The sequence below is a fragment of the Microbacterium nymphoidis genome, assembly GCF_021044885.1.
GTDB classification, from domain to species: domain Bacteria; phylum Actinomycetota; class Actinomycetes; order Actinomycetales; family Microbacteriaceae; genus Microbacterium; species Microbacterium nymphoidis.
Window position 1 is genome coordinate 1 of sequence record NZ_JAJNOD010000003.1, and the last position, 114216, is coordinate 114216.

Here is a 114216-nt window from a genome sequence, read left to right on the forward strand (position 1 = left end):
CAATAGTGTTTCGGCGGCCATAGCGAGAGGGAAACGCCTGGTCACATTCCGAACCCAGAAGCTAAGCCTCTCAGCGCCGATGGTACTGCAGGGGGGACCCTGTGGGAGAGTAGGACACCGCCGGACTTCTTTCGATCGAAAGGCCCACCCAACGCTGGGTGGGCCTTTCGTGGTTTCGGGGGAGAATGTACCCGAGGAAGGTCAACAGAGGAGCGACGATGGCAGACAACAACGGCCGAAACGACGACAGGCGCGACGAGCGTCGCCGCTCCGACTCCCGACCCCCGCGCCGCGATGGTGATGGCCGTTCGTTCGACCGTCCGAGCCGTGATGGTGAGCGCCGTTCGTTTGATCGTCCGCAGCGTGATGGTGAGCGTCGTTCCTTTGACCGCCCGCAGCGGGATGGTGAGCGTCGTTCGTTTGATCGCCCGCAGCGGGATGGTGAGCGTCGTTCGTTTGATCGTCCGCAGCGTGATGGTGAGCGTCGTTCGTTTGATCGTCCGCAGCGTGATGGTGAGCGTCGTTCCTTTGATCGTCCGCAGCGTGATGGTGAGCGTCGCTCCTTTGACCGCCCGAACCGGGATGGTGAGCGTCGTTCCTTTGATCGCCCGCAGCGGGATGGTGAGCGTCGCTCCTTTGACCGCCCGAACCGTGATGGTGAGCGTCGCTCGTTTGACCGCCCGCAGCGCGATGGTGAGCGTCGTTCCTTTGATCGCCCGCAGCGCGATGGTGAGCGCCGTTCGTTTGATCGTCCGAACCGGGATGGTGAGCGTCGTTCCTTTGACCGCCCGAACCGGGATGGTGACCGTCGCTCGTTTGACCGCCCGAACCGCGATGGTGAGCGTCGCTCGTTTGACCGCCCGCAGCGCGATGGTGAGCGCCGTTCGTTCGACCGTCCGAACCGGGATGGTGAGCGCCGTTCCTTTGACCGCCCGAACCGGGATGGTGAGCGTCGCTCGTTTGACCGTCCGCAGCGCGATGGTGAGCGTCGCTCCTTTGACCGCCCAAATCGGGATGGTGAGCGTCGTTCCTTTGACCGCCCGAACCGGGATGGTGAGCGTCGCTCGTTTGATCGCCCGCAGCGCGATGGTGAGCGCCGTTCCTTTGACCGCACGAACCGGGATGGTGAGCGTCGTTCCTTTGACCGCCCGAACCGGGATGGTGAGCGTCGCTCGTTCGACCGTCCTCGCCGTGATGGATACGACCGTCCGCGTGACGGGGAGCGACGTTCGTACCACCGGAACGAGGACGAGCGTCGCTCGAGCCGCCCGACGCAGGATGAGCGTGCAGACCGGCCGCGGGATCCCGAGATCCCCGATGCGATCGACGCACGCGACCTGCCCGCGGCCGCGCGCAACGAGCTCAAGACCCTGAGCAAGGAGAACGCGGAGGGTGTGGCCCGTCACCTGGTGATGGCGGCCCGCCTGATCGAGGATGACTCCGCGCTCGCCCACGAGCACGCTCTCGCGGCCTCGCGCCGGGCCGGCCGCATTGCCCTCGTGCGCGAGACCCTGGCAATCACCGCCTACGCCATCGGCGATTTCGGTCTGGCTCTGCGCGAGCTGCGCACCTATCGCCGCATCTCCGGCAAGGAGGACCAGATCGCCCTCATCGTCGACAGTGAGCGCGGGCTGGGCCGTCCGGAGAAGGGCCTGGAGGAGGGGCGCGCCGTCGATCGCGCGTCGCTGCCCACGGATGTCCGCGTCCAGCTCGCAATCGCCATGTCCGGCGCTCGTCTGGACCTTGGTCAGACTGCCGCGGCACTCGGTGAGCTGGATATTCCTGAGCTGGATCCCGACCGGGCGTTCGAGTGGAGTCCGGCTCTGTTCGAGGCGCGCGCCGTCGTTCTGGAGGAACTGGGCCTGGAGGATGAGGCGGCACAGTGGCACCATCGTGCCGCAGTGGCCGAGGAAGCCCTCTCGGGCGGCATGAGCGATGAGTTCCTCGTGGTCGAGGACACGTTCGATGAGGATGCCTTCGACGACGATGCCGACGAGGACGACGCCGACCACGGCGACGAGGGCGGCGCGGGCGCGCTGTCGACCGCTTCTGCGGAGACCGTCGCGAAGCATGCCGAGCCGAGAGAGGGCTCCGGCGGTGATGAATCCGCCGATGTGTCTGAAGGTGATGTGTCTGAAGGCGATGTGTCTGACGACGATGAGTCTGCAGCGGGGGCGGCCGTCGACGGCGCACCGAATGCGTCTCCCGTCGGCGAGACGCCGGTAGCAGATGCCGCCGACGGCACTGACGAGATGCCGAATGCGCACGACTACTCCGTCGAGGACGAGGTCGCGGATCTTCTCGGTGAGAACAACGCCGATGACGAGGAGCCGAGCACGGAGCTTGACGGCGAAGCTGCCGAGCCCTCCCCGGCGAAGGACAAGCCGGCGAAGGACAAGCCGAAGAAGGACAAGTCGGCGAAGGACAAGTCGAAGAGCGACAAGTCGGCGAAGGACAAGTCGAAGAGCGACAAGTCGGCGAAGGACAAGTCGGAGAAAAAGAGCAAGGCTCGTTCGTCCGACACCTCCGAGGACGCCGAGACGGAGAAGAAGGCGAAGAAGGCTGTAGAGGCCGAGAAGGCGACGAAGTCGCGTCCGAGCGCGGACGAAGCGTCGCCGCGTGTTCGTGTGAAGGTCGTCGAGGACAAGCCAGCGCGAAAGCGTGCGGCGAAGACGACGGACGACGCCACCGACGCGGGGGAGTGATCGTGGGCTTGTTCTCGCGTCGCTCCGCCTCCGCGGCCGGATCGGCGGCGACCCCGCTGGAGGGCGTCGACACCGTTCTGGCCGATCTTGACGGTGTCGTGTACGCCGGTGCCGGAGCGATCCCGCACGCGGTCGAGAGCATCAATCGTGCGCGTGAATCGGCGCGAGTCGGCTACATCACCAACAACGCGTCTCGCACGGACCGGGCTGTCGCCGAGCACCTGAGCGAACTCGGGCTGCCCACGCGGCCGGATGAGGTCGTGACGAGCCCACAGGCCGCGATGCGGCTGCTGGCCGCACGCGTCGCGCCCGGGTCGACGATCCTCGTCGTGGGCGGGGACGGCCTCGTCGATGAGCTGCACAAGGCCGGATTCACGGTGACTCGCAGCGCCGAGGATGCCCCCGCTGCCGTGGTGCAGGGCTTCGCGCCCGAGGTGGACTGGAACCAGCTCGCGGAAGCGGCCTACGCGCTGCAGACTCCGGAGGACGAAGGCGGGATTCCGTGGATCGCTACGAACACGGACTGGACCATCCCGAAGGAGCGTGGAATCGCGCCCGGGAACGGCACACTCGTCTCGGCCGTGCACACGGCCGTGGGGCGACTGGCCACCGTCGCGGGAAAGCCGGAGACGCCGATCTTCGAGGAAGCCGTGTCGCGATTCTCCGCGAAGAAGGCCCTGTTCCTCGGCGACCGGCTCGACACCGACATCCTCGGCGCGAACCGGGCCGGCATCGCATCCCTGCACGTGCTGACCGGGATCGATCGCCCGAAGCATGTGCTCGCGGCGCCGCCGGACTCACGGCCGGACTTCATCGTGGCCGACCTGCGTGGCCTCTTCGAGCCCTACCCGGAGACCGTGATCGATGGGGAGCGGGTGAGTGTCGCGGACGCGACCGTTCGCGTCGATGGTCCGGATATCGTCATCGAGCGCGCCGGCGACCAGCTGAACCTGCTTCGTGCCGGTGCCCAGGCGATCTGGCGCAGCGGACGCGCGATCTTCGGCTTCCGTGTGCCGGAGCAGCTGTACGCGGACCCTTTCGTCAGCCGGCGTTCCTGAGCAAGCCGGTGTCGCGCGGGGAGCGCTGAGGCGCGACTCGCGATCGCCCGTTCGCCGTCTCCGCGCGCGGGAACGATCGCCGGGCTCCGCGGCAGGCCGCGGGATCTCCGTGACCGTGTCGGGGGTGGCGCGTATTGTGGAGTCGTGACCGACTTCTCCTCTGATCCGGGACTCGTGAGCCGCCTGCGCGTCATCGAAGCGCAGCCGCTGGCCGCACGGGCGGAGGCGTATGCGGGTCTGCACGACGAACTGACACGGCGCCTCGATTCCGGCGTTCCGCGGGCAGAGTCCGCCTGATGACGCGCCTGGATGCTGCGCTCACGAGTCGCGGGCTCGCTCGTTCCCGGTCCCAGGCGGCGCGCCTGATCGCCGACGGCCTGGTGAGCGTCGACGGCACCCCCGTCGTGAAGTCCTCGGCCGCCGTCTCCGACGATGCAATCATCGAGGTGGCGGGTGCAGATCACTATGTCAGCCGCGCCGCGCACAAGCTGATCGCTGCGCTCGACGGGTTCAGCATCGACCCGGGCGGTCGCGTCGCGCTCGATATGGGTGCCTCTACGGGAGGCTTCACGCAGGTTCTCCGGGAACGGGGAGCGGAGCCGGTGCTCGCCGTGGATGTGGGCCACGATCAGCTGGCGGCCGAGATCGCCGCCGATCCCGGGGTACGAAGCGTCGAAAGGTTCAACGTACGTCACATGAGCCCGGAGAGTCTCGCTGCGGCGACCGGTGTGTCCGTTCCTCCCCAGGTGGTCACCGGTGACCTCTCGTTCATCTCGCTCGAGCATGTGATCCCCGCTGTCGTCGCAGTTGCGGCAGCGGAGGCCGACGTGGTGCTGCTCGTCAAGCCGCAGTTCGAAGTGGGGCGCACCGCGGTGAAGGGTGGCCTCGTCACGAACCCGGGGCTGCGCGCCGATGCCGTCTCCTCGGTGCTGTGGAGCGCGTGGGATGCCGGTCTGGGCACCCTCGGAATTCTCCCCAGCCCTCTTCTCGGCACCCACGGCAACGCGGAGTTCCTGATACATCTGCGGCGGGAGGGCGCCAACCCCACCGATTTCCGTGAGCGAGTTCTGGAGGTGACCGGAGCATGACCGACGAACGCTTCATCCTCGTCGTCGCGCACGCACGACGCGATGACACGGTCGCCGCGGCGATGCGGGTGATCGATTCCCTCACCGCCGCCGGCGCGATCCCGGTGATGTCTCCGGACGATCGCAACGACCTCGCCGATGCGATGCCCGACCCCAGCGTGCTGGATCGCGTCCGCATGCTCGGCGAGGAGCTGAGCACGGCCGATCTGGAACTCGCCATCGTCCTCGGCGGCGACGGTACGATCCTGCGGGCTGCGGAGCTGGTCCGCGGCAGCGCCGCGCCGGTTCTCGGCATCAACATGGGTCACGTCGGCTTCCTCGCGGAGAGCGAGCGCGATGACATGGACGAGGCCGTTCGCCGCGTGATCGCCCGGGACTACACGGTCGAAGAGCGCATGGCGGTCGACATCCGCGTGAAGAACGCGCAGGGCGACGTGGTGTACTCCACCTTCGCGCTGAACGACGCCTCGATCGAGAAGGGCAGCCGAGAGCGCATGCTCGAGGTGGTCCTGGAGGTGGACGGCCGACCGCTCACAAGCTTCGGCTGCGACGGCATGGTGGTCTCCACCCCGACGGGCTCGACCGCCTACAACTTCTCGGCCGGGGGCCCGGTGATCTGGCCCACGGTCCAGGCGATCAGCGTGGTGCCGCTATCGGCGCATGCGCTGTTCGCCCGGCCCATCGTGGTGGATCCGTCATCGTCGGTCGCCATCGAGGTGATGAGCCGCACGAACGGCAGCGGCGTGCTGTGGGCGGACGGGCGCCGCTCCCACGAGCTGCCCCCGGGCGCGCGCGTGGTGGTGCGACGGTCCGCAGTTCCCGTGCGGCTCGCCCGTCTCCACGAGGCCAAGTTCACCGACCGGCTGGTGCGGAAGTTCCGGCTGCCGGTGGACGGCTGGCGGGGACCGGACCCGGCGACAGACGTGCTGCCCATTCAGGGAGGATCCGCATGATCGAGGAGATGCGCATGCGAGACCTCGGAGTCATCTCCGAGGCGACGCTGCCGATCGGCCCCGGCTTCACGGCGATCACGGGTGAGACGGGCGCCGGCAAGACGATGGTGGTGACGGGGCTCGGCCTTCTGCTCGGCGCCCGTGCGGATTCCGGCGCGGTGCGCGCGGGAGCCGATTCCGCGGTGGTTGCGGGCGTGTGGGTGGTGCCTGAGGTGGGCAGCGTGGCGGATCGCGTCGCCGAAGCCGGGGGAGAAGTCGAAGCGATCGGCGATGGCCGCGCTGAGCTCTACGTGTCACGCACCCTGACCGCCGAGGGCCGCAGCCGTGCCAGCGTCGGCGGGCGAAGCGCGCCGGCGGGCGTTCTCGCGGACCTCGCGGACGAACTGGTGGTCGTGCACGGCCAGTCGGATCAGCTGCGGTTGCGCTCCGCTGCCGCACAGCGCGATGCGCTGGACCGTTTCGCGGGAGAGCCGGTGGCATACGCGCTGGCCGAGTATCGACGGGTGTACGACGCATTCCTCGCGGCAGAGGCCGAGCTCGCCGAGCTGACCACGCGACGCGACGAGCGCCAGGCCGAGGCGGCGCAGTTGCGCGAGGCGATCGCCGTGATCGAGGGCATCGCTCCGGAACCGGGGGAGGACGCCGAACTCGCGGCGAAGTCGGAGCGTCTGAGCAATGCCGAAGAGCTGCGGGTTGCGGCGAGCACGGCGCGGGAGGCGCTGTCCAGCGAGGAGGACGCCGCGGACGTCTCGGGGCTCATCGCCGACGCCCGCAGAGCGCTGGAGCGCGCGACGGATCCGGTGCTGACCGCGCTCACCGAGCAGCTGGCGGAGATCGGCTACCGCGCCGTCGACATCGCGGCGCAGCTGTCGGGGTATCTCGCCGATCTCGACGAATCCGGCCCTCACGAACTCGAAGCGGTCGAGGAGCGCCGTGCGTTGCTGGCCGGTCTCATCCGTCAGCACGGATCGCTGGAGAACGCGCTCGCGCTGCTGCAGACCGGGTCCGCCCGCCTCATGGAGCTGGACGACGACGGTGATCGCGTCGAGCGGCTCACCGCGCGTATCGAGTCCTTGCGTGCCGAACTGGACAGCGCGGCCGAGCTTCTCACCGCACGGCGTACGGAGGCAGCGGTGCGGCTGGGCGCCGCGGTCACCGAGGAACTCCACGCCCTGGCGATGCCCGACGCCACGCTCACGGTCGAGGTCAGCGCCGGAACCGCGTCTCATTCCGGCCGGGATGACGTGGCACTTCTGCTCGCGCCTCACCCCGGTGCCTCACCGCGGTCGGTGGCGAAGGGCGCATCCGGCGGCGAGCTCAGCCGGGTGATGCTCGCGATCGAGGTGGTGATCGCCGGAACCGATCCGGTACCGACCTTCGTCTTCGACGAGGTAGACGCGGGAATCGGCGGTGCCGCGGCCATCGAGGTCGGCCGCCGCCTGGCCACCCTCGCGCGCACCAGTCAGGTCATCGCCGTCACGCACCTGGCGCAGGTCGCGGCGTTCGCGAACAATCACCTCAGCGTGGTGAAGAGCAATGACGGCTCCGTGACCGCGTCGAGCGTGCGCCAGCTCACCGGGGAGGAACGCGAAGCCGAGATGGCACGACTGCTGTCGGGCCTCGCGGACTCGGACGCCGCGCTGACGCATGCGCGAGAACTGCTCTCGTTGGCCGAGCCGCGCGGCTGACGTCCGCCGTGCGCGCGGGCATGTCGGCCCTCTCATGCGCTGGACTGTCCGCAGAGTCCTCCGCATCGTCCGGAGCCGACTGCGCGGGCACAGCCGGCGAGGGGATGGCTTCGAGCCGGCGGAGGCGAGAGGCACGCGGTCGAACGGCGCGATACGCCCGTGTCAAAATCTCATGACGTTTCATGTAGTTCCGTGACGTCATGAGAACTTCCGTGGCGAGGTGTTGCGGGCGCGGATGACGGCACCGATCGGGGGTTGTTTCATGGAGCCATGACCAAGATTTCCCTCGCCAAACGAGCCACCTCCATCCTCGGACTCGCCACGGTCGCGCTCATGGTGAGCGGACTCGTCGGCTGCTCCGGTGATGCCGGTGCCACGACGGACGGCGCCAGCACCGCCGCCAAGCAGGACACCATCGTGCTGGGCGCCGACGACGGCAACGAGCCCCACTGGCAGATCCTGAAGGACAAGCTGGCCGATGAAGGCATCGACCTCGAGGTGAAGACGATCACCGATGGCGTGCAGCTGAACCAGGGTGTCAAGGACGGCTCCCTCGACATCAACCTGTTCCAGCACCTCATCTTCCTCGCCCAGTTCAACGTGGACAACAATGCAGACCTAGTCCCTGTCGGTGCCACCGCCGTGTACCCGCTGGGGCTCTACTCCACCGAGTACGACGCGGTCGAGAAGCTCCCCGCGGATGCCGTCGTGGCTGTGCCGAACAACCCGACCAACCTCGCCCGCGCCCTCCTCAACCTGCAGACGGCCGGTCTGCTCACGCTGAAGGACGGCGGCAACGCACTGTCGACGCCGGCAGACGTGGTCGACTCCAAGGTCAAGGTGACGCCGGTCGATGCGAACCAGACGGTGACCGCGCTCAAGGACGGCAGCGCCGATGCCGCAGTGGTCAACAACGTGCAGGCGCAGCGCGGCGGGCTGACCGACGCGGACATCATCTTCAAGGAAGACATCAACGACCCGCAGCTCGCGCCGTACATCAACGCGTTCGTCACCCGCGCAGAGCTGGCCGACGACCCCCGCTGGGCCAAGCTGATCGAGGCCTACCACAGCCCCGAGGTGGAAGAGGCGGTCTCGAAGCTCAACGACGGCAACCTCGTCTTCAAGGCCGACTGGACCCAGGCCAAGCTCACGGAGGTGCTGACCGGACTCGAGTCGGACATCTCCGCGGCGAAGTAAGGCGGCCGGTGGTTCGCAGTAAGACCGCGTCCGCGGTGGAGGAATCCTCCACCGCGGACTTCGCGGTCGTTTTCGACAGTGTCGGCAAGGAGTTCCCGGCGCGGCGCAGCCGCGGCGCCATCCGAGCCGTGGACGATGTGTCGCTCCGGGTGCCCGCCGGCCGCATCGTGGGTGTGATCGGCTACTCCGGCGCGGGGAAGTCCACCCTGGTGCGGATGATCAACGGACTGGAGAAGCCCACCTCCGGAATCGTGTCGACCCTCGGGGTCGACGTGGGCGCCGCGGACGAGGCGGCGCTGCGCGCGCTGCGGGGCCGGATCGGCATGGTGTTCCAGCAGTTCAATCTGTTCTCATCGCGGACCGTGCGCGGCAACATCGCCTATCCGTTGAAGGTCGCGGGCTGGCCGAAGGAGCGGATCGCGGCACGGGTCGCCGAGCTCCTGGACTTCGTGGGGCTCGCCGACAAGGCGGATCAGTTTCCACGACGGCTCTCCGGCGGTCAGAAGCAGCGCGTGGGCATCGCGCGTGCGCTGGCCACGAACCCCGACATCCTGCTGGCCGACGAGGCCACCAGCGCGCTGGATCCGCAGACCACCCGCGACATCCTCGATCTCCTCGCTCGTGCCAACCGCGAACTGGGCATCACCATCGTCGTCATCACCCACCAGATCAGCGTGGTGCACGAGCTCTGCGACGAGGTCATCGTGATGGAGCAGGGCCGCATCGTGGATGAGGGGGACACGTACCGTGTGTTCGCCCACCCGACGGCCTCATTGACCTCCCGCTTCGTCTCCGACGCCACTCAGGGTGTCCCGCGCGGCGATGTGCTCGAGGCCCTGCGCCGTGGTGGCGGGGCGCTGCTCAGCGTGGACGTGAACGAGTTCACCAGCGAGGACGTGGAGACCGTGTTCGCACGGCACGGTGTGCGCGGTGTCGTGGTGTTCGGCGGCGTCACCGACATCCGGGGACGTCAGCTGGGAACCCTCACCTACCGTGTGAACGCGACCGAGGACGCGGTGACCGCCGTAGTCGCGGATCTTGCGGCGCGCACGCGCGTGGTGCGGCCCGATCAGCAACGCGACGCGTGGCCGGATGCCGACGCCGGAGAGGGGGTCGCATCATGATCGTTCCCGCAGCGGACTGGGATGTCATCGGGCCCGTGCTGGGTCAATCGGTGGTCGAGACCGTCTGGATGACGGCGGTCACACTGCTGATCGGAGGCGTGGCCGGCCTGGTGCTCGGCGCGGCGCTGTACGCCACGCGCCGGGGAAACCTGTTCGAGAACGCGGTCGTGTTCGGCGTGCTGAACGTGCTCGTGAACATCATCCGGCCGATCCCGTTCATCATCTTCCTCACCGCCGTCGGACCGCTCACCAAGGTGGTCGCCGGCACCACACTCGGCACCACAGCCGCGATCGTGCCGATGACGATCATGGCCACCGTCGTGATCGCCCGCGTGGTGGAGCAGAACCTCGTGAGCGTCGACCCGGGCATCGTCGAAGCGGCGCGAGCATCCGGGGCACGGCGCCTGGCGGTGCTCTTCGGCGTCGTCATCCCGGAGTCGCTGGCGCAACTGGTGCTGGGTTACGTATTCATGTTCGTGGCCGTGGTCGACATGTCGGCGATGGCCGGCTACATCGGTGGTGGCGGTCTCGGTAACTTCGCCATCATCTACGGCTACCAGCAGTTCGACCCCGCGGCGACCTGGGTCACGGTGGCGATCATCGTGGTGATCGTGCAGGTGGGCCAGCTGTTCGGCAACTGGCTGGCAGGACGCATCGTCCGACGCTGAGACGTGCGTGCCTCGCGAGATCACCCTCGCGGGGCACGCACGGAGTCGCGCACGATGAGCGGCATGGCGATGCGCTCGTGCGAGAGTTCACGCTCACCCAGCAGCATCTCGACTCCTCGCCGCGCCATCTCCTCGTACGGCAGGCGTGCCGTGGTGAGCCCCGGGCGCTGGAACTCGGCCAGCTCCTCGTCATCGAAGGAGATCACCGAGATGTCCGCGCCGACGCGCAGTCCACGCTCGCTCATCGCCTGGTACACGCCGAACGCCACATTGTCGTTTCCCGCGATGATCGCCGTGATCTCCGGATGCGCTTCCAGGAGCAGATGCGTCTGGTCGTAGCCGACGTCCGGTCGCCACCCGTCGACGTCGATGCGGACGACGTCCGCGGACGAGGCGTCCAGTACGTGGTCCAGGCCCGCGAAGCGCTCGCCGATGGTGGCGGACAGCCGGAGGTCGCCCGCGATGCGGGGGAGAGGGCCGATCACGCCGATCCTGCGATGGCCGCGCTCGATGAGGTGCTCGGCCACCTGAACTCCGGCCGCGCGCTCGTCCGGCAGGATGTTCGGGTGATCGGTGGAGGACATGCCGTTGACCACGACCACCGGCACATCGTGCGGCACCTTCGGGATGTCGATCTGGCGCGCCGCCATCAATCCGATGAGGAGGCCGTCCACCCGGCGATCGGTCATCTGCTGAATGACGCGGGCGAGGTCCTCCGTGCCTCCGGTCTCCGCGATGAGGACCGTCTGGTCGCGTTCCTTGGCCGCTGCCAGCACACCCCGGATCATCCCGGACGCGTATCGGGTGATGGTCACCTGATCCGAGATGAATCCCAGCGTGCGGGTCTTGCCCAGCCGCAGACTCTGAGCCGCGGGGTTGGGACGGTAACCGAGCTCGGCTGCGGCCGTGCGGACCTTCTCCGCAGCCTCGGCCGAGAGCCTCGTCCCCGGCCGATCGTTGAGGATCATGCTCACGGCGGCCTTGGACATCCCGGAGCGCGCTGCCACGTCGGCGAGGGTGGGGCGGCGCGCGGGCGGTGGCACGGACATGGCGCTCCCCTCGATCGTGCGGCACGGACTCCTCCCCACGATAGCGACCCGAATCGCGGGAACCGGGAACCGTTCTGCTGAATTAATTCAGCAGAACGGTTGCGGCAGCAGTTCGGAAGTTGTTAGCATCGCGTGCTGAATCAATTCAGCACCGCTGAATCCCGGCGGCATATCTGTACTTCGGCACGAGGAGACACGACGACGTGGTTGACATCTCACGCAGAGCGATGCTCGGCGTTCTAGGGCTGGGGCTGGTGGGGACGGCGATCTCCTGGCCGCGCCTGACGGGCCTGGACATTCCGGGCCGCGGCGACGAAGCGCTCACGGTGGCACTGCTGGGAACCGCCCAGGACGCGGCTGCGCGCCAGAGCCTGGTCGAGGGCTTCCAGCGCAAGCATCCGGACATCCCGGTGCGCATCGTCGCGATCCAGGGGACCGACTGGGGCGACTACTTCGCCAAGATCCTCACGATGGTGGCGGCCGGCACGTCCCCGGACGTCGTCACCGTCGCCACGGAGGGCGCGCAGCTGTTCGCATCCCGCATGGCGCGCCCGCTCGACGACTACGTGCGCCGGGATGCGAGCGAGATGCAGGAGTACTTCGACGACGTCCATCCATCGCTCATCGAAGCGTTCCTGTATCGGGGAAGCCTCTTCCAGCTGCCCGACAACTTCAACGCCGCGAACGTCTACTACAGCACGAAGGCGCTCCATCGTGCGGGTCTCGAGCGTCCCGCGGACAACTGGAACGTCGATGACTTCTTCACCGTGGCGCGTGCGATGCGCGAGTCGGGACAGGGATCCTTCCTGCCCTACTTCTGGAACAACCGGCTGTGGGGTGGAGTCGTCCCGTGGCTCTACATCAACGAGACGAGCATCGTGACGGAGGAGAAGGCTCCGGGCGGCGAGTGGTTCTGGAAGCAGTTCTACCCGGACGAGGCACCGCGCGGTGGCGGGTACCTGTGGGAGAACGCGGACGCGTTGAACGAGCGCACCATCGAGAGCTTCGAAGTCCTGGAGCGCATGGTGTCCGAGGGCATCGCGGCCAACCCCGCTCAGGGAGGCGGTAACGAGCTGGTCTCGCTGTTCTCCACGGGTGCGGTCGGCATGACTCCGGCAGGCGGGTTCTGGGTGAAGGGACTCGCGGACGCCGGGTTCGCGAACGACGACTACGACGTGTCGTTCTTCCCCCGCATGCGGGGTCAGCGCCACCAGTTCGGCGCAGCCGGCTACGCCATCATGGAGACCTCGCGCCGCAAGGACGAGGCCTGGGAATGGCTCAAGTACTGCGTCTCGGTGGAGGGGATGACCATCGCCCATCCGCAGCCCGACTCCTCGCTCACCCGCCGATCGCTGAACGACGCGCTCTACGGTGCGGGCACCGGTCCCGCGCACTGGAAGGTCTTCTACGACACCCTCGACCGTTTCCCCAGTACCGGACCCATCCCCGCGCCGCCGCAGCAGGCCGCCGTTGAGCAGGCCCTCATCAAGAACGTCGTGGCGACCATCACGAACGGCTCCGCCGGTGTGCGTCGCGGGCTGTCCACCATGCAGCGGGACCTCGAGCTCGCACTGAAGGGACGCTGATGTCCGCGACCGTCTCCACCGCCACCTCGGCCATCGCCGCCGGTTCCGTGCGTCCCGCCGGCACGCAACGCCGGGGCACCCGCTCGCTGATCACCCTGTTCCTCGCGCCCACCGTGATCGGGCTCGGCCTGTTCAGCTTCCTGCCGATCCTCGCCTCCGTGGTCCTCGCGTTCTTCCGCTGGGACATCATCACGGCGCCCGAGTTCGTCGGTATCGACAACTTCGTCAACGCCGCGACCAACCCCACCATCCGCGTGTCGTTCCTCAACACCATCGGGTTCGTGATCGTGGCGGTGATCCTGCAGCTGGCCGTCGCACTCCTGCTGGCCGTGCTCGTGCAGGCCCGGATGCCGCGGTGGCTCAGCACCTTCTTCCGGTCCACGCTGTTCTTCCCGCTGATCCTGTCGGCCGCGTCCGTCTCGCTGGTGATGTCGTACCTGTTCAACCAGGAGTTCGGCCTCGTGAATCAGCTGCTCGGCCTGCTCGGTGTAGGCAAGGTCGGGTGGCTGACCACGGGCCTCGGAGCGAAGACGGTGGTGCTCCTGGTGTACGTGTGGCAGAACTTCGGGTTCACCTTCCTGCTCTTCCTCGGTGGCCTCGCCGCCGTACCGCGGGAGGTCTACGAGGCGTCGTCGATCGACGGGGCGCGGGGCTGGTCGCAGTTCCGTCACATCACGCTCCCGCTGATCAGCCCGACGATGCTCGTGGCGACCGTCATGGCGATCATCAACGCCCTGCAGATCTTCGACCAGCCCTACGTGCTGGTGCGCGGGGGCCCCGGGGATGAGACCCGGACGGCTGTCATGGTCATCTACGAATCGGCATTCCGTCAGCTCGATTTCGGCGGCGCCTCCGCGATCGGCATCGCTCTGACGCTGCTGATCATGCTCGTCACGGGCATCCAGTTCCAGCTCAGCAAGCGTTTCGTCTTCTACGGATGAGGTCGACCATGTCCACTCCTGCACTCCGATCCCGGGCGGGCATTCCCGCCCTCGGCCGCGCCGGCACCTTCGTCGTGCTGACCGTGGCCGCAGCGCTCACCCTCGCCCCCGTCGTGTGGACGCTGATCACGGCGCTCACCCCCACCGATGCCGTCACGCACACCACGTCCTTCGGGCTCGCCGCGTTCGGCGACGTCTTCACGAAGATCCCGGTCTGGCTCTACGTCTGGAACAGCGCTCTGGTCACGGGGCTCATCGCCGCCGGTCAGATGCTCAGCGCGGCGATGGCCGGGTACGTCTTCGCCCGGTATGAGTTCCGCGGCAAGAAGGTGCTGTTCGGCATGATCCTCGCGACGATGATGGTGCCGCTGCAGGTGATCATCGTCCCGGTCTTCATGCTGGTGCGCGGAATGGGCCTCGCAGACACCCTGCTCGCCCTGATCATCCCCGCCCTGCCCACCGCATTCGGAACGTTCCTCATGCGCCAGTACTTCCTGGGACTGCCGGACGAGCTGGGGGAGGCGGCGGAGCTGGACGGTGCCGGCCCCTGGCGGACGTTCTTCCGGATCTATCTCCCGCTGTCCACGCCCGGTCTCGCGATCGTGGGGATCCTCGCGTTCAACTACCACTGGAACGAGTTCTTCCGGCCGCTCATCATGACCATCAGCGAGCAGAACTTCACCCTGCCGCTGGGCCTGGTGACCCTGCAGGGCAACCTCGGCACGGGAAGCGTGTCCACGGTGCTCGCCGGTGTGGTCATCTCGATGATCCCCGCGCTGATCGTGTTCGTCTTCGGTCAGAAGCCGCTGCGTGAGGGCCTGACTGCGGGAGCCGGCAAATGACCGGTGCGCCGGCCTCCCCGGTTCCCTGACCGGAGCGTCGCCATGGCGCTCGACCCGAAACCACCCACCCCCTCCCGACGAGAGACGATGACCCCCCGTACCTGCTCCCTGCACTTCCGCCCGCATCGCAACTGGATGAACGACCCGAACGGCCTCATCCGGCACGACGGTCGCTACCACCTGTTCTTCCAGTACAACCCGCACGGGGCGTCGCACGGCTTCATGAGCTGGGGGCACGCCTCCAGCCCGGACCTGATCGACTGGGAGGAGCATCCCGTGGCGATCGGGTACACCGAGGATGACGAGATCTTCTCCGGCTCCGTCGTCTTCGACGACGCGAACACGAGTGGGCTCGGCACGTCGGAGGGGTCACCGCTGGTCGCGATCTTCACCCTCGCGGACCGTGCCGGCGGACGCCAGGCGCAGGGGATCGCGTCCAGCACCGACGGCGGAATGACCTGGATCCCCTTCGAAGCCAACCCGGTGCTCGATCGGGGATCGGACCACTTCCGGGATCCGAAGGTCTTCCGCTACCGCGGGGAAGGCGGCGAGTACTGGGTGATGGTGGCCGTCGAGGCCGCGGAGCGCCGGGTGGTGCTGTACCGGTCGGACGATCTGATCAGCTGGGAGTTCCTCTCGGACTACGGTCCTCGTGGCGCCACAGAGGGAGTCTGGGAGTGCCCGGATCTGTTCCCGCTCGTCGTCGACGGAAACCCCGACGACGTGCGCTGGGTCCTGCTGATCAGTCTCAACCCGGGTGGTATCGCCGGTGGTTCGGGAACCCAGTACGTCGTCGGCCGCTTCGACGGTGAGCGGTTCATCCCCGATGATGCACCCGCGCAGCGCGCACCGGGCGCGATCGCATCCCGAGCGGAGCTGGCGGGGCTCGACTGGCTGGACCACGGCCGCGACTGCTACGCGGGCGTGACGTTCTCGGGGATGCCGGACGACGAGCGCACTCTCATCGCCTGGATGAGCAACTGGGACTACGCCGGTGAGCTGGCCGTCGACGAGGAAGCCCCCAGCCGCGGTGCGATGACGCTCGCCCGTCGCCTTTCCCTTGTGCGTCGTCAGGGCCGTATCGTCCTTCGGCAGCAGCCCATCGCTCCGCCGACGGAGCCCGTCGCGACCTCCATCGATGCGCCGGTGGGCCCGGGAGCGCAGCTACGTTCCGGGCTTCCGGCACGCTGCCGGATCGAGGTGGCGGTCGAGGTCGCACCCGGTGCCTGTCTGCGCCTGGATCTCGGCGGTTCGGCACTGGTCGAGGTGGACGGCGCCCGTGGTGAGGTGCGACTGGACCGACGCCCGGGGTCTGCGCAGATGCCCGCAGGATTCGCGAGCGCGGAGTCGGTCGATCTCTCGGCGTCCGGACTCGTGCGACTGGAGCTGTGGCTCGACCACGATTCCATCGAGCTGTTCGCGGATGACGGCACGCGCGTGATTACAGATCTGATCGCTCCGCGCGGATCGTTGCTCATCGTCTCCGCGGAGGGTGGCGATGCCGTGCTCCGGCGTCTCAGCGTGGAGACGATCTCCGCCGATGCTCGGGAGACGCGGCAGCAGGCTGTGGCGGTAACGTCGATGAGCGGCGCATGATGCCGACGACGTCGGCCCTGGTGCTGACGGCCGCAGACGTTCTCCGGAGAGACGAGGATCAGCCATGACCCCGCACACCCCTGCCGCACCCGCGGTCGCTGTCATCGGCGAGGCCCTCGTCGACATCGTCGCGGGCGTCGCCCACCCGGGCGGTTCCCCGATGAACGTGGCGGTGGGGCTCGCGAGGTTGGGGGAGCCGGCGATTCTGCACACGCTCGTGGGCGCTGACTCGCACGGCGACCTCATCCGCGCGCACCTCGCAGCCGCCGGCGTGACGCTCGGGGCGGGATCCGTGGGTGCCACGCGCACCTGGTCGGCGCGTGCGACGCTGGACGCCAACGGCAGTGCGGCCTACGAGTTCGATCTCGACGGTCGCATCCCGGTTCCCCCGCTCGAGGGCCTGAGGCTCGTGCACACGGGATCGATCGGCGCGCTGCGTGACGCCGAAGCAGCCGATGTGCGAGAGGCCTTCGCTGCGGCGAGTCTCGGCACGATGCTGAGCTTCGATCCGAACATCCGCGCCGCCGTCATGGGCGAGCAAGCGCGTGAGCGTACGTTCGCCCTCGCGGCCTCGTGCCATGTGGTGAAGCTGAGCGACGAGGACGCGCACTGGCTTCGCCCGGGCGTCCCGCTGGAGGATGTGCTGTCAGAGCTGGCCGGGGCAGGCGTTCGATTCGGTGTCATCACGCGGGGAGCACAGGGCTGCATCGCGCGCGTGGACGACGAGGTGCACCGCCGGGCGGCACGCACCACCACCGTCTCCGACACCATCGGCGCGGGTGACGCGTTCATGTCCGGGCTGCTCTTCGGGTTGCTCCGCGAGGACACCGATCGTGCACTCGTGACCGATGTCCCGCTCACCCTGGACGCGGTCGTGACGGCACTGGATTGCGCCCTCGCCTCCGCGGCGATCACAGTGTCGCGCACCGGTGCCAACCCGCCCACCGCGGCAGAGCTCGCCGCGGCGCTCGCGGTCGGCGGCTGAGGCACGAATCGGATTCTCAGCCGAAAGGCCGCAACCGCTGATAGGGTGGAAGTCCGTGACGGATAACAACGCGGCGAACTCTTCCTCCCCGGCGACCTCTTCTGAGAAGGTCACCAAGCACATCTTCGTGACCGGGGGTGTCGTCTCCAGCCTCGGCAAGGGGCTCACGGCCGCCAGTCTCGGAAACCTCCTCACGGCGCGCGGACTGCACGTCGTGATGCAGAAGCTCGATCCCTACCTGAACGTCGACCCCGGAACGATGAACCCGTTCCAGCACGGCGAGGTCTTCGTGACGGATGACGGCGCCGAGACGGACCTCGACATCGGCCACTACGAGCGCTTCCTCGACATCGAGCTGAGCCAGGCCGCCAACGTCACCACCGGTCAGATCTACTCTCAGGTGATCGCGAAGGAACGCCGGGGCGAGTACCTCGGCGACACCGTCCAGGTGATCCCGCACATCACCGACGAGATCAAGCGGCGCATGCGCCTGCAGGCTTCGAACGACCCGCAGCCCGATGTGATCATCACCGAGATCGGTGGCACGGTGGGCGACATCGAGTCGCAGCCGTTCATCGAGTCGGCCCGTCAGATCCGTCACGAACTGGGCCGCAAGAACGTCTTCTTCGTGCACGTGTCGCTGGTTCCGTTCATGGGGGCATCGGGCGAGCAGAAGACCAAGCCCACGCAGCACTCCGTCGCAGCGCTCCGCTCGATCGGCATCCAGCCCGATGCCCTGGTGCTGCGCTCGGACCGGCCTGTCACGGAGTCGAACAAGCGCAAGATCGCCCTCATGTGCGACGTGGACGAGGACGCGGTGGTGAACGCCACCGACGTGCCGAGCATCTACGACATCCCCACCATGCTCAACGAGCAGGGGCTGGATCAGTACATCGTGGACGCCTTCGGTCTGCAGGACCGCGCCACCGATGTGGACTGGACACGCTGGAACAAGGTCCTCGGCGCGGTGCACAACCCCAAGCACGAGGTCACCATCGGGCTGGTGGGCAAGTACATCGACCTGCCCGACGCCTACCTCTCGGTGACCGAGGCGCTGCGCGCCGGCGGATTCGCCCAGGAGACGCACGTCACGATCGAGTGGATCGCCTCGGACACCTGCACCACGCCGGAAGGCGCAGCCAAGGCCCTGGCGCACCTCGACGGAGTGGTGGTGCCGGGGGGTTTCGGTATCCGCGGCATCGAGGGCAAGCTCGGCGCGCTGCGGTTCACGCGTGAGCAGGGCATTCCCACGCTCGGCATCTGCCTCGGCCTGCAGTGCATGGTGATCGAGTACGCCCGGAACGAGGCGGGGATCGAGGGGGCCTCCTCCACCGAGTTCGACCCTGACACCACGGCACCGGTGATTGCCACGATGGAGGAGCAGGTGGACATCCTCGCCGCCGGTGATCTGGGCGGAACGATGCGTCTCGGCCTGTATCCGGCGGCTCTCGCCGAGGGCTCCATCGCGGCGGAGGTCTACGGCAGCACCACGGCGCAGGAGCGTCACCGTCACCGTTACGAGGTCAACAACTCCTACCGCGACCAGCTGTCGGAGGCCGGGCTCGTGTTCTCCGGCCTCAACCCGGAGCTCGACCTGGTCGAGTTCGTCGAGCTGCCCCGCGAGGTGCACCCGTACTACATCGCCACCCAGGCGCACCCGGAGCTGCGCTCGCGTCCCACCGATGCCCACCCGCTGTTCCGGGGCCTGATCGGTGCGGCGCTGGAGCGCCACCGCAGCTCGGAGCTGTTCGCCGTCGAGAATGGCGAGTGACGGCGACCACCGCGTGAGAGGGCGGCCGGGCCGATCGGCCCGGCCGCCTCTCGTCACCGCTGGAAAGGGATCACATGACAGACATCGTCTCTCCGACCGAGGTGCCGGGTGCCGGTACGGAAGCGCTGCGCGACGAACCCGTCGCGCTCGGCGATGGAATCGAGCGGCGCACCGCCTTCCACGGATACGTCTGGGACGTGGTCACGGAGACCTTCGCGTACGGCGATGAGACCCTGACCCGGGACTTCGTGCATCACCCGGGGGCGGCCGCCGTCGTCGCCCTGGACGACGCGGACCGGATGATCCTGATTCAGCAGTACCGTCACCCGATCCGCTCCCGCGACTGGGAGATCCCGGCGGGCTTGCTGGATGTGCCGGGGGAGGACACGCAGGCGGCCGCAGCACGCGAGCTCGCCGAGGAAGCCGACCTGCAGGCCGAGCGCTGGCAGCTGCTCGGATCGATCCACACCACACCCGGCGGCAACGACGAGATCATCCACATCTATCTGGCCCGCGGCCTCTCCAGCGTCACGACGGACTTCGTTCGCGAGGGCGAAGAGGCGGACATGCGTCGTGAGTGGGTGGCTCTGAGCGACGTGATCGACGGCGTGCTGGCGGGACGGTTCCAGAACGGGATCCTCGCGTTCGGCGCGCTCGCGGCCGCCGAGGTCCTGCGTCGCGGCGCCTGACCCCATGCACATCGAGCGCGCCGTGGATCGGTATCTGCGTCACGTCACCATCGAACGCGGGCTCTCCGAACACACGGTGGCCGCGTACCGGCGCGATCTGGCCGCGTACGCGGAGTGGCTCGCCGATGCCGGCACCGAGGACACCGCGGCGATCACCCCGGCGATCGTGGCGGAGTTCGCCGCGCAGCGAGCCAGCCTCGATCCGCCTCCCGCGGCCACGAGCCTCGCGCGCATGCAGTCCTCGGTGCGGGGACTGCATCGCTTCCTGGTTCGTGAGGGGATCGACACAGACGACCCCACGGGAAGGCTCCGCCCCCCGAAGCCGCCCCGACGGCTGCCGAAGGCGCTGACGATCGCGCAGGTCGAGTCGCTTCTGGACGCGCCCCCGTCGGATGATCCGATCGGGTTGCGCGATCGCGCGCTGCTGGAGCTGATGTACGCCACCGGCGCGCGCGTGTCCGAGGCAATCGGCCTGGACGTCGACGACCTCACGCACGGGGACGTGATCCGGCTCCGCGGCAAGGGATCGAAGGAGCGCATCGTGCCGGTCGGCTCGTTCGCACGCGCGGCCGTGGACGCGTACCTCACCCGGGTTCGTCCGGCTCTCGCGGCGCGGGGGAGCGCCACGCCGAAGTTGTTCCTCGGTGCACGCGGCGCGCCGCTGTCGCGGCAGAGCGCCTGGCTGGTGATCCAGTCAGCTGCCGAGCGTGCGCAGCTGAGCGCTCACGTCTCCCCACACACGCTGCGCCATTCCTTCGCCACGCACCTGCTGCAGGGCGGGGCCGATGTGCGTGTGGTGCAGGAACTCCTCGGGCACGCATCGGTCACGACGACGCAGATCTACACGCACGTCTCCGTCGATGCCCTCCGAGACGTCTACACCCTCGCCCATCCTCGAGCCCGCTGACGCCGTGGAAGGGGGAAATCGCACCTCCGAAGCCCTTCGGGGGTGCGATTTCCCTCTCTCACCGCGGCCGGGAAGTTCTATCGGTCTGAAGTCAGGCCATTGACATTCAGCTCCCGGCGGCACGAGAATCGCTCAACTGTTTCTTTCTGTGATTCCGATGGGAAGTGCAATGAGTGAAGAATCGTCAAAGACGCCGGTGAATCACGTGGACGATGATGCGGCGGCCCTCGCCGAACTCGGCTACAAACAAGAGCTCCACCGGGGGATGTCCGGCTTCTCCAACTTCGCGGTGTCGTTCTCGATCATCTCGATCCTGGCGGGGTGCATCACCTCGTTCAACATCGCTCTGAAGTCCGGCGGCCCCTCCGCCATCACGATCGGCTGGCCGCTGGTCGGCATCTTCGTGCTGTGCGTCGCTCTCGCGATGGCCGAGGTGTGTTCGCGGTACCCGACCGCCGGCGGGCTCTACTTCTGGGCCGGCCGTCTCGCGAAGAAGAACAAGCGGCAGTGGGCCTGGTTCGTCGGCTGGTTCAACTTCCTCGGCGAAGTGGCCGTGACGGCGGCCATCGACTACGGTGCGGCGGCCACCATGATGGCGTTCGCCAACCTCATGTGGGGCGTGGAGGTGACCGCTCTCAACACCTTCGGCCTGTTCGTCGTCCTCATCGTGATCCACGGTCTGCTGAACACCTTCGGCGTGAACCTCGTCAGCCTGCTGTCGACCGTGTCGGCCTGGTGGCACATCGTCGGCGTCGTGATCATCGTCGCGGTGCTGTGGATCATGCCGTCGCAGCACCAGGATGTGGCATGGACCTTCACCACCTGGCACAACGAGACCGGGTGGACCTTCGGGCCCTACGTCTTCCTCATGGGTCTGCTGATGGCCCAGTACACCTACACCGGATACGACGCCTCCGCTCACGTGGCCGAGGAGACCAAGAACGCGTCCCGCGCGGCCCCCCGGGGCATCGTGATGAGCGTGCTCATCTCGATCATCGGCGGCTGGATCCTGCTGTACACGATCGTCGCGGCGATCCAGGATGGCAGCGAGGAGGGCCTGTCGGCCATCGTGGGAACCTCACTGGGCTCCGGTCCGGCACAGATCTTCATCGACGCGCTGAACAACCCCGATGTCGCGAAGTTCCTGCTGTTCATCGTGTGCGGTGCCCAGTTCTTCTGCGGAATGGCGTCGGTGACGGCGAACTCCCGCATGAGCTACGCGTTCTCACGCGACAACGCGATCCCCGGATCGCGCATCTGGGCGCAGGTGAACAAGCGCACCGGAACGCCGACCAACTCCATCTGGCTGTGCGTCGTGCTGTCGGTGATCCTCACGGTCCCGGCGCTGTTCAACTACACGGCCTACGCCGCCGTCACCTCGGTCGCGGTGATCGGTCTGTACATCGCGTACGTCACGCCGGTGCTGCTGCGCCGCCTGGACGCATCGTGGAAGCCCGGCCCGTGGAACCTGGGCAAGTGGAGCGCGCTGGTCGGCTGGATCGCGGTGGTGTGGGTGATCTTCATCGTGATCCTGTTCGTGCTGCCGCCGGTGGCCGAGATCACGATCGACACGTTCAACTACGCACCGGTCGCGGTGGCCGTCGTGGCGATCCTCGCCGTGGTGCTGTGGTTCGCGTACGGCAAGCGCACCTTCATGTCGCACGACGAGGCGCCGCACCTGACCAAGGACGCCGACCTCCTTCTGGAGGAGTGAGAGCGTGAACACCATGACGGAGGATCCCTCGCCCCTCATCGGACTCGTGCTGCGCCCGGTGCGCTCGCAGATGACCTTCGAGTCGTGCGTCGAGCAGCTCGGATCCGCGATCCAGCTCGGGATCCTCCGTCCGGGTGATCGTCTTCCTTCGGAGCGCGACCTTGCGGCCCGGCTCGACGTCTCCCGCGCCACGCTGCGCGAGGCGATCAGCGCGCTTCGTGCCGCGGGACTCGTGTCCACGCGTCGCGGACGCGGCGGCGGGACCGTGGTGGAGAGCCGGCCCAGCCCGGCGGCGCCGGATGCGCTCAGCCGGGCGGAACTGGAAGCCGAGCTCACCGACGTGATCGTGCTGCGCTCGGTGGTGGAGCCGGGGGCCGCAGCCGCCGGCGCCTCACGCGACCTGTCTGCCCCGGAGCGGGAACTGCTGCTGCGCAGTCTCGCCGATGTCGAACAGACCCACGAGCCCGCCGACTACCGCCAGGCGGATGCCCGGCTGCACCTCGCCATCGCCACTGCCTCCGGCTCGCCCACGCTGGCCGCATCCTGCGGCGAGACGCTGATCCGCGTGCACCGGCTGCTCGCGCGGATCCCGTTCCTGCAGCCCAACATCCACCATTCCGACGAGCAGCATCGCGGCGTGATCCAGGCGATCCTGGACCGCGACCCCGACACGGCCAGCGCCGTGATGCGCGAGCACTGCGAGGCGACGGCCGCGCTGCTTCGCGGCCTGGTCACCTGACCCCTCGTCCTCAGAACATCCCTCACATCACGCAAGATCCGAGGTCTCCTTCATGACAAGCGCAACCCGCAACGACCGAATGCTCACCGCCGAGCAGCTCCGCTCCGCCATCAGCGATGGCACGATCGACACCGTCCTGCTCGCCTTCACCGACATGCAGGGGCGCCTGCAGGGGAAGTTCATCCACGGCGAGTTCTTCGTGGAGAGCGTGCTCGGGCACGGTACGGAGGGCTGCAACTATCTGCTCACCGTCGATGTGGAGATGAACACCGTCGACGGCTACGACCTGACCAGCTGGGAGAAGGGGTACGGCGACATGATGTTCGTGCTGGACCTCGACACCATCCGGCTGCTGCCGCAGCGCGCGGGCACCGCGATGATCCAGTGCGACCTCACCCTCGCCGACGGCAGCCCCGTCGAGGTGTCGCCGCGCCAGATCCTCCGTCGTCAGATCGAGCGCGCCGCACAGCTCGGGTTCACCGCGTTCGCGGGCACGGAGCTGGAGTTCGTGATGTTCCAGACCTCCTTCGAACAGGGCTGGAACAACGGGTATCGCGACCTCGTGCCGATGAACCAGTACAACGTGGACTACTCCGTGCTGGGTTCGCTCCTGGTGGAGCCCCTGCTGCGCGAGATCCGCCGGGTCACCTATGCGGCGGGGATGAACGTGGAATCGGCGAAGGGGGAGTGCAACCTCGGCCAGCACGAGATCGCCTTCAAGTACGCCGAAGTCATGACCACGGCGGACAACCACTCCGTCTACAAGACCATCGCGAAGGACGTGGTGCGCTCGGCGGGCGGATCCATCACCTTCATGGCAAAGCCCAACCAGCGCGAGGGCAACTCCTGCCACATCCACATGTCGCTGCGGGGCGCGGAGGACGGAGCGCTCGTGTTCTGGGACGAAGCCACCCACTCGCGCACGAAGCTGTACGACCACTTCATTGCCGGGGTGCTCGCCACCATGCGCGAGTTCACTCTGCTCTATGCGCCGAACATCAACTCCTACAAGCGATTCGCGCTCGGCTCCTTCGCCCCGACGGCCATCGCCTGGGGCATGGACAACCGCACGTGCGCGGTCCGGCTCGTGGGCGAAGGAGGGAGCGCGCGGATGGAGAACCGGCTGCCGGGCGGTGACGTGAACCCCTACCTCGCCTTGGCCGCGATGCTCGCCGGCGGTCTGTACGGCATCGAGAACGAGCTGGAACTCGAGCCCGAGCTCGTTGGCAACGCCTACTCGTCGGATGCGCCCGTGGTGCCGAAGACGCTGGCGGAGGCGCGGGAGGAGTGGGCGGGATCTGCCCTCGCTGCCGCGGCATTCGGCGAGGACGTCGTCCGCCACTACACGAATTACGCTGACGTGGAGATCGCCGCCTTCGATGCGGCGGTCACCGACTGGGAACTCCGCCGCGGTTTCGAAAGGCTCTGACTCATGCGCATCCCCGCATCCCCCTTCCACGGCGGCGGCGAGTCCGCCGTGATCAATCCCGCGACCGGGCAGGCGATCGGCTCGGTCGGCCTGGCGGATCTCGCCGAGACGGACGCCGCCATTGAGCGCGCGCACGCCGCCTTCCCCGCGTGGCGGGCGATCGCCCCCGGCGAGCGGGCGCGGCTGCTTCGCGAGTTCGCCGCGGCGATCGACGCGCACGTGGACGAGCTGGCCGCTCTGGAGGTCGCGAACTCCGGTCACACCATCGGCAACGCGGTGTGGGAAGCGGAGAACGTCCGCAACGTCCTGACGTACTACTCGGCCGCGCCGGAGCGCCACTTCGGGCTGCAGATCCCGGTGCCGGGAGGCGTCGACGTCACGTTCCACGAGCCGCTGGGCGTGGTGGGCGTGATCGTCCCGTGGAACTTCCCCATGCCGATCGCCGGCTGGGGATTCGCCCCCGCGCTCGCAGCCGGCAACACGGTCGTGCTCAAGCCCGCGGAACTCACCCCACTGACGGCCATGCGGATCGGCGAGCTGGCGCGCGATGCGGGCCTCCCCGACGGCGTGTTCACGGTGATCCCGGGAAAGGGCCGCGTGGTGGGCGAGCGGTTCGTGACGAATCCGCTGGTGCGCAAGGTCTGCTTCACCGGTTCCACCGACGTGGGCAAGGGCATCATGCGCGGCTGCGCCGACCAGGTCAAGCGCGTCACGCTGGAGCTCGGCGGCAAGAGCGCGAACATCGTGTTCGAGGACGCCGACCTCGAGCTCGCGGCCGCGACGGCTCCGGGCAGCGCATTCGACAACGCCGGTCAGGACTGCTGCGCGCGCTCGCGGATCCTCGTGCAGGAGAGCGTGTACGAGCGGTTCCTCGAGCTGCTGCGTCCGGCAGTGGCGGACTTCCGGGTGACGGATCCGAACGACGATGCGGCGCAGATGGGTCCGCTCATCTCGGCACACCAGAAGGCGAGCGTGGAGGCCTATCTGGCTGATGCCGACATCGCGTTCTCGGGTCAGCGCGGCACCGACGGCGACGGCTTCTGGGTGGCACCGAGCGTGGTGCTGCCGCGGACGCTGACGGATCCGGTGTGGACGCAGGAGATCTTCGGCCCCGTGGTGGCGGTCATGCCGTTCCGGGACGAGGCGGATGCGATCGCCAAGGCCAACGACACGGAGTACGGCCTCAGCGGCTCGATCTTCACCCGTGACCTCGGACGGGGGCTGCGGATGGCGCGCGCCGTCGACTCCGGAAACCTCTCCATCAACTCGCACTCGTCGGTGCGGTACTGGACGCCGTTCGGCGGTTTCAAGCAGTCGGGGCTGGGCCGTGAGCTCGGCCCGGATGCGCCGAACTCGTTCAGCGAGGTGAAGAACGTCTTCATCTCCACCGACTCCTGACTCCTCGACAAACAGACTTCACACCCTCGCAACACGAAAGGCATCACATGGGAAAGCTCGACGGGAAGGTCGCCGTCATCACCGGCGGCGCCAGCGGAATCGGCCTCGCCACGGCGCGGAAGTTCGCCGCGGAAGGGGCGACCGTCGTCATCGGGGACCTGCCCTCCAGCAACGGCGTCGCGGTGGCGGAGGAGCTCGGTGGCGCGTTCGCGCCGGTCGATGTGACCAACGCCGAACAGGTGGAGGCGATGTTCGCCCTCGCGAAGGAGAAGTACGGCCGGATCGATGTGGCGTTCAACAACGCCGGAATCTCGCCGGCCTCCGACGACTCGATCCTCAAGACGGGCATCGAGGCATGGGATCTGGTGCAGAACGTCAATCTCACCAGCGTCTACCTCTGCTGCAAGGCCGTGATCCCGTACATGCTGGAACAGGGCGGCGGCTCCATCATCAACACGGCGTCGTTCGTCGCGCTGATGGGGGCGGCGACCTCCCAGATCTCCTACACCGCCTCCAAGGGCGGAGTGCTCGCGATGACCCGCGAACTCGGCGTCCAGTTCGCGGGGAAGGGCATCCGCGTCAACGCGCTGTGCCCCGGGCCGGTGAACACGCCGCTGCTGCAGGAGCTCTTCGCGAAGGACCCCGAGCGCGCCGCGCGTCGCCTCATCCACATCCCGATGGGACGTTTCGCGGAGCCGGAGGAGATCGCCAACGCGGTGGCGTTCCTGGGAAGCGACGAGTCCAGCTTCATCACCGCGACCGAGTTCCTCGTGGACGGCGGCCTGTCCCACGCCTACGTGACCCCGCTGGAGAGCGACTTTGAGTGAACGCATCCCGGTGATCGGCATCACCACCTACCGCCAGAGCGCGACGTGGGGGACCTGGCCCGGTGTGAACGCCGACCTCCTGCCCGCCACGTATGCCCGCGCGGTCGAAGAGGCCGGCGGCGCGCCCGTGCTGCTTCCGCCGGTGGCGGACGCCGAGAAGGCGGCCGCGGTGGCGGACCGGCTGGACGCGATCATCATCGCGGGCGGTGCCGATGTCTCGCCCCATCGCTACGGGCAGGAGCCGGATCCCACCGTCACGGTCTGGTACGACGATCGGGATGCCTCCGAGCTCGCCTACCTCGCCGCCGCGGATGACGGGGACCTGCCCGTGCTCGGCATCTGCCGTGGCATGCAGCTGATGGCCGTTGCCGCGGGAGGGACGCTGATCCAGCATCTGCCGGATGCGGGCGGGGACGCCGTGCACTCCGGGAGCGACGGCGTGTACGGCCACGTCGCGGTGACGGTCGACAGCGGTACGCGAACCGGGCAGATCCTCGGCGAGCGCGCCGAAGTGGAATGTCATCACCACCAGGGGATCGGCGAGCATCCCGGATTCGTGGTCACCGCCAGCGGTGAGGACGGCATCCCGCACGCGATGGAGCGTCCGGGCGACCGGTTCGTGGTGGGCGTGCAGTGGCATCCGGAGGAGGGTGCGGACCGCGAGCTCTTCGCCGCACTGGTCGCGGCGGCACGGGCGCGCATGCGCTGACACCGCCGCACGTCTCACCCAGAATCAGGGGCGAGTCAGGGGAGTCCCTGACTCGCCCTTCTTGGTGCGCTTCCTAGGCTGGAGACACCCGGACGGATGTCTCCAGCGAAGAGTTTGAGACTTTATCCCTCCGAACGGACATACCTGTACAGCATCTGCATATCCATCCCGCGATGGATGCCGCCGTCGCGCAGCTTTGGATAGCCTGTGCGGACCAGGCGGCCTCGGGCCCGAAAAGGGGAGAAGAACATGAACGTAGCGAAGACGCTGTTGGTTGTGACGGCGGCGGGCGCTCTGCTCGCCGGGATCACCGGTTGCACCAGCGGAGGCTCCGGCGAGGCGCTCTCCCCGGAAGACGCCTGGAAGAACTCCCCGCTGTCGCAGTACATGAACGCCGGTTACGACTTCGACGCATCGCCCGAGGAGCAGCAGGCCGAGTCGGACAAGAAGCAGAAGAAGGTGGAGGAGCTCGTCGCCGAGTGCATGGCGAAGGAGGGCTTCGAGTACCAGCCCGTGGACTACTCCTCGCAGCCCGGCGTTGTCGGCGGAAGCGACGTCGAGTGGGAGCCGGACAAGAAGGAGTGGGTCGCGCAGTACGGGTACGGCGTGTTCAACAACCCCTACCCGTCGGAGCCCGAGGAGCCCACCGACGGCAACACCTGGGTGGATCCCAACCAGGAGTATGTCGAGTCCCTCACCGAGAGCGAGCGCACGTCGTACTACGAAGTCCTCTACGGTCCGCAGCCGACCGAGGAGGAGATGAACGATCCCGAGTTCCAGTGGGACAACTCCAACAGCTGTCAGGGCAAGGCCCAGGAGGAGGTCTGGGGCGAGCAGAACATCGGGCAGACCGATGAGTTCCAGCCGCTGATGGACGCCGTCAGCAAGTTCTACGACCAGTTCTACGGCGAGGGTGCCAAGCCCACGGAAGCCGACAAGGCCTGGGCCGATTGCTTCGCCGAGGCCGGCTACAGCGGCTTTGACCGCCAGAGCGCGGTGATCCAGAGCTTCTACGAGCGCAGCAACAAGTTCTGGGAGGACGCGAACGCGTCGATGTCCGCATCCGGCACGGAGACCGCGGATCCGGCGGACTACGTGGACCCGACGAAGTCCCCGGAGTGGAAGCAGGCCGCCGAGGAGGAGATCGAGACCGCGCTCGCCGACCTGGAATGCCGCCAGAAGACCGACTACGCCAAGAAGCAGCAGGACCTGGTGTTCGCCGCGGAGCAGAAGTTCGTCGATGAGCACAAGGCTGAGCTCGAGGCGTACAAGACCGCGATGGAGCAGGCCGCGGAGAAGGCCAAGTGATCGGACGACGCGGACGGGGCAAGAACGAGGGAACCGAGGGGAGCAGCGAACACCCCGACCAGACGCCCGACCAGGGCAGCGTCGCGGGTGACAGCGTTTCGACCGAGCACGACGGTGTCTCGACAGAGGCTTCCGAGGTCGTGGCGCCGGCTGACCCCGCGGCGACGGGCCCGACGGAGACGTTCGGCTACATCGCCGGGTCCGCCGGAGATCCCGACGTGGCAGCACGCGCCTCGGCGCTCGACGCCGATTCCGGCACCACCGGCGATGCGCCCGCCTCGGACGGCTTCGAGACGATCCTCGGCGCCCCGCTTGCCGAGGAAGAGGTCGAGGAGAAGCCCGACACCTCGCGCGTGAAGGGCTGGAAGCGCGTCTTCCGCGGCAATCGGATGCTGTGGATCACGGTCGTGATCGCCATCCTGTCGCTGGTAGCCGGTCTCGCGGTGCAGCGGTTCATCATCTCTCCGGCGGAGGCGGCGGCAGACAAGAAGCCGGATGCCCCGGGGCTCGTGACGGCACCCGTCGAGTTCGGGGAGCTGAGCAACGACGTCACGATCCGAGCGGATGTGGCCTATGCGGACGCCGTCGACGTGAGCATCGACGCCTCCGACGTCAGCGGTGCTGCCATCGTCACCGGCCGTGTTCCGGCGGTGGGCGACACGCTCGACAAGCTCTCGGTGGCGATGGAGGTGGCCGGTCGGCCCGTCATCGTGCTGCCCGGAGACCTCCCCTCGTACCGCACGCTGCGCATCGGCGTGAACGGCCCGGACGTGGTTCAGCTGAAGCAGGCGCTGCAGGCAGTGGGCATCGACGGCGGCGACCCCGCCGACGCCTCGTTCACGCAGCAGACCGCTGACGCTGTCGCGGCGCTGTACACCGCAGCGGGGTACGCCGCCCCGACGGGGGACGAGGCGGCCAACACGGCGTATAAGTCCGCTCAGGAGAGCGTGACCGCGGCCGAGCAGGGGGTCGCGCAGGCACAGGCATCGCTGGACAAGGCCGGCCAGGGGCCCTCGAACGTCGAGGTCCTGCAACGAAACCAGGCAGTAGCCGCGGCTGAGCGCGCCCTAGAGGCCGCTCGCAACGACAAGACGTCCGATCCGAAGCCGGACATCCCGGCGCTGCAGGATGCCCTGGACCTGGCCATCGCCGAGCGGGATGCGCTGTGGGCCGGAGTCAGCACTGAGGCGGAGCAGGGTGCCGTCGACGCGGCGCAGGAGCAGCTCACTCGCGCCTACGCCGACCTGGAGACCGCCCGTCAGGGCGTGCAGGCTTCGCTTCCGTCGAGTGAGGTGCTGTTCCTCACCGACCTCCCGCGTCGCGTGGACGATGTGAAGGTGAAGCGCGGCAGCAAGCTCGAGGGTGCGGCGCTCAGCGTGTCGGGTGCCACGGTGCGTCTCAACGGCTCCGCCGCGGTCGCCGACGCGAAGCTGCTCGCCGTCGGAACCGCCGGTACGTTCGCGCTGCCGGATGGCACGCAGATCAACGCCAAGATCAGTGCGATCGATCAGGGCAAGGCGGATGCGCAGCGCTGGAGCATCCAGCTGGACCCCGAGGGGCTGACCCCGGAGCAGCTGGCCAGCGTGCAGGGAACGAACGTCCGCGTGACCATTCCGGTCGGAGCCACCGAGGGCGAGGTGCTCTCCGTCCCGCTCGCCGCGCTCACCGCGGGTGCCGGCGGTGAATCTCGCATCGAGGTTGTCGACGGCGATCCGCGTGAGGGGGAATCGGCCAAGACGCACCTCGTGGAGGTGAAGCTGGGTCTGTCCGCCGGCGGGTTCGTGGAGGTCACGCCCACCGAGGGCAAGCTCGAAGAGGGCGACCTGGTGGTGATCGGCGAATGACCACCGTCATCAGCGCGCCCGTGTCGGCGGGGGCCTCGTGACCGTCCCGCTCGTACAGCTGCGCGACCTCACCCGTTCCTTTCCCGGACCGCCCGAAGTACAGGCCCTCAAGGGCGTGAACTTCACGGTGGGCGAGGGTGAGTACGTCTCGATCATCGGTCCGTCGGGATCCGGGAAGTCCACGATGCTGAACCTGCTGGGCCTGCTCGACCGGCCCACTGTGGGGGAGTACCTCCTCGCGGGAACCAGCACCTCCACGCTGGGTGAGGACGAGCGCGCCGCCGTGCGCGCACGCCTCATCGGGTTCGTCTTCCAGGCGTTCCACCTCATGCCCCGCCGGTCGGTGCTCGACAACGTGCTGATGCCGATGCAATACAACGGCATTCCGCGCGCCGAGCGCGAGCAGCGTGCCCGCGACGCCCTGGAGCGCGTGGGGCTGGGGCACCGGCTCGACTTCCTGCCCCCCTCGCTGTCCGGTGGCGAGCGCCAGCGCGTGGCCGTGGCCCGCGCGGTGGCGGGGAGCCCGCGGATGCTGCTGGCCGATGAGCCGACCGGAAACCTGGACCAGAAGACGACGGGGGAGGTGATGAGCCTGTTCGAGGAGCTGAACGCCGATGGGCTCACGCTCGTGCTCATCACGCACGACGACAACGTCGCCCGTCGTGCCCATCGCCGTGTGCGCATCGCCGACGGCCGACTGACCGAGGTGGCCTGATGGCGCGCGCTCCTCGCCGCGAGGGCGGTACCCGGTCGAAGTGGCGCAACCCCTTCCGTCGTCGTTCGAAGACCGCTCTGGAGGAGGCGACGGACGCTGTGGATGCGCAGTCCGCACCCACCGGGGTCGCCGCGCTCCTGCGGCCTGTGCCGCATGCCGACCGTTTCACGATGCAGGACCTGGTCGCCGAAGCAACCGCGGACATCGGTGCGCGGCCCGGCCGGCTCATCATGACGACCCTGGGAACGGTGCTGGGCATCGGCGCGCTGGTCGCCACGATCGGATTCGCAGAGACCACGGCTGGCCAGATCGCGAGCCAGTTCGACGCGGTCGCCCAGACCACGGTGCAGGTGACGCCCGCCAAGGCGCGCACCGGAGGGGAGACCACTGCCGCGGCGGGTCGTATCCCCTGGGATGCACCGGAACGGGTGATGACACTGGTCGGGGTGGAGGGTGCCGCGCTCATCAGCGACGTGAACCTCGGCTCGGAGCCGATCACGGCGGTTCCCATCGTGGACCCGTCGGCACCGCAGAAGGCACCGCCGAGTCTCGTCGCCGCGTCCGGCGACGTGCTGGCAACCCTGCATGCGACCATCACCAGCGGGCGGATGTTCGATGCCGGTCATGATCAGCGGGCGGACCGGGTCGCGGTGCTCGGAGCGGGCGCGGCGGAGAGTCTCGGTGTGCTTCGCATCGACCGTCAGCCGGCGATCTTCATCTCCGGGATCCCGTACGCCGTCATCGGCATCGTGGACGATTTCCAGCGCCGATCCGATCTCCGCGATGCGGTGATCATCCCCTCACAGTCCGCATCGGCGGATTTCCGCCTCGGTGCGCCGAGCGAACTGCAGATCCGCATCGCCGTGGGCGCGGGTCAGCAGGTGGCGAAGCAGGCTCCGCTGGTGCTGGCCCCGAATGCGCCCGAGACGCTGGAGGCCGCTGCGCCGCCGTCGCGCTCGTCGCTGGCCAGCAACGTGCAGGCCGACGTGAACTTCGTCTTCCTGATCCTCGGTGGCATCGTGCTGTTGGCCGGTGCGCTCGGTATCGCCAACGTCACGCTGCTGAACGTGATGGAGCGCGTGGGGGAGATCGGTCTTCGCCGGGCGGTGGGTGCGACGAGGCGGCAGATCGCTACGCAGTTCATGGTGGAGTCGGTGATCATCGGCCTGCTGGGCGGATTGATCGGTGCGAGCGTCGGCGTGTTCGCCATCGTCATCGTCTCGCTGACGCAGGGATGGACACCGGTGGTGCAGCCCTGGGTCGCCATCGGCGGCGCACTGCTGGGCGCCGTGGTGGGATGGCTCGCCGGGGCGTACCCCGCCGGTCGCGCGGCGCGGATCGAACCCGTCGCTGCCCTGCGCGGATCCTGACCGGTGTGCGCTGGTCCTCCGGGGCCGGCGCACACCCTCGTCTTCGGGCGAAGCGGATGTCTCGCCGCGCGGCGCGGTACGAAAGGGGCGGGGAGAGCGCCGCTAGACTTTCCTGAGCGCGATTCAGGCGTGAGTACGGGAGATTCGGTGGCGAACAAGGCGATGACGGGCAAGAGCCAGCAGAACGGCGATGTGCCGATGGGGCCCACGGGGCGTCCCTATCACGGCTTCCCGACTCCTCCCAAGCTGGACCAGCACGGTCCCGCCCGCATCATCGCCCTGTGCAACCAGAAGGGTGGCGTCGGCAAGACGACCACCACCATCAGCCTGGCGGCCGCTCTCGCTGGATACGGCCGCAAGGTGCTGGTCGTGGACTTCGACCCGCAGGGCGCGCTGTCGGCGGGTCTCGGCGTCCCGACGCACGACATCCCCACCATCTACGACCTGCTGCTGGATCCGAAGCGCGACGCACACGATGTGATCACCGCGACGCAGGTCGAGAACCTCGACCTGATGCCGGCGAACATCGACCTGTCGGCCGCGGAGGTGCACCTCGTCAACGAGGTGGCGCGTGAGACGATCCTGTCGCGCGTGCTGCGTCAGGTCTCCCGCGAGTACGACGTGATCCTGGTGGACTGCCAGCCGTCGCTCGGTCTGCTGACCGTGAACGCGCTGACCGCGAGCCACGGCGTGCTCATCCCGCTGGAGTGCGAGTTCTTCGCGCTGCGCGGTGTCGCGCTGCTCATCGAGACCATCGACAAGGTGCGCGACCGCCTGAACCCCGACATCAAGCTCGACGGCGTGCTGGCGACGATGTACGACCCGCGCACGCTGCACTCGCGCGAGGTTCTCGAGCGTGTGGTCGAGGCGTTCGGAGACGATGTGCTGGAGACGGTCATCGGCCGCACGGTGAAGTTCCCGGATGCGTCGGTGGCGGGTATGCCCATCACCGAGTTCGCGCCGGAGCATCCGGCGGCGCAGGCATACCTCCGACTGGCGCGTGAGCTGGTCGATCGTGGCGCCGTCGCCTGAGCACGGTGAGCTCGCCACCTCGGAGGAGGTGGCTGCGGCCGTTCGGGCTGCGCACACGGCGGAGGTGACGGAGGCGTCTGGCGCGTCGGCCGGGGCCGCCGGTGCGTCGGTGGCCAGTGCTGCGGAGCCCTCGGAGGTCGCTTCCGGCGACGAAGGCGCTGCCGACGCGGCAAGCGGATTCCGCGTCTCGCTGTCGAATTTCGATGGCCCGTTCGACCTGCTGCTGAGCCTGATCTCGGCGCACGAGGTGGATATCACCGAGGTGTCGCTCAGCACCGTCACCGACGAGTTCATCGCGTACCTCCGGCACCTCGATGACCCGTCCGAGCTGGACCAGGCGAGCGAGTTCCTGGTGGTGGCGGCGACGCTGCTGGACATGAAGGTGGCGGGCCTGCTGCCGCAGGGTGAGCTGGTGGACGCTGAATCCGTCGCCCTGCTGGAGGCACGGGATCTGCTGTTCGCCCGGCTCCTGCAGTACCGCGCGTTCAAGGAGGCGTCGCAGTGGTTCGCCGCCCACCTGGATCGTGAAGCGCGCCGCCACACCCGCGCCGTGCGGCTGGACGAGAAATACCGCGCGCGTGTTCCCGAGCTGATCTGGACCGCGACCCTCGACGACTTCGTGGCCACTGCGCTCATCGCCTTCGCGCCGCGGACCCTGCCCACGGTGGGCCTCGACCACCTCCATGCCCCGCTCATCTCCATCCGGGAACAGGCGGCCATCGTGGTGATGCAACTGCGCAGTCGCGAGCAGATGTCCTTCCGGGAACTGGTCGCCGACGCCGATGGGCCGGGCGTGGTGGTGGCGCGCTTCATCTCCATCCTCGAGCTGTATCGCCACGCGGCCATCACCTTCGAACAGCTCGAACCGCTGGGCGAGCTCACCCTGCGATGGGTGGCCGAGACCTGGTCCGATGAGACCCTTGCCGCACTGGGAGCCGACTATGACCGATGACCTCGCCACCGATGTGACCGCTGCCGTCGAGCCAGAGGACCGGCCGCTGACCGATGCGGAGATCGCGCAGCGCGTCGAGGCGATTCTGCTCATCGTGGAGGAGCCGCAGTCGATCGTGAGTCTCGCCGCTGCCGTCCAGGCTCCCACCGCGGCGGTCCGTCGCGTGGTCCGGGCGCTGGCCGCCGACTACGACGGGGAGAGCGGTGGGCCTCGCCGGGGGTTCGAACTGCGCGAAGTGGGAGGCGGCTGGCGCTTCTACGTCCGTGCCGAGCACGACGACATGGTCTCCGACTACGTCAACGCGCAGGCGCCGTCGAGGCTCTCGCAGGCCGCGCTGGAAACCCTCGCCGTGATCGCCTACAAGCAGCCGGTCACCCGCAGCCAGGTGGCGTCGATCCGCGCCGTGAACGTGGACGGCGTGGTGCGCACGCTCGTGGCGCGCGGGTTGATCACCGAGCTGTTCACCGATTCCGAGACCGGAGCGATCAACTACGGCACGACGGATGCACTGCTCACCTACCTCGGTATCAACTCCCTCGACGAGCTGCCCCCGATCTCGCCGCTGCTCGATGACGGTGCCGACGGATTCGACGGCGTGATCGCCTAGGCCGAGAATGGATATGCCGTCCTCGCGCGAGGACGGCTCGCTGATGTGAATGAGAAGACCGACGTATGAACATGACCGACGACACGAGTGACGACAACCGGGTGCGGCTGCAGAAAGCGCTGGCGCACGCCGGGGTGGCGTCACGGCGCGTGGTGGAGGACATGATCGTCGCCGGACGCATTCGTGTGAACGGGGAGGTCGTCACCGAGCTGGGTTCGCGGGTCGACCCCGAGAACGACCTCATCGACGTGGACGGCACCGCCATCCAGCTGGACACCACGAAGCGGTACGTCATGCTGAACAAGCCCACCGGCGTGGTCAGCTCGATGAAGGACGAGCAGGGGCGCACAGACCTCCGTGCGTTCACCGCCGACTGGGAGGAGCGCCTCTACAACGTCGGCCGGCTGGATGCGGAGACCAGCGGTCTCCTCGTGCTCACCAACGACGGCGACCTGGCGCACGTGCTGGCGCACCCCTCCTTCGGCGTCACCAAGGTCTACATCGCCAAGGTGCGCGGTGAGGTGCTCCCGCGCACGATCGCGCAGCTGACCAAGGGCATCGAGCTGGAGGACGGGTTCATCCAGGCCGACAAGGCGCGGCTGCTGGACTCGTCCCGCGGCTCCAGCCTGGTGGAGCTGACCCTGCACTCCGGCAAGAACCGCATCGTGCGCCGGATGATGGCCGCGGTGGGACATCCGGTCACCGAGCTCGTGCGTCGCCAGTTCGGGCCGCTGCATCTGGGGCCGCTCCCCATCGGCAAGGCGCGTGAGCTCACCGCCGTCGAGCGGGGTGCGCTGCTCACGATCGCTCGCGAGGCGAAGAGCTGACGAGGTTTTCTTCCACGCCATGAACGCGGACTTCGTGGAGGTGACGGGTGCTCCGTCGCACGCCGCCGCCCACGCAGTTACCCAAACGTGGTTCGCGGGACGAGTCGATCTCCTGGGCGACGTCGAGAACCCCGGCGTCATCGTCCTGGCGCTCGTGGCGCGTCACGCGGATACGGCGACGCAAAACGCAGCGCTTGCATCCCTGTTCGTTGATCTCGTGACGCATACCGACTGGGGCTTGCGAGTCATCAACGGCAGCACGGAGGACATCATCGGTGTTCGGCACCGAGGATGATGCGCTGTGTCCTTGGGGGATGAGAACGCTGCGAATCCATGACGCATTCGCCGATTCGCTCATGGACTGGGTGAATGCTCCTGCATTCGGGGCCGAGGCGGAGCCCGAAGTTCCCAGGCGGTGACGTGCGCGCCCGGTAGACTGGTGCGTCGGTGTGCCCCGCGCCGTCCCCGCCGCTGAACTGGAGCTATCGTGACCGATCCCGCGACCCGCGTCGCATCGCGCCTGTCGGGCACCGTCCGCATCGTCGGCGCGGGCCTGCTCGGTGCGAGCATCGGTCATGCGCTGCGCCTGAAGGGCGTGGACGTCGCGCTGACGGACACTTCGCCGGCGCAGCTGCGCCTCGCGGTGGACTACGGCGCCGGCCGAGCCGCGGCCGCCCAGGATGAGCCCGTGCTCGTGGTGGTCGCCGTGCCGCCGGACGTGGTGGCCGATGTGATCCAGGCGGAGCTTGCGGCCTACCCGCGGGCCGTGGTCACCGACGTCGCGAGCGTGAAGCTGCAGCCGTACCTCGAACTGCGTTCGCGCGGTGTCGACCTGTCTCGCTACATCGGCTCCCACCCGCTGGCCGGACGAGAGCGCGGGGGAGCAATCTCCGCCCGCGCCGACATCTTCACGGGGCGTCCCTGGGTGGTGTGCCGTGATGGCGAGACCTCCCGCGACGACCTCGTCCTGGTCGAATCCCTGGCTCTGGAGCTCGGCGCGATGCCGCTCGAGATGACGCCGGAAGAACATGACCGCGCCATCGCGCTCACCTCCCACGTGCCGCAGCTGGTGGCATCGCTGCTCGCCGGCCGCTTCCGAACCGTCGACGAGGGACTGCTGCAGCTGGCGGGGCAAGGCGTCCGCGACACCACGCGCATCGCCGCCTCCGCACCCGAGCTGTGGGTGCAGATCCTGAGCGCCAACGCCGCCGAGGTGGTCGACGTTCTCGACCAGCTCGCGGGCGACCTCACCGCGGTGGCCGATGCGCTGCGCGCTCCCGACGTCCCCGGCGCTCGCCGGGAGATCGCCGAGACCATCCGCCGCGGAAACGAAGGCGTCGAGCGCCTGCCGGGCAAGCACGGCCAGTTCCGTCAGTTCGAGAAGCTGGTGGTCATGGTCGACGACACCGCCGGTCAGCTGGGACGCCTGTTCGGCGATCTCGGTGAACTGGACATCAACGTGGAGGACCTGCGGCTGGAGCATTCGCCCGGCGCGCAGTTCGGTCTCGCGGAGATCAGCGTGGACCCCTCGATCGTCCTGCGGGCCACGGCCGGGCTCGAAGAGCGGGGCTGGCGGATTGCGAGCATGAATGACTGAGGACATGACAGGCACGGCCGGACCGTTCATCATCGCGATCGACGGACCCGCCGGATCCGGCAAATCGAGCGTCTCCAAGGAGATCGCCCGGCGTCGCGGCTACGGCTACCTCGACACCGGTGCCGCGTACCGCGCGCTGGCATGGCTCGTGCTGGAGCGCGGCGGCGACACCGACGATGCATCGGCCGTGCTCGCCGCCGCTGACGGCTTCGCGCCGGTGATCGGCCTCGACCCGGACGCGCGCCGAGTGATCGTGGAGGGCACCGATGTCACCGCCGCCATCCGTGAGCCGCGGGTCTCCGCGGCCGTGAGCGGCGTGGCACGTATCCCCGCGGTCCGCACATATCTGAACGCGATGTTCCACGACATCGTGGCATCGTCCGGGCGTACGGCCGTGACGATCGAGGGGCGCGACATCACCACGGTGGTCGCGCCCGATGCGCCGGTGAGGATTCTCCTCACGGCGTCGCCCGAGGTGCGCGCCGCGCGCCGGAGCAAGGAGCTGGTGGGCGAGGATGCCGCTTCGGTGGCCGCCGCCCTGCACAAGCGGGACGCGTCGGATGCTGCCGTCGTGGACTTCTTCGAGGCGGCTCCCGGTGTCGAGGTGGTCGATTCCAGCGACCTCGACTTCGAACAGACCATCGCCGCGGTGCTTTCCGTGGTGGACCGCAGGAGCGGAGAGACATATGTCGACTGAAGAATATGAAGGCGGGCCCGACCAGCTCGAGGAGAAGCTCGCGAGCATGGACGAGGAGCTCATCGAGGCGCGCGCAGCCACGCTGCGCTCCAGCCTCGAGGAGTACGACCTCGACGAGGAGGATGCGGCGCTGCTGCAGACCGTCTTCGTCGACGAGCACGGGATGGAGTACTCGCCGGCGCTGCCGGTGGTCGCCATCGTGGGTCGTCCGAACGTGGGCAAGTCCGCGCTCGTGAACCGCATCCTCGGTCGTCGCGAGGCCGTCGTGGAGGACACCCCCGGTGTCACCCGTGACCGCGTCACGTACAAGGCCGAGTGGCTGGGCCGCCGCTTCTCGCTGGTGGACACCGGCGGGTGGGAGCCGGATGCCCGTGGCATCGACGCATCGGTCGCCGCGCAGGCGGAGATCGCCATCGACCTCGCCGACCTCGTGCTGTTCGTGGTCGACGCGATGGTGGGCGCCACGTCCACCGACGAGCACGTCGTGAAGCTGCTGCGCAAGTCCGGCAAGCCGGTCTTCCTCGTTGCGAACAAGATCGACGATGCGCGTCAGGAGCCCGAGGCCGCCGTGCTCTGGAACCTGGGCCTGGGAGAGCCGCACCCGGTGTCGGCGATCCACGGTCGTGGGGTCGCCGACCTGCTCGACGAGGTCATGGAGAAGCTTCCGGAGGTGTCCGCGGTCGCCAAGCAGGAGATCGGCGGTCCCCGTCGCGTCGCGATCCTGGGCCGTCCGAACGTGGGCAAGTCGTCGCTGCTGAACAAGGCGGCGGGGGAAGAGCGCGTGGTCGTCAACGACCTCGCCGGCACCACGCGTGACCCGGTGGATGAGATCGTCGAGCTCGGCGGCAAGCTGTGGCGCTTCGTCGACACGGCCGGTATCCGCCGTCGCGTCCACCTGTCGCAGGGCGCCGACTTCTACGCCTCGCTTCGCACCTCCGCCGCGCTGGAGAAGGCGGAGGTCGCGGTGGTCGTGCTCGACGTGTCGGAGCCCATCAGCGAGCAGGACGTCCGCATCATCGACCTGGTGCTGGAGTCGGGTCGCGCCCTGGTGCTCGCGTACAACAAGTGGGACCTCCTGGACGACGAGCGTCGCCGCTACCTGGAGCGCGAGATCGAGCAGGACCTGGCGCACGTCGCCTGGGCTCCGCGCGTGAACATCTCGGCCCGTACCGGTCGTCACCTGGAGAAGCTCGTTCCCGCGCTGGAGCTGGCACTGGACTCCTGGGACACCCGCATCCCGACCGGAAAGTTCAACGCGTTCCTGTCGGAGCTCGTGGCCGAGCACCCGCACCCGCTGCGTGGTGGCAAGCAGCCGCGCATCCTCTTCGGTACGCAGGTGGCCACGCGTCCGCCGACATTCGTGCTGTTCACGACGGGCTTCCTGGACCCCGGTTACCGCCGCTACATCCAGCGCCGCCTCCGCGAGCTCTACGGCTTCGAGGGCTCGCCCATCGTCATCAACATGCGCGTGCGCGAACGCCGCCAGCGCTGAGGTATTACAGAACCGCCCTGGCGAACCGGGGCGGTTCTGTGTTGGGAGGAAGTTTCCGGGGAACTGCACCGCTGGGGCGGAGGAGACCCATGCGCACGAATGCGATCAGACCGTAGGGCCGGCGTACGCCGTTGAGCATCGGGGTATCCGGAATGCCGGAGTTGCATGATCCGCGGACTCTCGGGGTGATCCGCGTCTCCCGCAGTCGCGCCGCGGGACTGGCGCATGACGCTGGCGATACGGATACGGCACAGTCTCTGGCCTATGGGACTCGCTCAACCATGCTCCACGGCCTTGAGACGTCTTTCTCGGATCCTGCCGGGGGCGTCGTCCGCATGCGTCATCGGACGCAACGCGCGGGCTATTCACGGTCCCACCCATCGCGGGGTGTGGGAGTCTGGAAGGGTGACAATCGTGCCCCCTACTCCCGGTGAACCGCGTCGACCGCAGGGGCCGCGTGATCCGGGCGATGCGTGGGTGATCGCCGAGGACGGCACGAAGTACTGGGGCGCCTTCGGCGCGGCCGGTCTGCTGGCCGTCGACGAGGTGCGTGGCGTGCTGCTGCAGAAGCGCGTCGAGTGGAGTCACTTCGGTGGCACCTGGGGAATCCCCGGTGGTGCCCTGCACCAGGGTGAGGACGCTGTCACCGGTGCGTTGAGGGAGTCCGAAGAAGAGGCCGCCGTGCCGCCCGGGGCCGTCCGCCCGCTGCTGACGCGCGTGCTGGATCTGGAGATCTGGCAGTACACGACGCTGGTTGCGACGGTCGAGGAGCCCTTCGTCCCCGAGATCTCGGATCCCGAGAGCCTCGAACTGCGCTGGGTGCCGCTGGATGAGGTCGAGGACCTTCCGCTGCATCCGGGCTTCGGTGCTGCATGGCCCGAGCTTCGTCGCCTGCTCGACCTGCGTCCGGTGATCGTGGTGGACGTCGCGAACGTCGTTGGTTCCGTGCCGAACGGCTGGTGGAAGGACCGTGCGGGCGCATCCGCTCGCGTGCTGGAGCGGCTGGCCCGGCTCGCGTCCGAGGGCATCGCTGGTGATCGCTTCGGCGAGCCGAACGTGCGGTGGTTCCCGTGGATCGTCGCGGTGCTCGAAGGCGAGGCCCGTGCGGCGGAGGACGTGGACGGTATCACCGTGATGCGCGCCGATGGGCTGGGCGACGAGGCCATCGTCGCCGCCGTTGCGCTCGCCGGCCACGAGGAGGATCTCGCTCCGCGGGTGACCGTGGTGACGAGTGATCGTGAGTTGCAGGATCGGGTGTCGGCGCTGGGCGCGACCCCGCGGGGCGCGCACTGGATTACGGAGCTGTTGGGGGAGTAGGCGGGCGGCCGCGTCGCTTGTGAGTCCTTGTCACCAGCGGCGCACGTCGCGGTTGGGCGGCGTCGACCGTGTGCGGCGTTACCGGTGGTCGACCGCCGCGGAGCCTGCGAATCACCGAGCGGCTTAGCCCGTCAAGGTTCTTCTGGTGAGCCAGCCGATGTACGTCCGTCTCGGCACGAACGGTACTGCGGCGCTCGCGATGTCCCGTCGGACCAATTGACGTATCCGTGTGCCCGGTCCGGCGCTTGCTGAGTCCTGCTCGTTGTCGTGGCCGATCGAGGTTCTTGGGGTGAGCCGGCCGATGCCTGTCCGTATCGGGGCGATCAGCGCTGCCGCGTTCGTGATGGCCCGCCGGACTAGATGATGTGTCCGTGTGCCCGGCCGGGCGCCTCCTGAGCCCTACTCGTCGTCGTAGCCGTCGAGGTCTCGACCGCGCAGCCGGTCGATGTCGCGGCGCTCGCGTTTCGTGGGCCGTCCCGCGCCGCGGTCGCGCTTCGCGAACACGCCGAGTTCGCTCGCGCTGGGGCGCGGAGGCGTACGGTCTTCCGCCGCGAGGGCGGCGAGCGGTGCGCCGACTCGTTTCGTGATGAGCTGGCGGACTGTGAGAATCCGGTCGAATCCTTCGATGCGGATGCGTATCTCGTCACCGATCCGCACCGGTTGCGCTGCTTTGGCACGTTCTCCGTTGACGCGGACGTGTCCCGCGCGGCACCCCGCCGTCGCGGCGGAGCGGGTCTTGTAGACGCGGACAGCCCAGAGCCAGCTGTCGACGCGTGCGCTGTCGCTCACGCGGGGGTTTCGTTCTGTCGGCGGCGGAGCGTGGCGAGGGCACCCGCCGCGATGAGGCCCTGCCCGAGGGTGTAGGTGAACATGACGGCCGCGTCGGTGATCGGCGGGGTGAGGTCGGGCAGAAACAGCATGAACGCGAGGATCGTGTCAGATGCGAGGAAGAACAGCGCCCCGACCAGCACCATCGGCGAGCATCGTGTGGCGAACGCGGCGGTGAGCCCCAGCACGATGCCGTAGGCGGCGACCGCGACCGCAAGTTCCTTTGCGGCCGGTGCGATCACGATGACCATAGCCGCCCACCACACGACGAGAAGTGCGGCTGCGAGCGGGAACTTCCGTACGCGCAGGTGACGCCAGAAGAGGGCGATGTAGGCGAGGTGCGCGATGCCGAAGAACGCCAGCATCATCGGCAGCGTCGGCAGGAACGGGACGAAGGTGCCTGCGCCGTCGCCGAGCCAGGAGAAGAGGATCGCGGTGAGCAGGAGGGCGATCGGTGCGGTGGCGCGGAGTCCTCTGGCGCCGACGAGCACAGCGAACGCGAGGAGCGGCATGAGCCCGAGTTTCGTCGGCGCCGCGAGTGCGTCGTTGTGGAAGGCGAGGGCGATCACATGGACGGTGGAGAGCGCGATGAAGGGGAGGAACGCCCAGCGGGGGACCCGCCGGGTGCTGGCGCTTGGCTGCGACGGGGGCCGGTGTTCTGCGGCCGGCGCGGCGGGTTGCGTCGTGCGGGGACCGCGGGGCGTCTTGTTGCGCCGGTTGCCGGCAGGCGTGGGCGGGGTCGCAATTGTCCCGTCAGCCCTTGTGCCACGGCTCCGCGTGATGCTCGCGCTCGCCGTGGCGCCCGCGCTGGGCGCCTCAGCGCTGGCCGTGCTGTTCGCGACGTCCGCGTCCGTGCTCTCGTTGTCTGCCCGGTCGGCAGCGTCTGCTTCCTGGTTGGCGTCGGCGTTTGCTTCCAGAATGCGAGCATTCGCCCTGGTCGGTTCCGGAGTGAGTGCGTCCGTGATGCCCGCTTCGTCGCTGACCGGGGTATCGGCTTGCCCGTCGAACGGGACATCTGCTTCGGAGTCGTTCGTTCCGATCACCGAGTCCTCGCCCGCGCGCCGATCAATGTCGCTCTGTTCCGCTGCGACTTCCTCGCCGACCGTCGCCTCTGCGTTCACATCCGCGCCGGAACGCATGGCAGCAGCACGCTGGCTTCGCTGTTCGTCAGTCTGCTCGGCGTCGGGGGAGCGGCTTTCCACGGTGACCTCCTCGTGGTGGATGTCCCCTCATCGTAGGGTCGCTATTCAGCGGCGACCGGGAGCGACAGGGTCATCACCGCGCGTCCGTTCGACGGGCGGCTGGAGACCGAGAAACCGCTCTCCTCGAACATTGCGAGCGTGCCGTGGAAGAGTTCGTTGGCGGAGCGCTTCACCTCCGCCGTATCGACCGGATATCCCTCGATCACGCGGGCCCCGTGATCGCGGGCATACTCGACGGCCGCGTCCAGCAGGAGGTGCGCCAGTCCGATCCCGCGGTGGTCGCGACGGATGACGAAGCAGGTGACAGCCCAGACCGTCGGATCGTCGAGCGGTTCGGCGCTCCCCGACGTGACGAGCCGGGTGCGGGCGATGCGCGCCTGCAGAGTGCGCGGTCCGACGCGCACCCACCCCGCTGGCACGTTGTCGACGTAGGCGACGAGCCCGGGGGAGACGGGCGATCCGAGCTCCTCCTCGAAGCGAACTTCCTTGTCGGCACGGGTGGTGCCGCGGAACTCCGCGTTCGGCATGGTCCACCACTGGCACTGGCAGCTTGGTCCATCCCCGCCTCCGGTGATGGCATGTTGCACGTCTGCGAATCGCTCCGCGCTTGCCGGTTCGATCGTGATGTTCGCCATGATCTGCACCCTACGCCGCCCCTCCGACACGCGCGACTGCCCCGGTTCGCGACTGCCGTCCGGACCGGGTAGGATGAATGAGTTGCCTCCGCGGAGGCAAGAAAACTGAACAACGGGCTGTGGCGCAGCTTGGTAGCGCACTTGACTGGGGGTCAAGGGGTCGCAGGTTCAAATCCTGTCAGCCCGACGGAAAAGTCCTGATGAGAAGCCATTTTCGTCAGGACTTTGTCGTGTCTGCCGACGGGTTTTGACCGTCCCCCTTCTGGTCCCGTCGCCGGGGTGGCCGTGAGGATCCGGAGGCCCCGGAGAGCTGTTTCGGATGCCTCGGGACCCGTGCCTGTGGATAAGGGAACCAAAGCACCAAAGCCTCGGATCGGTGCTCCACTGCCCGTCTACAGCGACCGCGGCGCTCGGCTGCGCGTGGGGCTGGTCTTGGCGGAGCGGGCGAGGAGGGCGTTGGCCGGCCCGGCGGCTGAGGCGAGGTGGCGGTCGTCGGGGTGCAGATAGCCGCGGGTGGTCTCGACCGAGGCGTGGCCGAGGATGTCCTGGAGGACATGCAGCTGGATGCCCGCGTAGGCCATCCAGGTCGCGCCGGTGGGCCGGAGGCCGTGGCGGGTGAGGTCGGGCAGTCCGAGGCCTTTGACGATCTGGTCCCAGTTCGTCGCGTCCTACACGGTCGCGGTTATCTGCGCGCCGCTTTCCGGGACGTTCAGCAGCCGCTCCTCGGGCTCCTTGCCTTCGGCGAGGCGCTCCAGGATCAGGCGGACCGGTTCGAGGAGAGCAAGACCCTTCTCGCGAGGCAGAAAGCCGATCTGATTGAGCGCATCGACGGTCGATCCAGTGTTCAGGGAGTGGCTGGTGCCGAAGCGCGTGTGCTCGGGAAGCTCTATGACAAGCAGATCGACGTCGGGATGTCTCGTTGGGAGACTGGCCCTGAGATTCTCGTCTCGACGAAGCGTATGGACGGGGCATACGGCAAGAACCTCGCTAACCGTGCTGAGGAGAGCTACGGCGACGCGAAGAACCTTCGTCTCCGCTACCCGTTGGCCTCGTTTGGCTTCATCTTCGCCCTCCGCTCGGATGTGCTCACGGCTAGTCCGAAGGGCGCGCGTGCAGTCATCGATCGACTGACGAAGCTTGAGCGCGAGCAGGACGCCTATGACTCCACCTGTCTCCTCCTGATGGAATACGACGACGCCGTCAAGTGGGAAGCGCCCCCCACGCTTAATGATCTTCCGTCAATGAAGCTCCGATGGGATGCTATGCCCAAGCATTCGGATCCCAACAGCTTCTTCACCAAGATCGTCAAGCGAGTGCTCGAGGTGACTCCTGAGAATTATCACCCGGACGCACGCACGCGGCTAGGTGTTGTCGAGCCGGACGAACTCCCGGCCGCGTGGATCGCGGAGGGAGTCGAGACGTGCGCCGAGGCAATCCTGCTTGCGCTTGACGCGGTGCATGACTCGTTCATCATGGGGTGCAAATGAGGGTCTCTCGCCGAGTCATCGTCGCGTTCGTCTCACCTCAGGCCATCCTGGGGTTGATAGCTGTTGGTGTGGACTAGGGAGACCCGCGTGACACAACTACCCGAGCCGGTGCTACCGCTCTCTCTACTCGCGTCCAATCGAGCTCAGTTCAACGCGCTCTTCTACGATCCAATTACTGTTGCGCTCCAGACGAAGACGAATCTTCACGTTCATGTGCTCCGGGTACAGAACGGGAACTTCGATCTTCCGGGGCTCTACCGGGAGCTGAAAAACAACAGCGTGGCATACGTCCTCTCGCGGCTGAACTACAGGAAGGCGCTCGAAGACCCCGGGCGGCTGATGGAAGTGGCTGAGAAGGTACAGTCACAGTTCCGCATCCCGGACGAGAAAGCTGGCGAGGGCGGCGAGGTCATCTTGTACTCGCTCCTCGAGGGTCATCTTGGGGCTCCCAAGGTGCTCTCCAAAATGGAGCTCAAGACCAGCAGCGACCACTACGTCTATGGTTCGGACGGCGTTCACCTCCTTCGCACTGACGACAACTCCTATCAGCTGATCTTCGGCGAATCGAAGATGTATGGCGACTCTGGTGGCGTCGGTACAAGCGCCAAGCTGGGCATTAAGGCAGCGTTTAAGTCCGTCGGGCATGTGCACGACGAAGGGTTTGACTTCGACACGTGGCTCGTTCAGTCAGAGCTTCTGAAGGAGGAACTTGACGACGAGAAACTTGCGGCTCTTTCAGACATCCTGCTGCCGTCCAGCGGTGGCGGCGACGATGAGATCAAGAAGCACAACGCGTTCGGCATCTTCATAGGATACGAGGTTGACGTGTCAGACATGAAGGTCGAGGACATGGAGTTGGATGATATTGAGACCGAGCTGCGGAAGCGAGCTACCGATGCAATCGCCGCGCAGCACGATCTCATCAAGCAGGAAGTCATAGATCGGGGCCTCGGGGTGTACCCGATTCATCTCTATGCCATCCCGTTCGCGAAGCGCACCATTGGCAGCAAAGTACACGGGATCATGCAGATCCGCATGGAGCTTGCCGCGCAGCTTGGCAACCATGGAGCACCCAACTAGTGGCCGGGCGCATTGCGGCTGACGTCTTGAGCGACACCATCGTTGCACGACCAGGCTATTCGATAGATCTCGCCACGCTTGAAGCTGCCGTCTCCGAAGCCTTCTTGACAGGCGTGACTTCAGCTACTGTCGATGACGCACTCGTCGATCGTCTTCTCCGCTACGCGGACATCATGTCCCATTCGACAATTCCCGCTCATCGAGAGGCCGCCTACAACCTCATCGCGCTCTTACGCGAGATCGACGAGCTGGTTGGGCTGTCCGATCGAGGGAGCGCACGCGTGACGGCTGTGGCGACCGCTGTTCTCATTGAACTCGGAAACTTCCCGGGCCTGCGGACTCTAACGAATGTCACGGAGAGCACGTACGCACTCCCCGTTTCGAGGGGAGTGCTCCGCGCTGCCAAAGAAGTGACGCAGGCGACAAAGCGTGGGACTCAGACGCTTACCGACACGCAGTTCCAGATTGCGGAGCGGATGCGCGGCGAAGACTTCTTTAGCTTCTCGGGCCCGACGTCGCTCGGGAAATCTTTCATCCTGAAGGATGCGATCTACGACATCGTACGGCGTCCGGCTCTTGACCAGCATTGCGTCGTCGTGCTCGTACCTACGAAAGCACTCATAGGGCAGACAGCGGCGGACCTTCGCGAGCTGCTACGCGACGTTCCGGAGGTCAACGTTGCAACCTTCCCGTCGTTGCCCCTCTTTCTTCGCAAGACTTATCCTCGAACGATCTTCGTCCTCACGCCGGAGCGCCTTCTCCGCTACCTGTCGAATCCGGTTCGCGACATCGACTACTTGATCGTAGATGAGGCTCAAAAGGTCATCGCAAAGAAGGACGCTCGCTCATCGATCTACTACCACGCTATCGTCGAGACGATCCGCCGGTTCGCGACAAAGCTTGTCTTCGCTTCGCCAAGTATCGAGAACCCGCAGCTCTTCCTCGAGCTCTTCGGGAAGGCATCAAACGGTGCGCTCGCCGTCCGGGAGCGTACCGTTGCGCAGCAGCGCTACTTCGTTGATCTCATAGATCGCAAGCAGTACTACCTGTCTGGTGCGGGAGGGGGTGAGGAACTGCTCGAGGTCTCCCCGACTGCGAGGACCGCGATCGAGCTCATCACCTCGCTCAGCCGCTCGCGCAAGTCGATCGTGTACATCAACAGCTCAGCTAAGTCCGCGGATTTCGCGCTCGAACTTGCCGAAGTGCTTCCAAAGGTGAGCGACCCGCGAATCGACGCCGTGATCAAGTTCGCGAAAGAGCACATTCACAAGGACTACTTCCTGGCGGATACGCTCGCTCATGGTGTCGCCTTCCATCATGGCAAGATGCCCCAAGAAGTGCGCGAGCGGGTCGAGGAGTGCTTCTCCGACCCCGACTCGCCGCTGCGCTTCGTCGTGTGCACTTCGACGCTTCTTGAAGGTGTCAACCTGCCTGCGAAGAACATATTCGTTCTAAACGACACACATGGTCCAGCAGGATTTGGCAAGATCGACTTCGAGAATTTGGCGGGCCGCGCCGGACGTCTGACGTACGACTTTTCCGGCAACGTCATCTGCGTCCGGTACGAGCAGAACGGTTGGAGTGAGTCGCGGCAGGAGCTCATTCCACGAGGTGAACCAATCATCGCCGAGAGCTTCCTCGTTGATCCTGGCCGCACGCGCAAGGACTTTACCGACATCGGTTACGTCCTTCGTGGTGAAAAGCTCCCCGGCAAACCATCAAGCGACGCGAAGCGGACCGTTGAGCAGTACGCCTCGATCCTGCTGCTGCATGTCCTCGGCAAGCAGCAGACTCCCCTCCGTGCCCTCTTCCTGGAGAAGGTCACCGACGGGGCAAAACTGCTGGACAAAGCAGTCTCAGGCTTCACAGGATCGGAGGAGGTGCTGCGTCGGTCGCCGGGTATCCAGCCGAAGTACCAGAGTGCGGCATGGGGCGAGCTGATGACTGGCGCGGCTGGTCCACTCATTCCGTCGGACACGCCGGAGCTCACGTTTGAACTTTTCGAAGCGGTGCTTGCGCGCCTCGGCCGCGTATATAACTGGATCATCGAGGAGTCCGGCGGTAAGGATCCACTCGTGCCAAAGGAAGAGCCCGGCTACTCCGCTCGGCTTCGGTATTGGGCAACGCTCATGACTTACTGGGTTGAGGGAGACCCGCTCGTTCTCGTGATCAGTCGAGCAATCCGGTACCACGCCAAGCAAGGCGTGGTGAAGTATCACGATTACTCGGTTTCTCCGTACCTCATCGAGGAGCCGTTCAAAGCTGGAGACCAGAAGCAGATCAACCGGATCATCGAGGAGACGATGCGCGACCTCGAAACGGGTCTGCGCTTCAAGATAATCAGCTACCTGGAAAACTACTTCGATCTCACAGTCGAGGCACTCGGACCCGCGAATGCGGGCATGAACGTCGCCAAGCTTGTGGAGTATGGATCGAGTGATCCGAAGGTTATCAACCTGCAAGAGGTTGGGTTCACGCGCGGTGTTTCGCTTGATTTGCTCAGCAAGTACACGAAGTACCTTGCATTTACTGTGGACGATGAGCTCGAGAAGGTGGATCTCGATGGGCTAATTGCTGAGCCGGAAATCGCGGAGGACGTGATGGCGGAGCTCGAAAACATTCTTCGGAAGGCGCCGCCCGCATCTACGACGGTCGAACTGTGATGAATGACCATTGGTGGTTTAGTCTAGTCGCGGAGTCGCAGTTCGCGACTGAGCTCGTGCGATCTGGGATCGGTCGTGTCTGTTCGCTTCCCATGAGTGAGGATCGACCCGGTGGTCCAGCTGGATACGATGAGACCTACCCGCTGAACGTCGGCCTGCATATGTACACAAGCGGGCTTGAACGACTCTGCAAGCTGGCCCTCGCGTGTTATGGGTACGCGACGACAGGGGAGTTCCCCAAAGTGAGGAAGTACTCCCATCAGCTGAGCGACCTCCTCAACGCAGTTGAACAGCTCGACATGAGTTCGTTCGAGTCTTATCACCCCGAGTACCTCAAGCGACCGGACGACGAGTTCGGCGACGATCTTGTCGAATGGATGGAGCGATACGCCTCCGGCAGCGGCCGATACGAACTCCTCGATTCGCTAACGCGCGACGACGTAGAAATCCTGACATGGGATGTCTGGGTTCAGTTCTGCTCGCGCGGCGTTGTCTCTAAGGACGTGCAGGAGAGTATAGATCTTCGCTACGCGATGGGTGAGGCGCTTGGGGAGGTGATGGTTGCTAGTGACCTCGAGAGCGTTTCTTACCCGTTCTGGGAGAGCGCCTCGCGTTCGTTTCATGCGCCGGCGGTTGCCGTCGGGCTCGCGATGTATCGTCGCGCGCGATGGGCAGCGGAGACTATCGGCTCGGTGACTCATTACACCGGCAAGGGCCTCCCGATTCTACGTGAGGTCGTGAACGTACTCACCCAAACGACAGAAGACTTCTTCACCTACGAGGTCGCAGGCATCTCCGATCGCGAACCTGTGGCCGAGGAGCTTGCGCGTTACTTCAAGTCATTCGTCTCATCAGAGGGCGAGGGCGGCTGGGAGGCTAGCGCGGAGCCCTCAGTCAATGAGGCCGGCTCTCAATAGATGACGTACTGCGCATCACACTTAGTGCTTGAGCCGGAGAAAATGTCGTCGGCGGACTGCCTCTGATAGGTCGAATCGCTCAGTCGGAATGGGGTGTATTCGGCGTCCTCGGGAAGACGGAAGCCCGCGCGTGGGCATTGAGTGCGGTCGATAAGTTGATTTCAGGTTCGCCTCTGCTGCTGCCATTGCGATACCTGTCGAATCCCCTCTGCGGACCTCCTGGTCTGAGTTACCGGTCGAAGTAATAGGAATGGGGAGTCCTATGACCAGCGCGGTGTATCAATTTAGCGGAAACGTGAGCCCGCTCTTGGTCATGGCCACGGTGCCCGCCAAGTTGGTGTGTGTTCGCCAATCATCGCGGCCATGCGCGCCACCGCGGCGTCCGCATCCGGATGTCCCTGTGTCGGAAGGGTCCTCCGATGCAGGATGAACGCGACGGCGTCCGCGAGTTGCACTCCAGGACTGTCCTTTGAGTTGACGAAGTGCATGGAGTCGATCACCGAGACCAGCTGGCGTCCAGGCACGGCGCCCGACGCCCACGATTGCATGTCTCGCACCATGTCGACCGCTCGCAGCTGATATTCCTTGGCCTCATCAGCGATGATGATTCGCAGTGCCTGAGCGGTTCGCCACCGGTCGAGCTTTTCCAACAGGAACTGCAGGGCAAGCAAGTAGGCGTTGTCGTCGTAGGCTCCATTATGACGAGCGTGCAGTCGCGCCTTGTCGATCGAAGCGTGTACGACGGAGATGCTGAGTTCGTCGAGTACTCCGACGAGGCCTTCGAATGCTGCGAGAAGCGCGGGAGGCTCCTTTCCCGTCCATGGTCCCCGGGCATTCCAGATTTCGTTGGCATGAAACTCGAACCCCGCGGGTATCCAGCCGAGATGCTCTATCGCGAGCGTCCGCAGACGCTCCGCCAGAGGCTGCACCGCCGCTTCATCCACAACCACAGCTACGAGGGTAAGGTGCGGCTGCCTCCGTGCTCCGCGTCCCACGGACCCTGTCTCATCGAGGTATACAAGCTCCGCCACGTCTGAATGATGACAGCTTGGCGTGCTGAAACGCCTCACTCCGATAGCCGTGTCGCGGTTTGAAGAGTTTCAACTGTCGCGCGTTGTGGGTCGATCAGCGGCGCGCTAGATCCGCGTGAGCGGTGTTGACAGGGTGGAAGGGATCGGTGATCGCGCTCAGAATAGTTCGTGATCCATCGAGCGTGCTGTCCACGCTGCCAACCGTAGGGGTGTCCGATCAAGGATTGATGACCGGCCATGCCGCTGCCCTGAAGTCGCTGGCCGATGCCCCTAGAGTCGAGACATCGCGCTTGTTCAGATCATCAACCGTGTTGAACGAGGATCCACGAGTCCTCTCGGGGACCAGAAGGGACCAGAATCATGCAAACCATACATCTCGTGACGTCTTCTGCGTGATCCTGAGCCCCGGAATCATGCAGATTTCGGCTCTGGCGGAAGCGCCCGGACGCCTGGGGCCGAGGGCTCGCAGGTTCAATTCCGACAGAATGCCGTCATCTCGAGTTGGGCTCAGGAATCACGGCAGAACCGAGCGCTCTAGGTTCGACACACCGCGCGCAACGAAGCCGCAGGTCGTCGATGACTGACTAGACCTGCATGCTCCCGGGCGCAGAGTCCCGCACGCTGACGTGAGCCGCTCACTATCGACCGTACCCCTCACCTAACCAAAAGCTCATCCACCCCCGGCAGACGCTCGAGCACCGAGATCCCCGCGATTTCCTGCGCAACCTCCTCCGCAGCGCTGGTGAGATGCGCATGAAGGATGGCAACCGCTCGTTCCCCGTCGTGATCCGACATGGCTTCGACCATCTGCGCGTGCTGCTCGTCGTGCTGGCGGCGGATCGGCGAGCTGGCGAATGAGATGTCCCGGTACCGGGCGGTGTTGCGCCAGCCGGGCACCAGGGCCCGCACCAGCCAGGAGTTCTGGCAGGTCTCGTAGAGGAGGAAGTGGAAGCGCTCATGCGCGCTGATCATCGCGTACGCGTCTTCCTTCGCGACCGCCTCCATGCGTTCCTCGTTCGCCGAGAGAGCCGCTTTTGCGTCATCTTCGGTGAAATTCGGGGCGCCGAGGCGGAGCGCGAGCGTCTCCAGGTAGAGCCGACTCCGGTAGGTCTCCACGAGATCGTCGATGCTGAGTTCTCGCACCTGGGCACCGCGGTTGGGGAGCATCTCCACGATGCCGAGCGATGCCAGCTCACGGATCGCTTCCCGCACCGGCATCATGGAGACCCCGAGATCGGTTGCCACCTCGTTGAGGCGGATGAAGGACCCGGGTGGGTACGCACCCTCCAGGATGCGCATGTAGAGCTCGGTCGCGACGAAGTCGACGCTCGATCGCGGCGGCGCAGTCCGGCATCTGTCCATCCTGGCGGCCGGCTCAGTGACAGCATCGGGCCACGCGTGCTCGTACGCGGGGGAGCGGCGGTGACGGCGGTGACGGCGCTGCTCATCGCGATCGGTCACGATCACTGACCGTTCGCGGTGGTGCTCGCACTGGTGGCGCTGCTCGGACTCGGCTTCGGCGCGCTCGCCGCACCGACGTTCGCCAGCCTGTATCGCGTGCTGCCCAAGGCATCCATTGCGCAGGGCACGGCGGCGCTGTTCATCATGGTGCAGTTGTTCGCCTCGGCGGGCGTGACCCTCGTGGGCTTCCTGACGGAGGCCTCTGCCAACCCCGCGTCCAGCGCCTACTTCGTGGTCGCGGGCGTGGCAGCGGTCGTGACGGGGGTCGCGTCCCTCATGCCCGCAGCCCCGGAGCGTCCCGCGGTCGCGGCATAGTCCTAGGCGACACGCACGCCGAGGGGCGTGTGTCGGTCGAGGGGGTACTCCCGAGGCCTCAACCGCATCGCAGCCGCGCGGACGCGGGTCGGAGCAACAGGAACAGCGCGACCACGGGGAAGAGGAACAGCCAGAGGTTCGGCGCCCACCAGGCGAGGTCGAACTCGCAGCGGATGGCCCAGAAGTTCAGGGCCATGAGCCCGGCGGCCGCCGTCAGGGAGAGGGAGACCAGCATCAGGCTCCGGCCGGCCGGATACCCGCAGCGGGAGAGGGGGAGGCTCAGCAGGCCGGTCGTGATGGCGATGAGGTCGAGGCCGAAGAACGACCAGTTCCAGTCCTTCATGATCTGCCCGCCACCGACCGAGAGGACGCCTGCGGCCGTCGCGACCCAGTATGCGAGAAAGCCGAGATCGGTCCACAGCATCGTCGCCTTCACTCGCCGCGTCAGGCGGTCCTCCCGCGGCCGGTCAGTCATCGGTGGCCTCATCGATGAGGCGGGTCAGCCGGGACTTCAGCTCGGCTGCGGTGGGTGCATCCGGCTGGGCCAGATCGGCGAACGCCGCGAGCCACCAGCCGTCCATCGTGAGCCGGATCAGCGTGCTCGTCGTGGGATCGATGCCGTCGTCTTCGATCATCGACTGCCAGCGTTCGAAGTGCCGGCGCAGGATCGCCAGCATGCTTGTGTCCACGGCCACCGTCGCAACGAGCGCTGCGGCGATGCGGCCCGATCCTTCCCCCGGAAGCGCTGCGGCGATGTACGCGCGGGTCCGGGCCCCGGGGGCATCGCCCGCGCGTTCGAGGGCCTGATCGAAGCCGCCCACCGCGTGATCGATCAGGCCTTCCAGGAGGGCCTGCTTGGACGCGAAGTGATAGCGCAGTCCGCCCACGCTGAGGCCGGCTTCCGCGGCGACGCGACTGATCGTGAAAGCCTCGACGCCGTCGCGGATCAGCGCGGTCGCGGCGGCAGTGAGGATCCCGTCGCGGACGGCTGGTGTCTCCTTGTGCATGCGTTTACTGTACCGCACGTGCGGTACAGTAAACGCCTCGCGCCGCAATCGGAGAGGAGAAGGCGAATGCTCGTATGGCTGATGCTCGGGGGAGCGATCCTGCTGGAGGTGGTGGCCACGCTGTCTCTGAAAGCCTCGGACGGACTCACGCGGTGGCCGTGGCTCATCCCCGTTGTCGGGGGCTACGTCGGTGCCTTCGTGATGCTGTCCCAGGTGCTGCGCCTGGGCATGCGCGTGGGCACCGCATATGCGACCTGGGCGGGGGCAGGGGTGGCGCTGACCGCGGTTCTCGCCTGGGTGGTCTTCGGGGAACGCCTCACGTGGACGATGGGCGCGGGGCTGGTTCTCATCGTGGCCGGAGTCGCGCTGGTCGAGCTCGGTGGGGTGACGGAGTGACGTGCGGGGCCCGCACATTCTGGAACGCAACGCGAATCCCGGATTAGAGTCGTCGTCGTGACCCCAGAGGACCTTCACCGCCCCGTCGGCATCTTCGACGCGGGGATCGGCAGCTACGATCTCGTGCGCCGGATCCGTGCCGCCTATCCGCAGCAGGACGTGCTGTACCTCGCGGATCGCGCGAGCTTCCCGTACGGAGCGCAGAGCGAATCGTCGCTCCTGGACAGTGTGAGCCGCGCGGCCCGTGCTCTGGAGCGTCTCGGTGCGAGCTCGATCATCCTGGCCTCCAATGCGCCGAGCGTAACGGTGCTCGAACCTCTGCGCGAGCGGTTGAGCGGCCCGATCCTGGGCGTCGTGCCGCCGGTGCGTGCGGCCCTCGCCGCCCTGCCCGACGACCGGACCCTCGTCGTCGCCGGCGCAAGCGTGCTCGTGCATAGTGAATCGCTGGAGCGCCTGATCGCCATGGAGGCCGGTGACGACGCGGACCGCGTGCACGCCGTTCCCGCCGACGCGCTGATCGCCCTCGTCGAGTCCGGGGCATTCCTCGACCGCGCGCAGGTCGCGCAGCCCATCGCCGACTTCCTCGCGGCGCTTCGTGATCAGCACCCGCGCCTGGGTGGGCTGTCGCTGTCGAGCACTCATCTGCCGTGGCTCGCTCCCGCGATCGCGCAGGAGGCGCCGGACCTCTTCCTGTTCGATCCCGCCGACCAGGTCGTCGCCGAGTTCGCGCCGCTGGCTACGCCGGGGGAGGGCAGGCTGGTATCTCTCGCGACGGAATCGCCGAGCCACCCCCTCGCCGAGTTCCAGTCGATGCTGCAGCGCATGCGGCTGGACATCACACCCACGCTGGTTGAGCTCTGACGGGCCGATGGCCCGGCTCGCGGCGGCGAATCAGCGGCGGGGTGTGAGGAGGAGCCGGCATGACTGCCACCGTGGATCTGCGCGTGCGGTTCTCCGTCGATGACGACGAACTCGGCCGTCTCCATGCCCGCGCCTTCGGAAGCCCCGACGCGGGCACCACGCCCTGGCGGGCCCGCCTCGAGCGGCACAGCGTGGCGTGGGTGGGTGCCTTCGACGGGAACGAACTGGTCGGATTCGTCCATGCCTGCGGCGACGGCGGAACCCACGCGTTCGTGCTGGACACGATCGTCGATCCCGGACACCAGCGGCGGGGAATCGCGTCAGCGCTGATCCACACACTGCGGGCCGAGGTCACCGCCGCGGGATATTCCTGGCTGCACGTGGACTACGAACCCGCGCTCGAATCCTTCTATGCGTCCTGCGGATTCCGCAGCACGCTGGCGGGGCTCATCCGCCTGGACTGATCTTCGGAGGCTGATGAACCGTTCATCGCGCGCAACTCGCTCCTATCCCGCAGGTTCTGGAGCCAATCGCGCGCAATGAAACGGGGCAGGCGACCGTTCGGAGATCTCGCAGCGCGGCGTCGATAGCGTGGACGATCATGAGCGACCACTTCGATCAGCTCCCGATGCTGCCGATCGTCATCCCCTTCGGCATCCTCGTCTTCGGGCTTCTGCTGTGGCGGCTAGCCGTCATCCGTCTGGTCAGCCCCGGCCGGGTCGCTGTCGCGGCCGCGCTCGCCGTGTATGCAGCAGGAATCGTCGCGAACACCGTCTTTCCGATCTACGCGAACGTCAGCCCCCGCTCCGAGCCCTGGTACTCCGGCGTGGTATTCGTCCCGTTCGCCGACTACGAGATCGGGGATGCGGTGCTCAACGCCCTCATCTTCGTGCCGCTCAGCATGCTGCTGACCATGGTGCTCGCACGACCGACCTGGTGGAAGGTCCTCATCGCGGTGACCGCGACGAGCCTCGGGATCGAGGTCACGCAGCTCGCCGTGCAGGAGCTGTTCGGCGGCGGTCACATCGCGGACGCCAGCGACCTCGTCAGCAACGTCACCGGCGGCATGCTGGGTTACGGCCTGCTGGTGCTGCTCATGCGCGTGCCCGCGCTGGCGCGTCTGATCGCGCACTTTCGCTGGGCTCCCGTCGTCGGAACGACCGAGGCGGTGTCGCTCCGATCCTGACATCACCCGGGAAGCACCGTGTGAGGGCAGTCCGTGTCCCCGGGGTGCTGGAGCCCGCTCGCGCGAGCGGATTCACGAGCAGTCCGAGCCGGCAGAGGGTGTGGCCTCCAGCCTCCACGTGGGGACGTTGCAGAGGGGAAATCAGCGGAGCACGGGAGGTCTCCCGGTTCGCGGCGCTGGAACACGCGGCCGGGCTCCGTGCTCCGATCGCACGCTCACGCGGATGCGTCGCAGCGTCGTCGCCGGGGCACGCGGTGAAGCGCACGGACGCGTCACCGCACGACGGTGATCTCCGACCTGCTCACGGAGGGCCAGCGCGCGAGGGCGCTCAGTACCCGCCGTCGTGATGCCTCGATGTGGGTGCGCAGGAATTCTGCGCTGCGCTCCGCATCGCGGGCCTCGACGAAGCGCACGACGTCCCGAAGTGCGCTCACGCGGCCGCCGAGTTCGTCGAACTCGGACTGGATGACCAGCCGCCAGACGCGGCTGAGCTCGCCGATGAGACGACGGTGCGCGGCGATGAGGTAGGGGTTCTCCGTGGCGTCGGCGAGCAGCGTGAAGATGTGCAGGGCAGCATCGATCGCGGCCAGCAGGTTGTCGCGCGTCGCGGCGTCGTCGTCGGGAACCACGTGGGCGCTCAGACGTGATCCGTTCTCGACCACCCGTGCGAGCTGGTCGTCGGGCAGGGCGGGAATCCCGGTGCGGGCGATCTCGGGAGCGAGCAGCGCCCAGAAGTCGAAGAGCTTGCCCACGGAGTGCAGCGACAGCGGTGCGACGACCGACCCCTGGCGCGGTTGCGTGATCAGCAGTCCCTCCTGGTCGAGGCGCGTCATCGCATTGCGCACAGCTGCCATGCTCATGCCGAGGTCGGCGACCAGCCCGCGCTCCGTCACCTTCTCGCCTGGTGCGAGCCGGCACGACAGGATGTCGTCTCGGATCCGGTTGTAAGCCACCTCAGACAGTGGAAGCTCGCTTCCTGTCGCCGCGCGCTGCGCCGATGCGGACATCCAGCCACCCTCCCGTCAGATCGCTCGCGCGGCTCCGGCCGCCGCGCCTTCGAACACAGATTACCCCTCTTGCGATCCCTGATTCGCAGTCGTAACATCTGAAACATGCTTACGTGACATGTCACGATGTTTCCACGACTCGCGTCGTGAATCTGAAGGAGCAAGAGATGAAGTTCGTCACCTTCCACCGCCCCGGGGACCTGAGCCCGCGCCTCGGCGTCGACAACAACGATGGTGAGACCTACACAGACCTCACCGCTCGCTATCCCGACGACCCGGCATTCGCGTCCATGCTCGCTCTGATCGACGGGGGAGAGCGCGCGCTCGACCGCGCGGCGGAGGCGTACCAGCAGATCGACGAGTCCGCTCTGGTGATGCGCGATGTCGTCACTCTGCTCGCTCCCTTCACTCCGCGGCGTATGCGCGACTGCGGACTGATGGTCAGCCATTTGCGACAGAGCATCTCCCGGACCGCTCACTGGCTCACGGAGAACACCCGGACTCCGCACTCGTACGGCGAGTTCTATCGGCAGATGGACGACGCGTTCAACACGCTCTACGACCCCTCCACCCCGGTGCAGTTCGCGGAACGCGACCCCGCCACGGTATCCGCACCGAACGCCGTCCTGGAGTGGCCCGCCGACAGCGAGTACCTGGACTACGAGCTCGAACTCGCGGCCGTCATCGGGACCACGGGCTCGAACATCGCGCCTGAGAATGCCGAGTCGCACATCTTCGGCTACACCGTCTACAACGACTGGTCGCTGCGCGACGTCCAGGCGCGCAACGCCCTGGCCGGAGCCGGAGCGCACGGGAACGCGAAGGACTTCGCGCACTCCAACCCGTTCGGACCCTGCGTGGTCACGCGGGACGAGATCGGCGATCCCGGTGCGCTGCGCATGAGCGTGCGCGTGAACGGTGAGGTGTGGGGCGAGGGCTCTTCCTCGCAGATGCTGCACTCCTTCCCCGAAGCGGTGGTCCAGCTAAGCGCACGCGAAGAGATCGTCGCCGGCGAGGTGTGGGGGACCGGAACCGTGCGCAACGGGTCGTCCTTCGAGATCGGTCGACGCCTGCCGCGCCCGGCCCTCGTCGAGCTCGACATCGAGAAGATCGGCGTTCTGACCCAGTACGTCGTACCGAAGCCGTAACAACCGCGAACAGGAGAGAGAAATGAACGCAGCAGCACCCGCCCTGGAAGGCGACCCTCGCCTCATCCGCCTGAGCGATGACGTCTACGTCTTCGGCACCTATCCGTACTCGGGCCTCGTGGTCACCGACGAGGGCTGTGTCGCCATCGACGGTCCCATGTCGCCGGGACGGGCGGCCATCTGGAAGGAGTTCATCGAGACCAAGGGGGCGCTGCGCTTCCAGATCTACTGTGAGCACCACTCCGATCACGCCGTGTCCGCACCCATCCTGCAGCCCGAGGTTCTCATCACCTCCGAGACCACCGCGGCGGGCCTCGACAGCGACGAGGCCGCTCGTGAGGCCATGCGCACCTGGGGCTACTATCCGGACTCCGATCCGGCGTTCATCGATGCCTTCGAGATGGCCCGGCCCACGATGACGTATCGCGGACGGATGAACTTCGCGCTCGGCGGTAAGCGATTCACGCTGTTCGAGGCGCCGGGACACACCATGGGATCGACCATCGTGCATGCCGTCGACGACCGGGTCGCCTTCATCGCCGACACCGGCACCACCCCCGCCATCCAGTCGGGCAATCCGATCTCCTGGCTCACGACGATCGCGCTCCTGGAGACACTCGACGTCGACTGGTACGTCCAGGGGCACTCCGACCCGCTCAAGCGCGAGGACCTGCACTACTGGCGCACGAAGCTGCTCGCCGCGCTCGATCAGGCCCGTGTCGATCACGCCGAGGGGGTCACGCCCCAGCAGGTCGCCGAACGCGGCGGTGTGCTCTCGGTTGCCGAGCTGCTGCACGTGCCCTTCGTCGGTCGCGAGGACATGCCGCCGCGACTGCGCGAGGCGGCCGGACGGGAGCTGCAGGAGTGGAGCGTCGATCGGATGTACGAGGCTCTTCGTGCGCACCCCACCGACGCGCCGGGCGCTGCTCTGGGGCCCGTGCTGCGAGAGATCGTCTGATCCGCCGGGCATGCTGCGGGCTCGCTCTCGCAGCATGCCCGCTCACACAGGAAGAGTGCGCATGAGTCACAATGCCCACATCGCCGGCGTCGGCATGACGCCGTTCGGGGTGCACGAGAACGACACGGTCGGCGGTCTCACGGCTCGCGCCGTGAATGACGCACTGCACGATGCGGGGATCGCCGTCGCCGAGATCGACAGCGTCTTCTTCGCCAACGCTACGCAGGGCGCTCTGGAGGGTCAGCTGATGGTGCCCGGCCAGGTCGCACTGCGGCGAATGGGCTTCGAGCGCGTTCCGGTCTTCAACGTCGAGAACGCGTGTGCGAGCGGATCGTCCGCGCTCAGCCTCGCCATCACCAGCGTGCGGGCCGGGGAATCGGAGATCGCGCTCGCGGTGGGCGTCGAGAAGATGAACGTCGGCGACCGGATGCGCAGCATGACCGTTTTCGACGGCGCGTACGACGTCTCGGATCCCGCCGCCCTCGATCGCATCCTTCGCGACCTCGGTGGCGAGGTCGATCTGAGCGCCGTGGGCCCGCGCAGCAGATTCATGGACATCTACGCGGCCATGGCACGCTCCCACATGGCCGCCTACGGCTCCACGCAGCGTCAGCTCGCGGCCGTGGCGGCGAAGAACCACCGACATTCGGTGGCGAACCCGCTGGCGCACTTCCGCCGCGACATGAGCATCGAAGACGTGCTCGCCGGGCGTCCGCTCGGGTTTCCGCTCACCGTGCCCATGTGCTCGCCTCTCACCGACGGCGCCGCGGCGGTGATCGTGTGCAGTGAGCCCGTGGCGCGTCGGCTGGCCGGCGATCGCAGCATCGAAGTGCTCGCCTGTGCGGTGGGAACGGGCACCACTCGCGCACCGGACGATTTCTCCCGTCACGTCACGCGCCTCGCGGGGCAGCGCGCGTTCGAGAGCGCCGGCGTGGGCCCCGCAGAGGTCGACGTGGCAGAAGTGCACGACGCGACCGCCTTCGGCGAGGTGCTGGTGAGCGAGCTGCTGGGACTGGTCGCGATGGGGGAGGGCGGGCCGGCTGCGGAAGCCGGAGTAACCTCGCTCGGCGGGCGGATCCCGATCAACACCTCCGGCGGCCTGGAATCCAAGGGCCACCCGCTCGCCGCGACCGGACTCGGTCAGGTGTTCGAACTCGTCACACAGCTGCGCGGCGAGGCCGGAGCCCGCCAGGTGGACGGTGCGCGTATCGCGCTGGCGGAGAACGGCGGCGGATTCGTGGCCGGGGAAGAGGCCGTCGCGGTCGTCACGATTCTGCAGAACCGGCGGCGATGATGCCGTCACGATCATGAGAGGACACGGATGTCGGTCATCGACCTGTTCGACCGGGGCTGGCGCCAGAACCCTGCCGGTACCGCCTACGTCATGGGCGAACGCCACTGGACCTACGACGAGGCGGGCGAGCTCAGTTGCCGCATCGCCCACGCACTGCTGGACGCTGGACTGCCGGCACACGTGCACGCGGCCGTGCTCGCCCCCAACGACCCTGTGGCGTGGATCTGCGTGCTCGGCATCTGGCGGGCGGGGAAGACCTGGGTGCCGCTTCACCCCGGCGAGCCATCGGCGACCACCGCGCAGCTGATGCGGCGCTTCGACTGCACCGTGCTGTTCTTCCACAGCACGATGCGCGACGAGGTGCGCCAGATCATCGAGCTGGTTCCCGGCATCCGCCTCACCGTGTGCATCGATGCGGACGAGGGCGACACGTTCCCGTCGCTCGATGTGTGGACGCGGCACCAGCCCCCGACGAGACCGGTGGTCGGCTACGACCCCGACGACATCGTGATGATCTCACCCACGGGCGGCACGACCGGACTGCCCAAGGGTGTGATGAACAGCCATCGTTCGCTGACGAATGCGTGTGCCCACCATCTCCTCGCCTTCCGGTACGCGGAGCCGGATCCGAAGGTGAACCTCGCGGCCGCGCCGTTGACGCACACCGCGGGAGTGCTGAGCCTGCAGACCACCGCCCGCGGCGGCACCGTCGTGCTGATCGAGCGGGCGGACCCCGCCTCCGTGGTGGAGGCGATCGAGCGCTTCGGGGTCACCGACCTGTTCCTTCCGCCGACCGCGATCTACCGTCTGCTGGACTGGCTCGACGGACAGACCCGTGATTTCTCATCGCTGCGTTATCTGGCCCATGGCGCAGCGCCCATGTCGGTCGAGAAACTGAAGCGTGCGATCGAGGTCTTCGGCCCGGTCCTGATGGGCGGATACGGCCAGACCGAGGCCTTCGCGGCGATCTCCTTCGCGACGCCCGAGGACCGCTTCGTGGACGGCCAGCTGGCCCCCGACGACAGACTGAACAGCTGCGGGAGGCCGGGGCCGCTGTTGTCGGTCGAGATCCGCGACGACGACGCGCATCCCGTCGGCGTCGGTGTGAGCGGGGAGATCTGCGTACGCGGAGACCTGGTCATGCGCGGCTACTACAACGACCCGGAGAAGACCGCCGAGACGATCGTCGACGGCTGGCTGCACACCGGCGACATCGGCCACATCGACGCCGATGGCTACCTGTCGGTCACGGATCGCAAGAAGGACCTCATCATTTCCGGCGGCTTCAACGTCTACCCGAGCGAGGTGGAGCAGGTGATCTGGAGCCACCCCGCGGTGAACGACTGCGCGGTGATCGGCGCGCCGCACGACGACTGGGGGGAGATGGTCGTCGCTGTCGTGGAGCTGTCACCGGGACGCAGCGTGACGCCGGAGGAGCTGATCGCGTGGGCGAAGGCTGGTCTCGGCAGCGTGCGGGCGCCGAAACGGGTCGATATCGTCGAGCAGCTTCCGCGCAGCGGGACGGGCAAGGTGCTGAAGCGTGCGGTGCGCGAGTCGTACTGGACCGCCAGCGGCCGACGCATCTAGGGACGATCGCTCTGACGCTGGAACGCGTCGCGGCATGCGCCCACCGGACAGGCGGAGCAGCGGTGCACGTCACTCTGATGATCCTGGAATCGTCCGCGCCACCACATCGCGCACCATCTCCTCCGTCACCCCGAGCCCCCAGGTGGTGAGCTTCATGACCGGTGTGGCCTGTGCCATGGCGGCCAGCTCTGGAGCGGTATCCTGCAGCTCGGCGGGAAGACCGTCCCGCATCGCGCGCACCATCGGCGCCGTGACGGGGTGCTGCGCCCATTCGCCGAGTGTCGAGTCCAGCCGAAGGGGGTCCACCTGGCCGTCACCGGGGGAGCGGACGTCCATGCGGAGTCGGATGTCGCGGGAGGAAGCGCCGACCTCCAGCACATAGGTGCCCGGATCGATCTGCCAGCGGCTCGCCCGCGCGTTCCAGAACGCCAGATCGCGCGGCCCGATGTCGATCGTGACCGCACCGGTCTCGCCGGGCGCCAGCAGGATCTTGGCGAAACCCCGGAGCTCGTGCGCCGGACGCGTCACGGGGCCCGGCGCGGTGGCCGGCGGAGCGACATACAGCTGGACGACCTCCGACCCTGCGCGATCGCCCGTGTTCCGGACCGTCACCCGGACGCGCCATGCATTCTCGCCACTGGATGACACCGCTGCTTCCTCGTAGGCGAACGTGGTGTAGGACAGGCCGTGGCCGAAGGGGTACGCCACTTCACGCGCGAACGTGTCGTACGAGCGGTAGCCCACATAGATGTCCTCGCCGTAGATCACCTCGCCGTCGCGACCGGGGAACGTCGCGAAGCTCGGCGTGTCCTCGAGCCGCACCGGAATGGTCTCGGCGAGCCGGCCGGACGGGTTAGTGGCGCCGGTGAGGACCTCCGCCAGGGCGCGGCCTCCCGCCTGTCCGAGCAGCCAGCCTTCCACCAGCGCGTTGGCGGTGTCGCGCCACGGGACCTCGACCACGCCACCGTTGGACAGCACGACGACGAGCGGGCGACCCGTGCCGGACAGGCGGTGCAGGAGATCGATCTGTTCGCTGGGCAGCGCGAGCGTGGTGCGATCGAAGCCCTCCGATTCCGCGTTGTCGGCGAGGCCGAGGAAGAGTACGACGACATCGCTCTCGCCGGCTCGGGAGACCGCTGCGTCCGCGAGCGAATCGTCCGCGTCGCCGCGCAACGTGAATCCGGCTTCGAACTCCACGGCGCCGTCGTGCAGGTCGCGCAGGGCGTCCAGCGCCGACATCACACGAGTGGGGTTCACGCGCGACGACCCGCCGCCCTGGAAGCGCGGAGTCCGTGCGAACTCACCGACCACCAGAAGCCGGGATGTCGGTGCGAGAGGGAGGGTGCCGTCGTTGTGGAGCAGCGTGATGGCCTCGCGCGCGGCCAGCAGCGCCACGGCCTCCGCTTCGGCGACATCTCGCCGGCCGCGGGGTGCCGCGGTTCTGTCGGCGAGTGTGTGCAGCCGGCCCACCGCCGCATCGAGTGCGGCCTCCGGCAGCGTGCCCGCGCCCAGGGCGGCCAGCACGCGATCCGTGCGCCCCGAGGGCGGCATCTCGAGGTCCAGACCCGCCGCGAGTGCGGCGCCAGGATCGTCCACGGCTCCCCAGTCGCTCATCACCAGCCCGTCGAAGCCCCACTCGCCGCGGAGGAGATCGGTGAGGAGCCACGGGTGCTCGCTCGCGAAAACGCCGTTGATCCGGTTGTACGCCGACATCAGCGCCCACGGGTGCGCCTGACGCACAACGTACTCGAACGCCGGCAGGTAGATCTCCCGCAGCGCCCGCTCGGATACCGTCGCACTGACGCGCATGCGGTCCGTCTCCTGGTTGTTCACCGCGAAGTGCTTGGGCGTGGCGGCCACACCCCGCGACTGGATTCCGCGCACCAGCTCGGCGGCCAGCACTCCGGATACGTGCGGATCTTCGGAGAGGTACTCGAAGTTGCGCCCGCCCAGCGGCGAGCGCTTGATGTTCAGCCCGGGGCCCAGGATCACGTCCACTCCGAGACCGGCCGCCTCATCACCGAGGGCTTCGCCGACACGGCGCGCGAGGGCGGGATTCCAGGTGGCCCCCAGGCCGACGGCCGGCGGAAAGCAGACCGCAGGCCGGCTGTTGCCGATGCCGAGGGAATCGCCTTCGGCTCCCTGGCTTCGAATACCGTGCGGCCCATCGGCGAGGTGCAGCGCGCGCAGACCGGGAGCCTCACCGGTGGTCCAGGTGGTCGCGCCGCTGACAAGGGCGGCACGGCTTTCGAGCGGCACGGGGGACAGGGGTGAGGTCGTCACGGGGAGCTCCTTCGGTCCGGGGAAGAGGTGGGGTGCAGAACAGCATCGTCGAGGTCGGGCACGCTCACGCCGAGTGCGCAGAGGTGCCGGCGGACCATCCCGGTCATGTCCACGCTGCTGGGACGGATCAGCCACTGCAGTTGGAGGCCGTCCATGAGCGCGACGATGCCGATCGCCGCGTCGCGAGAGGCGATCGGATGCGGCGGGGGCACGGCGGCGAAGCGCGCCGCGAAGGCGACGTCCAGCGCGGTGAGGATGCGGTCGTACCGCCGCGAGAAGTACGCGTACGCGGGGTGGGCGGGATCCGTCGCCTCGGCGGACAGCCGCACGAAGGCCATCACGCGGGACGAATCGGCCTCGTTGGCCTGCACCACGTCGATGATCCAGGCGAAGAGGCGATCGATGCCGTAGTCCGAGAACCGGCGCGCGTTGATGACGTCCTGGTCCTCGCGGAAGGCGAGGATGCGCACCAGCAGGTCGTCCTTGCTGTCGAAGTGGTGCAGGAGGCCCGCGTGCGTCATCTCGGCACGTGCGGCGATGTCGCGCACGGAGGTCGCGATGAACCCGCGCTCGGAGAAGAGCTCGAGTGCGGCGAGGATGATCCGCTGCTGCGTGCGTTCCCCTTTGGACGGCATCTGCACCCCTTCGTCGCAAACTTACCAATCGGTAGATTAAAACCTACCAGTTGGTAGAAAATGTGCAATACTGACTCCACGCTCCGCTCGGAGCCATCCGAATCACCATTGACGAACAACGGAGTCTTCGATGAAGAAGAGAGTTCTTGCGGCCCTCGCAGCTGCGGTGGTCTCCGCCGTGATGCTGTCCGGTTGTGCCGGCGGCGCAGGCCCTGCCGGCACCCATGCCGACACCCTGGCGATCGGCACCATGACGGTGCCGGGGAGCCTGGATCCGAAGGATGCGAGCGGGAGTGCGATGCCCTTCTTCCAGGCCGTGTACGACACCCTGATCCACCGCGCACCCGATGGCACGCTCGAGCCGATGCTGGCCACCGAGTGGACCTACGACGACTCCGGCACCGTGCTGTCGCTGACCCTGCGCGACGACGTCACCTTCGATGACGGCACACCGTTCGATGCGACTGCGGCCAAGGCGAACCTGGACCGGTTCCGCGATGCCGGGGGACCGGATGCCGTGCAGATCGCCGGGGTCACCGTCGACGTCCAGGACGCGACTCATCTGAGCATCACGCTCCCGCAGCCGAACCCGGGCCTGCTGTTCTACCTCACGGACTCCATCGGGCTGATGGCCAACCCCGCCCGGTTCGCCACCGACGACGCGCTCGTCACCACGCCGGACGGCACCGGCCCGTTCACGCTGAACACCGAGAAGACCGCCATCGGCACGAGCTGGGTCTACGACCGCCGCGACGACTACTGGGGCGAGGAGTCGGACTTCCGCGAGCTCACCATCTCCGTCTTCGACAACGAGAACGCCATGGTGAACGGTCTGAAGACCGGTCAGCTGGACTCGGCGGTGCTCCAGGACGCCGACCAGCAGCTCGCGGTGGAGCAGGATGCGGCGCTCACCGGACAGACCGTCACCTTCGACTTCCAGGGAGTGCTGCTCTTTGACCGTGGCGGCGTCGTGACGCCCGCGCTCGCCGACCCGAAGGTGCGCCAGGCGCTCAACTACGCCCTCGATCGCAAGACCATGCTCGACGTGGTTCGCGATGGTCGCGGTGAGGTCACGAGCCAGGTCTGGGGCCGTGACAGCGCCGGTTTCGACGAGTCCCTCGACGGCTACTACGACTACGACCCCGCCAAGGCGAAGGCACTGCTCGCCGAGGCGGGCTATGCGGATGGGTTCGAGCTCGTGCTGCCGCGGCTGACGACCATCGTCACCGACAACATCGCGAGCGCTCTGCAGACGGACCTCGCCGCCGTCGGAGTCACGCTCACGTGGGCAGATGTGGAGCCGGCGACCGCGCTCAAGCAGATCTTCGTGGAGAAGAAGTTCTCCGGCATGGTGATGAACATGGGCCAGTCCTCCAACGACTGGCTGGTGTACGCGACCCTCATCGCTCCCGGCACGTTCAACTTCTTCGGGACCACCGACGACACCGTCCAGCGTCTGGCCGGTGACGCGCGCGCGGCCGGCGACGGCGATGCGGCCTCGATCTACCACGAGCTCAACGAGCACATCGTGGAACAGGCGTGGTTCCTTCCCTTCTACCGCCTCAACTACCAGCTGGTGAGCGTCAACGGCATCGACGTCGCGCCGCAGGCCGGTATGGCGGTCCCGTCGATCTACAACTACTCGCTGGCCGAGTGAGCCGCCGCGGTGGGGCAGCACCTGCCCCACCGCACGAAAGGGAGATCTCACGATGATCGGATTCCTTCTCCGACGCCTCGGGGCCAGCGTGGTGCTGCTGTTCGTCACCGCGCTGCTGACCTTCGTGCTGCTGTCGATTCCGAACCAGGATGTCGGTCGCCAGTTGCTGGGCATGCAGGCCACGCAGGCGGCGATCGACGCCAAGAACGCGCAGCTGGGGCTGGATCGTCCGATCCTCGTGCAGTTCGTCTCCTGGTTGCTTCCCGCGCTGCAGGGTGACCTCGGGCGGTCCTGGTTCTCCAGCGAGAACGTGGCGGTGGCGATCGGCAACCGGCTGCCTGTCACGCTCAGCCTCATGATCTCGGTCACGATCGTGACCGCCGTCGTCGGCTACTCGCTCGGTGTGTGGGCGGGCGTCCGGCGCGGAGCGGTGGACCGGTTCGTGCAGATCTTCAGCGTCGCGGGCTATGCCCTGCCGGGATTCCTGGTGACCATCGTGCTCGTCATCGTCTTCGCGGTGCAGCTGCGCTGGTTCCCCGCGATCGGGTACACACCCATCACGACGTCGTTCACCGGATGGCTCGCCACGATCACGCTCCCCACCATCGCCCTCTCCCTCTCCGCAGTCGCGGGGATCGCGCAGCAGGTGCGGTCTTCGGTGATCGAGGTGATGCGCGCCGACTATGTGCGGACGCTGATCACCCGTGGTCTTCCGCCGCGCCGGATCCTGTTCCGGCATGTCCTGCGAAACGCCTCCGCACCCGCGCTGGTGGTGCTGGGCATGCAGTTCGTGGGTCTCCTGGGCGGAGCGGTGATCGTCGAGCAGATCTTCGGGCTGCCCGGCATCGGAAGCATGACCATCAAGTACACGACGCAGGGTGACATCCCGGTGATCATGGGGCTCGTCATGCTCTCGGCCATCGGCGTCGTCCTCATCAACCTGCTGGTCGATCTCGGCATCGGCTGGCTCCTGCCGAAGGCGAGGGTCTCATGACCGAACAACCCGTTGCGGCACAGACCGCGGTGCTGCGTCCGGGCGGTGGTTCGAGCGTGTGGCGCGCGATCCTCTCGCGTCCCCTGGCCCTCACGAGCGCGCTGGTGCTTCTGCTCATCGTGCTGGCGGCCGTGCTCGCCGGTGTCCTTGCGCCATACGGTCCCAACGAAGCGATCTTGAAGCACGCGTTCGAGGGACCGCAGGCGGGACACCTCCTCGGTTTCGATTCGGCGGGGCGCGACGTACTGTCCCGCCTCCTCTACGGCGCGCAGAACACCATCGGGGGAGCGGCCATCGCCCTGCTGGTCGCCCTCGTAGTGGGAGTGCCGAGTGGGCTGGTGGCCGGATACTACGGACGCTGGTTCGATGCCGCGGCGAACTGGGTGACGAATCTGGTGATGTCCCTGCCGGCGATGATCATCCTGCTCGCTTCGCGCGCCGTCCTCGGCCCCACGGTGTGGGTGCTGATGGTGGTGCTCGGCTTCCTCGTGGCGCCGTCCTTCTTCCGTCTGGTGCGCGGTGCCGTGGCCGCGGTGCGCGGTGAGCTGTACGTCGACGCGGCTCGTGTCTCCGGACTCTCCGACGCACGCATCATCGCCCGCCACGTGCTGACCGTCGTGCGCGCACCCGTCATCATCCAGGTGGCGCTCGTGGCCGGCATCGCGATCGGTCTGCAGGCAGGGCTGGAGTTCATCGGCGTCGGCAGCGGCAACATCCCCACGTGGGGTGCGATGCTCAACGAGGCGTTCACCAGCTTCCATCGTGCGCCGCTGCTGCTGCTCTGGCCGGGGCTCGCCCTGGGCCTCACGAGCGCGGCCCTCGTCCTTCTCGCGGCCGGGATCCGCGACGCGCTCGATGACCGCGGCAGTGAGCCCCGGCGCCCGCGTCGGCAGGAGCGGACGAAGGCTGCCGCCGTGCGCGCGGCCGAGCGGAGCACTGTTCCCGCAGCCGGTCGCGGCGACCTGCTGTCGATCCGTGGCCTGCGTGTGGCGTATCGGCAGCCGCAGGGAGCTGACGTCGAGGTGGTGCACGGCGTCGACCTCGACGTCTCCCGCGGGCAGATCGTCGGCCTCGTCGGGGAGTCCGGCTCGGGCAAGAGCCAGACCGCCTTCGCGGCATTGGGGATCGTCCCCGCCGACGGCTACGTGAGCTCGGGATCGATCCTGATCGGCGGGGAGGAGGTGATCGACGCACCACCGGCGGTTGCTGGCCGCCTCCGCCGCACCCTCGGATACGTGCCGCAGGAGCCGATGAGCAACCTCGATCCGTCCTTCACCGTCGGATCCCAGCTCGCCGAACCGCTCCGTGTCGCCGGGCTCTCGCGAGCCATGGCGAAGCGTCGCGTGCTCGACCTGCTGGCCGCGGTGGAGATCGCCGATCCGCAGCGCGTCTTCGGGGCATACCCCCACGAGATCTCCGGTGGCATGGCGCAGCGCATCCTCATCGCCGGCGCCCTCTCCACCGATCCCGACGTGATCGTCGCCGACGAGCCCACCACGGCCCTGGACGTCACCGTTCAGGCCGAGGTCCTCGCCATCCTCCGTCGGCTGCGGGACGAGCGCGGGGTGGGAGTGCTCATCGTCACCCACAACCTCGGCGTGGTCGCGGATCTGTGTGACCGCGTCGCGGTGATGAACCAGGGGCGCATCGTCGAGGTGGGGGACGCCGTCGACGTGCTCACCGATCCACAGGACGAGTACACCCGGCGTCTGATCGCCGCGGTACCCGATGAGACCGTCACGCGCGGTGCCTGGCGCGAGCCCGTGAAGGCCGGCGCAGGAGTACAGGAGGAGAGAGCATGAACCTGCTCAGCATCCGGGACCTGCGGGTCTCCTTCCCCGGCACGGGGCTGCGCGCTCGCCGCACGGACGTGCTCACCGGTGTCTCCCTCGACATCCGTCGCGGCGAGACCCTCGGGCTGGTGGGCGAGTCCGGATCGGGTAAGACCACCATCGGCCGAGCCGTGCTGGGGCTGGTTCCGGTGGCGTCGGGAACCATCACGTTCGACGGGCAGCGCATCGACGGGGCGTCCCGTTCCCGGCGCCGGCAGCTGGCGCGCGAGCTCCAGGTGGTGTTCCAGGACCCCTACACATCGCTCAACCCCGCGATGCCGGTGGGAGCGACACTGGCTGAGCCGCTCATCGCCCAGGGGGTGGCCGGAGCCCAGGCGCAGCGCACGATCGCGGAGCTGCTGGACCGGGTCCGGCTGCCGCGCACGAGTGTCGACCGGCTGCCGCGCGAGTTCTCCGGCGGACAACGGCAGCGCATCGCCATCGCCCGCGCGCTGGCGCTCTCGCCGCGGCTCGTGGTGTGCGACGAACCGGTCTCGGCTCTCGATCTCACCACGCAGGAGGCGGTGCTCGAACTGCTGACGGAGATCCAGGACGACACCGGCGTGGCCTACCTCTTCATCTCGCATGACCTCACCGTCGTTCGCCACCTGAGCCACCGGGTCGCGGTCATCCACCGCGGCGAGATCGTGGAGCAGGGAGACACAGCCGAGGTGACTGAGCGGCCCCAGCACCCGTACACCCGCAAGCTCCTGCTCGCAGCCCCCGTCGTCGATCCGGTGCGGCAACGGGAGCGACGCCTCGCCTTCGCTCGCGAGTTCGGACGGGAGGAGGCGCGATGACCGCTCTGCCCGTTCCGCAGCGGCTCTCGTCTGACGCGGTGCTGCGCCCTCTCGATGACCGCATGCTGCGTGTCGGGGGAGCGTTCGCCGCCGACTGCGTGGCGGCGGCCTCCGATCTCAGCGCGAAGGCGTTCGGCCTCTCGATCGTGCTCGACGCGTCCGCGGCCGACGTCCTGGTGATCGCCGAGGACGATGGCGGATCGCCCGCTGACGGTGTCGATCCCCGGCCGGCTGACCGTGCCGGGGCCAGCGAGGCGTACCGGATCGCCCCGCACGAGGGCCGGCTCCGGGTCATCGTGTCGAGCGCCGAGGGTCTGTTCCGCGCGCTGCTGGTGATCGCTGCCTCTGCGACCGACGGCCTTCCCGCCCTGCGGGTGGAGGACCGGCCTGAGCGCAGCTGGCGCGGTCTCAGCCTCGACGTGGTGCGCCGCTGGTTCTCCGCCGGCGAGGTGCGTCGCATCATCGACCTGCTCGCACTGCACCGGATGAACGTGCTGCACCTTCATCTCACCGACACGCAGGCCTGGCGCTTCGCGGTACCCGGATATCCGTCTCTCGCTGCGACGGAGCATTACGACGCCGCGGAGCTTTCCGCACTGGAGGACTATGCCCGCGACCGGTTCGTGGTGATCGTCCCGGAAGTCGACGTGCCCGGTCACGTGCCCGAGAGCGTGACCGGCCTCGGCGACGTCACCGTCGAAACAGGTGCACACCCGATCCTCTCCTACCTCGACGCCGGCGCACCCGGTGTGGAACCGTTCCTGTCCGCCGCTTTCGGCGAGCTCGCGTTGCGCTTCGCCTCACCCTGGCTGCACCTCGGCGGTGACGAGGCGTTCGGCGCGCCCGAAGACGTCTACGTGCGGACGGTGGCCGCCGCGGCGCACATCATCCGCGACCTCGGCCGCGCACCGATCGGATGGCAGGAGGCGATCCGCAGTGGCGCATTCGGAGCCGATACCGGTCTGGCTCAGCTGTGGATCGCGGATCGTGATCGGTTCGACGCGGAGAAGATGAAGGCTCTGGCGCCCGTCGAATACCACCCGATGATCGAGCGAGCGGGCTCGCTCTTCGCGCTCTCCATCCAGGACCCGGCTCTCATCGGCGCCGCCGGTGTGGGAACCATCGTGTCCTCGAGCGATCCGCTCTACTTGGATCGGCGGCCGCTCGAGGCGAGCGTGGACCCGGGCCAGGAGGATGCCCGCCGGCGCCTGGGAAACCCCGGCTATCCACCCACGCCGACCACCTCGGTACTGGACTGGCAGCCGGAGACCCAGCCCGACATCGCGGAAGCGGGCATCCGCGTCGCCGGCATCGAAGCGGCGCTGTGGTGTGAGAGCGTCGAGAGCTTCGACGACGCCGCCTTCTTGCTGCTGCCGCGCCTCGCGCTGATCGCCCAGCAGGCCTGGGGGCCAGCGCACCGGGATGCGGTCCTCACCGCAGTCCGTGACCACGGCGATGTATGGACCCGCCTCGGGTTCCGCGCGCACTTCCGATCTTCCGAGATCTACGACTCATGACCGAAAGCGAACACATGCGACTTCCCGACGGATTCCTCATCGGCGCGGCCACGGCGGCGCACCAGATCGAGGGGGAGAACACCGCCAGCGACTGGTGGATGTTCGAGCAGAGCAAACCGGAGCGCCTGCAACCCTCCGGTCGTGCCTGCGACAGCTTCCACCGGTGGGGGCAGGACATGGACCTTCTCGCCGGGGCGGGACTGCAGGCGTATCGCTTCAGCATCGAGTGGGCGCGGATCGAACCGGTGGAGGGGGAGTTCTCCGCCGACGCGGTCGACCACTACCGCCGGATGGTCGCCGGGGCCCGCGAACGCGGCATCGAGCCGATCGTCACCGTGCATCACTTCACCAATCCGGCGTGGTTCACGCTCGGCGGCGGCTGGTTGCGCGGGGATGCCGTTGACCGCTTCACCCGGTACCTGGAGCGCATTGCGCCGATTCTCGACGAGGGCGTGGACACGGCCATCACGCTGAACGAACCCAACATGGTCGCGATCATGCACCGGGTCATCAGCGGCGAGGCGAATCTGGAGACGGGTCTCGGCGGTGCCGTGCCGCTGCCCCATGAGGGGGTGCGCGATGCGCTCATCGCCGTGCACCACGCCGCCCGCGATCAGCTGCGAGCGCAGCATCGGGGACTGGCCGTGGGCTGGACGGTCGCGAACCAGACCGTTCAGGCGGTCGACGGGGGAGAGGAGCGGGCAGCCGAGCTGTCCGAAGCCCTCGACGATGTGTGGCTGCGCGCCGCGGCGGACGACGACTTCGTGGGAGTTCAGGCGTACAGCCGCATGCTGGTGGGCCCGGAAGGGCGCGTCGAAGCCGCACCGGAGGCGCCGCGCACCTCGATCGGGTGGGAGTACTACCCCGAGGCCGTCGGACACGCGATCCGGAACACGGTGGCGCAGGCGCCCGGAGTCCCGGTCTACGTCACCGAGAACGGCATCTCCACGAGGGATGACGCGCAGCGCATCGCGTACACCACCGGCGCGCTGCGTGCGGTCGGCTCCTGCCTGGCGGACGGCCTCGACGTGCGCGGGTACCTGCACTGGAGCCTCCTCGACAACTTCGAGTGGGGACGGTGGGAGCCCACCTTCGGTCTGATCGCGGTCGACCGCGACCACGAGGACTTCACGCGGACCCCCAAACCGTCTCTGGCGTGGCTCGGCGACATCGCGCGGTCCCGGCAACTGCCGTGACTACGATCGGAGGATGGTGCAGAGCGGTGAGGTCGACGTGACGGTTCCGGTGACGTCGCCGAAGCAGACGAAGGGGCAGCGCACCCGGCAGCGGATCTTCGATGCCGCGCTCGCTCAGTTCGGCGCTCGCGGTTTCGCCGCGGTCTCCCTCCGCGACATCGCCGCCGAGGTCGGCATCACCCACGTCACGGTGCTGCACTACTTCGCGTCCAAGGACGACCTGCTGGTGGAGCTGATGGTGCAGCGCGATCAGATCGAGCGGGAGGCGACGCAGGCATTCCTCGCCGGCGATCACGAGACCGATGTCAGGCCCGGAGAGCCGCGCTCTCCCGGCCTGCGCTGGTTCCTGCGCCGGTTGCAGCGCAACGCCGACGAGTACGGGGCGGCTCCGCTGTTCCTCAAGATCTCGGCCGAGGCGACCGGCGTCGATCATCCGGCGCATCAGCACTTCGTGCGACGCTACGCGTACGTCGTCGATCTGCTCACGGAATCGTTCACGGAGGAGTTCGCGCTCCATCCCGATCGGCGCTTTCCGCTGAGCGCGCGCATGGCAGCGCAGCACCTCGTCGCGATCGCGGACGGCGCCCAGATCCAGGCGATCTACGCGGCAACACCGGAGGCCGTCCTCGAGCAGGCGTGGGCCTACCTGGAGGTGCTGGGCCTCGCGATTCGTCCGTCCTCATCCGAGGTGTGAGGGACTACTGTTCACGCGTGACGGAAGTCGCACTGATCACCGGAACCTCATCCGGTATGGGCCTGCACGCGGCGGTGGAGCTCGCCCGTCGCGGGCTGCACGTCGTCGCCACGATGCGCGACGTGGAGCGTGCAGCACCGCTGCGGGACGCTGCGGCAGCGGCGGGGGTGGAGATCGACGTCCGTGCTCTCGACGTGGTTGATCACGCTGCTGCGGCCCGGCTCGTGGACGAGGTCGAAGCAGAGCTCGGCGGCATCCAGGTGCTCGTGAACAACGCGGGGCAGGGCGCCGTCGGAACGGCTGAGCAGCTGAGCATCCGGCAGATCCAGGAGCAGCTCGACATCAACTACCTCGCTCCGGTGAATCTGACCAAGCTCGTCCTGCCGGGAATGCGTGAGCGTGGCAGCGGACGGATCGTGACGGTGACGAGCGTCGGGGGTGCGGTGGGGCAGCCGTTCGCCGATGCATACTGCGGCGCGAAGTTCGCCGTCGAAGGGTTCATGCAATCGCTGGCGGTCGTCGCCGAACGTTTCGGCGTGCGTGTCAGCGTGATCGAGCCCGCAGCGGTGGCCAGCGCGTTCGTCGCCAATGCCGTTCGTCCGGAGCGGGAAGGGCCGTATGCGGCGCTGCTCGAGGCGTACATTGCGCGGACGTCGGGGGCTTTTGCGAACGCTCAGACACCCGAATCCGCCGGTGCGGCGATCGCCGATGCGGCGCTGGCGGACGAGTACCGATTTCGGTGGCAGAGCTCGGCGGGGGCGACCTCGTTCGTGGGCGTCTCGCTCGCCGATACCGACGGAAGCCGCGTGCTCGGCTTCACCCGGCCCTGGATCTCAGCCGGGTGAGAGGACGCCCGCCGCATGGGTACCGGGCGCCGACGGGCGGTGCGGCCTAGAGAGTGACGACGAAGTTGCCGACCTTCCGCCCCGCGTCGATGCGTCGGTGCGCCTCGGGCAACGCGTCCAGTCCGCCGATGACCTCGGTGAGCGGATCGAAGTCGCCGCTCGCGACCAGCGCGAGAATCGTCGCGAAGTCCTCACGGCGCTCCGGGACGGGGCCCGCGATGACGCGGCCCCGTGCCGTGGCGGTGTCCCACAGCCCTGCCACCGCCAGGATCACGCTGCCGCTCGGCGCGGTGAGGCGGAGGCCGTCCGCGCGGCGCAGGTTTCCCACCGCGTCGAGGACGGCATCGAAGCGCTGCGGAACGCTCGCCGCGGGTGTCGTCCGGTAGTCGATGGTCTCGGCTGCTCCCAGGCGTCGCAGAAGCTCGTGGTTGGGGGCCGAACTCAGCGCGGTGACGATGGCTCCGGCCCGGGCGGCCAGCTGGATGGCGGCGGTGCCCACCGATCCCGAGCCGCCGTTCACCAGCACCGACTGGCCTTCCCCGATCTGAGCGCGGTGGAGGAGGAAGCTCAGCGCGGTGCTTCCGCCGAAGAGCGCGGCCGCCGCATCGGGTGAGCTCACGCTCTCGGGAATGAGGGTCGCGGCGCTCGCTCGCACCGCGACGTACTCGGCGTGGGCCCCGAGGCGCGCGCCGGTCAGCCCCGCCACCCGGTCGCCGATCGCGAAGTCGTCGACACCGGCGCCGCGTGAGACTACACGCCCGGCGAACACAACGCCGGGAATTGTGTGCCGTGGGCCGCGGACGCCGATCGCCAGTCGCGCGGGGAGCGCGAACCCGCGGGGGAACCGGCCGGCTCGCAACCGGGCGTCACCGGAGGTCACCGCTGCAGACTCGACCCGCACCAGCACCTCGCCGTGCCGAGGATCCGGCCGCGGGAGCGTCTCGATGCGGATGGACTCCGGCGGCCCGTAGCGGTCCACGATCGCCGCCCTCATCTGCCCGTTCATGTTTCCGCCTTCCTCGCGGGCGTCACGAGACGCGCGCTCCGTCCGCCCGGACGGTCGCGATCCCATCATGGACCAGGTCGAGCAGCGCCGGGTGGCGAGCGCCGAACAGTGCCGCCGGCCGGGGTCGGCGGATATCTCCTCGATGTCGGATGCCTTCGCCTTCGCCTTCGCCTTCGCCTTCGCCGGCGCACCGCGCCGGCTCCGCGACAGCAGACCTCTCGGAAGGAGGAAGAACGTGGGCACGATCAATACCTCCTTCGGAGCAACGGATGATGCGACGGCAGCCACGGCCGTCGACGACGGACCAGTCTCGTTCGCCCCCGTCCTGGATGCCGTCGAGGCCACGGTTCAGGCCGGCACTCTCATGGCGCTGCTGACCGGGCAGACCTACGAGGAGGTGACGGCCGGTCCGTCGTGGGCGCGGCTCATCACGGCGCCTGATCACGAGTCCGCGTGGGTGGTGTCGCTGCCGGCCGAGTTCACCAAGGCCGTGGCGTGCGCTTCCGATGAGAAGCTGGCCGAGGTCGTGGGGCCGTGGTCGCAGACGGAGGAGTTCTGGGGCGGTGAAGATCCCGCCGAGCTTCTCGACATGCTCCGTGAGTGGCGCGGACTGGCCCAAACAACGCGGGAGCGCGGCGAGAGCATGTATTGCTGGATGAGTCTCTAGGCGCTCGTCGAGCGCACCGCTCACCCCGCGCGGATCACTCCGGTCACGCCAGAGCTGAGCTGGGCGAACGCGTGCACGGCCAGTTGTGCCGGCGGCGTGGCCGGCGCATCGTCGGCCGACCATCCTTCGAGGCTGATGCGGATCGCAGCCGTCGCGGCCGCCGCGAGGAGGCGCGCCGGCATCGTCTCGGGCGGAGAGGTGTGACCGGCAGCGCCCAGCCGGGCTGCGATGACGGCGGCGAGCAGCCTTTCGGAATCGGCGTTGACACGCTGCCACACCGCCCAGAGCGCAGGATCCTGCAGCGTGGAGCGCAGGAGGCCCCGGGTGAGCGCAAGCGCAGCCTCATCCGGTTCATCCAGCGGGGTGAGCACGCGTTCAATGGCTCGTGCGATCGAGTCGCGGACGTCGAGGTCGTCGGCCTCTTCGATGGCGGCCCGCCACGTGGCGGCGCCCACGCTGAGCAGCGGGGCAACCGCATCCTCCTTCGTGGGGAAGTAGCGGTAGAAGGTGCGGGGAGACACCCCTGCGGCGGCGGCGATCTCCTCGACGGTGACCGTCCTGGCATCGCGCTGCCCGAACAGACGCGCGGCCGCCTCCGCGATCTCCAACTGGGTGGCGAGTCGACGCCTCTCGGTCAACGTGGGCGCGGCATCCATGACGTTCAGCCTACGAGGAATAGGGGGAGTAGTGTCAGGGTTGGACTATGTGGCACGATCTGCCAACCTGACATGTCGTGCAGTCTTCTCATCATCGAAGGGTTGAATCATGAACCGCTATGAAGGTCGTCGCGCGCTGGTCACCGGCGGAGGGTCCGGCATCGGACAGGCCACCGTGCTGCGCATGCTGTCTGAGGGAGGTCGCGTCGTCGCGGCCGATGTCTCGGAGGCCGGGCTCGCCGACACCGTGGCCAAGGCCGGCGACGCCGCCGTGCGCCTGCATACGGTGGTGGTGAACATCGCCGACGAGGCTTCGGTGCGCGCCGGAGTGGCGGATGCGGTCGCGTGGCTGGGCGGCCTGGACGCGCTCGTGAATGCCGCCGGCATCCTCCGCTCGTCGCACACGCACGAGACCACCCTCGAATCGTTCGAGCAGGTGCTGCGCATCAACCTGGTCGGCACGTTCCTGATGATTCGCGAGTGCATCCCCGCGCTGCTCGAGGGTGACGGCGCCGCCGTGGTGAACTTCAGCTCCACCTCGGCGATGTTCGCCCACCCGTACATGTCCGCGTACGCCGCGAGCAAGGGCGGCGTGCAGTCGATGACCCACGCCCTCGCCGCCGAGTACGCCAAGCAGGGCATCCGCTTCACCGCGGTCCAGCCGGGCTCGATCTCGTCCGGCATGACGGACGGCTCGGGTGCCAGCAAGCAGAGCCAGGGCCCGGGCCTGCCGGAAGATGCGGACATGATGCTCTTCATGAAGCTGCAGCCCGCACTGGGTGCCGGATTCGCGGGCCCGGAGACGGTGGCCGGCGTGGTCGCCATGCTCGCGAGCGACGACGGCAAGTTCATCACCGGCACCGAGGTGCGCATCGACGGGGGTACGCACTTCTGAGCTACGACGCCGGTTCGGGCGTCATCGTGGCCGGGGAAACGCCGACACAGGGCGGGGGTGTGCGAGGAGTCTCGCACACCCCCGCCCTGCTCGTTCAGCGCGTTGCGCCGTCGTCGAGCGGGTCGTCTTCGTCCTCGACGCCCAGCCCGAGAGCTTCGGCAGCGTCGTCCCGGCTGGCCTCCTCGCGTTCGCTCCCACCGTCTTCGGCACCCCACGATTCGGCGTCGTCCTCATCCGGTCCGCTGCCGTCAGCCACCTCGGCAGTGTTCCCGCCGGTCGCCCCGGCGATCACGTCCGACTCCGGTGTATCGGCATTGTCCGACGCCGCACCCGACAGGTCGGCCGGCGCCTGATCCATCAAGAACGCGCGGTCATCGCCGGGATCTCCCGAGCCGCTGTCGAGCCCGGTGCTCAGCGTGTCGTCCTCGGCAGAGGTGTCGGTCGAGCCGCCGTCGGCCGCTGTCTCGCCGTTGTCACTCCCGTCCGTCGTCGCTCCGTCGAGCGCGTCGGCCATGAGGGGATCCGTCTCGCCGGGCTCTCCATCGACCGGGAACACGGGGTTGGTCTGATCTTCCATGTCGTCTCCTCCTGTCGGCTGCGATGCAGCTTTCAGGTGACCGTAAGCGGGGGCGGCGAAACCGCGCACGCCATTGACGGCGGCGGATCGGAACGCTAGGAGCGCGTGCGCTCAGGTGATCTGGCATCGGTGTCTCGACACCGGTGCGTGGCATGACACCCGTAAGCATGTCTCACAGGTCCGGCGGGAGGGGGCTCGCACCGTGCGGCCAGCGGTGGTCCGCCGCGAACCGGGATCAGGTGTGCTCGGGCCACTCGGCGTCGCGCAAGATCTCCCGCAGCTGCGACTCCACGCCGCGCCCGTTCAGCTCGACGACGCGCCCCTGGTCGAACAGTTCCAGCACACGCGGATCGATGTAGCTGGATCGCGCCACGGCCGGGGTGTTGCCGAGAGCGGCGGCCGTCTCGCGCACCGCCTCCACCACGGCCTGCTTTCGTGCGCGCTCCTCCTTCTGCACTCCCGCCCGTGCCAGCGCAGCCGCCGCGATGGCGGTGCCGTGAATGGTGCGGAAGTCCTTGGCGGTGAAATCACCGCCGGTGCGCGCTCGCAGGTCGTCGTTGATGTCCGCAGCACGCACGAGCCGATAACCCCGGCCGGCACTCCAGGCGAGGAGCCGCGCTCGGGGCCCGCGTGACAGCAGCCGCTCCAGGACCGGCGCCAGGTCGGCGTCCGAGATGCGCGACTCCCAGGGGACCCCGCTCTTGCCGCGAAAAGCCAGGGTCACGATGCCCTGCTCCACACGGACGTGGCGGCAGCGCAGCGTGGCGAGCCCGATGCTGCCGTGCTCGCGCGCATACGCCTCCGATCCGATCCGCAGATATCCGGTGTCGAGCATCCGGATTCCCGCTGCGAGAACCGTGGCGCGCTCCAGGCCGGGAGCACGGAGGTCGCGCGTCACCGAACGGCGCAGCGCGGGGAGCGCGTCGGCGAGCTCGAGCGCCCGGTTGAACTTCTCCTCGGCAGCCTGCTGCGTCCATGACTCGTGATAGCGGTACTGGGTCCGTCCCGCCGCATCCACTCCCGTCACTTGCAGATCGGCGTCAGGATCGGGGCTGATCCAGACATCGCGCCACATCGGCGGGATGGCCAGGGCCCGGATCCGGCTGAGGTCCACCTCGTCCGTGATCCGGTGCCCGCTCTCGTCCCGGTACTCGAAGCCGCGTCCCCGGCGAATCCGTCGCCATCCCACGCGCTCGGTCATGTTCGTATGCACTCATGTGCACGGTACAGATGTCAAGCCGGTGGCCCGTCGCCCGCTCATCGAGATCTCCGGAGAACTTTTTTGTGACATCCGGGCGGCGACCCTCGTCATACCAGTAGAGCGATCGATTCGCTCGTCGGTTCGGCGCAGGAACGATGCGCCCAGCACGAAGGAGAAGGACGATGGTTGCAGAACAGTCGAAGACGAACGCTGGTACGGAGGCCTCGACCGCGGCACGCGCGGCAGCAGGGTCGCCGCGAGTGGACCGGGGCACCGGAGGGGCTTCGACCTCCGTCGCCGAGACGACCGCTGGTCAGACCACGATCGCCGATGCGGTGGTCGCCAAGATCGTCGGCATCGCGGCGCGTGAGGTGAGCGGTGTGCACGCCCTCGGCGGTGGTGGTGCCCGCGCTCTCGGCGCGATCCGTGACGCTGTCAACGCGACCGACCTCACGCAGGGCATCAAGGTCGAGGTCGGGGAGACGCAGGTCGCGGCCGACATCACGATCGTGGTGGAATACCCGTCGCCCATCCAGCAGGTCGCCGAGAACGTGCGCTCCGCCGTGACCGCCGCGATCACACAGCTCGTCGGACTCGAGGTCGTCGAGGTCAACATCGACGTGAACGACGTCCACCTTCCCGCAGATGACTCCGCCGAGGAGTCCGAGCCGCGCGTGTCATGAGCGCCACGATGACGGGTGCCCTGCTGGGCGCGGTGCTGGCTTTCGCGGGGCTCGCCTTCGGGTTCTGGGGATTCATCCTGGTGCTCGTGCTCATGGCGGCCGGTGCGATCGTCGCCCGTATCGCCAGTGGCGAGCTGGACGTGCGTGAACTCCTGCGGGTGTTCACCGGGCGGCGATCCTCGTCATGAGCATCGCCACCGCTGAATCCGCGACGACCACACCGGTCACACCGGTACGCGGCGTCGTACGGGTGCACGAGCGTGCCATCGAGAAGGTGGTTCGCGAGGCTTCGGCGGCGGTGGTCGGTGTGCAGCGCACGCAGGTGCAGGTGGAGGTCTCCGACGCCGCGGACGGGATCACGGTCCGGCTCGCGACGAAACTGCCGGTTGCCGACCCACTGGACGAGGAAGCGCTGCGCTCGCTGGTGCCGGTGGGGGAGCGAGTGCGATCGATCCAGCGCGAGCTGGCGGAGCGACTCGGAGTGCTCACCGGACGCGACATCCGGCGCATCACCGTGGTGATCACCGGCGCACGCGTGCAGCAACGGCGAAGGGTGAGGTAGAGGTGGCAACGATCATGGAGCGCGTCGTGCGTCGCGAGACGCACTCGCCTCGGTCCGCGGCGGTGGTCCTGGTACTGATCATCGTCTCGGTCGTCGCACTGTGGGTTGCGACCGAGCTCATCCTGCACATGGCCGGAGGCCGGGCGCTGCTCGCAACGCCGGGGGCGATCATGCAGTGGCTCGTCAGCGTTCCCGACCTCGTTCCCCGAGCGGCCGTGGTCGCGGGAGCGGCGGCAGTCGCCGTCATCGGGGCGGTGCTGGTCGTGCTCTCGGTCGCTCCGGGGCGCCGGGCGCGACACCGTCTCGACGTCACGGGTGTGGCGGTCGCCGACAACAGCGTCATCGCGTCGGCTGTGGCCGAAGAGGTGCGGCGGAGCCTGGACATGAGCGCCGGCGACGTGGTGGTGGGAGTGGGACACCGCGCCCTCGACGTCACCGCGCGCACCAGCGCCGGGCGGCGCGTCACCGCCGCCGACGTGGGATCGGCTGCGCAAGCGGCGCTGGCTGCTTGTCGCATTCCGCCGCTGCGCGTGCACGCACGCGTGGTGGCGGATCAGAGAGGACAGGAGTGAGTCATGAACGAGACGAATCGTGCGGTCAATCGTGTGTTGCTGTTCGTTGTCGGGATGATCCTCCTGGGTGCCGGGGGCGCTGCCGTCGCGGCCAGCACCTGGGGCGACGCCGGGCGGGTCTGGGGGGACCTGCTCGGCGCAGCCCGGGACTGGCTGTCCGACGCGGACGCGGCCACACGGCTGCCGGGCGACAGCGCGGTGAGCTGGCTCGCGATCGCAGCCGTCGCTGTGGCGGTGGCCGCCGTGGTCGTCTCGGTGGTGATCATCGCCCATCTCGGACGGACCACCAGCACGCCGGTGCTGCGCGTGACAGCCGCGGAAGATGATCTCGGCGGGGTCGTGGTGCGTCCCGCGTTCGCCTCGGACGTCATCGGTCACGCCCTGTCCGGACGGGAGGAGATCGTCCATAGCCGCATCAGCACCGCTCGTGTCAAGGGTCAGGACATCCTGCACGTGGACGTGATACCGCGGAAGAGGACATCACCGGCGGCGGTAGCCGACCTGGTCACCCGGGCAACGGATGCGCTGGCGGTGATGACCGGACGGGACCTTCCCGTCTACATCTCGATCCGCACCAGCGTGCGGGCACGACTGGCGGCGGACCAGCCGCGGGTCAGGTGACGGGTCAGAAGGGAGAACGCAATGGGAAAGAACATCCTGCTCGTGGCGGTGATCGCTGTGGCGGCCTACTTCGTAGGCGTGGAATCGGCGAAGTCGCGCGGCAAGAACTATGAGGACCTGCGCCATCAGCTGGAGCGGCTGTGGACGAGTCCGGAAGCACGGAAGTCACGTCAGCGCGCCGCGAAGAAGGCGCGCAAGGCGATGAAGAAGACCGGCCGCAAGCTCGGCCGCGCGTAGGCGCGACCGTCAGCGGTTGCCAAGTCCGGATATCCCGGAACGGAGAGAAGGGGAAAGTCATGAGTGCTGGAGACAAGATCAAGGCCGCAGCCGACAAGGTCACCGGTGAGGTGAAGGAGGCCGTCGGCAAGGTCACCGGTAACGACGAGATGGTCGCCGAGGGCAAGGCCGACCAGGCCAAGGGCCACCTCAAGGACGCCGTCGAGGACGTTAAGGACACGTTCAAGAAGTGACGAGACAGTGGCTGCGCGGCCCGGTGCCGCGCAGCCACTGCTCGCCGAGAACATCGAAAGGACACACGACCATGGGATTCTTCAGCTTCCTCATCCTCGGGCTCATCGCCGGGGCTATCGCCAAACTGATCCTGCCGGGCAAGCAGGGCGGCGGCTGGTTCGTCACACTGCTTCTCGGCGTCGTCGGGGCGATGCTCGGCGGATGGCTGGGCGGCGTGCTGTTCAACGTCGACCTGCAGGGCTTCTTCTCGCTGACCACGTGGCTGCTCGCGATCGGCGGCTCGATCCTCGTGCTGTTGATCTACGGACTGATCGTCGGTCGGGGCCGCAAAGCGTGACGTCTGCTCCCGCGGTGCACGCCGCCGCGGGAGCACACCTCGTGCCGTGGGGGAGTAACGGATCGGAGGGGGAGAGATGAATCGGACGGAGCGATCATCGGATCCGCTTGCGGGCGCGGACGACAGGATCGTCGCCGGACGCGCAGCAGATGGGGACACGGCGGCTTTTGGCACGCTGGTGCGGCGGTTCGCACCGACGATGCGCGCGTACGCGGCGAGGATCCTGCCGGGGACGCTGGAGGTCGATGACGTCGTGCAGGATGCGTTCATCACCGCCTGGGCTCAGCTGCCGGAACTGGACGATCCGGGCCGGGTGCGTGGCTGGCTGCTGCGGATCACCAGCCGAAAGGCCATCGATCGCCTGCGCGCGTCACGTCCGCACGCGGACGTGACGGAGATCGAGGCACCCGCTCCGGCGTACGAGTCGCCGTCGCGTCGCGCGGAAGCGCGTGCCGGCGTCGTGGCGCTGGGTGAGGCGCTCGGGCGCCTTCCCGCGCAGCAACGGGAATGCTGGGTGCTGCGCGAGCTCGGCGGCTACTCGTACGACGACATCGCGCACGAGCTGGAGCTGTCCGTCTCCACCGTGCGCGGACTATTGGCCCGGGCGCGCAAACACATCCTCGTTGAGATGGAGCAGTGGCGATGAACGAACACGATATTCCTCCGCTCCCGGCACTGGGGCTGGAGCCGCAGGACCTGGACGGGCATTCCATCGAGGAGCTCTCCGACTACCTCGACGCGAATCGCACCCCGCGCGATGCCGCCATCGAGGAGTCTCCCGGTTGCCGGATCGCGCTCGATGCGCTGGAGCGGCTTCGCGGCATCAGCGCGCAGCTGCTAGAGGCTGATGCCGCCGCGGCAGCGCCCGTGGAGGAGAGCTGGGTGCACCGCGTGCTCTCCGGGATCGCCCTCGATGCCCGCGCGGGACGGCGTATCCCGATCACCGGCGATGCGAGCGGTGATCTCGGCGTGACCGAGGGCGCAGTGCGGGGGGTCGTGCGCGCTGCCGAGCGGGATGTCCCGGGTGCACTGGTGGGGCGGTGCGTGCTGGAGGGCGACGTGGCGTCGCCGGGTGCGCCGATCACCGTGAAGGTGGAGGTCAGCGTGGCTTACGGTGCACCGATTCCCGATCTCGTGTCGCGGTTGCGCGGTGCCATCAGTACCCGCTTGCGAGCGCATACTGAGTTGAACGTCGTCGGCATCGACGTCCTCGTGCAGGACCTTCGCCGCCCGAGCAGCCCGACCGAGGAGACCCGATGAGCGCGGTTCGTGATGATGAGCTCGTCGTCCGCATCGAGTCGATCGTCTCGGCGACACCCGGCGTGAGCGGGGTCTTCCGCTCCGGCTCCGCGTTCGGACGCGTTGCCGACACCGCCGCTCGCGCTCTCGGCCTGCGCGAGGGGAACGAGAGCCTGGTCGTTCTCGCCCGCGATGACGACGCAGTGAGCATCGACGTCTCCATCGGGGTGTCTGCCGGGTTCGGTGCACGCGAGACCGTTCGCCGCGTGCATGATGCCATCGCGACGCAGTTCCGGCACGATGGAGACGGGCGCGCGAACGTGCGGGTGACGGTCGTGCACATCGACGACGCCGCGCCCGCTGCACCGAAGCCGTCTACGCCTGCAGGAGATCGGAATGCCCATGACTGACAACACGGCGATCGTCTGGAACCCGTCCAAGACCACGCGTGAGGAGCTCGAAGCAGCGCTGCCCGACGGCGTCGACGTCTCCTGGTTCGAGACCACGGAGGATGATCCGGGCCGCGGCGCGACGCAGAGCGCTCTGGCAGCCGGTGCCTCGCTCATCCTCGCGGCCGGGGGAGACGGAACCATCCGCGCTGTGGCCGAGCACCTGGCCGAGACCGGGGCCGCGGCCGATCTCGGGATCGTGCCGCTGGGTACGGGCAACCTCCTGGCCCGCAACCTCGGCGTGCCGCTGAACGACGTGTCCGCGGCGGTGTCGCGCGCCTTCGAGAACGAGGCGACCACGATCGACATCGGCTGGGCGGACGTTCACGTGGCCGACGACGTGCAGCGGCGGGCGTTCGCCGTCATGGCCGGGTTCGGCATCGACGCTCACATGATCACCGAGACGAACGACGACCTGAAGGATCGCGCCGGCTGGCTCGCATACGTCGAATCGCTCGGCCGCGCCCTCTCCGCGAGCGGCGTCATCGACATCCGCCTGAGCGTGGACGGCGAGGACGCCGCGCAGGACAAGGCGCACACGCTTCTGGTCGGCAACTGCGGCATGCTGCAGGGCGGCATCGCGCTGCTGCCCGACGCCGACCCCTCGGACGGGGCGCTGGATCTCCTCGTCCTGCAAGCGGACGGCGTCGCGGGCTGGATGGACACGATGCGCAACATGATGTGGGACCACGGCATCAAGCGCTTCTTCAGCCGGGACGCGGTGCCGGAGGACGACGCGAGCAGCGCCAGCACTGTGCGCAAGCGGATCGCGTCCCTCGCGGTCGACCTCGGCGAGCCGCGGATGTTCGAAGTCGACGGTGACACGGTCGGAGAGGCGACTCGGGTGGAGATCAGCGTCCAGCCGGGCGCCCTGCGCGTGCGCTGAGTACAAGCTCGGTCGCGGGCCTTCCGGCGCCGGTCACCGGTCTGGGTCCGGTGGGGATCACCTGAGCGTTTCGTCCGAGTGGTGTGGCGGGTTCGCTTCGCTGCGCGCCGGTGGCGGACACTGACGGTTCCCCCGACCGGCGGGCACCGCGCGTGCCTCGCCGGAGCCGAACGTCGGTCCGGATGCGTGAGATGCCCGTGACGACGACCCGATGGAAGCAGGAAACATGCGGCGTCCCCAGCACCCGACACGCAGCCCACACTCCGATGAGCCGGTGGATCCGGCCGAAGGGTCACGCGCCGCGGCGCGGTCGGAAGCGGCGAGGAGGCGGATGTATCGTCGCCGGCGCATGGCCGTGGCGTTCGCAGTGGTCGCCGTGCTCGTGATCGCGGCGGGAGGGATCTATGTCGCGACCCTGTTCGCGCGGGTCTCGGACAATATCGCAGCGAACAGCGTGGAGCGCCCGGAGGGTGGGACCGTCGAGCTACCGGACTGGAAGGGGCCAGTCAACCTGCTCATCATGGGCTCCGACACCCGTGCCGGTCTCACCAGTGGCACGTACGGCGACGATGACGTCGAGGGGTCGCGATCGGACACGCTCATGCTGCTGCACGTGAACGCCGCGCACACCGATGCCACCCTGGTGAGCATCCCCCGGGACACGATGACCGCGCGTCCGGACTGCACGTATCCGGACGGGTCGACGTCCCCGGCCGAGGACGTGGCGCAGATCAACGGCGCGTTCGATGTGAGTCCGTTCTGCACCCTGGACACGGTGCGTGAGATGACCGGCATCGACGTCGACCACTTCGTCGTGGTCAACTTCGACGGTTTCATCGACATCACCAACGCGGTGGGCGGTGTGGATGTGTGTCTGGCCGAACCGGTGTCGGATCCCGATTCGGGACTGTTCCTCGACGCCGGCCCGCACACGGTGCAGGGCACGGAGGCACTCGCGTTCGTCCGCACTCGCTACGGCATCGGCGACGGGTCCGATCTCGGCCGCATCCACACGCAGCAGACCTACCTGTCGGCGCTCGCACGCAAGGTGAAGAGTGCGGGGACGCTGGCGAACCCGGTTGCCCTGTTCAGCCTCGCCGACGCCGCGACGCGCTCCGTGCAGGTCGATTCCGCGCTGAGCGACACGGGCACGCTGGTCGGGCTCGCCAGCACGCTGGCCACCGTGGACCTCGGCAATATGACGCTTCTGCAGATGCCCGCCGAGGACTACCCGTATGACACCAACCGCGTGCAGCCGTCGTTCGAGGCGGAGACCCTGTGGGCCGCCCTGCGCGCGGACCAGCCCGTGCGTCTCGGTGGCTCGGATGCCGCCCCGGCGAGCGACGAGCAGCAGGATGCGCCCGAGGGCGGCGACACGTCCGCGGCACCGGACGAAGGCAGCGCACCCCCCGAGGACACCGCCGTCACCCTCGGGCCGGACGTGCGCGGTCAGACCGCGGACAAGACCACCTGCGCCGGCGGCTGACACCCGCGCGCCGTCGAGAGGGCACCGTGATTGCACGGTGCCCTCTCGACGTTCTCGCCGATGTCGTCAGCGGGAGGCGTCCTCGTGCTGTCGCGCCAGCCGGGACGGCCACCAGATCACGCGACCGAGATCGTACGTGAGGGCGGGAACCAGAAGGGAGCGAACCACGAAGGTGTCCAGGAGCACGCCGAAGGCGACGATGAAGGCGAGTTGCACGAGGAACAGGATCGGAATGACGGACAGAGCTGCGAACGTGGCGGCCAGAACGAGTCCCGCCGAGGTGATCACGCCTCCCGTGATGGCCAGCCCGCGCATCGCTCCGTCGCGCGTTCCGTGCTTCAGCGACTCCTCGCGTACGCGGGTCATCAGGAAGATGTTGTAGTCGATACCGAGGGCCACGAGGAACACGAAGCCGTACAGCGGCACCGCGGGATCGGCTCCGGGGAACTGGAAGATCCCATTGAACACCAGCGCGGACACGCCGAGCGCCGTGCCGAAGGAGAGCACCGTCGTCACGATGAGCAGCACGGGAGCTAGCACCGACCGCAACAGCAGCATGAGGATGAGCATGATCACGACCAGGATCAGCGGGATGATCAGGTTGCGATCGTGGATCGAGGCGTCGTTCGTATCGATGGCGGTGGCGGTGACGCCACCCACGAGCGCGCCTCGCCCATCGAGCTGGGCGCGCAGGTCCCGCACCGTGGCGGCTGCCGCATCGGAGTCCGCGGCATCGGTGAGCGTGGCCTGCAGCAGGACGTCGCCGTCCACGACGGTGGGGGATGGGGCCGGAGTACCGGGTGCTCCGACCGGCTGAATGCCGTCCGTGGTGACCGGGGCCGAACCGCTGGGGGAGTTCTTCGCCGTCACGCTCACCGACTCCACGCCATCGCTGGCGAGCAGCACATCGGCGACCTCCTGCAGCGAGCCCTCCGCCGCCACGACGTAGGCCGGACTTCCGGAGCCACCGGGGAAGTGCTCGCCCAGGGCAACCTGACCGTCACGCGCCTGCGACGTTCCGATGACGAGGTCGGACTGGGGAACGCCCGAGGCGTTCAGCTGTGTGACACCGACGGTTCCCGCCAGGAGCACCACGGTCGTCAGTACCCAGATCACACGGGGCCGGCGGCGGATGAGCTGAGCCAGCTTCGCCCACACTCCACGCGAGGGCATGCCGTCTTCGGCGGCCACGATCTCGGGCTCGAACTTCGGGCGGCGCGGCCAGAAGGCAGCGCGGCCGAAGAGCAGCAGGAGGGCGGGTAGCAGCGTGAGCGCCGCGAGCATCGCGAACACGATGCCGATCGAGGCCACCGGTCCCAGTGTGCTGTTGGACTTCAGGTCGCTGAGCAGGAGGCAGAGAAGGCCGGCGATGACGGTACCGCCGGATGCGACGATCGGCTCGAACGATCCCTTCCATGCGGTCATCACCGCTGCGCCCTTGTCATGGGTGACACGCAGTTCCTCACGGAAACGCGAGACGAACAGCAGCGAGTAGTCGGTTGCGGCGCCGATGACGAGGATGAACAGGATGCCCTGCGTCTGCCCGCTGAGCAGCAGCACGCCTGCCTTCGCCAGCCACCAGACGGTCAGCAGAGCGACGCATAGGGCGAACAGGCTGGTGGAGAGCACGACGACCGGCAGGAGGAGAGAGCGGTACACGAGCACCAGGATGACGAGCACCGCCAGCAGCGCCACGCCCAGCAGCAGGCCGTCGATCCCGGCGAAGCCGGCAACGAGGTCAGCGCTGAATCCGGCGGGACCCGTGATGTAGACGGTCACGCCGTCGGGCGTGGCCTCGCGTAGCTGTGCACCCAGCGCGTCCACGGTGTCCCCGAGGTCGGCGCCGCTGGAGATCGGGATGAACGCCTGCATCGCACGGCCATCCTCGGAGGGCAGGGCCGGTGATACGTCGGTGGAGACACCATCGGTATCAGGGGCGGAGGCGACGGCGTCCGTGATGGCGGCCCTCTGGTCAGCCGAGAGCTCGGCATCGCCGACGAAGACCGCGATGGCCGGAATTGCCTCGCTGTCGTTGAAGTCGCCGAGCAGCGCCTGTACCTCGGTGGCCTCGGCCGAGGCCGGAAGATACGTGGTCTGATCGTTGGAGGAGACCTCGCTCACCTTTCCGAACAGCGGCCCCCCGAGGCCTGCAGCGACGAGCCACGCGAGGATGATCGCTGCGGGGAGGAGGACGCGCAGCCAGGAGCGGCGGCGCCTGTCCGGTGCGCGATGAGCGGCGGGTGCGGGTGCGGACATGGTGACCTTTCTCGGGCGGTCGGTGAGGCGATGGGTGGCGCCGGATTCAGCGCAGCCAGACGCCGATGAGGAGCAGAGTGGCGAGGAAGCCCGCCAGGAAGTTGAGGGCGATGAACCGGCGCCAGGAGCGGTTCGTCGCGGGGGAGGTCTCATCCGTGACGTTCCACCAGGGGAGGGCGTTGACGATGTAGGGCGCGGCCAGGATCGCGGCGAGCGGGCCGGGCCAGGGAGTGAAGATCATGAGGAGCCCCGCCAGCAGCCACAGCAGGATGGCGAAACGCACCGTCGCCCGAGCTCCGATCACCGTTGCGACGGACCCGATACCGGCGGCCCGATCGGGAACCACGTCCTGCACCGCGCCGAACGCATGCGCCGCCATCCCCCAGAGGAAGAACGCGCACAGCGTGATGGCGATCCCGGCCGTGACGTCGGCGTGGGCGAGGGAGAACCCCACAATGGCCGGGCTCACGAAATGCGTGCTCGAGGTGATCGAGTCCAGGAAGGGGCGTTCCTTGAACCGCAACCCGGGCGCGGAGTATGCGATCACCGCGAAGACGCTCACGGCGAGCCACAGCCAGGACATCGGCGTGCCCACGATGACCAGGAAGACCAGGAACGGCGCATTGGACACGGCCGCGGTCCACAGGACGCCGCGGTGCAGACGTGGCGGGAGTAGGGCGCCCTCGATGCCGCCCTTGCGGGGATTGGCGAGGTCGGACGCGTAGTCGAAGACGTCGTTGATGCCGTACATCGCCACGTTGTAGGGGATCAGGAAGTAGAGCGTTCCGACCACGAAGATCACGTCGATCTCGCGTGTGGTGAGCAGGTACGCCGCAGCGAACGGGAACGCGGTGTTGATCCAGCTGACGGGGCGCGATGCCAGGAGAGTCTGGCTCAGTATGCCGGGTGTGCGGGTCATCGGCTCTCTCCTGAGCCGTCCGGACCGGTGAGCTCGGTGCGGTGTCCGCGCGAGGTCAGCAGCCCCCACAGCGCGGGAAGCAGAATCGCCCCCGCGAGGGGATAGGCGAAGTCCTCGATCGGGGCGAGCCCGATGGTGATCCCGAGGAGCTGGGACGGGTCGTAGTGGAAGAAGCTCGCCGCGATCATGACGGAGTCGAACACGGCGGTGAGCGCGGCCAGCACGACGATCGTCGTGATCAGGGCGAGTGGCGTGAGGCTGCGGCGGGCTGCCACGCGCAGCACGACGGCTACGACGACGGCCGCCAGCAGGAACAGCCCGGCCAGCGTGGCGTAGCTCATCGAGTCCGCTCCCTCGGCCCCGGAGCCGGTCGTCCGCTCCTGCGCGCACGGATCAGCCGCACGGCGCCGGTGTAGACGATCATGGTGCACACCACGAGGAAGATCAGGAAGACGGGCTCCTCGAGCGGCAGCTGCGGAGCCAGCACGATTCCGGATGCGAAGCCGCTGTCCCCGCGCAGAAAGATCCCCGACGCGATGCCGGCGATGTCCCAGAGCAGGAAGAACAGGGTTCCGGTGACCGTGACGATCGTCGCGGCGAACGCGTCGTGCCAGAAGAAGAGCCGGAACCGACGGTCGATGAGCAGCATGCAGCCCAGGGAGACCAACAGTGCGATGAGATAGAGCAGGCCCATCACCGCACCGCCTCCGCGACGCTCGCGGGAGCAGGCGTCGGAAGCGGGCCGCCGGAGTGGTCGCCACGGATGCGCTTGAGCACGATCTCCGCACTGATGAGGCACATCGGCACGCCCACCCCCGGGGCTACCGTGCCACCGGCGTAGTACAGGCCCTCGACGCGTCGCGACGCGTTCTGCGCGCGGAACATCGCGCTCTGGGAGAGGATGTGCGCGGGGCCGAGCATGCCGCCGCGCCACGAGTGGAAGTCGTCGGCGAAGTCAGCGGGCCCCGTCGTCTCCCGCACGACGATGCGCTCGCGCAGGTCGGGGACATCAGCCCACCGGGCGATCAGATCGATAGCCCTGTCGGCTGCCGCCTCGATCTGCGGGTCACCGGTGCCGTCGGGGCCGCCGCGCCCCAGCCGCACATCGGCCGGAACCGGCACGAGCACGAAGAGGTTCTCATGTTCTGGCGGCGCGACCTCCGGATCGGTGGCGGACGGACGGCACACATAGAGCGATGCCGGATCCGGCATCGCACCGTGCTGGCCGAACACGGCGTCGAAGTTGGCGTCCCAGTCCTCCGTGAAGAACAACGAGTGGTGCGGAAGCTGTGGGAGCTCACCCCGAACGCCGAGCATCACCAGCACCGCGCCCGGTCCGCTCGTACGCCGGCGCCACCAGCGCTCCGGGTACGTGCGAAGGGCCTCGGGCAGCAGACGCGTCTCCGTGTGGTGCAGGTCGGCCGCGGATACGACGATGTCGGAATCCAGCTCATGGCGGATGCCGGCATCGTCCACCCATCGCACGCCGGTGACCTGCGCCCGGCGGGCGGTGGGGCTCGCGCTCGCGGTGGTGAGGATCTGCTCCACGGACGCACCGGTGACGATCCGCGCGCCCGCCGACTCGGCGAGCGCCGCGATCCTGGTCACCAGGTTCGCGAATCCTCCTTGCGGGTAGCGCACGCCCTCATCCAGATCGAGAGCGCTCATCAGGTGATACATCGCCGGGGCCCGTCGCGGGTCGGTGCCGAGGAACACGGCGGGGTAGCCGAGGATCTGCCGCAGTGCGGGGTCGCGGAAGCGGCGCGCCGCGAACCGGTCGAGCCGGTTCAGCAGAAGACTCGCGAGCCGGGGGAGCGCCCGAAGGATCTCCGGGCGCAGCAGCGAGCGCACCGAGGTGAACGGGTTGTAGAGGAAGTGCTTCACCGCCATGTCGTTCGCGTGCCGGGCCGAGGCGAGGTACTCCTCCAGGCGTGCGGCGGAGCCGGGCTCGAGACCGTCGAACAGCGCGGCGATGCCTGCGCTGTCGGCGGGGACGGTGATCTCCTCTGCCCGGGCACCGGGAGATGACGGCTCACGGAACACCCGATAGGCCGGGCGGAGACGCTCCAGGTCGAGCTCGTGTGCGGTGGAGGTTCCCATCAGCTCGAAGAAGTGGTCGAAGACGCCCGGCATCAGATACCACGAGGGCCCGGTGTCGAAACGGAATCCGTCTCGTTCGCGAGAGCCCGCGCGTCCGCCGACCACATCGTTCTTCTCCAACACGGTGACGTCGTGGCCGTCGCGGGCGAGCAGGCCGGCGGCGGCGAGCCCGGCGACTCCCGCTCCGATGATCGTGATCCGGCTCATCGCGCGACTCCTTCGTGTGCGCTCAGGGGAAGTGTGGCGTGTTCGGCGCCGTTCATGCTCGCTCCAGAGTGGTGGTGATCAGTGCGCGGACGGCGATGGCCACCTTCTGCGCGTCGGGAACGCGGACACGCTCCCGGTAGAGCACCTCGACCGGGGTGCGGGCGACGCGATCAGTGAGCGCAGCGAACAGGCCGTGCGCGCTGCGGACCGCCGCCCGGGCGTCGCGGGGCAGGAGCGGGATGCTCTGGGCGGCGTCGTCGAGCTGCCCGCGGATGGTGCGTACCCACGCGTCGCGCTGCGCTCGTGTGAGGCGTCCGTCACCGGAGAGGTAGCCGCGGCGTAGGCGATCGGTGTCGTCGGCGAGATCCCGCAGAAAGTTGACGTTCTGGAACGCGGCGCCGAGTTGCTTGGCTCCGTGCAGCAGCGCGGCCTCGTCAGCGGATGAGACAGGGGTGTCTTGCAGGAAGATGCGCAGGCACATGAGCCCCACCACCTCGGCCGAGCCGTAGACGTAGCGGGCATGGGAGTCGGCGTCGTGCGTGCGCACCTGGGCCGGATGCGTACCGGCCGTGCCGAGGTCGTCCTGCATCGATGCGAAGAACGGCTCGGTGAGTTCGGTGCCGATTCCGCTCGCACGCGCGGTTCGCGCGAACGCGTGCAGCACGATGTTGCTGCTGTAGCCGCTGCGCATCGCACGATGGGTCTGCTCGGCGTATTCAGCGAGGGCGGCATGCTGGTCGGCCGGCGTGAGTCCTGCCTGCGCCGCGACTCCATCGACGATCTCATCGGCGATGCGCACCATGGCGTACACGTTCCGCACGTGCTGGCGATGCCGACGGCCGAGCAGACGCGAAGCCAGCCCGAAGGAGGTGGAGTAGCTGCGGATCACGCCGGATGCGGCGCTCTCGGCGGTCATCGTGAACCGCTCCAGCGCTGAGTTTTCAGCCGGAGGCGTGCGCGTCTGGCTCATGATTCCCGCCCTTCCAGGAGGTCCAGGACCGCCAGGAGCACCTGCTGCGCCGCGGGCGGGAGCAGACCGGCGCTGTCGACCCCGCTGATGAGGCTCCGGGCCGCGAAGGCGTGCTCATTGATGAGGTTGACCACGAACGTGCGAGCACCGCAGTCCTCCAGCAGCGCCCGGATCTGGACGGCATCCTTCTCGCCGAGATCGGGGCGCCCCAGTCGCGGCTCGATCCCGCGCCAGGCGCTGGTCATCCGCGCATAGGCGATGAGAGCCGTCCGCTTGCCCTCGCGCAGGTCCGAGTAGGGGTCTTTGCCGTGGCGGGCGGCGTCGCCGAACACGGACAGCAGGTCGTCCTGCAGCTGGAAGGCGAGGCCCAGGTGTCGCGCGATGAGGGCCAGATGCGTCTCTGTGGCAGGGGGGCGTCCGGCGAGAATCGCGGCCAGCCGGAGAGGCAGCTCGAACGTGTAGGTCGCGGTCTTGTCCGCCGACATCGCGAGAATCGTGGTGAGATCCGCCGGCACGACCTGATCGCTGAGGGCGACGTCCGTCAGCTCCCCGGCGACGGTCTCCGTCACGGTGTGATCGAGCAGGCTCAGCGCGCGCAGTCGCTGCCGGTGGGGGAGCTCCGCGCGGGCGAAGCTCTGGTGAACCCCCGACAGAAGCAGGTCGCCGAGCAGGATCGCGCCGCTCTGACCCCAGTGCAGCGCCTCGCGGGGTGACAGTTGCGGGCGCGGATGCCCGTCACGCAGCGAGGCGATGAGATTGGGGCGGCTGCGGCGCTGCACGTCAGCGTCGATCACGTCATCGTGCAGGAGGAACGAATAGTGCAGCGTCTCCACCGCCGCGGCGAGGTCGAGCACCGTCGTGGCGTCCGCGACCTCGGCCGTGTCATCGGTGAGGGCCTCATGCAAGGCGAGCAGGAGTCGCGGGCGCAGCAGCTTGCCGCCGAGGACGTGGCGTGCGGCCGTTCGCCAGAGCGCGCTGAACTCGGCGCCGTACCGCTGCGCGGCGGCGGTGCGCGCGGCGAACTGCTCGCTCAGACGGGACTCGATGCGTGCCCGCAGGTCCTCGTCGACGCTCAGGAGGGTCATGGCAGGAACCCGTTCGCTTGCACCAGGAGGGGGAGTTGCTCGCGCAGCCACGGGCTGAAGGCGAACGGGGCCGAACGGACGGCGTGTGCGGCGTCCTCGACGCTGATCCAGGCGTGCTCCGCCACCTCGGCGGGCTCGGGGCGAAGCGCCGCGTCGATACGTCCGACGTAGACGGGACAGATCTCGTTCTCGACGATCCCGCTCGCGTCCACGGCACGGTAGCGGTAGCCGGGGAGTACCACCCGCAGGGAAGCGACGCGCGTGCCGAGCTCTTGCGCTGCTCGCCGCTGGATGGCGTCCTCCGCAGCCTCGCCGGGTGCGGGGTGGCCGCAGAAGCTGTTCGTCCAGACCCCCGGCCACGTGCGCTTGGACAGGGCCCGGCGCGTCACGAGCAGGCGACCGTGGTCGTCGACCAGATAGCAGGAGAAGGCGAGGTGCAACGGAGTGTCGGTGGTGTGCACGTCGTCCTTGGGGGCCGAGCCGAGCTCGGCGCCGTCCTCGTCGAGCAGGGTCACGAGTTCCATCGAATCTCCATCCTGGCTGTCATTCAACAAAGCATATTGCTAGCCATGGAAGAAATAAAGACGGCGTGAAACATCTGGGGTGTAGCATGTGGGGATGGTCACTGAGCCGGGCGGGAGCCTGCATGAAATCGGGCGTCCCGCATCGGAACAGCTCCCCTCAGGCGCGACGAATGGGCCCGACGACGGCGGGATCTACGACATCGAGTCCAGCGATCCGCGTCAGACGCTGGTCGACCGGACGGGCGTGTCGGCGGAGGACACCCGCCAGATCACCGAGTTGATGAAGGCTCTGGGTGCCCTGCGTGAGGCAGAGCAGCACCTCTCCGCGGTGTCCCGGCGGTACATGAAGCTCAACGAGACGGACATGCGGGCGTTGCACTATCTGGTCGTGTGCTCCCACACGAATACACCGGCGACGCCGGGCGCCATCGCCCAGCACCTGCGGATCTCCTCCGCCTCCACCACGAAGCTGCTGGACCGACTGGAGCGCGGCGGCCACATCGTCCGGGCGCCCCACCCCACGGACCGGCGCGCACTCACCGTCTCGATCACCCCGGAGACGCATCGCGCGGCGATGGAGACCGTGGGACGGCAGCAGTCGAAGCGCTTCTATGCGGCCGCGCGGCTGACGCCTGCCGAACGGGAAGTGGTGATCCGCTTCCTGCGCGACATGACCGACGAGATCACCCTGCGCGACGAAGAGTGGGCGCAGGAGGGTGCGCACGCGGACTGAGCGAGATCAGCTCCGGGGCTGAACGCGGAACCGGACCAGCACCACCACGGTGTCATCGTCGACCGTGAAGTCCGGGTCGCCGATCGAATCGCGGTACTCGTCGCCGTGCCAGAAGGCCTCGTGCCGGCGGCGCCACTCGGCCACGCTCCGGTAGCCCTCTCCCTCGTCCATGGCGTGACGGAGCTCGACATCGCCCAGCCGCACCTCACGGACATCCGTGATCTCCTCGATGCACACGGTGCGTCCGTGTGAGTCGATCACTCGCGCCCGGTCGCCCACCCGCGGAAGGGGCTCGTCCTCGAGTTCGTATTCGAGCCGCAGCGAGGTCGTGGTCGTCTTCTCGCCGCGGAGGATCGATGCGACGAGCGCGTCGCGCAACGGGCCGGGGAACGCGTATTCGGATACCGGAAGGGCCTCAGTCACCTGTCGATCCTGTCATGATCCGATGCGTTCGCTGCCTGTCAAGTGGGTTCTCGTCGCACCCGTGGTGCTCCATCGTGTCGTCATGGAGCAGTTGACTCGTTGTCGCACGCTGGACGAGCTCGGAAAGCTCGTCAGCGAGTACCCGGGCGTGTACGTCCGTTACAGTGCCGGACCGCGTCATGACGCCGACGAACTGAGCATCGACGGCGAGAGCGGCCTGGAGCTGCCCGGGCTCTCGGTGAACCCGCTCACCCCGGAAGCCTGGTGGTCACGCCCGCTGGCTCATTGGCTCGCCCGCCAGCTCATGCAGTACCAGCATCTCGGCGAACGGGAGGGCGCGTTCGGCTGGGTGCTGACGGGACGCGAGGTCGGCCGGGGCCCGGACTGCGAGCCCCTGGTGGTGGACGTGGTGCCGTTGGCCCGCATCACGCAATCACTCGTGGCGGAGGCGGATGCCCTCTACAGCCGTGTGTTCGACCGTGGCGCGCTGCCGCATCACCGCGACCGTGAGGGCGACAGCCGAGCATAGCTTCTGCGCGGGGTCGCGGAAACCCCCAGACGAGGATCCGTGAGCGGTGCCTATCGTCGAAGTCCGAAGAACGACGAGAGGAATCATCATGACAACTCAGGTGTCGGCGTCGACCGTGGTGGACGTGCCCATCGACGAGGTGTACGACCAGTGGACCCAGTTCGAGGACTTTCCCCGGTTCATGTCCTCGGTGAAGCGGGTGGAGCAGATCGACGACGTCCGCACGCACTGGGACGTGGAAGTCGGCGGCGTGGAGCGCTCCTTCTACGCGACCATCACGCAGCAGGAACCCGACAGGCTCGTCCGGTGGGAGAGCGAAGGTGACAAGATGCACAGCGGCGAGGTCTCGTTCATGGCCACCGGCGAGGGCACGAAGGTGTCGTTGTCGATGGAGTGGGAGCCGGAAGGATTCGTGGAGTCCGCCGGCGCCCTGCTGAATCTGGACGACCGCGCCGCGGAGAAAGACCTCGAACGTTTCAAGGCGTTCATCGAGCAGCGCGGCCAGGCCACCGGCGCGTGGCGGGGAAGGGTCCAGGACCTCTGAGGACCATGATCACCGCTGTTCGGCGCGGCCCGTGCTCCCGTCGCGCCGGACAGCGGCCCCGGCTGCGATCCCGGGTCGCCGTCTGGCAAGCTGGACCAGCCCCGGAGGGCCGACGAAAGGGAGCACGATGACCGTACCCGCTGCATCCGTCCAAGCCGTGGACGTCTCGATCTCCGCGCAGGCCGATCAGCTCGTGGCGCTGTACAAGGACATCCACCAGCACCCCGAGCTGGGCTTCATGGAGGTGCGAACGGCCGCCATCGTCGCGGATGCGCTGCGCGAGCTCGGATTCGAGGTGACCACCGGCATCGGCCGGACCGGTGTGGCGGCGGTGATGCGCAACGGCGATGGCCCCACGGTGATGTATCGCGCCGACATGGACGCGAACGCGGTGGCAGAGGCCTCCGGCTTCGACTACGCCAGCACCGTGCGCATCGTGCGTGAGGACGGCACGGAGTCTTCGGTGGCGCATATGTGTGGTCACGACGCGCACGTGGTGTGGATGCTGGGTATGGCGCGGTTCCTGGCCGGGCATCGCGAGCTGTGGGCCGGTACCGCCGTGCTCATCGGCCAGCCCGCTGAGGAGCCCATCACCGGTGCGAAGGCCATGGTGGCCGACGGGCTCTACGACGTGATCCCGAAGCCTGATCACTTCATCGGCATCCACACCGCACCGCTTCCCGTGGGGACGGTGGTTTCGGCACCCGGGGTGCTGATGGCTGGCACCGATCAGATCGACGTCACCATCCACGGTGTGGGCGGGCACGGATCTATGCCGCAACTGACCAAGGACCCCGTGCTGATGGCGGCGCTGGCGATCACGCAGTACCAGTCGATCGTCTCGCGCACGATCACGCCGCAGGAGACGGCGGTGCTCACGGTGGGGTCGGTGCAGGCGGGGGCAGACAACAACGTCATCCCGGCATCCGCGCTCATCAAGGCCAACATCCGCTGGTTCGACGAGTCCGTCCGCGAGAAGCTGCTGCACGGGATCCGTGCCATCACCGACGCCATCGCCGCCGCGTATGAGGTCCCCGACGCGCTCCGGCCGCAGTACACGCTGAAGGGCGGATCGACACCTCTGGTGAACGACGCCGGGCTCGCCGGACGTCTCGCCGATACGTTCGCCTCCGTGCTGGGGGAGCACGCCGTGATCCGCGACTTCCCGCCGGTCACCGGTTCCGAGGACGTGCACCTGCTCGCGGGGCCGCATGAGGACATCGACTTCGCCTACCTCATCGTGGGTGTCGCCGACCCCGCGGCGTGCGCCGCGGCGCGCGCCCGCGGCGAGCTGTTCCCGTATTCGGCGCACAGCCCGGACTTCGTCGTGGACCTCGACGCGGTTCCCCTGGGCGCCCGCCTCGCGAGCTACGCCATGCTGGAGCTGCTGCAGCGGTGAGCATTCGTCGATGACGGGCGCCGTCCGGGGTATGTCTCATGCACATATACGCATAGGATCCTGGTGACTGCTCCGAAGCGATCCACCGAGGAGGACTCCGTGACCGATGACAGGCTTCACCGAGCCCCGCGCACCCGTGGGTCGAGGACGACGCCGTGATCGATGAGGCTCGACGGCAGGCCGCGCTCGACGCGATGGGGATCCTCGACACCGCACCGGACGAGCGCGTCGATCGGGTGACCAGGCTCGCCCAGGAGATGTTCGGGGTGCCGATGGTGAGCGTCTCGCTCCTGGACCGCGACCGGCAGTGGCGCAAGTCCCAGATCGGGCTGGACGGCCCGGAGGCCCCACGCGCGGACTCCTTCTGCGACTACACCGTGCGGGAGAACCGTGCAGTGGTGATCGAGGACGCAGCGGTGATGCCGGAGTTCGCCGGTAATCCGTTCGTCGTGGGCGACCCCCATCTGCGGTTCTACGCCGCCCACCCGCTGTACGCCCCGGGAGGGGAGCCGGTGGGAACACTCTGCATCGTGGATACCCAGCCCCATCCGTTCTCCGACGGTCAGGCGGCCCTGCTGAAGGATCTGGCGTTCTGGGTGCAGACCGAACTCGCCAAGGACCAGGAACTCGATCACGCCGAAGTGGTGCAGCGGGCGATGCGCCCCCGCGTGCTGCCCGAGTTTCCCGGTTTCACCATCGCCGCGGCGGGAACAGCCCGCGGGCAGCTCTCCGGCGACTTCTTCGACCTCTCGCTGCACGACTCTCGCCTGCGCCTCACCCTGGCCGATGCCATGGGAAAGGGAACCGGACCGGCGCTCGTGGCTGCGGGCCTGCGTGCCTCGCTGCGAACGGCACCCGGGCGCTCGCTCGCTGAGGCGATGGCGGAGGCTGACCGGCTCATCGAGGCGGACCACGGCGACACGGGCATGTTCGTGACCGCGGTGCACGCCGAGCTCTCGCCAGACGGGTGCCTCCAGCTGGTGGACGCCGGACACGGCCTGGCGTTCGTGGTGCGTGCAGACGGAACCTGGCAGCGTCTGCGCTCGCTGGGACTGCCGCTGGGTATGGGCAGCGGCGATGCGGCAGAGCGGGAACCGGAGAGGACGATCCTGGAACCGGGCGACTGCCTCATCTGCTGCAGCGATGGACTGCTGGATGTCATCGACGCGGAAGATCCGGTGGCCGAGGTGACGCGCATTCTTCGCGAACTCGGACCCGACGGTGCGGTTCGTGAAGCGGTGCGTCGCGCGCGAGATCCGCGCGCGACTGACGACATCACCGCGCTCGTGGTGCGGAGGAACCCATGACCGAGCCGTCGCCCACACCGCCTCGGCCACGTCCGAGCATCCGGTTCGCCATCATCCGCGTGCTGGCTGTCCTGTCCGTTATCCTGGGCACCAACTACATCGCGTGGCGATGGCTGGCATCGATCAACTGGGACGCCTGGTGGATAGCCGTCCCGCTCGTGCTGGCCGAGACCTACAGCCTCATCGACACGTTCTTCTTCTGCCTCACGATGTGGCGGGCGCGCGAGCGCCCCCTGCCGGTATCCGCTCCGCAAGGGACCGCGGATGTCTTCATCACCACCTACGACGAGCCCATCGACCTCGTCATGACCACGGCGCGCGCAGCGCAGCGCATCGCCTACCCCCATCAGACCTGGATCCTGGACGACGGCGCGCGCCCGGGGCTGCAGGAGGCGGCTGCCGCCACCGGCATCGGCTACATCACGCGCTCCGATGACTGGGTGGGAAAGCCCCGCCATGCGAAGGCCGGCAACCTCAACAGCGCCCTCTTCGAGACGGACGGCGAGTTCCTGCTGATCCTGGACGCCGATCAGGTTCCCGATCCGCTGATCCTGCACCGCACGCTCGGCTACTTCGCCGACGATCCGACGGTGGCGCTCGTGCAGACGCCGCAGTTCTTCACCAACGTGGACGAGGCCGATCCGCTCGGCGCCCAGGCGCCGCTGTTCTACGGGCCGATCCAGCAGGGCAAAGACGGCTGGAATGCGGCGTTCTTCTGCGGGTCGAACGCGGTGCTGCGCCGCGAGGCCCTGATGCAGCTCGGCATCATCGGCTACGTGCGGGAGATCACCGACTCGACCCGGCGGGCGCTGCGCACCGCCGAGCAGCTGATCGCGCGCGAGAGCACCGCCACTCAGGACGCCACACTGCGGGGCGAGCTCACCGAACTTCTGGGGCACATACGCGACGCGCGCCGGGAGATCGCCGCGGGCCACCCCATCGCGGATGCCACCTACCGGGTCCGCGAGGCCGTGGACAGCGCGTCCCGATCCGTCGTGGCGCGCGATCTCGCGGCGATCCAGGCGGATCTCGATGCCATCGCCGACCTTCCACTGCAGCGCGACTCGGAACTGGGCGTCCTGGTCGTGGACGACGAGGGTCTGGACCGGCTCGCCGCAGCCGATTTGTCGCCCCTCGGGGCGATCGAGGCGGTGTCGGCACTGCTGTCCGCGCTCAGTATCGACCGTGCCGACGAAGCGCAACCCGTTCAGCCCATCGCCACGATCTCCGTGACGGAGGACATGGCAACCGCCATGCAGCTGCATTCGCTCGGATGGAGCAGCGTGTATCACCATGAGCTCCTCGCCCGCGGCCTCGCCCCCGAAGACCTGCGTACGATGCTCACGCAACGTCTGCGGTGGGCGCAGGGCACCCTGCAGGTGATGCTGCGAGACAATCCGCTGATCAAGCGCGGGCTCTCGTTCGGCCAGCGCATCATGTACTTCGCGACCATGTGGAGCTACCTCTCCGGCTTCGCCGCGGTCATCTACCTGATCGCGCCGGTGCTCTATCTGCTCATGGGAGTGATGCCCGTGTCCGCGTGGAGCGTCGACTTCTTCGCGCGCTTCCTGCCGTACTTCGTGGTCAATCAGCTCCTGTTCCTCGTGGTGGGCCGCGGCATGCGCACCTGGCGCGGCCAGCAGTACTCACTGGCGCTGTTCCCGGTCTGGATCCAGGCCTGCTGGAGCGCCGCGATGAACGTGTGGTTCTCCCGTCCGCTCACGTTCGCCGTCACGAAGAAGGACGGACGCGACGAGCGGGGCGTCCCGTGGGGGCGGATCTGGCCGCAGCTGACCGCGATCGTCGTGCTGGTGATCGCTGCGGTCATCGGTCTCGCTCGACTTGCCGTGGGAAGTGCCGATGGCACCGGTACCCTCGTGAACACCGCCTGGGTGCTGTACGACCTCGTCGTGCTCAGCGTGATTATCCAGGCGGCGCGGTATCGCGGACCGCAAGCCACTGTGGCGGCGGTCTCCGATGCCACCCACATCCCCGATCCGGAAGGACGCCCATGAATCTCACGAGCACGACTGAGGGCGGCATCGCGGTGATCCGCATCGAGGGCCGCTTCACGGCGTCCGGGGCGCCGCTGCTGCGAAACGCCGTCACGGATGCGATCCAGGCGGAATCCCCGCGGATCGTGGTGGATCTGTCCGACGCCACCTTCATCGACTCCTCGGGGCTCGGGGCCCTCATCGGCGGTCTGAAGAGCGCACGCGTGGCCGGAGGCGATCTGCGTATCGCCGGTGCCCCCGACGCCGTGCTGACCGTGCTGCGCCTCACCAACCTCGACCGGGTGCTGCTGAATCACCCGTCAGTGGAAGCCGCCTTCGTTGGATCGTGAGGGGGCGTCACCTCACACGCTGCACCGTTCCGGTGAGGCCGCTGCCGCGTTCCTCGATCGTCTGCTCGATGACCTGGACGCCTTCCTGATGGACTCCGCCGCCGTCGCAGACGAGGACCGCGCCCTGTTCCTGCTTGCGGTGAGCGAGGTGGTCAGCAACGTCATCGCCCACGGCGGGCCGGGTGTCCGGGTGACAGCGGCCGTCGAGATCCTGCCGCGGGAAGTGCGTGCACGTATCGATGACACGGCCCCTCCCGCCCTCATCGACTGGGACCGTGTGGCGCTACCGTCGGAGCAAGCCGAGTCGGGCCGTGGCCTCGCGATCGCCCTTGCGGTGCTGGACGAACTGCGCCACGAGTCGGCCGGGACCGGAAACGTCTGGCTGCTGCGCCGCTCCTTCGCCGCCTGACGCGCTCGCGGGCGCACGCACGGGTGCGGAGTCAGCGGACGAGGGGCCCACTCTCGGATCCGGCATAGACCAGTTCCATCACATCCAGCGGACGGTGCTTCTGCTCGGTCGCATGCACCATCGTGAGCTGCAGGCCGTCGTGGGCGGGGAAGACCGAGGCGGTGAAGCGCTGACGGGGTGACGTGGCCTGCAGGCCGGCGATGATCTCGGTGGAGATGCGTCGGGCTTCGGCGTCATCCTCGGCGTCTGCACTCGTGACGCGCAGGGTGTAGTCGATTCCGCGCGCCCGCGCATACTGGAGAGTGGGCACGAGCTCCGGGCCGAGATGGACGAGGTCTGGGCCGATCTGGGACAGCTGGCGAAGGTAACGTTCCTCCACGATGCACGCCTGGCGGGAGGACGGCTCATCGGCGGCGACATCGCCGTTCGCGATGGCCGACAGCAGGTGGACCGCGTTGTCGAGGCCGGCATCCACCCAGCGCCGGTGGATGCGCTGAGCACCGGCCGCGAGTTCGGTGGCCATGCGGGCCTGGAAGAGAGCATCACGTGCCGAGGCGGCCTGGCGGTTGAGCCGGAGGATCTGCGCCTGGATGGCGCTCCACATCGCGCTCACGGCGAGGGCGATGACGCCGGCGGTGAGCGCGACCAGTGCCGCATCGGCGGACACGGTCGCCACCGTCGTCACGGTGAGGGCCACGCAGAGCGTCCAGATCCCGCCCGCCACCGCCACGTATCGTGCGGCGACGCCATGGGAGAGAAGCAGGACGTACGGGGCCGTCGCCGCGATCGCGTTCCACTGGGTCCAGCCCTGCATGCCGAAATCGTTGGCGGCACCGGCGAGCAGATACACCGCGCACGTGCAGAGGGTGAGCCAGAAGGTGATCGTGCGGGGGGACGATCCCGGCGGAGTGCGCCAGAAGATCATCAGCGCGAGCACCATGAAGCCGATCATCGGGAACAAGGCGAGATGGAGGTTCGTGCCGCCCGCGCCCAGCAGCACTGTGCTGCCGATGGTGGCACCGGTCGCCCAGAATGCGCCGGCGCGACGGATCAGCGTGGTGGCGGCACCCTGCGTTGCGACGCTGCGCTGCGTCGAGCCGAGGCTGGCGGAGCCCCCGGCGAGACCCGTGCTGCTCGCCCGGTCACGGAGAGGGATCGTGAGACGCACGGTCGTTCCCGCGCCCACGGTGCTCGTGACGCTCGCGGCGAACCCGTACGCACGCGCGCGCTCGTGAATGGAGGAGAGGAAGCCGGTCGTCTTGCATGCGTGCGTCGCCGGAGTCGCACCGTGAGCGGACGTACCGCGAAGCACGTCGGCCACGTCGAAGCCCCGTCCCGCGTCCTGCAGCTCGATGCGGAGGCGGGAGCCGGCGACGGACGCGGTGATGTCGACCTCATCCGCGCCGGAGTGCTTCATCGCGTTCGTCTGTGCCTCCCGAACACATCCGATGACCGCGCGGATCACGTCTGAGCTCAGGTGCTGTGCGGCAGCGCGAAGCTCGTCGTCCTCCACGCCGTGACGCGTGACACGCAGACCGGGCTGGCAGAACACGTCGAGGATGTCATCGTCCGGCAGGGTGTGCTGCTCACCGCGCAGCCGGCGCAGCAGCGCGACGTCCCGGGAGCATTGCGTTCGCACCTGGGCCATGTCGCTGACCCCGGAGTTGCCGTTCGCGATCGCGCCGAGAGTGTTGATCGCGGTGTCGTGGAGGACGCGGATCTGTTCGCTCATTTGCGTGATGGCCTGGCGCTGCAGTGCAGCCTCCTCCCGCGCCATCTCGCTGCGGGCGATGGCGCGGTCGGTGCTGTTGACGTATCGCAGGAGGGAGGCGAGAGCGAGACGGGTGACCGTGACGATGAGCACCTGGATGAGAACGAGGGAGGTGGTGAAGCGCGGGTCGGCACCGTGCGGGGAGGATGAGGTCACCACGGCGCACACGAGGGTCGCGGCGAACATGAGGGGAACGGCTCCGCCGCCGAGGACGAGGGCACCCATCATGAAGCTCGCGAAGTTCATCTGCCACGTAGCCGCAGACGCCAGCACGGCGAGCTCGGGCGAATGCGTGAGGATCACCGCCCCGAGGCCGAATGCGGCGAGGGCGATCGGGGCCGGGGGCAGCTGCATCAGGAGGGCGAGGACCATCACGGCGCCGAGGACGACCTCGGCGGCCGCGAACGCATATCCGTCGGTGCCCAGACGCACAATCACCAGCGGGGCGACCGCGAAGGCCAGCGCGGCACAGCCGATGAGCGTGACACGGGACAGCGCGCGCATGAACGCTCCTGCCGCCCAGATGTCCGGGTCGGTGTCGATGGCCTCGGAGCGCTCTACATGCAGACGGGTGAAGAGCACGCGCAGCATCCGGATCACAACGCTCATGAGTCCGTTCTTACTGCACGATGCCCTCCGCTGTCACTCGGGCGGGAGATGACTCCGCGGATTCGTGTGCACGGGAGCCGTGACCTCCGCGGGCACCGATGCGATCCGCCGGACCGCGCCGGTTCCGGCGAGCGAGCGCGGATCGACGGGCGTCCGGAGGACCTGGGGCCGTATTCGCCATAGACTCACGAGCGTGACGGACCCCCCGGCTGACACGGCGCTCGCGCGCGCGACGACTCGTCTCGTCGACGCGACGATGCAGCGTGCCGTTCTGGGGGGCGTGGGGGTCTGGCACGGGTTCGTCATCCTCGCCGCCCTCGCAACGGTGACCGCCGATGGCGCAGCTCTTTCGCGCGCGGTCGCCGTGCACGTGGCCCTGCTGGTCGCCTGTCTCGTGTGCGCTCTTCTTCGCCTGCCCGCGCTGCCGTGTCTGATCGCGACCTTCGCCGGCATCGCGATCGATCTGGCCACCGTGCCGGACTGGCGGTTGCCGCTGGCGTTCGCTGCGGTCTGGACGGCGGGCATCACCTGTGCGACCCCCACCCTGATCCTCCGGCCGCGTCGGGCGCTGCTCGTCGGCGGCGGTGCGCTCATCGGTCATCTCGCCCTCCAGATCATGCTGCACCCGGACTGGCCGGTGCATTCGCGCCTGATGGTGGTCGTGCTCGGCGCGATCCTCTTCGTCGGCGCGCGTGCCATGAGGAGCACCATCGACGAGGCGGCCCACCACGCCGACGAGCAGGCGGAACTGGCGCGCCGCAGCGCACGCAACGAGCGGATCGCACGCGACACCGGTCGTGAGATGGCGGAGGACGCGCGAGTTCTCCACGACACGATCATCAACACGCTGAGTCTGATCTGCCGTGGCTCCCGGTCAGACCTGGACGTCGCGGCAGCGCGCCGTCGCGCCGCGCACGATGCCGCGGTGATCCGCCGTCTCACACAGGAGGGCACATCGCCCGAGCGGGCTGAGGGCGCGCCGGGAAGGGGCGGGAGCTGGCTCGCCGAAGAGGAAGGCGGTCTCTCGCACCTGGTCACCGCCGTCGCGCACCAGCCCGGGATCCCGGTCGAGTACGCGGGTCCATCCGAGCACGATCTCGAGCGGTTCGAGTCACTGCTTCCGGTCGACGCATCGCGCGCCATCGTCCGGGCGGTCTTCGAGCTCATCACCAATGCGGCGAAGCACTCGGGGGCACGCGCTGTCCGGCTGCGGCTGGAACTGCAGACGGCGGGCGTGGTGGTCTCGGTGAGCGACGACGGAGTGGGGTTTCGTGTCCAGCCCGTGCCGGGCCGCGGCCTGGCGGAGTCCGTGTTCCGACGGTGCGCTGACGTCAACGTGTCGGTATCGCTCGAAAGCGCCCCCGGCCAGGGCACGACGGCCACCCTCACCTATGCGATCGATGCCGTGGCACGGGATCTTCCCGCGCAGCCGGGCGCGGACGCCGACCTGGATGCACGTGTGATCGCGGCAGCCGGGTGCTGGATCTGGGCCGGCATCATCCTGGGTGCTGATCTCCTGCTCTCGGCCTTCCGGCCGCCCGCCGTTGCCGCCAGCAGTATCGCGGTCTCGCTGTCCCTGGCCGTCCTGACCGTCTTCGCCCGGCGTTTCGCGCGCCGTCGCCGAGCGGCTCCGCTGTGGATGACGGTGCTGCTGGTCGCCTCCGTGCCGGTCGGGTACCTGGTGCCTTTCGTCGTCATCACCGACGCGGGGGAGCCGCTGCTGTTCTTCCCCGCCCTGGTGGGGACCGTTCCGCTGGTGCTGCTGATGATGACGTATCGCTCCCGGGTGCCGCTCATCGTCGCCCTGGTGAGCCTGGCGGCGAGCGTCGCGGCGGCCTGTCTGGGCACCGTCACGGGAACGGCGTCTTCGCTTCTGATCGCTATCGTCGCAGCCGCTCCCCAGGTGGGGCTGTTCGCCGGGTGGGGCGTATTCGTTCCCGTGCTGGATCGTGCCGTCGGCGCGTATCGGGCGCAACTGCGAGCGGCCTCCGAAGCCGAGACCGGAGCCCTCGCGCAGAACGCTCTGACCGTCGCGAGGGAGAGGTGGATCCGCGTGGGAACGCGGACTTCCGTCGCCCTGCTGGAGGAGATCGCGGTGGGTGAGGCGGATCCGCGAGAGCCCGCCGTGCAGCAGCGATGCGCCGACGAGGAGCGGTATCTGCGACAACTGCTGCTCATCGACGCGGATGTGCTGCACCTCAGTCCGTGGCTCGCGATCGCCCTTGTCAAGGCCCGTTCACGCGCGGTGCCGCTGGAGGTGCGTGGCGGTACGGTCGACAGTTCCGATCCTGCGACGGCCCGGATGGCGGGGGAGGTGCTGCTGACCGTACTGGATTTCTGCGACGCGTCGGATCGTGTGATCGTCAGCCTGTTCACCGAGGCCGACAGTCCGGTGTGCCTGATCCTGGGACCGGAGGGACTCGCACCGGTGCTGGAAGGAGTCATCTCGGCCAACGGGCCCGCGGTGGAGTGCGTGTCCGGAGCCTCGCACACCTTGATCTCGGTGCGTCCGCCCGTCGCTGTCGCGGCCGCGGACGCCGCGCTCGTCTCGTCGTAGCGCCGCACTCGTGTGGCCGACTCTCCACGCCCGCTCAGACAATCCGCGTCACCGGGACCAAAATGAGGATCCGATGCGTTGAGATGATGGAACCTGCGAAAGCGCAGGAGCGAGGAGAGAATCATGGTCCAAGGAATCGCTGACGACGGCCGCATCACCATGCGCGAAGGCGCGGACACAGCAGTGCTTGCGGGCGGGTGCTTCTGGGGGATGGAGGATCTCATCCGCAAGCAGCCCGGCGTGCTGGATACGCGTGTGGGCTACACCGGCGGCAGCAACGACCACGCGACATACCGCAACCACCCCGGGCACGCCGAGGCGGTCGAGATCGTCTACGACCCCACGAAGACGACGTATCGGGACCTGCTGGCGTTCTTCTTCCAGATCCACGACCCGTCGACGCTGGACCGTCAGGGCAATGACGTCGGATCCAGCTATCGCTCGGCGATCTTCCCGCTGAACTCGGATCAGGAGCGGATCGCCCGCGAGACCATCGCCGATGTCGATGCGTCCGGCCTCTGGCCGGGCAAGGCCGTCACCACGATCGAGCCTGCGGGTCCGTTCTGGGAGGCCGAGCCGGAGCACCAGGACTATCTGGAGCGCATCCCGAACGGCTACACCTGCCACTTCGCCCGTCCGGGCTGGGTGCTGCCGCGTCGCGCTGAGGTCTGATCTGCCGTGGTTCGGGCATGGTGTGAAGATTCGCACCGTGCCCGGACCCGCGTCGGCACCATGGAAAGGATGCCGCGATGACGGGTTGGGTCTGGGTGCGAACTGCTCCTGAGCGCAGGCTTGTGTCGGATGGCATCGGGGATCCTGTTCGTTCAGAGCCCATCGCGCCGCTCAGCGAACTGGAGACGCGTCTCCTCGCGGCGGCACCGGGCGATGTCGTCGCCGCGGTCGACGCGCCACCCTGGATCGTGGTCGACGACGAGCTTGCGGGTGTGTCCGTGTCCTGGCCGGGGCGGCTGCTCGACGTGGAGGCTCTGCCCGCCCTCGCGCCGAGGGACCGAGAGCGTGAGGCTGAGACGAACGCCCAGCATCGCGGGCGATACCGGCGCGTGACACGGGTGCGTGTGCTGCGCGAGGCATCGCCCAGGGCGCTCTTCGGTGCGCGCGGCGACCGGGTGATCGATGTCATCGAACGAGCCGCGACTCTGACGCCGGCAGAGGCGTCGGTGCTCGCCGATCACCTGCCGCCGGCGGTCGAGGACGCATGTGCGCGGGTATGGCGACGCTGGTCTGGCGCCGAGCGCCGTGTCGGCAGTGCCGTGTTGCTCGACCCGAACATTCGCGGCGGGTCCCCGATCAATCGGGGTCTGCTCGTGATCAACGATGTCGTCAATCATGCTGCGGCAGGACATGCAGCGGCACGATACGTCTGGGACGATGAAGATCCGGACGACGACGATACGTGGCTGGAGCTCGACGCACCGTGGCGGCACGCGAGCACGGCCCTGCGCTGCGCGGCGCTCGCGCTCGGCGCAGCGGATGTGAGCGACGACGAGGGCGATGTCCTTCTCGCATCCTGGCGTGCCCTGACCAGACCACCCGCAGTGCCGTGACTCGTGGCGTATGGTGGACGCAAGCGCTCGGCCGTCACACTGACGTGGCCTGCTGTTCCGGTGCAGACCGAGCTCCACGCGAAGACCCGCTCGTCCGGGAGCGGTGATGCCCCGTGCTTGGCGCGCCTGGCATCTTCGACCCGAATGTGAGAGAGGCCCCATGCCACGTCCGAACCGTGTGGTGACGCTGCAGTCCGTCGCCGAACATGCGGGCGTCTCCCTGAAGACCGCGTCCAACGCCGTCAACGGCACGGGGCGCATGGGGGACGACACCCGCACGAAGGTGCTGGCCGCCGTCGAGGAGCTCGGCTACAAGGTCAACGTCGCCGCACGCAACCTGACCCGCGGTCGCACCGACGCCATCGCTCTCGCCGTCCCCACCCTGAAGGCGCCCTACCTCGCAGAACTCGCTGAGAACGTGGTCGAGGCGGCACGCGCACGCGGGCTGACCGCGTACGTCACGACGTTCGGTGAGGGCTTCGGCCCGATGACGTCGCGCGCTTATCTGGAGCAGTTCAACGTGCACTTCGCCGACGGTCTGCTGCTTTCCATGGCCGAGCATGAGCAACTGACACCGGCCGACCTCGACGTCGATTACCCGCTCGTGTGCCTGGGATCGCGGGACACCTTCGGCTTCGCCGACCACGTCACGACCGACGACATCGCCGATGCACGCACGGCCACCGAGTACCTGCTGTCGCGCGGGTGCACATCGATCGCCGTCGTCGGCGCGCACCACGCGTATGACCCGGTCGCGATCAGCACCGCCACGGAGGGCAACGCCGAGCAGCGCCTCCGGGGCATCTCCGAGGCGCTCGCCTCGGTGGGTCGCCGGCTCGATGGCCGACTGGTCGGCGTGAGCGGCTACGTCTGGTCGATCAGCGCCGGGTTTCGTGCGGCGACGGACGTCATCGACTCGGGAATCCCCTTCGACGGGCTCATCTGCCTGAGCGACACCATCGCCATCGGAGCGGTGTTCGCCCTCCGTGAGCGCGGCATTCGCATTCCGGAGGACGTCCAGGTGATGGGGTTCGACAACATCGCCGAGTCCGCCTACCTGGTGCCGCCCTTGACCACGATGAGCTCCCAGCTCGAGTGGATCGCACCCACCGCGATCGACCTGCTGCGCGCGCGTATCGATGGCAACAGAGCGGACCCCGCACTGCATCTTGCGCTGTCCGACATCGTGGTCCGCTCGACGACCCGATAGGACTCCCTGTCACGGATTTCACGCTCCAGACTCGCGTGTGATCGGGGATTCATAGCCCGACAGAAATTTGCTGGTGCGAACCTGCGAATCGTGCGCTATCGTTCCTGGTACAGCGCTGTACCAGAGACTGCAATGAAGGAGAGACTGGCCAGAAACGCACCGATACGTCGCGCCCGGAACGCACGACGACGGTAGGCACTTCCCCCACGGAAACACCGACGACGGACACGATCACCCGTCAGGCACATCCCTCGCAACACTCGCAGTCCTCACCGGAGAACGAGCTCCGGTGATCCCGCGTCGGCCCACCACCGCGCGGGAGGTACGACACCGCGGATCGTGCTTCAGGCACCGTTCGCATCACAGCACCGGAAGGAAACTCATGCGCTCCATTTCGAAGCGGACGATCGCCACGCTCGCGGTCCTCCTGCCCCTGTCCCTCGCCCTCGGTGCCTGCTCCGGCGGCGGCGACAACACGGGAGATGCCGGCTCCGGCGGTGGCGACGACAACACGCTGACCGTCTGGACCTGGGACCCCAACTTCAACATCTACGCGATGGAGGAGGCCGAGAAGATCTACCAGAAGGATCACCCGGACTTCACCCTCGACATCGTCGAGACCCCCTGGGACGACCTGCAGACCAAACTCACCACGCTCGCCCAGTCGGGCCAGACGGGGGAGCTGCCCGACATCTTCCTGATGCAGAACAACGCCTTCCAGAAGAACGGCATCAACTACCCGGAGCTGTTCAGCCCGATCTCCACCGACGCGGTCGACTTCTCGGAGTTCCCGTCCGCCGTGACCGCGTACTCCACGATCGACGGCACCAACTACGGCGTTCCCTTCGACGCCGGAACGGCCGTCACCGCCCTCCGCACGGACGTGCTGGAGGAGGCGGGATACAAGCTCTCCGACTTCACCGACATCACCTGGGATGACTTCATCACCAAGGGCAAGGACGTGCTGGCGAAGACCGGCAAGCCGCTGCTGTCCGGTCAGGCCGGCTCCTCCGACCTGATCATGATGATGCTCCAGAGCGCCGGAGCCAGCCTGTTCGATGACAAGGGCAAGCCCACCATCACGGACAACGCCACCCTCGAGGCCGCGATCACGGTGTACACCCAGCTCGTGAAGGACGGCATCCTCGTCGAGGTCAACTCGTGGGACGAGTACATCGGAACGCTGGTGAACGGCACGGTCGCCGCCTCCGTCAACGGCGTCTGGATCGTCGGGTCGATCCAGACGGCGGAAGACCAGTCGGGCAAGTGGGGAATCACCAACCTGCCGAAGCTGGACGGCGTGTCCGGTGCGACCAACTACTCCGCGAATGGCGGCTCGTCCTGGGCGATCAGCTCGAACGCCAACGTGGATCTCGCCACCGACTTCCTCGCGGCGACGTTCGCGGGGTCGACCGAACTGTACGACACCATCCTCCCGAAGGCGGGCGCGGTGGCGAACTGGATCCCCGCGGGCGACTCGAAGGTCTACAACGAGCCGTCGGAGTTCTTCGGCGGGCAGACCATCTTCGCCGACGTCGTCACGTTCGGCGCCGACGTCCCGTCCAACAACACGGGCGCGTACTACTACGAGGGCCGCGACGCGGTGAGCGCTGCGCTGACGCAGGTCATCGGTGGTGCCGACACGGCTTCGGCACTGGCCGAGGCGCAGGCCAACGTCGAGTTCGCGATGCAGTGATCACCGGCCGGTCGGCGCTCACTCCGCGCGAGCGGGCGCCGACCGGCCCGATCGGCAGAGCCGATCCCGAACAGCGTGCGCAGCACCGTGGCCTGGCCGATGCCGGAACCTCCGCCGGTGAGCAGCGCACTCCGCATCCACGCACTGAAAGCGAGAACGACGTGACCCTTTCCGTCACCCGCTCCGGCCGGAGCCGGAAGGAGCAACCGCTCAGCGCCTCCGTCACCGGCCCCCGGCCGTGGCTCACCGGTGAGCGCCGCCGCAGCCTCACCGGGTGGGGGTTCCTCCTGCCCGCCGCCCTGCTGATCCTCGTGTTCAGCTTCATCCCGATGATCCAGGCCCTCTTCCTGTCGCTGCAGACCGGACGCGGGGCCGGGCTGAAGTTCGCCGACCCGCTCTGGACCAACTACGCGCGTCTCATGCAGGACGAGACTTTCAAGCTCACCCTGCAGAACACGTTCATCTACCTGATCATCCAGGTGCCGGTGATGCTGATCCTCGCCCTGGTGCTGGCGAATCTGCTGAACGACCGGAACCTGCGGTTCAAGGGAATCTGGCGAACGGCCATCTTCCTTCCCTGTGCCGTGTCACTGGTGGCGTACTCCCTGGTGTTCCGCACGCTGTTCGCAGCCGACGGGTTCGTCAACGACATGCTGAGCGGTCTCGGGATCATCGATGCGCCGGTCAACTGGCTGGGCGATCCGGGCACCGCGCGATTCGTGATCATCCTCGGTCTGCTCTGGCGCTGGACCGGATACAACATGGTGTTCTTCCTCGCGGCGCTCCAGAACATCGACTACTCCAGCATCGAGGCTGCGAAGGTCGACGGCGCCAATGCCTGGCAGACGTTCTGGCGCGTGACCGTGCCGCAGCTGAAGCCCATGATCCTGCTCACGGCGATCATGTCGACCAACGGCACCCTCCAGATGTTCGACGAATCCTGGGCTCTCACCCGTGGCGGGCCGGGCTACATGACGATGTCGATGTCCCACTACCTCTACGAGGTGTCGTTCCTGAAGAACCCGAACTTCGGCTACGCGGCGGCGATCTCGTACGTGATCCTGATTCTCGTCGCCGTGCTCGCCTTCATCCAGCTGAAAGTGGGGGACAAGCGTGATTAAGCTGCTGCGCCAGGGACCGAAGTACCTGTTCCTCGGCATCTTCGCGATCTTCTCGATCTTCCCGCTCTATTTCATGCTCGTCTCCGCCACCAACTCCAGCAAGGACGTGCTGGATTCGCGCCTGCTCCCGGGCGGCGAGCTGTTCGCGAACTTCGCCAAGCTCACCGGAGCCCAGAATCTGTGGGGCGCGATGTGGGCGTCCTTCATCGTGGCCGTCGGCATCACGGTGCTGGCGCTGATCATCTGCTCCATCGCCGGATACGGCTTCGAGGTCTTCCACTCGACGGGCAAGGACCGGCTGATGGCGGTGCTGCTGCTGGCCATGATGATCCCGTTCGCGGCGACGATGGTGCCCTTGTTCCAGCTGTTCTCCCGCGTGGGACTGGTCAACTCGCTGGTGGCCGTGATCATCCCGGCGATCTCCACTCCGTTCCTCATCTTGCTGTTCCGGCAGGCGTCGCGCGGTTTTCCGCACGAGATCATCGAGGCTGCCCGGATCGACGGACTGAGCGAGCTCAGTATCTTCGCGCGCATCTACGTGCCCACGATGCGCTCCACCTACGCCGCTGCGGCGGTCATCACCTTCATGACCGCGTGGAACAACTTCCTCTGGCCCAAGGTGATCCTCGTCAACAACGCGTTCCAGACCATGCCGATGCTCATCTCCAATCTCAGTGCGGGCTACGTCACCGA

114 protein-coding genes, 1 tRNA gene and 1 rRNA gene (1 of these 116 only partly in view) are annotated in these 114216 nt (G+C 67.8%); 90 read left to right on the forward strand and 26 right to left on the reverse strand.

Features of this window, described 5'->3' with window-relative positions; genetic code table 11:
• Positions 1 to 9 precede the first annotated feature (9 nt).
• From rrf to LQ566_RS11740, 11 genes are all read left to right on the forward strand, one after another.
• Positions 10 to 126, forward strand: a 5S ribosomal RNA gene (gene rrf, locus LQ566_RS11690).
• A 201-nt stretch (positions 127 to 327) separates the two neighbouring features.
• A complete protein-coding gene (locus LQ566_RS11695; protein ID WP_231091890.1) occupies positions 328 to 1374 on the forward strand; it encodes a hypothetical protein in 1047 nt (348 codons plus the stop codon).
• Positions 1375 to 1394: 20 nt separating this feature from the next.
• The gene (locus LQ566_RS11700) at positions 1395 to 2705 is read left to right on the forward strand and encodes a hypothetical protein (protein ID WP_231091891.1); all 1311 of its coding nucleotides are present in this window, start codon (positions 1395 to 1397) and stop codon (positions 2703 to 2705) included.
• A gap of 2 nt (positions 2706 to 2707) precedes the next feature.
• Positions 2708 to 3763, forward strand: a complete 1056-nt coding sequence (locus LQ566_RS11705) for an HAD-IIA family hydrolase (protein WP_231091892.1) — start codon at positions 2708 to 2710, stop codon at positions 3761 to 3763.
• 144 nt (positions 3764 to 3907) lie between these two features.
• Positions 3908 to 4060 carry a hypothetical protein gene (locus LQ566_RS11710; protein ID WP_231091893.1) on the forward strand — a complete coding sequence of 51 codons (153 nt, stop codon included), beginning with the start codon at positions 3908 to 3910 and terminating at the stop codon, positions 4058 to 4060.
• The gene (locus tag LQ566_RS11715) at positions 4060 to 4851 is read left to right on the forward strand and encodes a TlyA family RNA methyltransferase (RefSeq protein ID WP_231091894.1); all 792 of its coding nucleotides are present in this window, start codon (positions 4060 to 4062) and stop codon (positions 4849 to 4851) included. The genes LQ566_RS11710 and LQ566_RS11715 overlap by 1 nt, the downstream gene beginning before the upstream one ends.
• Positions 4848 to 5804, forward strand: coding sequence for an NAD kinase (locus tag LQ566_RS11720; RefSeq protein ID WP_231091895.1), 957 nt, complete (start codon positions 4848 to 4850; stop codon positions 5802 to 5804). The genes LQ566_RS11715 and LQ566_RS11720 overlap by 4 nt, the downstream gene beginning before the upstream one ends.
• On the forward strand, positions 5801 to 7492 hold the full coding sequence (recN, locus tag LQ566_RS11725; RefSeq protein WP_231091896.1) for a DNA repair protein RecN: 1692 nt from the start codon (positions 5801 to 5803) through the stop codon (positions 7490 to 7492). Before LQ566_RS11720 ends, recN begins: the two co-directional genes overlap by 4 nt.
• A gap of 270 nt (positions 7493 to 7762) precedes the next feature.
• The gene (locus LQ566_RS11730; RefSeq protein WP_231091897.1) at positions 7763 to 8689 is read left to right on the forward strand and encodes a MetQ/NlpA family ABC transporter substrate-binding protein; all 927 of its coding nucleotides are present in this window, start codon (positions 7763 to 7765) and stop codon (positions 8687 to 8689) included.
• A gap of 8 nt (positions 8690 to 8697) precedes the next feature.
• Positions 8698 to 9813: a methionine ABC transporter ATP-binding protein gene (locus LQ566_RS11735; protein ID WP_231091898.1), complete on the forward strand. Its 1116-nt coding sequence runs from the start codon at positions 8698 to 8700 to the stop codon at positions 9811 to 9813.
• Complete coding sequence (locus LQ566_RS11740) at positions 9810 to 10481, forward strand: methionine ABC transporter permease (RefSeq protein WP_231091899.1); 672 nt, start codon at positions 9810 to 9812, stop codon at positions 10479 to 10481. Before LQ566_RS11735 ends, LQ566_RS11740 begins: the two co-directional genes overlap by 4 nt.
• A 20-nt stretch (positions 10482 to 10501) precedes the next feature.
• Here LQ566_RS11740 and LQ566_RS11745 read toward each other — a convergent pair whose 3' ends face one another.
• The gene (locus LQ566_RS11745; protein WP_231091900.1) at positions 10502 to 11530 is read right to left on the reverse strand and encodes a LacI family DNA-binding transcriptional regulator; all 1029 of its coding nucleotides are present in this window, start codon (positions 11528 to 11530) and stop codon (positions 10502 to 10504) included.
• Positions 11531 to 11733: 203 nt separating this feature from the next.
• Here LQ566_RS11745 and LQ566_RS11750 point away from each other — a divergent pair, with 203 nt between their 5' ends.
• From LQ566_RS11750 to LQ566_RS11880, 27 genes are all read left to right on the forward strand, one after another.
• Positions 11734 to 13116 (forward strand): extracellular solute-binding protein, encoded by a 1383-nt coding sequence (locus LQ566_RS11750; protein WP_231091901.1) that lies wholly within the window; start codon positions 11734 to 11736, stop codon positions 13114 to 13116.
• Positions 13116 to 14057 carry a carbohydrate ABC transporter permease gene (locus tag LQ566_RS11755; RefSeq protein ID WP_231091902.1) on the forward strand — a complete coding sequence of 314 codons (942 nt, stop codon included), beginning with the start codon at positions 13116 to 13118 and terminating at the stop codon, positions 14055 to 14057. The genes LQ566_RS11750 and LQ566_RS11755 overlap by 1 nt, the downstream gene beginning before the upstream one ends.
• A gap of 8 nt (positions 14058 to 14065) precedes the next feature.
• A complete protein-coding gene (locus tag LQ566_RS11760; protein WP_231091903.1) occupies positions 14066 to 14899 on the forward strand; it encodes a carbohydrate ABC transporter permease in 834 nt (277 codons plus the stop codon).
• Positions 14900 to 14986: 87 nt separating this feature from the next.
• Entirely contained in the window at positions 14987 to 16495 is a 1509-nt protein-coding gene (locus LQ566_RS11765; RefSeq protein ID WP_231091904.1) for a glycoside hydrolase family 32 protein, read from the forward strand.
• A gap of 64 nt (positions 16496 to 16559) precedes the next feature.
• Positions 16560 to 17480 (forward strand): PfkB family carbohydrate kinase, encoded by a 921-nt coding sequence (locus tag LQ566_RS11770; RefSeq protein WP_231091905.1) that lies wholly within the window; start codon positions 16560 to 16562, stop codon positions 17478 to 17480.
• A gap of 55 nt (positions 17481 to 17535) precedes the next feature.
• Positions 17536 to 19251 (forward strand): CTP synthase, encoded by a 1716-nt coding sequence (gene pyrG / locus LQ566_RS11775; RefSeq protein WP_231091906.1) that lies wholly within the window; start codon positions 17536 to 17538, stop codon positions 19249 to 19251.
• A 74-nt stretch (positions 19252 to 19325) separates the two neighbouring features.
• On the forward strand, positions 19326 to 19940 hold the full coding sequence (locus LQ566_RS11780) for an NUDIX domain-containing protein (protein ID WP_231091907.1): 615 nt from the start codon (positions 19326 to 19328) through the stop codon (positions 19938 to 19940).
• 4 nt (positions 19941 to 19944) lie between these two features.
• Positions 19945 to 20847: a site-specific tyrosine recombinase XerD gene (gene xerD, locus LQ566_RS11785; protein ID WP_231091908.1), complete on the forward strand. Its 903-nt coding sequence runs from the start codon at positions 19945 to 19947 to the stop codon at positions 20845 to 20847.
• 169 nt (positions 20848 to 21016) lie between these two features.
• Entirely contained in the window at positions 21017 to 22561 is a 1545-nt protein-coding gene (locus LQ566_RS11790; protein ID WP_231091909.1) for an amino acid permease, read from the forward strand.
• A 13-nt stretch (positions 22562 to 22574) separates the two neighbouring features.
• Complete coding sequence (locus LQ566_RS11795; protein ID WP_231092129.1) at positions 22575 to 23300, forward strand: FadR/GntR family transcriptional regulator; 726 nt, start codon at positions 22575 to 22577, stop codon at positions 23298 to 23300.
• Positions 23301 to 23352: 52 nt separating this feature from the next.
• Positions 23353 to 24729, forward strand: a complete 1377-nt coding sequence (locus LQ566_RS11800) for a glutamine synthetase family protein (RefSeq protein ID WP_231091910.1) — start codon at positions 23353 to 23355, stop codon at positions 24727 to 24729.
• Between the two features lie 3 nt (positions 24730 to 24732).
• Positions 24733 to 26127, forward strand: a complete 1395-nt coding sequence (locus tag LQ566_RS11805) for an aldehyde dehydrogenase family protein (protein ID WP_231091911.1) — start codon at positions 24733 to 24735, stop codon at positions 26125 to 26127.
• Between the two features lie 47 nt (positions 26128 to 26174).
• Positions 26175 to 26954 (forward strand): 3-oxoacyl-ACP reductase, encoded by a 780-nt coding sequence (locus LQ566_RS11810; RefSeq protein WP_231091912.1) that lies wholly within the window; start codon positions 26175 to 26177, stop codon positions 26952 to 26954.
• Entirely contained in the window at positions 26947 to 27663 is a 717-nt protein-coding gene (locus LQ566_RS11815; protein ID WP_231091913.1) for a gamma-glutamyl-gamma-aminobutyrate hydrolase family protein, read from the forward strand. The genes LQ566_RS11810 and LQ566_RS11815 overlap by 8 nt, the downstream gene beginning before the upstream one ends.
• 249 nt (positions 27664 to 27912) lie before the next feature.
• Positions 27913 to 28971 (forward strand): hypothetical protein, encoded by a 1059-nt coding sequence (locus tag LQ566_RS11820; protein ID WP_231091914.1) that lies wholly within the window; start codon positions 27913 to 27915, stop codon positions 28969 to 28971.
• Positions 28968 to 30815, forward strand: a complete 1848-nt coding sequence (locus LQ566_RS11825; RefSeq protein ID WP_231091915.1) for an efflux RND transporter periplasmic adaptor subunit — start codon at positions 28968 to 28970, stop codon at positions 30813 to 30815. Before LQ566_RS11820 ends, LQ566_RS11825 begins: the two co-directional genes overlap by 4 nt.
• 37 nt (positions 30816 to 30852) lie before the next feature.
• The gene (locus LQ566_RS11830; protein WP_231091916.1) at positions 30853 to 31530 is read left to right on the forward strand and encodes an ABC transporter ATP-binding protein; all 678 of its coding nucleotides are present in this window, start codon (positions 30853 to 30855) and stop codon (positions 31528 to 31530) included.
• Entirely contained in the window at positions 31530 to 32900 is a 1371-nt protein-coding gene (locus LQ566_RS11835) for an ABC transporter permease (protein WP_308070900.1), read from the forward strand. The genes LQ566_RS11830 and LQ566_RS11835 overlap by 1 nt, the downstream gene beginning before the upstream one ends.
• A 162-nt stretch (positions 32901 to 33062) precedes the next feature.
• Positions 33063 to 33932 (forward strand): ParA family protein, encoded by an 870-nt coding sequence (locus LQ566_RS11840; RefSeq protein ID WP_231092131.1) that lies wholly within the window; start codon positions 33063 to 33065, stop codon positions 33930 to 33932.
• Between the two features lie 109 nt (positions 33933 to 34041).
• Positions 34042 to 34884 (forward strand): segregation and condensation protein A, encoded by an 843-nt coding sequence (locus LQ566_RS11845; RefSeq protein WP_231092132.1) that lies wholly within the window; start codon positions 34042 to 34044, stop codon positions 34882 to 34884.
• Entirely contained in the window at positions 34874 to 35491 is a 618-nt protein-coding gene (gene scpB, locus LQ566_RS11850) for an SMC-Scp complex subunit ScpB (RefSeq protein WP_231091917.1), read from the forward strand. Before LQ566_RS11845 ends, scpB begins: the two co-directional genes overlap by 11 nt.
• Positions 35492 to 35562: 71 nt before the next feature.
• Complete coding sequence (locus LQ566_RS11855) at positions 35563 to 36318, forward strand: pseudouridine synthase (protein WP_231092133.1); 756 nt, start codon at positions 35563 to 35565, stop codon at positions 36316 to 36318.
• Between the two features lie 19 nt (positions 36319 to 36337).
• Positions 36338 to 36613, forward strand: coding sequence for a hypothetical protein (locus tag LQ566_RS11860; protein ID WP_231091918.1), 276 nt, complete (start codon positions 36338 to 36340; stop codon positions 36611 to 36613).
• Between the two features lie 192 nt (positions 36614 to 36805).
• Positions 36806 to 37915, forward strand: a complete 1110-nt coding sequence (locus LQ566_RS11865) for a prephenate dehydrogenase (protein ID WP_231091919.1) — start codon at positions 36806 to 36808, stop codon at positions 37913 to 37915.
• Between the two features lie 4 nt (positions 37916 to 37919).
• Positions 37920 to 38612, forward strand: coding sequence for a (d)CMP kinase (gene cmk / locus LQ566_RS11870; RefSeq protein WP_231091920.1), 693 nt, complete (start codon positions 37920 to 37922; stop codon positions 38610 to 38612).
• Positions 38602 to 40104, forward strand: coding sequence for a ribosome biogenesis GTPase Der (der, locus tag LQ566_RS11875; RefSeq protein WP_231091921.1), 1503 nt, complete (start codon positions 38602 to 38604; stop codon positions 40102 to 40104). The genes cmk and der overlap by 11 nt, the downstream gene beginning before the upstream one ends.
• A 405-nt stretch (positions 40105 to 40509) precedes the next feature.
• Entirely contained in the window at positions 40510 to 41421 is a 912-nt protein-coding gene (locus tag LQ566_RS11880; protein WP_231091922.1) for an NUDIX domain-containing protein, read from the forward strand.
• Positions 41422 to 41820: 399 nt separating this feature from the next.
• On the opposite strand, the gene LQ566_RS11885 is transcribed toward LQ566_RS11880, so the two are convergent.
• Genes LQ566_RS11885 through LQ566_RS11895 form a run of 3 tightly spaced genes read right to left on the reverse strand, consistent with a single transcriptional unit; the run spans position 41821 to position 44086 of the window.
• On the reverse strand, positions 41821 to 42210 hold the full coding sequence (locus tag LQ566_RS11885) for an RNA-binding S4 domain-containing protein (protein ID WP_231091923.1): 390 nt from the start codon (positions 42208 to 42210) through the stop codon (positions 41821 to 41823).
• On the reverse strand, positions 42207 to 43451 hold the full coding sequence (locus tag LQ566_RS11890; protein WP_231091924.1) for a lysoplasmalogenase family protein: 1245 nt from the start codon (positions 43449 to 43451) through the stop codon (positions 42207 to 42209). Before LQ566_RS11890 ends, LQ566_RS11885 begins: the two co-directional genes overlap by 4 nt.
• Before the next feature lie 41 nt (positions 43452 to 43492).
• The gene (locus LQ566_RS11895; protein ID WP_231091925.1) at positions 43493 to 44086 is read right to left on the reverse strand and encodes a GNAT family N-acetyltransferase; all 594 of its coding nucleotides are present in this window, start codon (positions 44084 to 44086) and stop codon (positions 43493 to 43495) included.
• 113 nt (positions 44087 to 44199) lie between these two features.
• Here LQ566_RS11895 and LQ566_RS11900 point away from each other — a divergent pair.
• Positions 44200 to 44273: transfer RNA gene (locus LQ566_RS11900), tRNA-Pro, on the forward strand.
• Positions 44274 to 44478: 205 nt separating this feature from the next.
• Here LQ566_RS11900 and LQ566_RS11905 read toward each other — a convergent pair.
• Positions 44479 to 44733, reverse strand: coding sequence for a tyrosine-type recombinase/integrase (locus LQ566_RS11905; RefSeq protein ID WP_308070966.1), 255 nt, complete (start codon positions 44731 to 44733; stop codon positions 44479 to 44481).
• On the opposite strand from LQ566_RS11905, the gene LQ566_RS11910 reads away from it, so the two are divergent.
• The 4 genes from LQ566_RS11910 (at position 44695) to LQ566_RS11925 (ending at position 50233) form a co-directional block, all read left to right on the forward strand.
• Positions 44695 to 45573: a hypothetical protein gene (locus tag LQ566_RS11910; protein WP_231091926.1), complete on the forward strand. Its 879-nt coding sequence runs from the start codon at positions 44695 to 44697 to the stop codon at positions 45571 to 45573. The two genes, LQ566_RS11905 and LQ566_RS11910, sit on opposite strands and share 39 nt — an antisense overlap.
• Positions 45574 to 45660: 87 nt before the next feature.
• Positions 45661 to 46653 (forward strand): HamA C-terminal domain-containing protein, encoded by a 993-nt coding sequence (locus LQ566_RS11915; protein WP_231091927.1) that lies wholly within the window; start codon positions 45661 to 45663, stop codon positions 46651 to 46653.
• 26 nt (positions 46654 to 46679) lie between these two features.
• Positions 46680 to 49316: a DEAD/DEAH box helicase gene (locus tag LQ566_RS11920; protein WP_231091928.1), complete on the forward strand. Its 2637-nt coding sequence runs from the start codon at positions 46680 to 46682 to the stop codon at positions 49314 to 49316.
• A 92-nt stretch (positions 49317 to 49408) separates the two neighbouring features.
• Positions 49409 to 50233, forward strand: coding sequence for a hypothetical protein (locus LQ566_RS11925; protein ID WP_231091929.1), 825 nt, complete (start codon positions 49409 to 49411; stop codon positions 50231 to 50233).
• 311 nt (positions 50234 to 50544) lie between these two features.
• Here LQ566_RS11925 and LQ566_RS11930 read toward each other — a convergent pair whose 3' ends face one another.
• Positions 50545 to 51303, reverse strand: a complete 759-nt coding sequence (locus LQ566_RS11930) for a DUF3800 domain-containing protein (RefSeq protein ID WP_308070905.1) — start codon at positions 51301 to 51303, stop codon at positions 50545 to 50547.
• A 615-nt stretch (positions 51304 to 51918) separates the two neighbouring features.
• Positions 51919 to 52725 (reverse strand): GntR family transcriptional regulator, encoded by an 807-nt coding sequence (locus LQ566_RS11935; protein WP_231091930.1) that lies wholly within the window; start codon positions 52723 to 52725, stop codon positions 51919 to 51921.
• 18 nt (positions 52726 to 52743) lie between these two features.
• Here LQ566_RS11935 and LQ566_RS11940 point away from each other — a divergent pair, with 18 nt between their 5' ends.
• On the forward strand, positions 52744 to 53040 hold the full coding sequence (locus LQ566_RS11940) for a hypothetical protein (RefSeq protein WP_231091931.1): 297 nt from the start codon (positions 52744 to 52746) through the stop codon (positions 53038 to 53040).
• Between the two features lie 58 nt (positions 53041 to 53098).
• On the opposite strand, the gene LQ566_RS11945 is transcribed toward LQ566_RS11940, so the two are convergent.
• Positions 53099 to 53515, reverse strand: coding sequence for a DUF5360 family protein (locus tag LQ566_RS11945; RefSeq protein WP_231091932.1), 417 nt, complete (start codon positions 53513 to 53515; stop codon positions 53099 to 53101).
• The gene (locus LQ566_RS11950) at positions 53508 to 54047 is read right to left on the reverse strand and encodes a TetR/AcrR family transcriptional regulator (RefSeq protein ID WP_231091933.1); all 540 of its coding nucleotides are present in this window, start codon (positions 54045 to 54047) and stop codon (positions 53508 to 53510) included. Before LQ566_RS11950 ends, LQ566_RS11945 begins: the two co-directional genes overlap by 8 nt.
• A 66-nt stretch (positions 54048 to 54113) precedes the next feature.
• Between LQ566_RS11950 and LQ566_RS11955 the strand changes: the two genes are divergently transcribed.
• The 4 genes from LQ566_RS11955 to LQ566_RS11970 all read left to right on the forward strand — a co-directional run bounded on the left by LQ566_RS11955 (position 54114) and on the right by LQ566_RS11970 (position 56490).
• A complete protein-coding gene (locus LQ566_RS11955; RefSeq protein ID WP_231091934.1) occupies positions 54114 to 54443 on the forward strand; it encodes a DMT family transporter in 330 nt (109 codons plus the stop codon).
• Between the two features lie 57 nt (positions 54444 to 54500).
• On the forward strand, positions 54501 to 55304 hold the full coding sequence (locus tag LQ566_RS11960; protein ID WP_231091935.1) for a glutamate racemase: 804 nt from the start codon (positions 54501 to 54503) through the stop codon (positions 55302 to 55304).
• A 59-nt stretch (positions 55305 to 55363) separates the two neighbouring features.
• Positions 55364 to 55768, forward strand: a complete 405-nt coding sequence (locus LQ566_RS11965; protein WP_231091936.1) for a GNAT family N-acetyltransferase — start codon at positions 55364 to 55366, stop codon at positions 55766 to 55768.
• Positions 55769 to 55905: 137 nt separating this feature from the next.
• Positions 55906 to 56490 carry a VanZ family protein gene (locus LQ566_RS11970; protein WP_231091937.1) on the forward strand — a complete coding sequence of 195 codons (585 nt, stop codon included), beginning with the start codon at positions 55906 to 55908 and terminating at the stop codon, positions 56488 to 56490.
• 272 nt (positions 56491 to 56762) lie between these two features.
• Here the strand turns inward: LQ566_RS11970 and LQ566_RS11975 are convergent, their stop codons facing one another.
• Positions 56763 to 57497, reverse strand: coding sequence for a GntR family transcriptional regulator (locus LQ566_RS11975; RefSeq protein WP_231091938.1), 735 nt, complete (start codon positions 57495 to 57497; stop codon positions 56763 to 56765).
• Positions 57498 to 57664: 167 nt separating this feature from the next.
• On the opposite strand from LQ566_RS11975, the gene LQ566_RS11980 reads away from it, so the two are divergent.
• The 4 genes from LQ566_RS11980 (at position 57665) to LQ566_RS11995 (ending at position 62484) form a co-directional block, all read left to right on the forward strand.
• Positions 57665 to 58645, forward strand: a complete 981-nt coding sequence (locus LQ566_RS11980) for a fumarylacetoacetate hydrolase family protein (RefSeq protein WP_231091939.1) — start codon at positions 57665 to 57667, stop codon at positions 58643 to 58645.
• Between the two features lie 22 nt (positions 58646 to 58667).
• Positions 58668 to 59603, forward strand: coding sequence for an MBL fold metallo-hydrolase (locus LQ566_RS11985; protein ID WP_231091940.1), 936 nt, complete (start codon positions 58668 to 58670; stop codon positions 59601 to 59603).
• A gap of 61 nt (positions 59604 to 59664) precedes the next feature.
• A complete protein-coding gene (locus tag LQ566_RS11990; RefSeq protein ID WP_231091941.1) occupies positions 59665 to 60897 on the forward strand; it encodes a thiolase family protein in 1233 nt (410 codons plus the stop codon).
• Between the two features lie 27 nt (positions 60898 to 60924).
• Entirely contained in the window at positions 60925 to 62484 is a 1560-nt protein-coding gene (locus LQ566_RS11995; RefSeq protein ID WP_231091942.1) for a class I adenylate-forming enzyme family protein, read from the forward strand.
• Positions 62485 to 62553: 69 nt separating this feature from the next.
• Here LQ566_RS11995 and LQ566_RS12000 read toward each other — a convergent pair whose 3' ends face one another.
• Complete coding sequence (locus tag LQ566_RS12000) at positions 62554 to 64767, reverse strand: glycoside hydrolase family 3 C-terminal domain-containing protein (RefSeq protein ID WP_231091943.1); 2214 nt, start codon at positions 64765 to 64767, stop codon at positions 62554 to 62556.
• A complete protein-coding gene (locus tag LQ566_RS12005) occupies positions 64764 to 65402 on the reverse strand; it encodes a TetR/AcrR family transcriptional regulator (protein WP_231091944.1) in 639 nt (212 codons plus the stop codon). Before LQ566_RS12005 ends, LQ566_RS12000 begins: the two co-directional genes overlap by 4 nt.
• 130 nt (positions 65403 to 65532) lie before the next feature.
• On the opposite strand from LQ566_RS12005, the gene LQ566_RS12010 reads away from it, so the two are divergent.
• Genes LQ566_RS12010 through LQ566_RS12045 form a run of 8 tightly spaced genes read left to right on the forward strand, consistent with a single transcriptional unit; the run spans position 65533 to position 74937 of the window.
• Positions 65533 to 67059 (forward strand): ABC transporter substrate-binding protein, encoded by a 1527-nt coding sequence (locus LQ566_RS12010; RefSeq protein ID WP_231091945.1) that lies wholly within the window; start codon positions 65533 to 65535, stop codon positions 67057 to 67059.
• 52 nt (positions 67060 to 67111) lie between these two features.
• Entirely contained in the window at positions 67112 to 68053 is a 942-nt protein-coding gene (locus tag LQ566_RS12015; RefSeq protein WP_231091946.1) for an ABC transporter permease, read from the forward strand.
• A complete protein-coding gene (locus tag LQ566_RS12020) occupies positions 68050 to 69855 on the forward strand; it encodes a dipeptide/oligopeptide/nickel ABC transporter permease/ATP-binding protein (RefSeq protein WP_231091947.1) in 1806 nt (601 codons plus the stop codon). The genes LQ566_RS12015 and LQ566_RS12020 overlap by 4 nt, the downstream gene beginning before the upstream one ends.
• Positions 69852 to 70685: an ATP-binding cassette domain-containing protein gene (locus LQ566_RS12025; protein WP_231091948.1), complete on the forward strand. Its 834-nt coding sequence runs from the start codon at positions 69852 to 69854 to the stop codon at positions 70683 to 70685. Before LQ566_RS12020 ends, LQ566_RS12025 begins: the two co-directional genes overlap by 4 nt.
• Positions 70682 to 72202, forward strand: a complete 1521-nt coding sequence (locus LQ566_RS12030; RefSeq protein ID WP_231091949.1) for a family 20 glycosylhydrolase — start codon at positions 70682 to 70684, stop codon at positions 72200 to 72202. Before LQ566_RS12025 ends, LQ566_RS12030 begins: the two co-directional genes overlap by 4 nt.
• Positions 72203 to 72216: 14 nt before the next feature.
• Positions 72217 to 73398, forward strand: a complete 1182-nt coding sequence (locus LQ566_RS12035) for a glycoside hydrolase family 1 protein (protein WP_231091950.1) — start codon at positions 72217 to 72219, stop codon at positions 73396 to 73398.
• A gap of 13 nt (positions 73399 to 73411) precedes the next feature.
• Positions 73412 to 74092: a TetR/AcrR family transcriptional regulator gene (locus LQ566_RS12040; RefSeq protein ID WP_231091951.1), complete on the forward strand. Its 681-nt coding sequence runs from the start codon at positions 73412 to 73414 to the stop codon at positions 74090 to 74092.
• A gap of 17 nt (positions 74093 to 74109) precedes the next feature.
• Complete coding sequence (locus tag LQ566_RS12045) at positions 74110 to 74937, forward strand: SDR family NAD(P)-dependent oxidoreductase (RefSeq protein WP_231091952.1); 828 nt, start codon at positions 74110 to 74112, stop codon at positions 74935 to 74937.
• 46 nt (positions 74938 to 74983) lie between these two features.
• Here the strand turns inward: LQ566_RS12045 and LQ566_RS12050 are convergent, their stop codons facing one another.
• Positions 74984 to 75943 (reverse strand): NAD(P)-dependent alcohol dehydrogenase, encoded by a 960-nt coding sequence (locus tag LQ566_RS12050; RefSeq protein ID WP_231091953.1) that lies wholly within the window; start codon positions 75941 to 75943, stop codon positions 74984 to 74986.
• Between the two features lie 67 nt (positions 75944 to 76010).
• Between LQ566_RS12050 and LQ566_RS12055 the strand changes: the two genes are divergently transcribed.
• Entirely contained in the window at positions 76011 to 76610 is a 600-nt protein-coding gene (locus tag LQ566_RS12055; protein ID WP_231091954.1) for a hypothetical protein, read from the forward strand.
• A gap of 20 nt (positions 76611 to 76630) precedes the next feature.
• Here the strand turns inward: LQ566_RS12055 and LQ566_RS12060 are convergent, their stop codons facing one another.
• The gene (locus tag LQ566_RS12060) at positions 76631 to 77266 is read right to left on the reverse strand and encodes a TetR/AcrR family transcriptional regulator (protein WP_231091955.1); all 636 of its coding nucleotides are present in this window, start codon (positions 77264 to 77266) and stop codon (positions 76631 to 76633) included.
• 109 nt (positions 77267 to 77375) lie between these two features.
• Between LQ566_RS12060 and LQ566_RS12065 the strand changes: the two genes are divergently transcribed.
• On the forward strand, positions 77376 to 78161 hold the full coding sequence (locus LQ566_RS12065; protein ID WP_231091956.1) for an SDR family NAD(P)-dependent oxidoreductase: 786 nt from the start codon (positions 77376 to 77378) through the stop codon (positions 78159 to 78161).
• Between the two features lie 94 nt (positions 78162 to 78255).
• Here the strand turns inward: LQ566_RS12065 and LQ566_RS12070 are convergent, their stop codons facing one another.
• Both LQ566_RS12070 and LQ566_RS12075 read right to left on the reverse strand, forming a co-directional pair.
• Positions 78256 to 78738, reverse strand: coding sequence for a hypothetical protein (locus LQ566_RS12070; protein ID WP_231091957.1), 483 nt, complete (start codon positions 78736 to 78738; stop codon positions 78256 to 78258).
• 235 nt (positions 78739 to 78973) lie between these two features.
• Complete coding sequence (locus LQ566_RS12075; protein ID WP_231091958.1) at positions 78974 to 79939, reverse strand: DNA topoisomerase IB; 966 nt, start codon at positions 79937 to 79939, stop codon at positions 78974 to 78976.
• A gap of 182 nt (positions 79940 to 80121) precedes the next feature.
• On the opposite strand from LQ566_RS12075, the gene LQ566_RS12080 reads away from it, so the two are divergent.
• From LQ566_RS12080 to LQ566_RS12140, 13 genes are all read left to right on the forward strand, one after another.
• Entirely contained in the window at positions 80122 to 80622 is a 501-nt protein-coding gene (locus LQ566_RS12080; protein WP_231091959.1) for an Asp23/Gls24 family envelope stress response protein, read from the forward strand.
• Complete coding sequence (locus LQ566_RS12085) at positions 80619 to 80810, forward strand: DUF2273 domain-containing protein (protein WP_231091960.1); 192 nt, start codon at positions 80619 to 80621, stop codon at positions 80808 to 80810. Before LQ566_RS12080 ends, LQ566_RS12085 begins: the two co-directional genes overlap by 4 nt.
• On the forward strand, positions 80807 to 81184 hold the full coding sequence (locus LQ566_RS12090; protein ID WP_231091961.1) for an NTP pyrophosphohydrolase: 378 nt from the start codon (positions 80807 to 80809) through the stop codon (positions 81182 to 81184). Before LQ566_RS12085 ends, LQ566_RS12090 begins: the two co-directional genes overlap by 4 nt.
• A 2-nt stretch (positions 81185 to 81186) precedes the next feature.
• Positions 81187 to 81756 carry a DNA/RNA endonuclease G gene (locus LQ566_RS12095; RefSeq protein WP_231091962.1) on the forward strand — a complete coding sequence of 190 codons (570 nt, stop codon included), beginning with the start codon at positions 81187 to 81189 and terminating at the stop codon, positions 81754 to 81756.
• A gap of 3 nt (positions 81757 to 81759) precedes the next feature.
• On the forward strand, positions 81760 to 82377 hold the full coding sequence (locus LQ566_RS12100; RefSeq protein WP_231091963.1) for a hypothetical protein: 618 nt from the start codon (positions 81760 to 81762) through the stop codon (positions 82375 to 82377).
• Between the two features lie 21 nt (positions 82378 to 82398).
• Positions 82399 to 82614: a hypothetical protein gene (locus tag LQ566_RS12105; protein ID WP_231091964.1), complete on the forward strand. Its 216-nt coding sequence runs from the start codon at positions 82399 to 82401 to the stop codon at positions 82612 to 82614.
• A 59-nt stretch (positions 82615 to 82673) separates the two neighbouring features.
• Positions 82674 to 82847, forward strand: coding sequence for a CsbD family protein (locus LQ566_RS12110; RefSeq protein WP_231091965.1), 174 nt, complete (start codon positions 82674 to 82676; stop codon positions 82845 to 82847).
• Between the two features lie 71 nt (positions 82848 to 82918).
• Positions 82919 to 83185, forward strand: a complete 267-nt coding sequence (locus tag LQ566_RS12115; RefSeq protein WP_231091966.1) for a GlsB/YeaQ/YmgE family stress response membrane protein — start codon at positions 82919 to 82921, stop codon at positions 83183 to 83185.
• A 76-nt stretch (positions 83186 to 83261) separates the two neighbouring features.
• Positions 83262 to 83831 carry an RNA polymerase sigma factor gene (locus LQ566_RS12120; protein WP_231091967.1) on the forward strand — a complete coding sequence of 190 codons (570 nt, stop codon included), beginning with the start codon at positions 83262 to 83264 and terminating at the stop codon, positions 83829 to 83831.
• Positions 83828 to 84445: an Asp23/Gls24 family envelope stress response protein gene (locus tag LQ566_RS12125; protein WP_231091968.1), complete on the forward strand. Its 618-nt coding sequence runs from the start codon at positions 83828 to 83830 to the stop codon at positions 84443 to 84445. The genes LQ566_RS12120 and LQ566_RS12125 overlap by 4 nt, the downstream gene beginning before the upstream one ends.
• Positions 84442 to 84834, forward strand: a complete 393-nt coding sequence (locus tag LQ566_RS12130; RefSeq protein ID WP_231091969.1) for a hypothetical protein — start codon at positions 84442 to 84444, stop codon at positions 84832 to 84834. Before LQ566_RS12125 ends, LQ566_RS12130 begins: the two co-directional genes overlap by 4 nt.
• Positions 84827 to 85759: a diacylglycerol/lipid kinase family protein gene (locus LQ566_RS12135; RefSeq protein WP_231091970.1), complete on the forward strand. Its 933-nt coding sequence runs from the start codon at positions 84827 to 84829 to the stop codon at positions 85757 to 85759. The genes LQ566_RS12130 and LQ566_RS12135 overlap by 8 nt, the downstream gene beginning before the upstream one ends.
• Positions 85760 to 86090: 331 nt before the next feature.
• Positions 86091 to 87245, forward strand: coding sequence for an LCP family protein (locus tag LQ566_RS12140; protein ID WP_231091971.1), 1155 nt, complete (start codon positions 86091 to 86093; stop codon positions 87243 to 87245).
• 66 nt (positions 87246 to 87311) lie between these two features.
• On the opposite strand, the gene LQ566_RS12145 is transcribed toward LQ566_RS12140, so the two are convergent.
• Genes LQ566_RS12145 through idi form a run of 8 tightly spaced genes read right to left on the reverse strand, consistent with a single transcriptional unit; the run spans position 87312 to position 95306 of the window.
• The gene (locus tag LQ566_RS12145; protein WP_231091972.1) at positions 87312 to 89501 is read right to left on the reverse strand and encodes an MMPL family transporter; all 2190 of its coding nucleotides are present in this window, start codon (positions 89499 to 89501) and stop codon (positions 87312 to 87314) included.
• A 46-nt stretch (positions 89502 to 89547) separates the two neighbouring features.
• On the reverse strand, positions 89548 to 90420 hold the full coding sequence (locus LQ566_RS12150) for a prenyltransferase (RefSeq protein WP_231091973.1): 873 nt from the start codon (positions 90418 to 90420) through the stop codon (positions 89548 to 89550).
• Positions 90417 to 90761, reverse strand: a complete 345-nt coding sequence (locus LQ566_RS12155; protein WP_231091974.1) for a lycopene cyclase domain-containing protein — start codon at positions 90759 to 90761, stop codon at positions 90417 to 90419. Before LQ566_RS12155 ends, LQ566_RS12150 begins: the two co-directional genes overlap by 4 nt.
• The gene (locus LQ566_RS12160; RefSeq protein ID WP_231092136.1) at positions 90758 to 91114 is read right to left on the reverse strand and encodes a lycopene cyclase domain-containing protein; all 357 of its coding nucleotides are present in this window, start codon (positions 91112 to 91114) and stop codon (positions 90758 to 90760) included. The genes LQ566_RS12155 and LQ566_RS12160 overlap by 4 nt, the downstream gene beginning before the upstream one ends.
• The gene (gene crtI, locus LQ566_RS12165) at positions 91114 to 92727 is read right to left on the reverse strand and encodes a phytoene desaturase family protein (RefSeq protein WP_231091975.1); all 1614 of its coding nucleotides are present in this window, start codon (positions 92725 to 92727) and stop codon (positions 91114 to 91116) included. Before crtI ends, LQ566_RS12160 begins: the two co-directional genes overlap by 1 nt.
• Before the next feature lie 52 nt (positions 92728 to 92779).
• Positions 92780 to 93697 (reverse strand): phytoene/squalene synthase family protein, encoded by a 918-nt coding sequence (locus LQ566_RS12170; protein WP_231091976.1) that lies wholly within the window; start codon positions 93695 to 93697, stop codon positions 92780 to 92782.
• Entirely contained in the window at positions 93694 to 94782 is a 1089-nt protein-coding gene (locus tag LQ566_RS12175; RefSeq protein WP_231091977.1) for a polyprenyl synthetase family protein, read from the reverse strand. The genes LQ566_RS12170 and LQ566_RS12175 overlap by 4 nt, the downstream gene beginning before the upstream one ends.
• The gene (gene idi, locus LQ566_RS12180; protein WP_231091978.1) at positions 94779 to 95306 is read right to left on the reverse strand and encodes an isopentenyl-diphosphate Delta-isomerase; all 528 of its coding nucleotides are present in this window, start codon (positions 95304 to 95306) and stop codon (positions 94779 to 94781) included. Before idi ends, LQ566_RS12175 begins: the two co-directional genes overlap by 4 nt.
• Positions 95307 to 95400: 94 nt before the next feature.
• Here idi and LQ566_RS12185 point away from each other — a divergent pair, with 94 nt between their 5' ends.
• Entirely contained in the window at positions 95401 to 96039 is a 639-nt protein-coding gene (locus LQ566_RS12185; RefSeq protein ID WP_231091979.1) for a MarR family winged helix-turn-helix transcriptional regulator, read from the forward strand.
• Between the two features lie 6 nt (positions 96040 to 96045).
• On the opposite strand, the gene LQ566_RS12190 is transcribed toward LQ566_RS12185, so the two are convergent.
• Positions 96046 to 96462 carry an ASCH domain-containing protein gene (locus tag LQ566_RS12190; protein WP_231091980.1) on the reverse strand — a complete coding sequence of 139 codons (417 nt, stop codon included), beginning with the start codon at positions 96460 to 96462 and terminating at the stop codon, positions 96046 to 96048.
• A 22-nt stretch (positions 96463 to 96484) separates the two neighbouring features.
• Between LQ566_RS12190 and LQ566_RS12195 the strand changes: the two genes are divergently transcribed.
• The 7 genes from LQ566_RS12195 to LQ566_RS12225 all read left to right on the forward strand — a co-directional run bounded on the left by LQ566_RS12195 (position 96485) and on the right by LQ566_RS12225 (position 102994).
• The gene (locus LQ566_RS12195; protein ID WP_231091981.1) at positions 96485 to 96991 is read left to right on the forward strand and encodes a DUF6098 family protein; all 507 of its coding nucleotides are present in this window, start codon (positions 96485 to 96487) and stop codon (positions 96989 to 96991) included.
• An 88-nt stretch (positions 96992 to 97079) separates the two neighbouring features.
• On the forward strand, positions 97080 to 97535 hold the full coding sequence (locus LQ566_RS12200; protein ID WP_231091982.1) for an SRPBCC family protein: 456 nt from the start codon (positions 97080 to 97082) through the stop codon (positions 97533 to 97535).
• 127 nt (positions 97536 to 97662) lie between these two features.
• Positions 97663 to 98934 carry an amidohydrolase gene (locus LQ566_RS12205; protein ID WP_231091983.1) on the forward strand — a complete coding sequence of 424 codons (1272 nt, stop codon included), beginning with the start codon at positions 97663 to 97665 and terminating at the stop codon, positions 98932 to 98934.
• A 155-nt stretch (positions 98935 to 99089) separates the two neighbouring features.
• Entirely contained in the window at positions 99090 to 100241 is a 1152-nt protein-coding gene (locus LQ566_RS12210; RefSeq protein WP_231091984.1) for a PP2C family protein-serine/threonine phosphatase, read from the forward strand.
• On the forward strand, positions 100238 to 102256 hold the full coding sequence (locus LQ566_RS12215; protein WP_231091985.1) for a glycosyltransferase family 2 protein: 2019 nt from the start codon (positions 100238 to 100240) through the stop codon (positions 102254 to 102256). The genes LQ566_RS12210 and LQ566_RS12215 overlap by 4 nt, the downstream gene beginning before the upstream one ends.
• Positions 102253 to 102585: an STAS domain-containing protein gene (locus LQ566_RS12220; protein WP_231091986.1), complete on the forward strand. Its 333-nt coding sequence runs from the start codon at positions 102253 to 102255 to the stop codon at positions 102583 to 102585. The genes LQ566_RS12215 and LQ566_RS12220 overlap by 4 nt, the downstream gene beginning before the upstream one ends.
• Complete coding sequence (locus tag LQ566_RS12225; RefSeq protein WP_231091987.1) at positions 102575 to 102994, forward strand: ATP-binding protein; 420 nt, start codon at positions 102575 to 102577, stop codon at positions 102992 to 102994. The genes LQ566_RS12220 and LQ566_RS12225 overlap by 11 nt, the downstream gene beginning before the upstream one ends.
• Positions 102995 to 103025: 31 nt before the next feature.
• Here LQ566_RS12225 and LQ566_RS12230 read toward each other — a convergent pair whose 3' ends face one another.
• The gene (locus LQ566_RS12230; RefSeq protein ID WP_231091988.1) at positions 103026 to 105374 is read right to left on the reverse strand and encodes a sensor histidine kinase; all 2349 of its coding nucleotides are present in this window, start codon (positions 105372 to 105374) and stop codon (positions 103026 to 103028) included.
• Between the two features lie 193 nt (positions 105375 to 105567).
• On the opposite strand from LQ566_RS12230, the gene LQ566_RS12235 reads away from it, so the two are divergent.
• The 7 genes from LQ566_RS12235 to LQ566_RS12265 all read left to right on the forward strand — a co-directional run.
• Complete coding sequence (locus LQ566_RS12235; protein ID WP_231091989.1) at positions 105568 to 107931, forward strand: ATP-binding protein; 2364 nt, start codon at positions 105568 to 105570, stop codon at positions 107929 to 107931.
• 123 nt (positions 107932 to 108054) lie between these two features.
• Positions 108055 to 108603, forward strand: a complete 549-nt coding sequence (msrA, locus tag LQ566_RS12240) for a peptide-methionine (S)-S-oxide reductase MsrA (RefSeq protein WP_231091990.1) — start codon at positions 108055 to 108057, stop codon at positions 108601 to 108603.
• 77 nt (positions 108604 to 108680) lie between these two features.
• Positions 108681 to 109496: a hypothetical protein gene (locus LQ566_RS12245; protein WP_231091991.1), complete on the forward strand. Its 816-nt coding sequence runs from the start codon at positions 108681 to 108683 to the stop codon at positions 109494 to 109496.
• Positions 109497 to 109656: 160 nt separating this feature from the next.
• On the forward strand, positions 109657 to 110706 hold the full coding sequence (locus tag LQ566_RS12250) for a LacI family DNA-binding transcriptional regulator (protein ID WP_231091992.1): 1050 nt from the start codon (positions 109657 to 109659) through the stop codon (positions 110704 to 110706).
• 382 nt (positions 110707 to 111088) lie between these two features.
• Complete coding sequence (locus LQ566_RS12255; RefSeq protein WP_231091993.1) at positions 111089 to 112402, forward strand: ABC transporter substrate-binding protein; 1314 nt, start codon at positions 111089 to 111091, stop codon at positions 112400 to 112402.
• 161 nt (positions 112403 to 112563) lie between these two features.
• Entirely contained in the window at positions 112564 to 113523 is a 960-nt protein-coding gene (locus LQ566_RS12260) for a carbohydrate ABC transporter permease (RefSeq protein ID WP_231091994.1), read from the forward strand.
• On the forward strand, positions 113516 to 114216 hold the 5' portion of the coding sequence (locus LQ566_RS12265) for a carbohydrate ABC transporter permease (RefSeq protein ID WP_231091995.1). Its footprint extends 109 nt past the window's final position; 701 of the gene's 810 nt are visible here — the first part of the coding sequence; it begins with the start codon at positions 113516 to 113518; its stop codon lies off the right edge, out of view. The genes LQ566_RS12260 and LQ566_RS12265 overlap by 8 nt, the downstream gene beginning before the upstream one ends.

Coding starts and splice junctions, on each gene's coding strand:
- LQ566_RS11715 (WP_231091894.1), top strand. CDS start 4,060: ATGACGCGCCTGGATGCTGCGCTCACGAGTCGCGGGCTCGCTCGTTCC.
- LQ566_RS11720 (WP_231091895.1), top strand. CDS start 4,848: ATGACCGACGAACGCTTCATCCTCGTCGTCGCGCACGCACGACGCGAT.
- recN (WP_231091896.1), top strand. CDS start 5,801: ATGATCGAGGAGATGCGCATGCGAGACCTCGGAGTCATCTCCGAGGCG.
- LQ566_RS11730 (WP_231091897.1), top strand. CDS start 7,763: ATGACCAAGATTTCCCTCGCCAAACGAGCCACCTCCATCCTCGGACTC.
- LQ566_RS11740 (WP_231091899.1), top strand. CDS start 9,810: ATGATCGTTCCCGCAGCGGACTGGGATGTCATCGGGCCCGTGCTGGGT.
- LQ566_RS11745 (WP_231091900.1), bottom strand. CDS start 11,530: ATGTCCGTGCCACCGCCCGCGCGCCGCCCCACCCTCGCCGACGTGGCA.
- LQ566_RS11755 (WP_231091902.1), top strand. CDS start 13,116: ATGTCCGCGACCGTCTCCACCGCCACCTCGGCCATCGCCGCCGGTTCC.
- LQ566_RS11760 (WP_231091903.1), top strand. CDS start 14,066: ATGTCCACTCCTGCACTCCGATCCCGGGCGGGCATTCCCGCCCTCGGC.
- LQ566_RS11765 (WP_231091904.1), top strand. CDS start 14,987: ATGACCCCCCGTACCTGCTCCCTGCACTTCCGCCCGCATCGCAACTGG.
- LQ566_RS11770 (WP_231091905.1), top strand. CDS start 16,560: ATGACCCCGCACACCCCTGCCGCACCCGCGGTCGCTGTCATCGGCGAG.
- LQ566_RS11780 (WP_231091907.1), top strand. CDS start 19,326: ATGACAGACATCGTCTCTCCGACCGAGGTGCCGGGTGCCGGTACGGAA.
- xerD (WP_231091908.1), top strand. CDS start 19,945: ATGCACATCGAGCGCGCCGTGGATCGGTATCTGCGTCACGTCACCATC.
- LQ566_RS11790 (WP_231091909.1), top strand. CDS start 21,017: ATGAGTGAAGAATCGTCAAAGACGCCGGTGAATCACGTGGACGATGAT.
- LQ566_RS11795 (WP_231092129.1), top strand. CDS start 22,575: ATGACGGAGGATCCCTCGCCCCTCATCGGACTCGTGCTGCGCCCGGTG.
- LQ566_RS11800 (WP_231091910.1), top strand. CDS start 23,353: ATGACAAGCGCAACCCGCAACGACCGAATGCTCACCGCCGAGCAGCTC.
- LQ566_RS11805 (WP_231091911.1), top strand. CDS start 24,733: ATGCGCATCCCCGCATCCCCCTTCCACGGCGGCGGCGAGTCCGCCGTG.
- LQ566_RS11810 (WP_231091912.1), top strand. CDS start 26,175: ATGGGAAAGCTCGACGGGAAGGTCGCCGTCATCACCGGCGGCGCCAGC.
- LQ566_RS11820 (WP_231091914.1), top strand. CDS start 27,913: ATGAACGTAGCGAAGACGCTGTTGGTTGTGACGGCGGCGGGCGCTCTG.
- LQ566_RS11835 (WP_308070900.1), top strand. CDS start 31,530: ATGGCGCGCGCTCCTCGCCGCGAGGGCGGTACCCGGTCGAAGTGGCGC.
- LQ566_RS11840 (WP_231092131.1), top strand. CDS start 33,063: ATGACGGGCAAGAGCCAGCAGAACGGCGATGTGCCGATGGGGCCCACG.
- scpB (WP_231091917.1), top strand. CDS start 34,874: ATGACCGATGACCTCGCCACCGATGTGACCGCTGCCGTCGAGCCAGAG.
- LQ566_RS11855 (WP_231092133.1), top strand. CDS start 35,563: ATGACCGACGACACGAGTGACGACAACCGGGTGCGGCTGCAGAAAGCG.
- LQ566_RS11860 (WP_231091918.1), top strand. CDS start 36,338: ATGAACGCGGACTTCGTGGAGGTGACGGGTGCTCCGTCGCACGCCGCC.
- cmk (WP_231091920.1), top strand. CDS start 37,920: ATGACAGGCACGGCCGGACCGTTCATCATCGCGATCGACGGACCCGCC.
- der (WP_231091921.1), top strand. CDS start 38,602: ATGTCGACTGAAGAATATGAAGGCGGGCCCGACCAGCTCGAGGAGAAG.
- LQ566_RS11895 (WP_231091925.1), bottom strand. CDS start 44,086: ATGGCGAACATCACGATCGAACCGGCAAGCGCGGAGCGATTCGCAGAC.
- LQ566_RS11925 (WP_231091929.1), top strand. CDS start 49,409: ATGAGTGAGGATCGACCCGGTGGTCCAGCTGGATACGATGAGACCTAC.
- LQ566_RS11945 (WP_231091932.1), bottom strand. CDS start 53,515: ATGACTGACCGGCCGCGGGAGGACCGCCTGACGCGGCGAGTGAAGGCG.
- LQ566_RS11950 (WP_231091933.1), bottom strand. CDS start 54,047: ATGCACAAGGAGACACCAGCCGTCCGCGACGGGATCCTCACTGCCGCC.
- LQ566_RS11955 (WP_231091934.1), top strand. CDS start 54,114: ATGCTCGTATGGCTGATGCTCGGGGGAGCGATCCTGCTGGAGGTGGTG.
- LQ566_RS11965 (WP_231091936.1), top strand. CDS start 55,364: ATGACTGCCACCGTGGATCTGCGCGTGCGGTTCTCCGTCGATGACGAC.
- LQ566_RS11970 (WP_231091937.1), top strand. CDS start 55,906: ATGAGCGACCACTTCGATCAGCTCCCGATGCTGCCGATCGTCATCCCC.
- LQ566_RS11975 (WP_231091938.1), bottom strand. CDS start 57,497: ATGTCCGCATCGGCGCAGCGCGCGGCGACAGGAAGCGAGCTTCCACTG.
- LQ566_RS11980 (WP_231091939.1), top strand. CDS start 57,665: ATGAAGTTCGTCACCTTCCACCGCCCCGGGGACCTGAGCCCGCGCCTC.
- LQ566_RS11985 (WP_231091940.1), top strand. CDS start 58,668: ATGAACGCAGCAGCACCCGCCCTGGAAGGCGACCCTCGCCTCATCCGC.
- LQ566_RS11990 (WP_231091941.1), top strand. CDS start 59,665: ATGAGTCACAATGCCCACATCGCCGGCGTCGGCATGACGCCGTTCGGG.
- LQ566_RS11995 (WP_231091942.1), top strand. CDS start 60,925: ATGTCGGTCATCGACCTGTTCGACCGGGGCTGGCGCCAGAACCCTGCC.
- LQ566_RS12005 (WP_231091944.1), bottom strand. CDS start 65,402: ATGCCGTCCAAAGGGGAACGCACGCAGCAGCGGATCATCCTCGCCGCA.
- LQ566_RS12010 (WP_231091945.1), top strand. CDS start 65,533: ATGAAGAAGAGAGTTCTTGCGGCCCTCGCAGCTGCGGTGGTCTCCGCC.
- LQ566_RS12015 (WP_231091946.1), top strand. CDS start 67,112: ATGATCGGATTCCTTCTCCGACGCCTCGGGGCCAGCGTGGTGCTGCTG.
- LQ566_RS12020 (WP_231091947.1), top strand. CDS start 68,050: ATGACCGAACAACCCGTTGCGGCACAGACCGCGGTGCTGCGTCCGGGC.
- LQ566_RS12025 (WP_231091948.1), top strand. CDS start 69,852: ATGAACCTGCTCAGCATCCGGGACCTGCGGGTCTCCTTCCCCGGCACG.
- LQ566_RS12030 (WP_231091949.1), top strand. CDS start 70,682: ATGACCGCTCTGCCCGTTCCGCAGCGGCTCTCGTCTGACGCGGTGCTG.
- LQ566_RS12035 (WP_231091950.1), top strand. CDS start 72,217: ATGCGACTTCCCGACGGATTCCTCATCGGCGCGGCCACGGCGGCGCAC.
- LQ566_RS12040 (WP_231091951.1), top strand. CDS start 73,412: ATGGTGCAGAGCGGTGAGGTCGACGTGACGGTTCCGGTGACGTCGCCG.
- LQ566_RS12050 (WP_231091953.1), bottom strand. CDS start 75,943: ATGAACGGGCAGATGAGGGCGGCGATCGTGGACCGCTACGGGCCGCCG.
- LQ566_RS12055 (WP_231091954.1), top strand. CDS start 76,011: ATGGACCAGGTCGAGCAGCGCCGGGTGGCGAGCGCCGAACAGTGCCGC.
- LQ566_RS12060 (WP_231091955.1), bottom strand. CDS start 77,266: ATGGATGCCGCGCCCACGTTGACCGAGAGGCGTCGACTCGCCACCCAG.
- LQ566_RS12065 (WP_231091956.1), top strand. CDS start 77,376: ATGAACCGCTATGAAGGTCGTCGCGCGCTGGTCACCGGCGGAGGGTCC.
- LQ566_RS12070 (WP_231091957.1), bottom strand. CDS start 78,738: ATGGAAGATCAGACCAACCCCGTGTTCCCGGTCGATGGAGAGCCCGGC.
- LQ566_RS12075 (WP_231091958.1), bottom strand. CDS start 79,939: ATGACCGAGCGCGTGGGATGGCGACGGATTCGCCGGGGACGCGGCTTC.
- LQ566_RS12080 (WP_231091959.1), top strand. CDS start 80,122: ATGGTTGCAGAACAGTCGAAGACGAACGCTGGTACGGAGGCCTCGACC.
- LQ566_RS12085 (WP_231091960.1), top strand. CDS start 80,619: ATGAGCGCCACGATGACGGGTGCCCTGCTGGGCGCGGTGCTGGCTTTC.
- LQ566_RS12090 (WP_231091961.1), top strand. CDS start 80,807: ATGAGCATCGCCACCGCTGAATCCGCGACGACCACACCGGTCACACCG.
- LQ566_RS12100 (WP_231091963.1), top strand. CDS start 81,760: ATGAACGAGACGAATCGTGCGGTCAATCGTGTGTTGCTGTTCGTTGTC.
- LQ566_RS12105 (WP_231091964.1), top strand. CDS start 82,399: ATGGGAAAGAACATCCTGCTCGTGGCGGTGATCGCTGTGGCGGCCTAC.
- LQ566_RS12110 (WP_231091965.1), top strand. CDS start 82,674: ATGAGTGCTGGAGACAAGATCAAGGCCGCAGCCGACAAGGTCACCGGT.
- LQ566_RS12115 (WP_231091966.1), top strand. CDS start 82,919: ATGGGATTCTTCAGCTTCCTCATCCTCGGGCTCATCGCCGGGGCTATC.
- LQ566_RS12120 (WP_231091967.1), top strand. CDS start 83,262: ATGAATCGGACGGAGCGATCATCGGATCCGCTTGCGGGCGCGGACGAC.
- LQ566_RS12125 (WP_231091968.1), top strand. CDS start 83,828: ATGAACGAACACGATATTCCTCCGCTCCCGGCACTGGGGCTGGAGCCG.
- LQ566_RS12130 (WP_231091969.1), top strand. CDS start 84,442: ATGAGCGCGGTTCGTGATGATGAGCTCGTCGTCCGCATCGAGTCGATC.
- LQ566_RS12135 (WP_231091970.1), top strand. CDS start 84,827: ATGACTGACAACACGGCGATCGTCTGGAACCCGTCCAAGACCACGCGT.
- LQ566_RS12140 (WP_231091971.1), top strand. CDS start 86,091: ATGTATCGTCGCCGGCGCATGGCCGTGGCGTTCGCAGTGGTCGCCGTG.
- LQ566_RS12145 (WP_231091972.1), bottom strand. CDS start 89,501: ATGTCCGCACCCGCACCCGCCGCTCATCGCGCACCGGACAGGCGCCGC.
- LQ566_RS12150 (WP_231091973.1), bottom strand. CDS start 90,420: ATGACCCGCACACCCGGCATACTGAGCCAGACTCTCCTGGCATCGCGC.
- LQ566_RS12155 (WP_231091974.1), bottom strand. CDS start 90,761: ATGAGCTACGCCACGCTGGCCGGGCTGTTCCTGCTGGCGGCCGTCGTC.
- LQ566_RS12160 (WP_231092136.1), bottom strand. CDS start 91,114: ATGGGCCTGCTCTATCTCATCGCACTGTTGGTCTCCCTGGGCTGCATG.
- crtI (WP_231091975.1), bottom strand. CDS start 92,727: ATGAGCCGGATCACGATCATCGGAGCGGGAGTCGCCGGGCTCGCCGCC.
- LQ566_RS12170 (WP_231091976.1), bottom strand. CDS start 93,697: ATGAGCCAGACGCGCACGCCTCCGGCTGAAAACTCAGCGCTGGAGCGG.
- LQ566_RS12175 (WP_231091977.1), bottom strand. CDS start 94,782: ATGACCCTCCTGAGCGTCGACGAGGACCTGCGGGCACGCATCGAGTCC.
- idi (WP_231091978.1), bottom strand. CDS start 95,306: ATGGAACTCGTGACCCTGCTCGACGAGGACGGCGCCGAGCTCGGCTCG.
- LQ566_RS12185 (WP_231091979.1), top strand. CDS start 95,401: ATGGTCACTGAGCCGGGCGGGAGCCTGCATGAAATCGGGCGTCCCGCA.
- LQ566_RS12195 (WP_231091981.1), top strand. CDS start 96,485: ATGCGTTCGCTGCCTGTCAAGTGGGTTCTCGTCGCACCCGTGGTGCTC.
- LQ566_RS12200 (WP_231091982.1), top strand. CDS start 97,080: ATGACAACTCAGGTGTCGGCGTCGACCGTGGTGGACGTGCCCATCGAC.
- LQ566_RS12205 (WP_231091983.1), top strand. CDS start 97,663: ATGACCGTACCCGCTGCATCCGTCCAAGCCGTGGACGTCTCGATCTCC.
- LQ566_RS12215 (WP_231091985.1), top strand. CDS start 100,238: ATGACCGAGCCGTCGCCCACACCGCCTCGGCCACGTCCGAGCATCCGG.
- LQ566_RS12220 (WP_231091986.1), top strand. CDS start 102,253: ATGAATCTCACGAGCACGACTGAGGGCGGCATCGCGGTGATCCGCATC.
- LQ566_RS12230 (WP_231091988.1), bottom strand. CDS start 105,374: ATGAGCGTTGTGATCCGGATGCTGCGCGTGCTCTTCACCCGTCTGCAT.
- msrA (WP_231091990.1), top strand. CDS start 108,055: ATGGTCCAAGGAATCGCTGACGACGGCCGCATCACCATGCGCGAAGGC.
- LQ566_RS12245 (WP_231091991.1), top strand. CDS start 108,681: ATGACGGGTTGGGTCTGGGTGCGAACTGCTCCTGAGCGCAGGCTTGTG.
- LQ566_RS12250 (WP_231091992.1), top strand. CDS start 109,657: ATGCCACGTCCGAACCGTGTGGTGACGCTGCAGTCCGTCGCCGAACAT.
- LQ566_RS12255 (WP_231091993.1), top strand. CDS start 111,089: ATGCGCTCCATTTCGAAGCGGACGATCGCCACGCTCGCGGTCCTCCTG.